Annotated in this window: 124 protein-coding genes, 1 other RNA gene and 1 riboswitch (2 of these 126 running past the window's edge); of the genes, 14 read left to right on the top strand and 111 right to left on the bottom strand. The window is 34.9% G+C overall.

Annotation, left to right across the window (positions count from 1 at the left end; all coding sequences use genetic code 11):
• Positions 1–91, top strand: the end of a protein-coding gene (locus GMD78_RS02695; RefSeq protein ID WP_425495041.1) for a b(o/a)3-type cytochrome-c oxidase subunit 1. It extends 1,520 nt beyond the left edge of the window; only the last 91 of its 1,611 coding nucleotides appear in the window; its start codon lies off the left edge, out of view; it ends in the stop codon at positions 89–91.
• A 400-nt stretch (positions 92–491) separates the two neighbouring features.
• Here GMD78_RS02695 and GMD78_RS02690 read toward each other — a convergent pair whose 3' ends face one another.
• The 7 genes from GMD78_RS02690 to GMD78_RS02660 all read right to left on the bottom strand — a co-directional run bounded on the left by GMD78_RS02690 (position 492) and on the right by GMD78_RS02660 (position 5,318).
• Positions 492–1,988: a carboxypeptidase M32 gene (locus GMD78_RS02690; RefSeq protein ID WP_155666861.1), complete on the bottom strand. Its 1,497-nt coding sequence runs from the start codon at positions 1,986–1,988 to the stop codon at positions 492–494.
• Positions 1,989–1,991: 3 nt separating this feature from the next.
• Positions 1,992–3,131 (bottom strand): THUMP domain-containing class I SAM-dependent RNA methyltransferase, encoded by a 1,140-nt coding sequence (locus GMD78_RS02685; RefSeq protein WP_155666859.1) that lies wholly within the window; start codon positions 3,129–3,131, stop codon positions 1,992–1,994.
• A 119-nt stretch (positions 3,132–3,250) separates the two neighbouring features.
• Positions 3,251–3,631, bottom strand: an RNA gene (gene rnpB / locus GMD78_RS02680) — RNase P RNA component class B.
• A 69-nt stretch (positions 3,632–3,700) separates the two neighbouring features.
• Positions 3,701–4,009: a cell division regulator GpsB gene (gene gpsB / locus GMD78_RS02675; RefSeq protein WP_155666857.1), complete on the bottom strand. Its 309-nt coding sequence runs from the start codon at positions 4,007–4,009 to the stop codon at positions 3,701–3,703.
• Positions 4,010–4,166: 157 nt separating this feature from the next.
• Positions 4,167–4,562: a cytidine deaminase gene (locus tag GMD78_RS02670; protein WP_155666855.1), complete on the bottom strand. Its 396-nt coding sequence runs from the start codon at positions 4,560–4,562 to the stop codon at positions 4,167–4,169.
• A gap of 87 nt (positions 4,563–4,649) precedes the next feature.
• On the bottom strand, positions 4,650–5,000 hold the full coding sequence (locus tag GMD78_RS02665; protein WP_155666853.1) for a DUF1798 family protein: 351 nt from the start codon (positions 4,998–5,000) through the stop codon (positions 4,650–4,652).
• 78 nt (positions 5,001–5,078) lie between these two features.
• Entirely contained in the window at positions 5,079–5,318 is a 240-nt protein-coding gene (locus GMD78_RS02660; protein ID WP_155666850.1) for a hypothetical protein, read from the bottom strand.
• Between the two features lie 160 nt (positions 5,319–5,478).
• Here GMD78_RS02660 and GMD78_RS21275 point away from each other — a divergent pair, with 160 nt between their 5' ends.
• Positions 5,479–5,580 carry a spore protein gene (locus tag GMD78_RS21275; protein WP_196493693.1) on the top strand — a complete coding sequence of 34 codons (102 nt, stop codon included), beginning with the start codon at positions 5,479–5,481 and terminating at the stop codon, positions 5,578–5,580.
• A 172-nt stretch (positions 5,581–5,752) separates the two neighbouring features.
• On the opposite strand, the gene GMD78_RS02655 is transcribed toward GMD78_RS21275, so the two are convergent.
• Positions 5,753–6,703, bottom strand: a complete 951-nt coding sequence (locus tag GMD78_RS02655; RefSeq protein ID WP_155666848.1) for a DUF2515 family protein — start codon at positions 6,701–6,703, stop codon at positions 5,753–5,755.
• Between the two features lie 94 nt (positions 6,704–6,797).
• Between GMD78_RS02655 and recU the strand changes: the two genes are divergently transcribed.
• The gene (gene recU, locus GMD78_RS02650) at positions 6,798–7,382 is read left to right on the top strand and encodes a Holliday junction resolvase RecU (RefSeq protein ID WP_343042072.1); all 585 of its coding nucleotides are present in this window, start codon (positions 6,798–6,800) and stop codon (positions 7,380–7,382) included.
• 17 nt (positions 7,383–7,399) lie between these two features.
• Positions 7,400–10,114, top strand: coding sequence for a PBP1A family penicillin-binding protein (locus tag GMD78_RS02645; protein WP_155666846.1), 2,715 nt, complete (start codon positions 7,400–7,402; stop codon positions 10,112–10,114).
• A 48-nt stretch (positions 10,115–10,162) separates the two neighbouring features.
• Here the strand turns inward: GMD78_RS02645 and nth are convergent, their stop codons facing one another.
• The 12 genes from nth to GMD78_RS02585 all read right to left on the bottom strand — a co-directional run bounded on the left by nth (position 10,163) and on the right by GMD78_RS02585 (position 22,854).
• Positions 10,163–10,819, bottom strand: coding sequence for an endonuclease III (nth, locus tag GMD78_RS02640; RefSeq protein ID WP_155666844.1), 657 nt, complete (start codon positions 10,817–10,819; stop codon positions 10,163–10,165).
• A 3-nt stretch (positions 10,820–10,822) separates the two neighbouring features.
• Positions 10,823–11,506: a DnaD domain-containing protein gene (locus GMD78_RS02635; RefSeq protein ID WP_155666842.1), complete on the bottom strand. Its 684-nt coding sequence runs from the start codon at positions 11,504–11,506 to the stop codon at positions 10,823–10,825.
• A 165-nt stretch (positions 11,507–11,671) separates the two neighbouring features.
• Positions 11,672–12,964, bottom strand: a complete 1,293-nt coding sequence (gene asnS, locus GMD78_RS02630; protein ID WP_155666839.1) for an asparagine--tRNA ligase — start codon at positions 12,962–12,964, stop codon at positions 11,672–11,674.
• A 36-nt stretch (positions 12,965–13,000) separates the two neighbouring features.
• Complete coding sequence (locus GMD78_RS02625; RefSeq protein ID WP_155666837.1) at positions 13,001–14,185, bottom strand: pyridoxal phosphate-dependent aminotransferase; 1,185 nt, start codon at positions 14,183–14,185, stop codon at positions 13,001–13,003.
• Between the two features lie 16 nt (positions 14,186–14,201).
• On the bottom strand, positions 14,202–14,738 hold the full coding sequence (locus tag GMD78_RS02620; protein ID WP_155666835.1) for a cell wall elongation regulator TseB-like domain-containing protein: 537 nt from the start codon (positions 14,736–14,738) through the stop codon (positions 14,202–14,204).
• Between the two features lie 320 nt (positions 14,739–15,058).
• Positions 15,059–17,815 carry an ATP-dependent DNA helicase DinG gene (dinG, locus tag GMD78_RS02615; RefSeq protein WP_155666833.1) on the bottom strand — a complete coding sequence of 919 codons (2,757 nt, stop codon included), beginning with the start codon at positions 17,813–17,815 and terminating at the stop codon, positions 15,059–15,061.
• A 118-nt stretch (positions 17,816–17,933) separates the two neighbouring features.
• Entirely contained in the window at positions 17,934–18,920 is a 987-nt protein-coding gene (locus tag GMD78_RS02610) for a biotin--[acetyl-CoA-carboxylase] ligase (RefSeq protein ID WP_343042071.1), read from the bottom strand.
• Positions 18,896–20,065: a CCA tRNA nucleotidyltransferase gene (locus tag GMD78_RS02605; RefSeq protein ID WP_343042070.1), complete on the bottom strand. Its 1,170-nt coding sequence runs from the start codon at positions 20,063–20,065 to the stop codon at positions 18,896–18,898. The genes GMD78_RS02610 and GMD78_RS02605 overlap by 25 nt, the downstream gene beginning before the upstream one ends.
• 55 nt (positions 20,066–20,120) lie before the next feature.
• Positions 20,121–21,236: an N-acetyl-alpha-D-glucosaminyl L-malate synthase BshA gene (gene bshA / locus GMD78_RS02600; RefSeq protein WP_155666829.1), complete on the bottom strand. Its 1,116-nt coding sequence runs from the start codon at positions 21,234–21,236 to the stop codon at positions 20,121–20,123.
• Positions 21,233–21,649, bottom strand: a complete 417-nt coding sequence (locus tag GMD78_RS02595) for a methylglyoxal synthase (protein ID WP_155666827.1) — start codon at positions 21,647–21,649, stop codon at positions 21,233–21,235. Before GMD78_RS02595 ends, bshA begins: the two co-directional genes overlap by 4 nt.
• Positions 21,650–21,690: 41 nt before the next feature.
• On the bottom strand, positions 21,691–22,491 hold the full coding sequence (dapB, locus tag GMD78_RS02590) for a 4-hydroxy-tetrahydrodipicolinate reductase (protein ID WP_155666825.1): 801 nt from the start codon (positions 22,489–22,491) through the stop codon (positions 21,691–21,693).
• 24 nt (positions 22,492–22,515) lie between these two features.
• Positions 22,516–22,854: a nucleotide pyrophosphohydrolase gene (locus GMD78_RS02585; protein WP_155666823.1), complete on the bottom strand. Its 339-nt coding sequence runs from the start codon at positions 22,852–22,854 to the stop codon at positions 22,516–22,518.
• 195 nt (positions 22,855–23,049) lie between these two features.
• On the opposite strand from GMD78_RS02585, the gene GMD78_RS02580 reads away from it, so the two are divergent.
• Entirely contained in the window at positions 23,050–23,922 is an 873-nt protein-coding gene (locus tag GMD78_RS02580) for a YitT family protein (RefSeq protein ID WP_155666821.1), read from the top strand.
• 132 nt (positions 23,923–24,054) lie between these two features.
• Here the strand turns inward: GMD78_RS02580 and GMD78_RS02575 are convergent, their stop codons facing one another.
• The 34 genes from GMD78_RS02575 to prsW all read right to left on the bottom strand — a co-directional run bounded on the left by GMD78_RS02575 (position 24,055) and on the right by prsW (position 53,331).
• Positions 24,055–24,744 carry a zinc metallopeptidase gene (locus GMD78_RS02575; RefSeq protein ID WP_155666819.1) on the bottom strand — a complete coding sequence of 230 codons (690 nt, stop codon included), beginning with the start codon at positions 24,742–24,744 and terminating at the stop codon, positions 24,055–24,057.
• Between the two features lie 62 nt (positions 24,745–24,806).
• A complete protein-coding gene (locus GMD78_RS02570; protein ID WP_155666817.1) occupies positions 24,807–25,076 on the bottom strand; it encodes a sporulation protein YpjB in 270 nt (89 codons plus the stop codon).
• A gap of 65 nt (positions 25,077–25,141) precedes the next feature.
• Positions 25,142–25,729 carry a lipoprotein heptaprenylglyceryl N-acetyltransferase LhaT gene (lhaT, locus tag GMD78_RS02565; protein WP_155666815.1) on the bottom strand — a complete coding sequence of 196 codons (588 nt, stop codon included), beginning with the start codon at positions 25,727–25,729 and terminating at the stop codon, positions 25,142–25,144.
• Between the two features lie 74 nt (positions 25,730–25,803).
• A complete protein-coding gene (locus GMD78_RS02560) occupies positions 25,804–26,580 on the bottom strand; it encodes a menaquinol-cytochrome c reductase cytochrome b/c subunit (RefSeq protein WP_343042069.1) in 777 nt (258 codons plus the stop codon).
• Positions 26,581–26,595: 15 nt separating this feature from the next.
• Positions 26,596–27,270 (bottom strand): menaquinol-cytochrome c reductase cytochrome b subunit, encoded by a 675-nt coding sequence (gene qcrB / locus GMD78_RS02555; RefSeq protein WP_155666813.1) that lies wholly within the window; start codon positions 27,268–27,270, stop codon positions 26,596–26,598.
• A 6-nt stretch (positions 27,271–27,276) separates the two neighbouring features.
• A complete protein-coding gene (locus GMD78_RS02550) occupies positions 27,277–27,789 on the bottom strand; it encodes a QcrA and Rieske domain-containing protein (protein WP_155666811.1) in 513 nt (170 codons plus the stop codon).
• 163 nt (positions 27,790–27,952) lie between these two features.
• Positions 27,953–28,411: a YpiF family protein gene (locus GMD78_RS02545; RefSeq protein WP_155666809.1), complete on the bottom strand. Its 459-nt coding sequence runs from the start codon at positions 28,409–28,411 to the stop codon at positions 27,953–27,955.
• A gap of 105 nt (positions 28,412–28,516) precedes the next feature.
• The gene (locus tag GMD78_RS02540; protein ID WP_155666807.1) at positions 28,517–29,077 is read right to left on the bottom strand and encodes a ReoY family proteolytic degradation factor; all 561 of its coding nucleotides are present in this window, start codon (positions 29,075–29,077) and stop codon (positions 28,517–28,519) included.
• Between the two features lie 62 nt (positions 29,078–29,139).
• Positions 29,140–30,393, bottom strand: coding sequence for a tetratricopeptide repeat protein (locus tag GMD78_RS02535; RefSeq protein ID WP_155666805.1), 1,254 nt, complete (start codon positions 30,391–30,393; stop codon positions 29,140–29,142).
• A 98-nt stretch (positions 30,394–30,491) separates the two neighbouring features.
• Positions 30,492–31,784 (bottom strand): 3-phosphoshikimate 1-carboxyvinyltransferase, encoded by a 1,293-nt coding sequence (gene aroA / locus GMD78_RS02530; protein WP_155666803.1) that lies wholly within the window; start codon positions 31,782–31,784, stop codon positions 30,492–30,494.
• 26 nt (positions 31,785–31,810) lie between these two features.
• Positions 31,811–32,896, bottom strand: coding sequence for a 3-dehydroquinate synthase (gene aroB, locus GMD78_RS02525; protein ID WP_155666801.1), 1,086 nt, complete (start codon positions 32,894–32,896; stop codon positions 31,811–31,813).
• Positions 32,896–34,062 carry a chorismate synthase gene (gene aroC, locus GMD78_RS02520; RefSeq protein WP_155666799.1) on the bottom strand — a complete coding sequence of 389 codons (1,167 nt, stop codon included), beginning with the start codon at positions 34,060–34,062 and terminating at the stop codon, positions 32,896–32,898. Before aroC ends, aroB begins: the two co-directional genes overlap by 1 nt.
• Before the next feature lie 132 nt (positions 34,063–34,194).
• Positions 34,195–34,968 (bottom strand): CheR family methyltransferase, encoded by a 774-nt coding sequence (locus tag GMD78_RS02515; RefSeq protein WP_155666797.1) that lies wholly within the window; start codon positions 34,966–34,968, stop codon positions 34,195–34,197.
• Positions 34,969–35,039: 71 nt separating this feature from the next.
• Positions 35,040–35,486, bottom strand: a complete 447-nt coding sequence (ndk, locus tag GMD78_RS02510) for a nucleoside-diphosphate kinase (protein ID WP_425495038.1) — start codon at positions 35,484–35,486, stop codon at positions 35,040–35,042.
• 80 nt (positions 35,487–35,566) lie between these two features.
• Positions 35,567–36,541 (bottom strand): heptaprenyl diphosphate synthase component II, encoded by a 975-nt coding sequence (hepT, locus tag GMD78_RS02505; RefSeq protein WP_155666795.1) that lies wholly within the window; start codon positions 36,539–36,541, stop codon positions 35,567–35,569.
• A 38-nt stretch (positions 36,542–36,579) separates the two neighbouring features.
• A complete protein-coding gene (locus GMD78_RS02500) occupies positions 36,580–37,284 on the bottom strand; it encodes a demethylmenaquinone methyltransferase (RefSeq protein ID WP_155666793.1) in 705 nt (234 codons plus the stop codon).
• A gap of 1 nt (position 37,285) precedes the next feature.
• Entirely contained in the window at positions 37,286–38,044 is a 759-nt protein-coding gene (locus GMD78_RS02495; protein ID WP_196493692.1) for a heptaprenyl diphosphate synthase component 1, read from the bottom strand.
• 104 nt (positions 38,045–38,148) lie between these two features.
• Positions 38,149–38,364, bottom strand: a complete 216-nt coding sequence (gene mtrB / locus GMD78_RS02490) for a trp RNA-binding attenuation protein MtrB (protein ID WP_155666789.1) — start codon at positions 38,362–38,364, stop codon at positions 38,149–38,151.
• Between the two features lie 124 nt (positions 38,365–38,488).
• The gene (locus tag GMD78_RS02485) at positions 38,489–38,761 is read right to left on the bottom strand and encodes an HU family DNA-binding protein (RefSeq protein ID WP_036688170.1); all 273 of its coding nucleotides are present in this window, start codon (positions 38,759–38,761) and stop codon (positions 38,489–38,491) included.
• A 526-nt stretch (positions 38,762–39,287) separates the two neighbouring features.
• On the bottom strand, positions 39,288–40,766 hold the full coding sequence (gene spoIVA / locus GMD78_RS02480; RefSeq protein ID WP_155666788.1) for a stage IV sporulation protein A: 1,479 nt from the start codon (positions 40,764–40,766) through the stop codon (positions 39,288–39,290).
• 254 nt (positions 40,767–41,020) lie between these two features.
• Positions 41,021–41,743: a hypothetical protein gene (locus tag GMD78_RS02475; RefSeq protein WP_155666786.1), complete on the bottom strand. Its 723-nt coding sequence runs from the start codon at positions 41,741–41,743 to the stop codon at positions 41,021–41,023.
• Between the two features lie 19 nt (positions 41,744–41,762).
• A complete protein-coding gene (locus GMD78_RS02470) occupies positions 41,763–41,963 on the bottom strand; it encodes a DUF2768 family protein (RefSeq protein ID WP_155666784.1) in 201 nt (66 codons plus the stop codon).
• A 251-nt stretch (positions 41,964–42,214) separates the two neighbouring features.
• Entirely contained in the window at positions 42,215–42,475 is a 261-nt protein-coding gene (locus GMD78_RS02465) for a stage VI sporulation protein F (protein ID WP_343042068.1), read from the bottom strand.
• 58 nt (positions 42,476–42,533) lie between these two features.
• Complete coding sequence (locus GMD78_RS02460; RefSeq protein WP_155666782.1) at positions 42,534–43,571, bottom strand: NAD(P)H-dependent glycerol-3-phosphate dehydrogenase; 1,038 nt, start codon at positions 43,569–43,571, stop codon at positions 42,534–42,536.
• 11 nt (positions 43,572–43,582) lie between these two features.
• Positions 43,583–44,893 (bottom strand): ribosome biogenesis GTPase Der, encoded by a 1,311-nt coding sequence (der, locus tag GMD78_RS02455; RefSeq protein ID WP_155666780.1) that lies wholly within the window; start codon positions 44,891–44,893, stop codon positions 43,583–43,585.
• 99 nt (positions 44,894–44,992) lie between these two features.
• Entirely contained in the window at positions 44,993–45,178 is a 186-nt protein-coding gene (locus GMD78_RS02450; protein WP_155666778.1) for a capping complex subunit for YIEGIA, read from the bottom strand.
• A 3-nt stretch (positions 45,179–45,181) separates the two neighbouring features.
• Entirely contained in the window at positions 45,182–46,072 is an 891-nt protein-coding gene (locus GMD78_RS02445) for a YIEGIA family protein (protein WP_155666777.1), read from the bottom strand.
• Positions 46,069–46,686: a YphA family membrane protein gene (locus GMD78_RS02440; protein WP_155666775.1), complete on the bottom strand. Its 618-nt coding sequence runs from the start codon at positions 46,684–46,686 to the stop codon at positions 46,069–46,071. Before GMD78_RS02440 ends, GMD78_RS02445 begins: the two co-directional genes overlap by 4 nt.
• 245 nt (positions 46,687–46,931) lie before the next feature.
• Positions 46,932–48,056, bottom strand: coding sequence for a 30S ribosomal protein S1 (gene rpsA / locus GMD78_RS02435; protein WP_155666773.1), 1,125 nt, complete (start codon positions 48,054–48,056; stop codon positions 46,932–46,934).
• Positions 48,057–48,403: 347 nt separating this feature from the next.
• A complete protein-coding gene (cmk, locus tag GMD78_RS02430) occupies positions 48,404–49,078 on the bottom strand; it encodes a (d)CMP kinase (RefSeq protein ID WP_155666771.1) in 675 nt (224 codons plus the stop codon).
• Positions 49,079–49,236: 158 nt separating this feature from the next.
• The gene (locus GMD78_RS02425; RefSeq protein ID WP_155666769.1) at positions 49,237–49,881 is read right to left on the bottom strand and encodes a flagellar brake protein; all 645 of its coding nucleotides are present in this window, start codon (positions 49,879–49,881) and stop codon (positions 49,237–49,239) included.
• Positions 49,882–49,973: 92 nt separating this feature from the next.
• Complete coding sequence (ypeB, locus tag GMD78_RS02420; RefSeq protein ID WP_155666767.1) at positions 49,974–51,314, bottom strand: germination protein YpeB; 1,341 nt, start codon at positions 51,312–51,314, stop codon at positions 49,974–49,976.
• Positions 51,315–51,328: 14 nt separating this feature from the next.
• Positions 51,329–52,372 (bottom strand): spore cortex-lytic enzyme, encoded by a 1,044-nt coding sequence (sleB, locus tag GMD78_RS02415; protein ID WP_155666765.1) that lies wholly within the window; start codon positions 52,370–52,372, stop codon positions 51,329–51,331.
• A 284-nt stretch (positions 52,373–52,656) separates the two neighbouring features.
• Positions 52,657–53,331 carry a glutamic-type intramembrane protease PrsW gene (gene prsW, locus GMD78_RS02410; protein ID WP_155666763.1) on the bottom strand — a complete coding sequence of 225 codons (675 nt, stop codon included), beginning with the start codon at positions 53,329–53,331 and terminating at the stop codon, positions 52,657–52,659.
• A gap of 126 nt (positions 53,332–53,457) precedes the next feature.
• Between prsW and GMD78_RS02405 the strand changes: the two genes are divergently transcribed.
• Positions 53,458–54,426, top strand: a complete 969-nt coding sequence (locus GMD78_RS02405; protein ID WP_155666761.1) for an asparaginase — start codon at positions 53,458–53,460, stop codon at positions 54,424–54,426.
• Positions 54,427–54,532: 106 nt separating this feature from the next.
• On the opposite strand, the gene GMD78_RS02400 is transcribed toward GMD78_RS02405, so the two are convergent.
• The 8 genes from GMD78_RS02400 to GMD78_RS02365 form a co-directional block, all read right to left on the bottom strand.
• Entirely contained in the window at positions 54,533–55,510 is a 978-nt protein-coding gene (locus tag GMD78_RS02400) for a YpdA family putative bacillithiol disulfide reductase (RefSeq protein WP_155666759.1), read from the bottom strand.
• 165 nt (positions 55,511–55,675) lie between these two features.
• Entirely contained in the window at positions 55,676–56,956 is a 1,281-nt protein-coding gene (locus GMD78_RS02395) for a Glu/Leu/Phe/Val family dehydrogenase (protein WP_155666757.1), read from the bottom strand.
• A 241-nt stretch (positions 56,957–57,197) separates the two neighbouring features.
• On the bottom strand, positions 57,198–57,776 hold the full coding sequence (locus GMD78_RS02390; RefSeq protein ID WP_343042067.1) for a genetic competence negative regulator: 579 nt from the start codon (positions 57,774–57,776) through the stop codon (positions 57,198–57,200).
• Positions 57,777–57,968: 192 nt separating this feature from the next.
• Positions 57,969–58,730, bottom strand: a complete 762-nt coding sequence (locus GMD78_RS02385; RefSeq protein ID WP_155666755.1) for a metallophosphoesterase — start codon at positions 58,728–58,730, stop codon at positions 57,969–57,971.
• 167 nt (positions 58,731–58,897) lie between these two features.
• Positions 58,898–59,275 carry a hypothetical protein gene (locus tag GMD78_RS02380; RefSeq protein ID WP_155666753.1) on the bottom strand — a complete coding sequence of 126 codons (378 nt, stop codon included), beginning with the start codon at positions 59,273–59,275 and terminating at the stop codon, positions 58,898–58,900.
• Between the two features lies 1 nt (position 59,276).
• Positions 59,277–59,855, bottom strand: coding sequence for a CPBP family intramembrane glutamic endopeptidase (locus tag GMD78_RS02375; protein ID WP_155666945.1), 579 nt, complete (start codon positions 59,853–59,855; stop codon positions 59,277–59,279).
• The gene (locus GMD78_RS02370) at positions 59,842–61,392 is read right to left on the bottom strand and encodes a RecQ family ATP-dependent DNA helicase (RefSeq protein ID WP_155666751.1); all 1,551 of its coding nucleotides are present in this window, start codon (positions 61,390–61,392) and stop codon (positions 59,842–59,844) included. Before GMD78_RS02370 ends, GMD78_RS02375 begins: the two co-directional genes overlap by 14 nt.
• The gene (locus GMD78_RS02365; RefSeq protein WP_196493691.1) at positions 61,389–62,462 is read right to left on the bottom strand and encodes a YpbB family protein; all 1,074 of its coding nucleotides are present in this window, start codon (positions 62,460–62,462) and stop codon (positions 61,389–61,391) included. The genes GMD78_RS02370 and GMD78_RS02365 overlap by 4 nt, the downstream gene beginning before the upstream one ends.
• A 200-nt stretch (positions 62,463–62,662) precedes the next feature.
• On the opposite strand from GMD78_RS02365, the gene GMD78_RS02360 reads away from it, so the two are divergent.
• On the top strand, positions 62,663–62,914 hold the full coding sequence (locus GMD78_RS02360; protein ID WP_343042080.1) for a ferredoxin: 252 nt from the start codon (positions 62,663–62,665) through the stop codon (positions 62,912–62,914).
• A 163-nt stretch (positions 62,915–63,077) separates the two neighbouring features.
• On the opposite strand, the gene GMD78_RS02355 is transcribed toward GMD78_RS02360, so the two are convergent.
• From GMD78_RS02355 to GMD78_RS02295, 13 genes are all read right to left on the bottom strand, one after another.
• Positions 63,078–63,590 carry an ECF transporter S component gene (locus GMD78_RS02355; RefSeq protein ID WP_343042066.1) on the bottom strand — a complete coding sequence of 171 codons (513 nt, stop codon included), beginning with the start codon at positions 63,588–63,590 and terminating at the stop codon, positions 63,078–63,080.
• A gap of 5 nt (positions 63,591–63,595) precedes the next feature.
• Positions 63,596–64,015, bottom strand: a complete 420-nt coding sequence (locus tag GMD78_RS02350; RefSeq protein ID WP_155666745.1) for a DUF4430 domain-containing protein — start codon at positions 64,013–64,015, stop codon at positions 63,596–63,598.
• A 154-nt stretch (positions 64,016–64,169) separates the two neighbouring features.
• A riboswitch (cobalamin riboswitch) is annotated at positions 64,170–64,348 on the bottom strand.
• A gap of 41 nt (positions 64,349–64,389) precedes the next feature.
• Positions 64,390–66,156 carry an ATP-binding protein gene (locus GMD78_RS02345; RefSeq protein ID WP_155666743.1) on the bottom strand — a complete coding sequence of 589 codons (1,767 nt, stop codon included), beginning with the start codon at positions 66,154–66,156 and terminating at the stop codon, positions 64,390–64,392.
• Complete coding sequence (locus GMD78_RS02340) at positions 66,156–66,872, bottom strand: response regulator transcription factor (protein ID WP_155666741.1); 717 nt, start codon at positions 66,870–66,872, stop codon at positions 66,156–66,158. The genes GMD78_RS02345 and GMD78_RS02340 overlap by 1 nt, the downstream gene beginning before the upstream one ends.
• Positions 66,873–67,028: 156 nt before the next feature.
• On the bottom strand, positions 67,029–68,228 hold the full coding sequence (ccsB, locus tag GMD78_RS02335; RefSeq protein WP_155666738.1) for a c-type cytochrome biogenesis protein CcsB: 1,200 nt from the start codon (positions 68,226–68,228) through the stop codon (positions 67,029–67,031).
• A gap of 11 nt (positions 68,229–68,239) precedes the next feature.
• Positions 68,240–69,961 carry a cytochrome c biogenesis protein ResB gene (gene resB / locus GMD78_RS02330; protein ID WP_155666737.1) on the bottom strand — a complete coding sequence of 574 codons (1,722 nt, stop codon included), beginning with the start codon at positions 69,959–69,961 and terminating at the stop codon, positions 68,240–68,242.
• A gap of 80 nt (positions 69,962–70,041) precedes the next feature.
• Positions 70,042–70,614, bottom strand: a complete 573-nt coding sequence (gene resA, locus GMD78_RS02325) for a thiol-disulfide oxidoreductase ResA (RefSeq protein ID WP_155666735.1) — start codon at positions 70,612–70,614, stop codon at positions 70,042–70,044.
• A gap of 67 nt (positions 70,615–70,681) precedes the next feature.
• On the bottom strand, positions 70,682–71,413 hold the full coding sequence (locus GMD78_RS02320) for a pseudouridine synthase (RefSeq protein ID WP_155666733.1): 732 nt from the start codon (positions 71,411–71,413) through the stop codon (positions 70,682–70,684).
• A gap of 85 nt (positions 71,414–71,498) precedes the next feature.
• Entirely contained in the window at positions 71,499–72,029 is a 531-nt protein-coding gene (locus GMD78_RS02315) for a spore maturation protein (protein ID WP_155666731.1), read from the bottom strand.
• Position 72,030: 1 nt separating this feature from the next.
• Entirely contained in the window at positions 72,031–72,615 is a 585-nt protein-coding gene (locus tag GMD78_RS02310) for a nucleoside recognition domain-containing protein (protein ID WP_155666729.1), read from the bottom strand.
• Between the two features lie 2 nt (positions 72,616–72,617).
• The gene (locus GMD78_RS02305; protein ID WP_155666727.1) at positions 72,618–73,721 is read right to left on the bottom strand and encodes a D-alanyl-D-alanine carboxypeptidase family protein; all 1,104 of its coding nucleotides are present in this window, start codon (positions 73,719–73,721) and stop codon (positions 72,618–72,620) included.
• A 150-nt stretch (positions 73,722–73,871) separates the two neighbouring features.
• Positions 73,872–74,471, bottom strand: a complete 600-nt coding sequence (gene scpB / locus GMD78_RS02300; protein WP_343042065.1) for an SMC-Scp complex subunit ScpB — start codon at positions 74,469–74,471, stop codon at positions 73,872–73,874.
• A gap of 2 nt (positions 74,472–74,473) precedes the next feature.
• Positions 74,474–75,214, bottom strand: coding sequence for a segregation/condensation protein A (locus tag GMD78_RS02295; protein WP_155666725.1), 741 nt, complete (start codon positions 75,212–75,214; stop codon positions 74,474–74,476).
• A 243-nt stretch (positions 75,215–75,457) separates the two neighbouring features.
• Here GMD78_RS02295 and GMD78_RS02290 point away from each other — a divergent pair, with 243 nt between their 5' ends.
• Positions 75,458–75,547, top strand: coding sequence for a YjcZ family sporulation protein (locus GMD78_RS02290; RefSeq protein ID WP_090866981.1), 90 nt, complete (start codon positions 75,458–75,460; stop codon positions 75,545–75,547).
• An 87-nt stretch (positions 75,548–75,634) separates the two neighbouring features.
• Here the strand turns inward: GMD78_RS02290 and GMD78_RS02285 are convergent, their stop codons facing one another.
• From GMD78_RS02285 to GMD78_RS02190, 20 genes are all read right to left on the bottom strand, one after another.
• A complete protein-coding gene (locus GMD78_RS02285; RefSeq protein ID WP_155666723.1) occupies positions 75,635–76,009 on the bottom strand; it encodes a GNAT family N-acetyltransferase in 375 nt (124 codons plus the stop codon).
• 282 nt (positions 76,010–76,291) lie between these two features.
• Positions 76,292–76,747, bottom strand: a complete 456-nt coding sequence (locus GMD78_RS02280) for a site-2 protease family protein (RefSeq protein WP_155666721.1) — start codon at positions 76,745–76,747, stop codon at positions 76,292–76,294.
• 25 nt (positions 76,748–76,772) lie between these two features.
• The gene (locus tag GMD78_RS02275; protein ID WP_155666719.1) at positions 76,773–77,210 is read right to left on the bottom strand and encodes a peptidylprolyl isomerase; all 438 of its coding nucleotides are present in this window, start codon (positions 77,208–77,210) and stop codon (positions 76,773–76,775) included.
• 100 nt (positions 77,211–77,310) lie between these two features.
• Positions 77,311–78,618 (bottom strand): diaminopimelate decarboxylase, encoded by a 1,308-nt coding sequence (gene lysA / locus GMD78_RS02270; protein ID WP_155666717.1) that lies wholly within the window; start codon positions 78,616–78,618, stop codon positions 77,311–77,313.
• 232 nt (positions 78,619–78,850) lie between these two features.
• Positions 78,851–80,323 (bottom strand): spore germination protein, encoded by a 1,473-nt coding sequence (locus GMD78_RS02265; protein WP_155666715.1) that lies wholly within the window; start codon positions 80,321–80,323, stop codon positions 78,851–78,853.
• Positions 80,324–80,362: 39 nt separating this feature from the next.
• Positions 80,363–80,791 (bottom strand): stage V sporulation protein AB, encoded by a 429-nt coding sequence (locus GMD78_RS02260; RefSeq protein ID WP_155666713.1) that lies wholly within the window; start codon positions 80,789–80,791, stop codon positions 80,363–80,365.
• Positions 80,769–81,386, bottom strand: coding sequence for a stage V sporulation protein AA (locus tag GMD78_RS02255; protein ID WP_343042064.1), 618 nt, complete (start codon positions 81,384–81,386; stop codon positions 80,769–80,771). Before GMD78_RS02255 ends, GMD78_RS02260 begins: the two co-directional genes overlap by 23 nt.
• A 93-nt stretch (positions 81,387–81,479) precedes the next feature.
• The gene (gene sigF, locus GMD78_RS02250; protein ID WP_155666711.1) at positions 81,480–82,235 is read right to left on the bottom strand and encodes an RNA polymerase sporulation sigma factor SigF; all 756 of its coding nucleotides are present in this window, start codon (positions 82,233–82,235) and stop codon (positions 81,480–81,482) included.
• A gap of 12 nt (positions 82,236–82,247) precedes the next feature.
• Complete coding sequence (spoIIAB, locus tag GMD78_RS02245; RefSeq protein ID WP_155666709.1) at positions 82,248–82,688, bottom strand: anti-sigma F factor; 441 nt, start codon at positions 82,686–82,688, stop codon at positions 82,248–82,250.
• Positions 82,685–83,038 (bottom strand): anti-sigma F factor antagonist, encoded by a 354-nt coding sequence (spoIIAA, locus tag GMD78_RS02240; RefSeq protein WP_155666707.1) that lies wholly within the window; start codon positions 83,036–83,038, stop codon positions 82,685–82,687. The genes spoIIAB and spoIIAA overlap by 4 nt, the downstream gene beginning before the upstream one ends.
• A 104-nt stretch (positions 83,039–83,142) precedes the next feature.
• A complete protein-coding gene (locus GMD78_RS02235; protein ID WP_155666705.1) occupies positions 83,143–84,327 on the bottom strand; it encodes a D-alanyl-D-alanine carboxypeptidase family protein in 1,185 nt (394 codons plus the stop codon).
• A gap of 191 nt (positions 84,328–84,518) precedes the next feature.
• Entirely contained in the window at positions 84,519–85,823 is a 1,305-nt protein-coding gene (locus tag GMD78_RS02230; protein ID WP_155666703.1) for a pyrimidine-nucleoside phosphorylase, read from the bottom strand.
• 18 nt (positions 85,824–85,841) lie between these two features.
• Positions 85,842–86,663, bottom strand: coding sequence for a purine-nucleoside phosphorylase (locus GMD78_RS02225; protein WP_155666701.1), 822 nt, complete (start codon positions 86,661–86,663; stop codon positions 85,842–85,844).
• A gap of 18 nt (positions 86,664–86,681) precedes the next feature.
• Positions 86,682–87,860 carry a phosphopentomutase gene (gene deoB, locus GMD78_RS02220; protein WP_155666699.1) on the bottom strand — a complete coding sequence of 393 codons (1,179 nt, stop codon included), beginning with the start codon at positions 87,858–87,860 and terminating at the stop codon, positions 86,682–86,684.
• Positions 87,861–87,963: 103 nt separating this feature from the next.
• Positions 87,964–88,857 carry a site-specific tyrosine recombinase XerD gene (gene xerD / locus GMD78_RS02215; protein WP_155666697.1) on the bottom strand — a complete coding sequence of 298 codons (894 nt, stop codon included), beginning with the start codon at positions 88,855–88,857 and terminating at the stop codon, positions 87,964–87,966.
• Positions 88,858–88,861: 4 nt separating this feature from the next.
• Positions 88,862–89,068, bottom strand: coding sequence for a YqzK family protein (locus tag GMD78_RS02210; RefSeq protein WP_155666695.1), 207 nt, complete (start codon positions 89,066–89,068; stop codon positions 88,862–88,864).
• A 243-nt stretch (positions 89,069–89,311) separates the two neighbouring features.
• Entirely contained in the window at positions 89,312–89,770 is a 459-nt protein-coding gene (gene fur / locus GMD78_RS02205) for a ferric iron uptake transcriptional regulator (RefSeq protein WP_155666693.1), read from the bottom strand.
• A gap of 135 nt (positions 89,771–89,905) precedes the next feature.
• A complete protein-coding gene (gene spoIIM / locus GMD78_RS02200; RefSeq protein WP_155666690.1) occupies positions 89,906–90,550 on the bottom strand; it encodes a stage II sporulation protein M in 645 nt (214 codons plus the stop codon).
• Positions 90,551–90,637: 87 nt separating this feature from the next.
• Positions 90,638–91,810 (bottom strand): endonuclease Q family protein, encoded by a 1,173-nt coding sequence (locus GMD78_RS02195; RefSeq protein ID WP_155666688.1) that lies wholly within the window; start codon positions 91,808–91,810, stop codon positions 90,638–90,640.
• 4 nt (positions 91,811–91,814) lie between these two features.
• On the bottom strand, positions 91,815–92,360 hold the full coding sequence (locus GMD78_RS02190) for an NUDIX hydrolase (protein WP_196493698.1): 546 nt from the start codon (positions 92,358–92,360) through the stop codon (positions 91,815–91,817).
• Between the two features lie 126 nt (positions 92,361–92,486).
• Here GMD78_RS02190 and GMD78_RS02185 point away from each other — a divergent pair, with 126 nt between their 5' ends.
• Positions 92,487–93,407, top strand: a complete 921-nt coding sequence (locus GMD78_RS02185) for an aldo/keto reductase (RefSeq protein ID WP_155666684.1) — start codon at positions 92,487–92,489, stop codon at positions 93,405–93,407.
• Positions 93,408–93,570: 163 nt separating this feature from the next.
• Here GMD78_RS02185 and GMD78_RS02180 read toward each other — a convergent pair whose 3' ends face one another.
• From GMD78_RS02180 to GMD78_RS02170, 3 genes are read right to left on the bottom strand one after another with little or no spacing between them, the layout of a single operon-like run.
• Positions 93,571–93,888 (bottom strand): iron-sulfur cluster biosynthesis family protein, encoded by a 318-nt coding sequence (locus tag GMD78_RS02180; RefSeq protein ID WP_155666682.1) that lies wholly within the window; start codon positions 93,886–93,888, stop codon positions 93,571–93,573.
• A gap of 24 nt (positions 93,889–93,912) precedes the next feature.
• On the bottom strand, positions 93,913–94,713 hold the full coding sequence (locus GMD78_RS02175) for an SDR family NAD(P)-dependent oxidoreductase (protein ID WP_155666680.1): 801 nt from the start codon (positions 94,711–94,713) through the stop codon (positions 93,913–93,915).
• A complete protein-coding gene (locus GMD78_RS02170) occupies positions 94,706–95,665 on the bottom strand; it encodes an MBL fold metallo-hydrolase (RefSeq protein WP_155666678.1) in 960 nt (319 codons plus the stop codon). Before GMD78_RS02170 ends, GMD78_RS02175 begins: the two co-directional genes overlap by 8 nt.
• A gap of 130 nt (positions 95,666–95,795) precedes the next feature.
• Here GMD78_RS02170 and GMD78_RS02165 point away from each other — a divergent pair, with 130 nt between their 5' ends.
• From GMD78_RS02165 to GMD78_RS02150, 4 genes are all read left to right on the top strand, one after another.
• The gene (locus GMD78_RS02165; RefSeq protein WP_155666676.1) at positions 95,796–96,530 is read left to right on the top strand and encodes a glycerophosphodiester phosphodiesterase; all 735 of its coding nucleotides are present in this window, start codon (positions 95,796–95,798) and stop codon (positions 96,528–96,530) included.
• A gap of 12 nt (positions 96,531–96,542) precedes the next feature.
• The gene (gene namA, locus GMD78_RS02160) at positions 96,543–97,559 is read left to right on the top strand and encodes an NADPH dehydrogenase NamA (protein WP_155666675.1); all 1,017 of its coding nucleotides are present in this window, start codon (positions 96,543–96,545) and stop codon (positions 97,557–97,559) included.
• An 88-nt stretch (positions 97,560–97,647) separates the two neighbouring features.
• Positions 97,648–98,574: a ribonuclease Z gene (gene rnz / locus GMD78_RS02155; protein ID WP_155666673.1), complete on the top strand. Its 927-nt coding sequence runs from the start codon at positions 97,648–97,650 to the stop codon at positions 98,572–98,574.
• A gap of 6 nt (positions 98,575–98,580) precedes the next feature.
• The gene (locus GMD78_RS02150) at positions 98,581–99,951 is read left to right on the top strand and encodes an aldehyde dehydrogenase (RefSeq protein WP_155666671.1); all 1,371 of its coding nucleotides are present in this window, start codon (positions 98,581–98,583) and stop codon (positions 99,949–99,951) included.
• A 43-nt stretch (positions 99,952–99,994) separates the two neighbouring features.
• On the opposite strand, the gene GMD78_RS02145 is transcribed toward GMD78_RS02150, so the two are convergent.
• The 5 genes from GMD78_RS02145 to GMD78_RS02125 all read right to left on the bottom strand — a co-directional run bounded on the left by GMD78_RS02145 (position 99,995) and on the right by GMD78_RS02125 (position 106,905).
• Positions 99,995–101,242 (bottom strand): DNA polymerase IV, encoded by a 1,248-nt coding sequence (locus tag GMD78_RS02145; RefSeq protein WP_425495040.1) that lies wholly within the window; start codon positions 101,240–101,242, stop codon positions 99,995–99,997.
• 432 nt (positions 101,243–101,674) lie between these two features.
• Entirely contained in the window at positions 101,675–102,802 is a 1,128-nt protein-coding gene (locus GMD78_RS02140) for a tripeptidase T (protein ID WP_155666667.1), read from the bottom strand.
• 27 nt (positions 102,803–102,829) lie between these two features.
• Positions 102,830–104,377, bottom strand: a complete 1,548-nt coding sequence (locus GMD78_RS02135) for an acyl-CoA carboxylase subunit beta (RefSeq protein ID WP_155666665.1) — start codon at positions 104,375–104,377, stop codon at positions 102,830–102,832.
• Positions 104,378–105,202 carry a methylmalonyl-CoA epimerase gene (gene mce / locus GMD78_RS02130; RefSeq protein ID WP_155666663.1) on the bottom strand — a complete coding sequence of 275 codons (825 nt, stop codon included), beginning with the start codon at positions 105,200–105,202 and terminating at the stop codon, positions 104,378–104,380.
• Positions 105,203–105,258: 56 nt separating this feature from the next.
• Positions 105,259–106,905 (bottom strand): acyl-CoA mutase large subunit family protein, encoded by a 1,647-nt coding sequence (locus GMD78_RS02125; RefSeq protein WP_155666660.1) that lies wholly within the window; start codon positions 106,903–106,905, stop codon positions 105,259–105,261.
• A gap of 146 nt (positions 106,906–107,051) precedes the next feature.
• On the opposite strand from GMD78_RS02125, the gene GMD78_RS02120 reads away from it, so the two are divergent.
• Positions 107,052–107,189: a DUF4044 domain-containing protein gene (locus tag GMD78_RS02120; RefSeq protein WP_155666659.1), complete on the top strand. Its 138-nt coding sequence runs from the start codon at positions 107,052–107,054 to the stop codon at positions 107,187–107,189.
• 77 nt (positions 107,190–107,266) lie between these two features.
• Here GMD78_RS02120 and GMD78_RS02115 read toward each other — a convergent pair whose 3' ends face one another.
• From GMD78_RS02115 to bcd, 8 genes are all read right to left on the bottom strand, one after another.
• The gene (locus GMD78_RS02115) at positions 107,267–108,250 is read right to left on the bottom strand and encodes an aromatic acid exporter family protein (protein ID WP_343042063.1); all 984 of its coding nucleotides are present in this window, start codon (positions 108,248–108,250) and stop codon (positions 107,267–107,269) included.
• Between the two features lie 70 nt (positions 108,251–108,320).
• The gene (locus tag GMD78_RS02110) at positions 108,321–108,752 is read right to left on the bottom strand and encodes a BrxA/BrxB family bacilliredoxin (protein WP_155666657.1); all 432 of its coding nucleotides are present in this window, start codon (positions 108,750–108,752) and stop codon (positions 108,321–108,323) included.
• 85 nt (positions 108,753–108,837) lie between these two features.
• On the bottom strand, positions 108,838–110,118 hold the full coding sequence (locus GMD78_RS02105; protein WP_155666655.1) for a dihydrolipoamide acetyltransferase family protein: 1,281 nt from the start codon (positions 110,116–110,118) through the stop codon (positions 108,838–108,840).
• Between the two features lie 16 nt (positions 110,119–110,134).
• Positions 110,135–111,118: an alpha-ketoacid dehydrogenase subunit beta gene (locus GMD78_RS02100; RefSeq protein ID WP_155666653.1), complete on the bottom strand. Its 984-nt coding sequence runs from the start codon at positions 111,116–111,118 to the stop codon at positions 110,135–110,137.
• A gap of 13 nt (positions 111,119–111,131) precedes the next feature.
• On the bottom strand, positions 111,132–112,124 hold the full coding sequence (locus GMD78_RS02095) for a thiamine pyrophosphate-dependent dehydrogenase E1 component subunit alpha (protein WP_155666651.1): 993 nt from the start codon (positions 112,122–112,124) through the stop codon (positions 111,132–111,134).
• Between the two features lie 47 nt (positions 112,125–112,171).
• Positions 112,172–113,593: a dihydrolipoyl dehydrogenase gene (gene lpdA / locus GMD78_RS02090; RefSeq protein WP_155666649.1), complete on the bottom strand. Its 1,422-nt coding sequence runs from the start codon at positions 113,591–113,593 to the stop codon at positions 112,172–112,174.
• Complete coding sequence (gene buk / locus GMD78_RS02085) at positions 113,590–114,693, bottom strand: butyrate kinase (RefSeq protein ID WP_425495037.1); 1,104 nt, start codon at positions 114,691–114,693, stop codon at positions 113,590–113,592. Before buk ends, lpdA begins: the two co-directional genes overlap by 4 nt.
• Positions 114,694–114,717: 24 nt before the next feature.
• On the bottom strand, positions 114,718–115,343 hold the 3' portion of the coding sequence (bcd, locus tag GMD78_RS02080) for a branched-chain amino acid dehydrogenase (protein WP_155666647.1). Its footprint extends 469 nt past the window's final position; only the last 626 of its 1,095 coding nucleotides appear in the window; the start codon falls outside the window, past its right edge; its stop codon occupies positions 114,718–114,720.

Raw genomic sequence — 115,343 nt, 5'->3', positions numbered from 1 at the left:
TCTATTTGCTTATACCATTCCATTTGTAGATATTATTCAAAATTCACCTCCAGGATCTGTACCGTTTGATTGGCCAATTGGAAATAATTAAAGAATAGGGCTATCCCAAACGTGTTCGTTGTGAGGTGTATAAAGCAAAATTCTATAAAAATTACATGATAAATTTAGTAGAAGCTTGGCATTCGCCAATCTTTCTGGCGAATGACTTGGCTTACCATATGAAGGATAGGAAAGGAGCTTGATTTCAAGCTCCTTTATCTTTTGTTGAAGAAGAACAAACATTCCTAATATCCATTCCAACCTTTCCCTTATAACAGCTATTTGTAAATGATTTGTTATCGTTCCAATAATGTTCAGTAGAAACCTCTCCTTCTAAACAAAAAACTCACACAGTGAATTCATATCCGAATTAATGTGTGAGTTTCTATACGAATTATAATGTTGTACTAATCTAAACATTACCAGTTAACTTATTCCTATTCTACATGTCTTTACAAGCTGTATATACTCGAATACTTCTCGGTTAAATATGCTACTAAATAATCTGGATTTAACTGTTCATTTGTAACATCTTCAATGATCTGTAACGGTTTTTTCATTTTTCCGTATTGATGTACGTTTTTAGTTAACCATTGTCTAATAGGAGCAAAGTCACCAGAAGCAATGATATCCTTTATGTTTAATTCTTTCTCCATGACATTTTTAAATTGCGCAGCATACATATAACCTAATGCATAAGAAGGGAAATAACCAAAATCTCCACCAGCCCAGTGGATATCTTGAAGGACGCCTTCACGATCTGTAGGTGGTTCAATCCCTAAATAATCTACCATCTTTTCATTCCACAATTTGGGTAAATCTTTGACCTCTATTTCACTATTGATCAATGCTTTTTCTAGCTCATAACGAATCATGATATGCAATGGATACGTTAACTCATCTGCTTCGATTCGAATAAAAGATGGTTTTACTTCGTTAACTGCTTGATAGAATTTATCTAATGAAACTTGTTCAAATTGTGTTGGTGCATAATTTTTAAATAATTCATAATGAGACTGCCAGAAATCTTTATTTCGACCAAGGAAATTCTCCCAGAATAATGATTGTGATTCATGAATGCCCATTGAAGTCCCAGTAGCTAACGGTGTGTTTGCTAATTTAGCATCAATGTTTTGTTCATATAACGCGTGTCCACCTTCATGTATCGTACCAAAAACAGCCATACGGAAATCTTCTTCATCATACCTAGTAGTAATACGCACATCATTTTGATTTAACGAGATAGCGAATGGGTGTATAGTATCATCTAGTCTTCCTGCCTCAAAGTCATATCCCATTTTTTTCAGTATTTCAATACTAAATGCTTCCTGATCCTGCTTTGGAAAGTGGCCTTGTAAGACAGATGGATCTGGTTTTACAGAACTCTGGTTAATTCTTTCTACGAGATCTGTTAACGACTTTCTAAGCTTCGGAAAAACTTCGTCTAGTGTTTTCGTTGTTACTCCTGGTTCATAATTATGTAATAACGCATCATAAATATTGTCCTCATATCCCCAGTAAGTAGCAAATTTCTTATTATAATCAACAAGCTTTTCTAAATAAGGTTGAAACAATGAGAAATCGGCTTTTTCCCTTGCTTCTTGCCAAATAGATTCTGATTTTGATTGTAGCATGACATATTGTTTAAATTCTTCATTCGGTATTTTCCGATTTCTTTCGTACGTTTCTAGACTTTCCTCTACGGCCCTTTTCATCACATCATCTGTAGGGGTACCATTTAATTCATCTAGCAATTCCTTAAAACGATCAGATGTTTCTAATTGATGTAATTTTTCTGCTAAAAATCCTACTACTTCAGAACGTTGTTCCACGCCTTTTTTCGGAATTTTAGTCCGCATATCCCAGTGTGTTAATGATATTGCTTCCTTATATGCAGTTTGTTCTTTTAACAATTCACGAAATTGTGTTTCTACTGATTGGTTTGACATCTATTACTCCCCCTCTACCTTTCTCCCGAAGTATTGATAGTAATCTGTTTTAATAAATCCATTAAATAACTTTCGTTTCTTTGTAGCTTTACTTCCATAAAATTTTTCAAACTCTTCAAATGCAGTCAGGATATATACGCTCCATGAAGGGTGTTTCTTCATAACCGTACCTAAATCACTATACATCTTACTTACTTCTTCTTTGTCACCTATCCGTTGACCATATGGTGGATTCCCTACTATATAACCATTATCCGTTTTTAATGATAAATCCTTCACTTGCATTTGTTTCCAGGTAATTAGATCAGCTAAACCAGCTTCTTTACCATTCTCACTAGCGATCTGAATCATTTTATGATCAATATCGGAACCAATAATATCTAAAGGTTGGTCATACTTAGCCTGATCTTCCGCCTCTTGAAATGCATCGTCCCAATGTTTTTGTTTCATGAATCCCCAATCCTCAGAACTGAATTCCCGATTAAAACCTGGAGCGATATTTTGTCCGATCATTGCTGCTTCAATAGCAATCGTACCGGATCCACAAAACGGATCAACTAAAGTATATTCTGGCTTCCAATTTGTAAGTAATATTAGTGCTGCAGCTAATGTTTCTTTTAATGGGGCCTCTCCTTGTCCTACCCGGTAGCCACGCTTATGTAATCCAGCTCCAGATGTATCCAATGTAAGCTGAACAATATCTTTCAAAAGAGATACTTCCACTTTATACAATGCTCCAGTTTCAGGCATGTTAGAGACTACACCATGTTTTAACTTCAATCGTTCTACAATTGCTTTTTTAACGATGGCTTGGCAATCAGGTACACTATATAAGGTGGATTTGACTGATTTTCCTGATACAGGAAACTTACCATCTTCCTCAATAAATCTCTCCCATGGGAGTGCTTTTGTTCCCTCAAAAAGGTCATCAAAGCTTGTTGCTTTAAATTCTCCAACAAGTATCTTTACGCGATCTGCAGTTCGAAGCCATAAATTACAGCGTGGAATAGCAGATGCAGGAGCATCAAAAATAACTTTTCCGTTATCTACTTTGACGTCATACCCAAGATTTCTTACCTCGTCTGCTACAACAGACTCTAGTCCCATTGCAGCTGTTGCAATTAATGTAATTGTTTGTGCCATGAATATGATCCCTTCTTTTAATGATATGCTTCTATTAGTTTACCATATAGACACAAAAAAAACCTTTTCATTAGCCTAAAAGCTAATGAAAAGGTTTTTTTACGACAGACCATTGAATACTCGATAAGCCATGTTCTGTACCGTTGTACTCCATACGGTGGTCAGCCTCGTACGCAGGTTGTAATCATCTATCTACAAGTAAAACTTGTCCCTTGTTCGGTTGATTTCCCTACTAAAGGATGCCCCTACCATTATTTGGGTTGCTCACTCGTGGGGTTTACCTCGTTCCACCTAAAGTGTTTCCACTCTAGCTACGTCACTGTGGCACTTTCAAGGATCGCGTTCCATATCCAATAGGACTTAGGAATTTCCCCTGCCGTTAACCATTAAGGTTACCTTGACTTATGAATTCGTCAAGCACGAACACTACAAACATCTCAGTTTGTGTGAGCATGGACTTTCCTCTGCTTGTATTACACAAACAGCGATTACATGAGTATTCAATAATTAACTCTAAAAATAATCTTACCATATTACACGAAACATGTCATTGGTAATTTTAGTAAATTTTATGATTCTGCGTTAGCAAATTTATTTCCGAAAACTGCTTTTTCTAAATTAGATAGACGTTTTAAGATATCATAGTTCACTTGATGATTCGTATTAGCTGATCTTGTTCTAGGTTGTTCAACTGTATGTTTTTTAAGCTGTTCATTTTCTTGCTTTAGTCGTTCAATTTCTTGCTGGAATGCTTCATAATCTTGAATGACTACATCTAAAAACTCATCTACCTCTTCTTGATTATACCCTCTCATTGCTGTTTTAAAATCTTTTTCTAAAATATCTTTTCCAGTTAACTGAACTCTACTTGGACTCATGACAATCATCACCTCATAATTATTGAAAATATATATTTGTTCTTGTTGTATCTAATTTTTGCAATGTTATTATACTATATGTACAAGCTCTATTTAATATTATATCAAAAAAATAAGAAGCTGAAAAATAGCTTCTTATTTTTATCGATATATTTATTTATTGTAAATCCGTTGGTTGAAAAGAGAAAGGTAATAAATCTTTCATTTTAACTGATTTCACATCATCTTTTAGGTTAGTTAAATGAATGAACATTTCACTGTTAAAAAACTCTGCCATTACTTGTCTACATGAGCCGCATGGTGGTACAGGTCTTTCAGTATTTGCAACTACAGCCATTTCTGTAAATTCTTTTTCGCCATCTGCAATTGCTTTAAAGATCGCAACACGCTCTGCACAACACGTAACTGGATAAGCTGCATTTTCTATATTACAACCAGTATATACCTTTCCTGATTTAGTAAGTAGCGCAGCTCCTACTGGGAATTTTGAGTATGGAACATATGCCTGTTCACGAATTTTTTTAGCTTCTTCTATTAATGTATTATAAGACATTTCCACGCCCCCTTTCCTATCTGTGGAATGTCATTATATACAAATAACAGGTAAATGTAAAGGATTACAACGCACTTATACTCTTCGCTATGATATTTCTCGCAAAAGCTGATCAAAAATATAATGGATGGATCGATTAAGTTCCATATATCTTTTTCTACGAACATCAATATAATAGCTATGCATTAATACAAGCTCCATATTTTCTCTAGTAGAAGTAATTTGATGAGGATGTACGTTTATTTTCTCCTCTTTTACAATCTTTAAGGCTTCTTCCTCCCATACCGCTAACAACTCATAAATAGGAGTTGTTTTTTCCTTTACATAGGAAAAAAAATCTTTATCATTGTTACTTTCTGGTGGGTCATTTTTATCATATACAGCCTTTAGTCGATCTAAATGTTCTTTGAGCTGCTGTGTTATAGTAGTTAAATCCATTTAACAAACCTGCCTTTTTTATTATTTCATTTACTACTGTATCAGATAATAATAAATAAGGCACAAAATTAAATTGTACTAGGAAAGTTTTCGATTAGAAGTGCTATATACCGGTAATGCGATACGTCTATGATACAGCTTCTTGTATAGATTTTCCGTTTTCTTTACGCGTTGCTGATGCTGTTCAAATTGATTACTAATTTCATGATCTATTTTTAAGGAAAGCTTTTGGTCAATTAATCGTGCCTGATCCGTTAATAATTGTAATTGGGTTTCAAAATCCTTTTTTAATACACCGTTTTTATTATATAATTCCATCCACATCATCTCCCAATTTATAATTGTTTTATATTCTAATTCAAGAACGATTTAGAAACTCCTTCCCTTTCGACAAAAGTAGTATCCATTGAACAAAACTAGTGCTTTAACTCATTTTTTCACGGAAATAAGACAAACTATAAAAAAAGGAGGTATTATAATGAAGAACAAGCAACAAAATAAAAGCAAAGAAGAATTGAATGGTAAATCACTAAAAAAAGGTGACAAAAAATTAAATGGACCTAATCGTCCATCTACTTGAATTTAGAAAGCTTTGCTTTTGCTAAATATAGCAAAGGGTTTAGTATGTTTATACTTTTTCTCTTCCAATAAAAGGATTTGCTATTTGCAAATCCTTTTATTAGTTGCATGTTTCTATAAGATTGTTTCTCCTAAGTCGCAATCTATACCTAAATACGACAAAAATGAACCTGTCATTTAAATAGTAACTTTATGTGGTAGTACGCAGAAAGCAAGTGGCGTTTCTTATAAAATATCTCCCCTATTTTTTTAGGTTCAGCTGTAACAGGTAGCACCCAGGACCTAGAAACACCCCCAAATTTATACCAATCTTTTCGAATTTTATCCTGATGTGTTATAACTGGAAATACCATACGTAAAAATGGGGAATTACTTGGATTAATATTCAAAAACCTTTCATAATCTATTCTAGAACCTGTATGTTCAACAAATGTGATAAAATCCATTAGCTTCGAGTAAACATCCTTTGAAAAAATAATGGAAGCAAGATTTTTTCCCAATTCGATACGTTTTGATATTTTCGTAAAATCATGTACAAACTTTCCATAAATAGATGGAGACCTAGTAGGAATTAAAACTGCATTCATCATTAAGAAATCCTGAAGTAAATATGGTAATCGTAAGAAGACATGGTGTTTAAAATAGCTTTGATTAATTACCGGTTCCTGAATAACGTTTTGTTCATTAATAATAAGAGCAATCATTAGGCGTTCTCTATCGCCTGTTTCCCAAAAATAAAACCATTCGTTAATCATATAACTAGACACATGATATTTTTTTAATAGATGGAATAAAGGCTGATGAAACTTTCTTGATAGCTTATAGATAAGTAATTGAGGAAAAGCGTCAGAGAATATTAGCCAGTTCGCACGTTCATACGTCATAAATAGCTGCTCTCTTTCTTTGGCACTTAGCATTTCTTTATATGACGGTAGACACAAATCTGTCATATTCCATCCAGCATTTCTTGAAACAACACTAGCAAGCAAAGCCCATTGAATCTCAGGGAAATGCATATAAAATTGTTGATAGGCTTTCGTCCGCGAAATGTTATCTAAATTATGCTTCTTAGTTAGTTTTGTTATATAATATAAATAGTCTTGTTTACTCCGACCTGTATACAATTAGATACCTACTTTCTGCAGTACACCAATAATTCAAGAATTACAATGTAGGTTTTTTCTGATATGATACTGTAATACGCTAGGAGGACAAAGAGTGAACTATCCAAATGGAAAGAAAAAAAGCATTCATCAGAGTTCAATCAAACATAATCAAGAATACAGCAATCGTGGAATGTCTTTAGAAGCAGATATTAATGTTACAAATACGTATTATTTAGATACAGATAAAGCAGTAATTCATAAAAAGCCTACACCAGTTCAAATTGTTAATGTAAAATATCCTAAACGAAGTGCTGCTGTTATTACAGAGGCATATTTTAAACAAGCTTCTACTACTGATTACAATGGTATCTACAAAAATAGGTATATCGATTTTGAAGCAAAAGAGACAAGAAATAAAACATTATTCCCTTTAGCTAATGTTCATGAACACCAAATCAGCCATATGGAATCAATCATAAGGCATGGAGGAATTTGTTTTTTTCTTATTCGCTTTTCTATATTTGATGAAACTTACTTTTTTCCAGCAGAAAAGTTAATCCCATACTGGTATGAAAAGCAAAAAGATGGTAGAAAATCTATACCATATCAACAAATCAAACAATCTGGGGTATTAATCCCTTTTCATTATCAAATAAGGGTTGACTATTTATCAATTATAGATAAGCTTTATTTTTAGAATGGAGGTAGTGAGCAATGGCAGAAAATAGCCAGTCTCGTACTGCACGACGAAAACAACGAAAAGCCAAAAAGAAACCAATTTGGAAAAAAATATTATTATCTGTACTCATATTTGTTTTAGCAATAGGTATAGGTGTAGCAACACTATTTACGTATTATATTGTCACAGCACCAGAAATTGATGCATCAAAGTTATCAGATCCATTATCTTCCAGCGTACTTGATAAAGATGGTGAAGTAATCGCTAAATTAGACGGTGGGGAAAAGCGAACGAAAATTGAATATGATGATCTACCTCAAGTGTTAATTGATGCTGTAACTGCTACGGAGGATGCAAGATTCTTTGAACACGCTGGAATTGATCTAAGACGAATTGGTGGTGCAGTAATTGGAAACCTTCGAAATGGCTTCGGTTCAGAAGGTGCAAGTACTATTACACAGCAGGTAGTAGAAAAATCATTTTTAACCCCAGATAAGAAAATAAGCATTAAAGTTCAAGAACAATGGTTAGCATTAAAATTAGAACGCGAATATTCGAAAGAAGAAATTATGGAAATGTATTTAAATAAGATTTTCTATGGAAGCGGTGCTTATGGAGTCGCTCAGGCTGCAGAAACTTATTTTGGAAAAACGGATTTAAATGAGCTTACGTTACCTGAAGCGGCTATATTAGCTGGTCTACCACAACGACCTACTGCTTATAATCCATTTGAAAATCCTGATTTAACAAAAACAAGAATGGAAACTGTTCTAAAGTTAATGGTTCGTCATGACAAGATTAGCCAAGAGGAAGCAGATGAAGCGTTAGAAGTCGATGTGACTTCCCTTCTAAGAGAGGATCGTCCTGATTCAACACCTTATGAAGCATTTCTACAACAAGTAAGAAAAGAAGTTAGAGAAAAGCTTGATGGTGCAGATATTTATACAGACGGATTAGAAATCCACACAACAATAGATACAGACATTCAAGAGTATGTTGAATTTTTATTAACTGATAGTGAAGAAAATCCAATTAAATATCCAGATGATGCATTTCAAGCAGGTCTTGTTGTTTTAGATACGAAAACTGGTGCGATTCGTGCGATTGGTGGAAGCAGAAATGGTACTGGTAATGATGGATGGAACTATGCTATTGATGGTGATGGTCGCCAACCAGGTTCTACAATTAAGCCAGTCGTCGTTTATGGGCCTGCCATTGAAAATAATAAATTATCAACATATCATCAAATAAATGATGATAAACCATATGAAATTGGAGATCATTCTGTTTATAATTTTGATGGTACTTTCCATGGATGGGTTTCTATGCGCACAGCACTAGCTTATTCTTATAATATTCCAGCATTGAAAACCTTGGAGGAAACAGGATTCGACGCTGCTGCACCTTTTTCTGAAGGTCTAGGTATTCCTCTTGAAACCAGACAAATTGGTGAAGCAATTGGTGGAACTTCTACCCAAGTCACTCCCCTTCAATTAGCAGGGGCTTACCGAGCATTTGGGAATGAAGGAATCTATAGCGATCCTTATGCTATTACAAAAGTTGTATTTGCGGATGGAGAAACAAGGGAATTTAAATCAGAACCAGAAGTTGCAATGTCTGATTTTACTGCTTTTATGATTACAGATATGCTTAAATCAGTTGTATCCAATGGTAGTGGAACGACTGCAAATGTGCCAGGACTGCATGTTGCAGGTAAAACTGGTACAACTAACCGTGAAGATGGAAAAGCGAAGGATTCTTGGTTCAGTGGTTATACGACGAATTATACTATGACGATTTGGACTGGGTATCCAGATAATTCAGCTATAGAGGGTAGTAAAACATATGCCCAACAATTGTTTAAGCACACCATGACTGAAATATCCAAAGATATCGAGACTCCAGATTTTGAAAGACCTGATTCAGTGGTTGAAGTTGCTATAGAAAAAGGATCAAATCCAGCTAAACTCCCTAGTGATTATACTCCTAGCTCGCAAATAGTAAAAGAGCTATTTGTAAAAGGTACAGAACCGAAGTCTACCTCTGAAAAGTATGATCAACTAGATCCTGTAAAAGATCTTAAAGCGACTTATAGTACAGGAAATGATTCAATAATGGTTGAATGGAAGTATGATTCGGATGAAGATGTATCCTTTGAAATTAGTGCTAGTATCGATGGTGGACAAATGCAAACATTATCAACAACAGAAGAAAAAGCTATCGAAATTTCCGAGCTTGCTGAAGGTACAGAGTATGAAATTCAAGTTGTTGCAGTAAGTAATGATGATGATTCTAACAGAAGTGAAGCTAGAACCACAAAGGTTACGGTTGAACGAGAAGATGAACCTGATGAAGGTAATATTCCTTCTGTCGATGGTTTGGATGCCTATTATGATGCAGATAAGAATATTATAGATGTATCATGGGGCTATAATGGACCTCCTGTAAGCTTTGAAGTCTTCGTTGAACCAAATAATCAAACACAAACGGTTGAGAGAAATGGTATTGAAATTAGTGGAGTTCAAGCAGGAACCACCTATACAATTACCATCACCCCAATTGGCAAGAATGGAGCAAACGAAAATGTTCCTGGTGAATCGCGAAGAGTAACCGTTGAAGTACCAGCAGCTGGTGCACCTGATGATGAGGAAGATGAACCAGTTGACGGTGACAATGGAGGAAACGAAGATGACGGTGACAATGGAGGAAACGAAGATGACGATGAGCATAACGATGAAGAAGACTCTTAATATTTTACAATCAAAGGCGGATATTCTTTCAAGAATATCCGCCTTTTGTTAGCTTGCATTTTCTTTTTTCATTCTCTTCTGCCCTTCCCTACACACTTCTAATAATGGGCATTCCGAACAATTTGGATTTTTTGCTTTGCAGTGATAACGGCCAAAGAAGATCATCCGATGATGCGTAACGCTCCATTCGTTCTTTGGTACTTTTTTCATTAGTGTTTTTTCTACTTCTAGTACTGAGTCTTTCCACCTGCAGATCCCCAAACGTTTGGAAACACGTTCAACATGTGTATCTACTGCAATGGCTGGTTCACCAAACGCTACTGAAGCAACTACATTAGCAGTTTTTCTTCCTACTCCTGCTAGTTTTTCTAATTCAGCCTTAGAACTTGGTACTTCTCCACCGTATTCATCAAGTAATACGTTGCATAGCTTTTGAATGTTCTTTGCTTTGTTGCGGTATAATCCAATGGAACGAATATCATTTTGAAGTTCTTCAAGCGATACATTTAAATAATCTTCTGGTGTTTTATATTTCTTAAATAAATCTTTTGTCACCTTATTCACTAAAACATCCGTACATTGTGCAGATAATAATACAGCGATTACAAGCTCAAATGGATTGGAATGGGTTAATTCACAATCTGCATTTGGAAACATTTTCTCCATTTCATCTAAACAAAATCGAATTTGTTTTTTATTTAGCATTTGTTACTCTTCCCCTTCTAGCCAGTTATAATAAAAGGAAGTATCTCTCTCCTTTTTAGTTTCTTGATTGTAGGATGGGTTCTTCCCATGAAAATTCTTACTAGCTTCTCGTGCTTGTTCTACGGTGTGGATTCCTTTTCTTTTCCATTCACGAAGGATACGATCAATATATTTAAAGTTTAATTTACTCATTAAAACTGATTCTCTAAGTCCAGCTTTTATCAATGCAGGAGATATTTCATCTTCATCTAGCCAGGTATTTATTGTTTCAATTTCAAAAGGTGATAATGGCCTTCCAAACTCCTGCTCAAATAGAATAAATAAGGTGCCTTCTAGCTGCTCTTCCTTTTTTTCTTCTTGTATAGAATAAAGCCTTTCCCAAAGTGGTTCTAATGAATAAGCTTCAGACAATTGGTTTTGCTCGTTTTCAAGCTGCTCAATCGTTAATATACTTTTTTGCATCAATTTCCTTAAAATTTTAGCGCAGTCTTTCTCCTCAATTGTTAAATAGGATGATAATTCACTTGGTGTTGGAAAAAAATTGTTTTGATTAATAAAGCGATATATTTGAATAATTACCATAAGCTCTGTCTCATTTAGGCCTAATTTATGATAAGACGTAATAAGTTTTTCTGGAATTGATAGTTGATTTAGCAATATTTGTTGAATTGGTATGGTTTTTGTCATATGCTTACACCTCCTCATTAGTATAGCATGTTCTACCTATTTATCGAACAATAAAATCCCTCGCATATTTCATTGCAAGGGATTTTATATGAAGTAGAAATAATAGCTTTCTGGACTATTTTTAAACTAGATGGTAACCAGATAAGTAACGTTTCTTACTTTTTATTAAGGATATAGACGGTTAAGTAGACGAGGAAATGGAATTGTTTCACGAACATGGTCAACTCCTGATAACCAAGCAACTGTTCTTTCTAATCCTAAACCAAATCCTGAATGTGGCACACTTCCATACTGTCTTAATTCTAGGTACCATTTATATGCGTCTCCACTGAGTCCATGTTGTTCATATCTTTCTTTCATTAACTCTAAATCATTAATCCGTTCCGACCCACCAATTATTTCACCATAGCCTTCCGGTGCAATAAGGTCAGCACATAAAACAACTTCTGGTCTTTCAGGATGTGGCTGCATATAGAATGCTTTAATGTCCGCTGGATAATTTGTAATAAATACTGGTTTATCAAAGCTCTCAGCAATTGCGGTTTCATGAGGAGCACCAAAATCTTCTCCCCACTCTATATCTGTAAATCCTTTTTCCTTTAATAATTCAATTGCATCATCATAGGAAATTCTCGGGAAAGGTGCTTTTATATTTTCTAGCTTCGATGTATCGCGACCTAATGTTTCTAATTCTAATTTACAATTCTCCAATACGGATTGAACGATAAAGCTTACATACTGTTCTTGAATTTCAAGACTTTCTGCATGTTCAACAAAAGCCATTTCAGGTTCAATCATCCAAAATTCAATTAAATGTCTACGTGTTTTTGACTTTTCTGCACGGAAGGTTGGACCAAAAGAGAACACCTTTCCTAGTGCCATTGCAGCAGCTTCCATGTACAACTGACCACTCTGTGATAAGTATGCTTCCTCTTCGAAATATTTCGTGTGGAACAATTCTGTTGTTCCTTCCGCGGATGACCCCGTTAAAATTGGTGGATCTACCTTTACATATCCGTTTTCATTGAAGAACTGATATGTTGCACGTATAATCTCATTACGAACTTTCATGATAGCATGCTGTCGTTTCGAACGAAGCCATAAGTGACGATGATCCATTAAAAACTCCGTACCGTGCTCCTTCGGTGTAATTGGGTAATCAACTGCTTCATGGATAAGTTCGATCGTTTCTACTTGCATTTCATAACCTAATGGTGAACGGGAATCTTCTACAATTTTCCCTGTTATGTACATGGATGATTCCTGAGTTATGTTTTTAGCAAGATTAAATATTTCTTCTTCAACGTCGTTTTTAACTACAACTCCTTGCATAAATCCAGTTCCATCACGTAGTTGTAAAAATGCTATTTTACCACTTGATCGTTTATTAGCAAGCCATGCACCAATTGTTACTGTTTGTCCTTCATATTCTGATACTTTAGCGATTGTCGTTTTCAAAAATATTACCTCCAAAATCAGTTATTCATTTTTAAATTAAGCTTGATGTTTTTCAACAAAACGTTTGATTCTTGCTGCTGCTTCAATTAGCTGCTCTTTTGAAGTTGCATAGGATAATCGGATATTATTTGGTGCACCAAATCCAGAACCAGGAACGATTGCCACCTTTTCTTCTTCCAATAATGCAGCAACCCAGTCATCTACTGTTTTAAATCCATTATTTTTAACAGCTTCAGTTACATTTGGGAACAGATAGAAAGCGCCTTTAGGTTTTAAGCAAGTAATTCCAGGAATTTCTTCTAATAAATCATATAATGTATTTAACCGATCTGTAAACACTTTTCTCATTTCAATCGTTGGATCTTTCTCTTCTTGATAGGCTGCTAAAGCTGCATACTGTGCAATAGATGTCGGATTAGAAGTTGAATGTGATGCTAAATTGGTCATTGCATTAATAATCATTTCTGGTCCCGCTGCATATCCAATACGCCACCCAGTCATCGCATGTGATTTAGATAAACCATTAATAACAACGGTTTGAGCCTTCAGTTCATTAGAAAGCTGTGCAATTGATATATGTGCATCATCTGTGTAAATTAACTTTTCATAAATTTCATCTGAAATAATTAAGACATCATGTTTTAAACACACTTCCCCTAATTGTCTTAATTCATCTTCACTATACATCATACCTGTTGGATTACTAGGTGAATTTATGATTAATGCCTTTGTTTTTTCAGTAATGGATGTCTCTAACTGACTCGGTGTTAATTTAAAATTATTTTCTTCCGTAGCTTCAAGGATTACAGGTTGACCTCCAGCCAACTTTACTTGCTCTGGGTAACTTACCCAATAAGGTGAAGGGACAATTACCTCATCTCCATCATTAAGTATAACCTGAAATAACGTATATAAAGCATGTTTAGCACCAGTCGTTACAATAACTTCCGTTGGCTTATACTCCAGTTGATTATCATTTGAAAATTTTTGAATGATTGCTTGTTTAAGATCGGCTACTCCACCTGCTGGAGTATATTTGGTTAATCCTTGGTCCATCGCATTTTTCGCTGCATGAAGTATGTACTCTGGTGTATTGAAGTCAGGTTCACCAGCACCTAGTCCAATAACATCATATCCCTCGAGTTTTAATTGTTTTGCCTTGGCAGTAATAGCTAAAGTTGTTGAAGGTGTTAAGGTTTTAACCCGATTTGAAATATGCATTATGATCTACCTCTCTCTATTTGAATGTTTTTCTTAAGCGTAGCTGTTCATACCGTGAACCATCGTGCATTGACACATAATCAATGACGTAACGGTCTGAATGGTCTTTATAAGTTAGTTCCCATAACGGAGAATCTTCTAAAACAGCAGGGGTGATTTTTATAAGATCACAATCTTTACAATCATTTTCCCATTTTGTTTTTATGGATTGATACGACATAATTTCATCTTGATCAAGAATAATCAATTCTTCTTCCTCATCAGATAAAGGAACAAAAATAATTTGTTCCATGTTTTCTTCCGTTAAACCCGAGACAACATGATAGGATGTTTCACCATGGAAACGATTTATAACCTCAATTTCAACAATATCAGTTGTTTGCAGTACCTTATTTCTTGTGTGGTCAAATCCCTCTGTTTTATTGTTAAGAATAGCTTGATAAAAGAATACACTATAAACAATAACAATGATAAGTAACAGTATAAGTACTAAAAAACTCCATTTAACCCATGACGGGGTTATACGACGTTCATATTTAAAATACTTAATCATGATTTAACCAATAACAGATGAGTATTATTGATGAGATCTTGAAGCTTTAAGCACTTAACATTTATTAAATATTGAACCATTATTTTACCCTCCACTAAAAGCTGTTTCTTTTATCATATATTGTTAATCATATAATGCAATTGTTCGTCCATACTAAAGATACGTTGAACAAAGTAAGATGAAATACACTAATAATATAGCCAGCATTAGAAGTATTTGGTCTTGTTTTTTACTTCAACAAAATTTCTCCTAATCCATACCATTCCATTTTACAATACTGATGCAATTACTGCATCAGTATTTTTTTCTTCAGAGCTTAACTAAAACCATTTTTTTGCTTGTTCCATTAATTTTGCCGTAGATTTATGTGCAATTGGAACATCTGGTATGGAATCAGTAAAATATTTTCCGTAACTTGCTTTTACTATACGTGCATCACATACAAAGACGATTCCTCTGTCTGTAGCCGAACGAATCAGCCTACCAAATCCTTGTTTAAATCGTATTACTGCATTTGGTAAAGCTAATTCATAAAAAGGATTTTTTTTATGTGCTTGTAAATAATTTGCCTTTGCTTCATAAACCGGATGGTGTGGTGGCTGAAATGGTAAGCGGACAATCATCAAACAAGACAGATCATCACCTGGAATATCAACACCTTCCCAAAATGAACTAGTTCCAAATAAGATAGCTTGATCAAAAGTTTGAAAATTTTTCTTTAATCGAGATCTGCTACCACTTGTTATTCCTTGAGCAATCAGTACATATTCATCGACTACCATCATTTCTCTAATTAGTTCATATGCTCGTTTTAACATATCATAAGATGTAAATAAGATCATCATTCTTCCATTTGTAATTTCTGCTAAAGACAATATAGCTTCACATGTAGCAAAAACAAAATCATCGATATTACTTGTTTTAATATCAGGAAAGTCGTTTGGTACCATCAATCTTACTTGATCTTGATATGAAAACGGCGATTGTATTTTTTTTGTAACTAAACGGTCTAGAGGTACGCCTAATCGCTGTTTGATGAAACTAAAAGAATTTTTCATTGTTAATGTTGCGCTGGTTAAAATAATGCTTTCTTTTTCCCGAAAAAATAATTTCTCCATTGTTTTAGAAATATCTCTAGGTTCACTGTAAACATAAACTGCATTTTTAGCACCATTTGCTTCTATTTCGATCCAATTAACAAAGTCCTCTGTAGAATTGTATATAAATAAATGTTGGAGCTGTTCGACTAAAGTTTGTAACTTTTTAATACTGCTGATCAGATCGGTATCATCTTCTTGTGCTTTTTCACCTATCTGAGTTAGAAAGCGAATTTGCTCTTTACAATAAAAAATAATTCTATTTGTCATTTCCTTAATAACATTCCATTTTTTATTGCCAAAATCTTCTTCAGTAAATCGATATTGAATCCGTCCAATGTCGCTATGCGCATGTTTATTTGCTTGATTTACTAGCACATATTTAAATAATGTTCGAAACAAATCATCTACTTCATATTTTGTTTTTGATAATAGGTCATTCCAACTTTCTAATGATAGCTTGTCCGTTATAGAAATCTCATCGATCCATTTATCCGCATTTATTGCACCGATCCGATTAAGGGTATGCTGTACATTCACATAATCTAATTTCAATCCATAATGACGAGAAGCGGTTTCTTCTAAATGATGCGCTTCATCAATAATGATTTTTTCATACGTTGGTAATAATTGATACTCATTAAAAATATCACTACATAATAATGCATGATTTGTAATTAGAATGTCTGCTACCTGTGCCTTCTTTCGTGCAAGATGGTAAAAAGAATATTTTGTTGTAGGTACGCTACCATTTTCTTTTATATCTGAGCTTATTTTTTCATAAAATAAATACCCACTTGATGGTAAATGTAGTTCATCAATATCCCCTGTGATCGTTTCTGTTAACCAAACTAATATCATAGCTTTTGTGAGTGTTACATCGTAGTTATCTTGTTGATTATCTCTTAATGTTTTTGCGAATTTATCTACATCGATATAGTGTTGTCTACCTTTTAATAGCGCGACATTTATCGGAAAAGAGATCAGTTTTTCGATCATGGGAATCTCTTCTTCTAATAGTTGAGCTTGAAGCTGCGTTGTATAAGTACTAATCATAATACGTTGATTCTTTTTCTTTGCTTCATAGACTGCTGGCAATAAATAAGCGACTGATTTCCCCGTTCCTGTTTCCGCTTCTATAATAGCATGTTTTCTCATCTGAAATGCATCATAGATGTATTCGGACATCTCGCGTTGACCTACTCTTTTTTCATAGTGATGTAATACTTTTTCCATTGTTCCATTTGGTTCATATATTTGATCTAGATATTCACCAAATGGTTCTACTGGTAATTCCTCTGGATCTACATCATAATCTATAGAACGAATCGCTAATCCTTTATATGATTCGAAAAAAGAATTCCCAGTTGTTGTAAACATTAAATGATCCTGTTGCTTCTGAAATAGTTCGAATACATCAGATTTTAATGTTTTTTCCAACTTTATCAAGTGTTTTATCGTCTCTAACGGGAGTGATTGAACCTTTTGCTTCAGTTTTAAAAACAAGTTTGCGGTAACATAAGCATCTGAAAGCGCTCGATGCGGATCCTCATGAGTAATCTTAAAATACTCCGCTAGCTGATTTAATTTATAACTAGGAGCTTGCGGAAATAATATACGAGTTAATTCTACGGTATCTAGAACCGGATTCTTTAATCTATTCATACCAAATAATTCTAACTCTGAATTGAGAAACCCTAGATCAAAAGGAACATTATGTGCAATTAAATAGCTATCTCTAAATAATTCGACAATGTCCCCTGCTACTTCCTCAAAAACTGGAGCGAATTCCACATCACTATCTGAAATACCAGTTAACTTAGAAATAAATGGTGGGATTGGTTTATTTGGTCGAAGTAATGTTGAATATTCATCGATAATGTTATTGCCTTCAATCACAACAATGCCTACTTCGATGATTTGATCATTATTTGTTATATTCCCTGTTGTTTCAAGATCTATGACCACATATCTATCCATTTCACCCCCACCTTTCACATATATTCTCTTTTTATTTTTAACATAATCAAAACTCTTATCAAAATTTTTGATAAGAGTAACTTACTATATACAATGCTATAGGTAAGTTATGATTATGCTAGACTTCATGGAACCAGTCAATCTCAGCAGAATATAATTTTTCAGTTGTTCCATCATTGTTTCTCACAAGTAAGGCACCGTCTTCAGCTATACCTGAAAAAATTGCTGTCCATTGACTTTTTAACGTGCTAATACGTATTGGTTCACCTATTTTAAAACTATAGCTTTCCCATTTTTTCTTTACATGTGTAAACCCATGCTCGATATATTCGTTATATTCCTTTTCAAAGGTCACTAATATTTGTTGAATGAAGTGTTTGATATCCCAATTCCTATTAGTTTCCATTAAAATGGAAGATGCTTTTGCTTGAATATCAGATGGTAGGTCATTATGATTATGGTTTACATTTATACCTATTCCAATAACAACATATTGTATTTGGTCTTGTTCAGCTTGCATTTCGGTTAGAATCCCAGCGATTTTTTTTCCATCCACTAAGATATCATTTGGCCACTTAATCTTTGGTATTAATTCCGATTGTTGACTAATCACATCAGCCAATACACAAGCAGATAATAAAGTTAACTGCGGAGCAAGGTAAGGAAGAATAGATGGTCGCAATATGATACTTAACCAAATTCCTTTATCACGTGATGAATACCAATGACGATTCATTCTTCCTTTCCCATTTGTTTGCTCATCAGCAATGATAACTGTTCCATGCTCCGTATTTTCTTGTGCGATCTGATGAGCAATATGTTGTGTAGATGTCACTACTTCTTTATGAATGATTGTTTTCCCTAACCAGTCTGTTTTTAATCCCCACTGTAACGCATTCTCACTTAAGCGGTCTGGAAAACCAACGATGCGGTAACCCTTTTTCGGAATACCTTCTATTTCGTATCCATCTTTTTGGAGCTCTTTCATATGTTTCCAAATGGCACTACGAGAGATATTTAATTTATCGGATAAAAATTGACCAGATATATATGTATCCTTATTTTCTTCTAACAGATGAATTAATTTATTTCGGGTGGATTCCACTTTATCCACTCCTTTAATATTATTTGATCATTTTCGAGATGACCTAATACAACTTCCTTTTCTAATCTGCTTAATGCTTTCTGAATCCACGGTCCTTTTTTTACATTTGGGAATAACTCAATTAATATGTTCCCGTCAATTTCTAATTCTTTTCTAGAGTGGATTGGAAGTTTTGAATCTAGGTTCTCCATATCTATCTGTGAAACACTGGATGGTGTGAAAATAGTATGAACTAATCTGGTAAATCCACCATAGAAATGATTTGGTAATTGATATACCAACCAAGGATCTAATCCATTGTCCTGAAAATATGCTAATGCCGTAATTAGATGCTGGGCCTCTGTTCTCTCTTTATTCGAACATTTCCATTCTTTTGTCCAAGTTTGTATACTAATCGAAGGCATTTTAAAGTGCAACAGTGCAAAAAATTCTGCTAAAGAACCTAGTGGTTGCAAATTCCTTGGAATTATATCTATGATTTCTGGGTGCTTTGACCATACTGGTAAATAATTATATATTTTCGTCTCATTCAAATAATCAAGTCCTACCCGCACGTGATTTCCACTTAGAAATTTAGTCATTTCATTTGTAATTCGTTCCACAGCAAGATTATCAATTTGATCTTTTACTTGATGGATTGCTGCTAACGTTTCATCCTCAATAGAAAAACCTAATTGACTAGAAAAACGCAGTGCTCGTATAACTCGAAGCGGATCCTCCGTAAATCGTTCGACTCCACTCCCCACTGTTCGAATCACTTTTTTCTGTAAATCTTCAACACCATGAAATAAATCAGTTATTTTTCCATCCTTGTCCATTGCTAATGCATTAATCGTAAAATCTCGTCGTTCCAAATCTTTATCAAGCTGATCAATAAATTCAACTTGATCTGGATGCCTATGATCGGAATATTCACCTTCGACACGGAATGTTGTGACTTCATAAGATTCTTTATTATACCGAACAATAACAGTCCCATGCTCTATTCCAACTGGAATGACCTCTTTAAACAAATTCATTACAGTGTTTGGAGGTGCAGAAGTCGTAATATCAATATCACCTATTGGTCGATCAAGTAGTAGATCGCGAACACATCCACCAACAAAATAGGCTTGATGACCATTGCTTTCTATTATTTCTATCACATCTCGAGCATCCAAAAAGGGACCTTTTAACATGTAATCACCATTTTTCATTGCATTATAAAATTCTATTATATAAGTTTACATATTTATTAACAATAATAGAGGAATGAAAATTATTTTCTGCATATGCTGCAGCATTTTTTGAAAAACGTTCTAACAAACGTTCTTCTTTCAATAATTTCTCTGCGTAAAGAGCTGCCGATGTTGTATCTCCTAATTCCACGATAAAGCCCGTTTCATTATGTTTAATAACCTCTGGAATACCACCTACGTTTGTTCCAATACATGGTACTTCACAGTTCATTGCTTCTAATAAGACTAAACCAAAGCTTTCTTTTTCTGACATTAGTATCTTTAAATCAGAAATCGATAGTAGATCACTAATATTTTTTTGTTTACCTAAAAATAACACACGATCAGTTAATCCTAGTTCCTTCACTAAGTCACAAACATTAGAATACTCAGGACCATCACCGACAAGTAATAATTTTGCATCTACCTGTTGGTTTAGTTTGTAAAATGTGCGAACAACATCATCGACCCGTTTAACTTTACGAAAATTTGAAATATGAATAATTACCTTTTCTCCTGGTTGAATACCATATTGTTGTTTTAGATCGTTTAAATCTTTTTTGTAATATTCTTGCTCATTAACAAAGTTATGTATAACGTCAAGGTCCTTTTCTACACCAAGTCTTGCTTTTGTTTCTTCCACAAGACTATATGAAACAGCACTTACCGCGTCTGATTGTTCAATCCCATATTTAATCATCTTTTTAAATGTATCATCAATACCTAAAACGGTAATATCGGTACCATGTAATGTTGTAACAATCTTCACATCTCTTTTGGCGATGTCTTTTGCTAAAATAGCACAAATTGCATGTGGTATAGCATAATGGACATGAAGGATATCTAATTCTTCACGATCTATTACTTCTGCCATTTTACTTGCAAGTGCTAAATCATACGGAGGATATTGAAAAACCGGATAATGATTCACTTCCACTTCATGATAATAAATAGACGGATAAATACGATTCAGACGAAAAGGAAGACTAGATGTAATAAAATGTATTTCATGTCCTGCTTCAGCTAATAATTTCCCTAATTCTGTAGCAATGATGCCAGATCCACCCACTGTAGGATAGCATGTAATTCCTATTTTCATTTGTCACTTTCCTTTTGTTTATTTATCGTTTTCCGCCACTCAAAATCTCCTCGTTCTAATCCTCGAATGATAATTTCCGCAGCAGCGATATTTGTAGCAAGTGGTATTAAATGGACATCACAAAGTCTCATCAATGCACTGACATCTGGTTCATGTGGTTGTGCAGTCAGTGGATCGCGGAAAAATATAACGACATCCATTTCATTATTTGCAATCATGGCACCAATTTGTTGGTCTCCACCAAGTGGACCAGATTGAAATCGGTGAATAGGTAGATTTGTCTCTTCTGTTATTCTTTTACCAGTAGTACCTGTAGCATATAACTGATGATCCTTTAAAACATATTTATATGCGATAGCAAATTGAATGATTTCAGGCTTTTTCTTATCATGTGCAATTAACGCGATCCTCATATTACTCCCCCTTTTAAGCAATTATCAAGCTACGTTTAATATTAATTATCAAGGATATTTTCAAGTCCGTACACTAAGTCATCGATTTCCATGACCTTCTCCACGGCAAATTTAATTCCCGACATAAATGATTTCCGGTCAATGGAATCATGTTTAATGGAAAGCGTTTGTCCACTACCCCCAAAAATAACTTCTTGATGTGCCACTAGACCTGGAAGTCTTACACTATGTATATGTATACCCTCATCCGTTGCGCCTCTAGCACCTTGCATTGTTTCTTCTTCATTTGGATGGCCCTGTGTTTTAGGTTGTCTATTTTCTTTAATAAGCTCTAACGTTTTAACTGCAGTACCCGAAGGAGCGTCTAACTTTTGATCATGATGCTTTTCAATAATTTCTACATCTGGGAAATAGTTCGCTGCCATTTTAGCAAATAGCATCATTAATACTGCACCAATTGCAAAGTTAGGTGCAATAATACAACCAGTTTGATTATTTTTTGCTGTAATCGTTAGTTCTTCTATTTGATTATTCGTAAGGCCTGAAGTTCCTATAACCGTTCTAATTTTATTTTGTAGAGCCATTGTTGCATGGACAAAACATGCATCAGGGACAGTTAAATCTATGAACACGTCAGCTTCAACGGTATGAAAGCATTCCTCAGGATCTTCGAATACCGGTACCTTTAAATCAGATAAAGCTGGATAATTCCTTATCTTAGCATCCTCGATTTTCCGATCAATACATGCCACTAAATCAAAATTAGACTCATTAGCTACCATTTGTACTGCTTCCGTTCCCATTCTTCCTCTTGGCCCAGCTATTACTACCTTTACTGTCATTGATGTATTCCTCCTATTGTCGTATCATTCTTTTCTAGTCCATCTTTCTTTATCTCGCGTCTCAAATTTTGACATAGCAAGATGAAATGCTTCCGAGAGATCTATATTTAATGAATTTGCAAAACAGGTTAAGACAAAAATAATGTCACCTAGTTCTTCTTCCATTGTTTTTTCTTTTTCTGTAGATTTTTTGGGTTTTTCACCATAATAATGGTTCACTTCCCTAGCAAGTTCGCCGGTCTCTTCCGTTAATCTAGCCATTAAACTTAAAGGTGAAAAATATCCCTCTTTAAATTGAGAGATATAGTCATCTACTCGTTTTTGTATTTCTTCTGTAGTATATATTGGATGCGCGATGGTCATAAACTCCTTTATTAATATTTTATCTACCTTTATGTTAGCTAATAGGATTAATTTTGACAAATTATTTAAACTGAAAGAAACGATTACGAAGGTAAGACAATTCAATATTTAATTGTTCTTCCTAAATAAATTGATTATAATGGAAAAAGTGCAAGATGAGTTACGGGAAGACATGCAGAATTGGAGGGATTTAATATGTATTTTGGTTTGAAGATAAAAAATATCTTTTTCATTATAATAGGCGCTGCAATATTTTCATTTGGAATTGTTCACTTTAATATGCAAAATAATTTAGGTGAAGGTGGTTTTACTGGAATTACTTTACTACTTTATTTTGCTTTTCGTTGGGATCCTGCAATTACGAATATTATTTTAAATATACCAGTACTATTTATTGGATGGAAGTTTCTAGGAAGAAATACATTTATATATACGATTATCGGAACATTAGCTGTTTCGCTTTTCCTAAGTATATTTCAAATAAATCCCTTTCCTACTTATTTACAATCTGATATGACACTTGCTTCCCTATTTGCAGGGGTATTTATTGGTGTTGGTCTAGGTATTGTTTTCCGCTATGGTGGTACAACTGGTGGAGTTGATATCATCGCTAGAATTGTTCATAAGTACGTAGGCTGGAGTATGGGAAAAACAATGTTTTTATTTGATTTTGTCGTTATAGCTACATCGGTATTCACTATTTTAGAGTTAGTAGAAGGAATGTATACCTTAGTAGCAGTTTATATAGGGGCACGTGTAATTGATTTTATTCAGGAAGGTGCATATGCTGCAAGAGGAGCAACAATTATCTCTTCAGAGAGCGATCTAATCGCTGAAAGAATTTTAAAAGATATGGATCGAGGGGTCACGGTGTTAGATGGTAGAGGGAGCTTTACCGGTGAAAAAAGAGATGTATTATATTGTGTAATTGGAAGAAATGAGATTGTGCGTTTAAAAAGTATCATTAATTCTATTGATCCACATGCTTTTGTTGCCGTTAGTTCCGTACATGATGTAATTGGTGAAGGCTTTACATTAGATGAAAACAAAAATCCAATTGAAAAGTAAGGAGAAAACTTTGATTGAGGATATCGCACATAAGAAACAAAACGCTCCATTCCGGCTGGATCAAAATGAAAATCCGAACTAATTGTTCGGATTTCTTTTGATTGATACACACTTTTGTCTAGCTTCTTTATTTTAATCATTATTACTTGCAACAAACATTAAGATAAAGCGTAGTAGTTCAGCAACTGCTACTAATGCTGCCGCTACATATGTCATTGCAGCTGCATTTAATACTTTTTTCGTTTCACGTTCCTCATTATTCCTAATGATACCAGTAGACACCATTTGCGTCATTGCACGGTTCGATGCATCAAATTCCACTGGTAATGTTACTAATTGGAACAATACCGCTGCGCCCATGAAAATGATACCAAATAAAACCAAATTCATAGCACCCATAATAAATCCAGCTAGGATTAAGAAGAATGACAGATTTGATCCAAGACTAGCTACAGGAACTAACGCTGTACGAAAACGAAGGAAAGCATATGCTTGATCATCCTGTATAGCGTGTCCAACCTCATGTGCAGCAACTGCTGATGAAGCCATGGAATGGCCATGATAAATATCAGTTGACAATCTTACAACCTTTTTCCTTGGATCATAATGATCCGATAAAAGTCCTTTGGTTTCTTCGATTTGGACATCATATAATCCATTGTCATCCAAAATCTTACGAGCGACCTGCGCACCAGTCATCATAGACGATGTAGGAACTTTAGCGTATTTACGATACGTACTCTTTACTCTAGACTGCGCCCATAATGGAATAATTAATATCAATGCAATATAGATCAAATAACCACCTAAGCTACTAAACATCTGCAATTCCTCCATTTTATAAATGATCTATCTTAAGGTCAATTTTAGTCAAAAATGGTTAATTAGTCAATCATTTTATCTTTATTCTGCTTCTCTTCAGAGTCTTTTTTCTTCTCTGCTTTATATTTTCTCCAACTTACATAGGATAATGTAATCGCAATACACCCACCAACAATAAATAACATCCAATAAAAGGGAATCATATCTGCTGAACCTTTCGTACTTTCGCTTTCGGCTGATACAGAAGAAATATCAAATAGTAGAACCATACATATTATCCCTATGATTATAGATATAGAACGCATGTTAGACCATTTATGTATTTTTCTCATAGAGATCACCTCTCACCATGTGTTTATTACTAATGTATGTGAGAGTAAGGCTATATATAACAGTTCTATTTAATGGATTGAATGTCCCTATTGTTTCTAACAGTTAAGTAGTAAGCGATCCAAATGGATAAAATACTAAGCCAAAAGGTAAAATATCCAATTTGATTCATATATTCAGACAGGCTAGAATACCGGGGCATCATTCCGAAAACATAATCAATAACATCATTATGTAATGTCCAAACAGCCGCAACAGCAATATGTCTTAATTTAATCTTATAATACGGAGCATATAAAAGACCTTGAATTGCCATAGCTGCGTGAGATGCCATTAACATATACCCTGCAGGGCTAAGTGATCCATTCATTATAAGAGTCAAGAGATTCATTACTACAGCCCATATTCCATATTTAAATAATGTAATCATACCAAGCGCTTCTATGTAAGGTACATTTTTCTTAAAGATAAAAAACAATAAAAAGATTGTAAAGAAAAGACTAGCTGTCGGACTATCTGGAACAAATATTAGAAACTTAGGAGGTGTAACAGCTAATTGCGACTCATACCACATGTAGCCATAAATGGTTCCACATAAATTGATAATGAATAATAGAATGAGAAAACGTTTGTCTGTCAAAATGAACTTAAACATAATAAATCCTCTCTTTATAAAAACACCTTTACCATTGTTATATGGCAAAGGTGTTTTTTAACAAAGTTTATTAATTATTCTGCTTGCTCAATTACAGAAGTGATGAAGTCTACCAGTTGCTCTAATTCTTCATCAGAGCCTGTAAATTGATCAGCTGGCATCGAACCAATACCGTCTCTGGCAATCGTAGCGATTTCCTCAGCAGAGTGCTCTGTACCAATAAGCGGAGCACCTGCTGGAGAACCTTCTAACTCTCCACCATGACAAGTCATACAATTTTCTTCGTAAATAGCATAACCTTCATGTGATGTATCAATTTCCACATCACTTTCCGGAATTGGTTTATTCTGTTCGGCACGAGTTTCCCAATCAACATGTTCAGCAGATGTATATGTTAACCAAATAGTTGAAGCTAATGCTAAGATCATCATAATTACTGCAATCGGACGTTGATGTGGTCTACGTCCTGGCCCATTATCTAGAAACGGTGCTAATAGAAGCGCACCAAATGCAAGTCCAGGTATTACCAATATCCCAAATATTACATATGGTCCACTGGCAAATTCATATTTTAAAAGTTCATATAAGAACAAGAAGTACCAGTCTGGTAGAGGTATATAAGCTGCATTCGTTGGGTCAGCAACACCTTCAAGTGGTGATGGATGCGCTAACGTTAATGATAAGAATCCAACTAAGAATACAGAACCAGCCAACCACTCTTTTAATAAAAAGTTGGGCCAAAAAGCTTCTGTTCTACCAGGATACTCAGAATAGTCTTTTGGTATTTGAGATTTTCGCTCGGCAGACACACGAGAGTCGCCTACAAATTTCATTCCTTTACCCTTATGCACAGCTTTCCCTCCTTTTTATAGTGGTCCTGAAATACCTTGTCTACGTATTAGAATAAAGTGAGCAGCCATTAAACCAAACAATGCTGCTGGTAAGAAGAATACATGGATAGCAAAGAATCGAGTCAGTGTTTGAGCACCAACGATTTCAGCATCTCCAGCTAACAATGTTTTTAAATATTCTCCAATAAATGGAACTTGCTCTGCAATTTCAAGTCCAACTTGTGTTGCGAAATATGCTTTGTTATCCCATGGCAATAAATAACCAGTAAATCCTAGACCAAGCATTACAAAGAATATTAATACTCCGACCATCCAGTTTAATTCACGAGGTTTTTTATATGCGCCTTGGAAAAATACACGTAATGTATGTAGTAATAGCATAACAATTACAACACTGGCACCCCAGTGATGCATTCCTCTAACAATTTGACCATGAGCTACTTCAGTTTGTAAATAATAAACTGATTTCCATGCATTTTCTATGTCTGGAACGTAATACATGGTTAAAAACATTCCAGAAAGAATTTGAATCACAACAACGAAAAACGTTAAACCACCAAAACAATATACGAAAGCTGAGAAATGGTGTGCTGGGTTAACATGTTCTGGTACCTCATGATCTGCGATATCGCGCCAGATCGGCGTAATATCTATTCGTTCATCAATCCAGTCATAAATTTTTTGCAACATAAATAATTACGCCTCCCCTCTGACTTGTGCTTTACCAAGGTATAACATTCCATTTTCAACTTTATGGTCATATAAATCTAATGGTCTTGTAGGTGGTGTACCCGCAATGTTCGTACCATCTTTATAGTACCGTCCATCATGACACGGGCAGAAAAATTCATTTGGATGGTCCTCACTGCCTTCCCAAGAAACAACACAACCAAGGTGTGTACATGTAGGAGACAATGCCATAATTTCATCATTCTCATTTTTAAATACCCATGCAGATCTGTTAACTTTGGATTCATACCATCCATCTACCTGGTCAATCTTCCAATCGACACGCTGTGGCTCTGTTGTGATATCCTCAACAGCTAAGCCAACATTTGCATACTCACCAGCACTTGATGGTTTTAATACAGGATCAATAGCCATACGTATTGGTGAAATTAATAGTCCTGCTGCCATAAATCCACCTACACCTGTAAGAGTGTAATTTAGAAATTGTCGACGGGACACTTGTTGCTTTTCTTCACTCATGATTTTCCCCCCTCTTTACATTAATCACGGACAAATATTTTATTCAGATTACTAGGACATTACCATGATAGCGCAAACTATCTGCTTGGTCAATAAATAATATAAATTGTTACAAAAAGTTCTTATTTTGGCTGAAAAATGTGAATATGTATCTATTAGTTATTTACCAATAAGAACGAATTAATTCAACAATTTGTTGGACTTGTTGTCGAATAAGCTTTTGCATTTCTTCTGAATGCACATCACCGGACTGGATACCAGGTAACCATAATAAATTTCCATTTAAGTCTTTTTCATTTTTTTTCCAAGAAGAGTCAAATGAAACGTAAAAGATATGCTTAAATGGTTGTTTTTTCATATCTTCCACCCATGCATTTAGTCGTTTTACTTCTTGTTCTTTATCTGCTGATTTCAAATAATAATAACTTGGGGTTAATAGGATTCTTCCAGTTAATTCTTTTTCAATTTCATTCGAAAAGATTGTTAGTACTTCTGAAGCAAAAGCATCCTTTTTCGTATTAGCATCTTGAGAGAGTTGAAAAGGGAGTAATGGCAATATTATGGTATCAATGTACTCCTTAGCACCAACATAATTTTCAATATCCTGTTCATTCCATTTCATAAGAAGTCACCTTTCTATTATTGTTAACCAATATTGGTATAATATGAAACTCCTTTTAAATCTTATCTCATATAATCAAAAAAAATCAACCTATTGCTTTCACAATTAAGGTTGATTCGAACAATTCATGTCTATATTTTTAAGCTCTTTCACTAATTGATTAAATTTATCTTTGTTTCCTTCATCTAAAGCAAGATCTATTTCTTGTAATACATGCTGCTTTCGATAGCTTAGAAGAGAATGGTCCAAAAGCTTTTGAGCTAGGTCTTTATCTTTACGAGTAATAAAGTATTCATCAGGCACAAATGGATTATCCTCTAGAACCGCTGCATATAACGTACATTGATTTGAATTTTTAAAATTGAGTTGAATATATAATGGATCATCCTGATTCAGACGGATATCATGAAAGGATTTTTCCGGATCTGTTGTAACTAAATGATTTTTATAAAATCGAAATGGAACTTCTTTTGAACAGTGACTAGAAATAATAATACTCCGTGGACAAAATTTAGCATCACGTACAAAATGAACATTTGTTAAAATTTCATGATGGTTTATTAAATAATTTAATATCCAAACACTTTCTCTCTTTTTTAATTGATAATTATTCAAAAACCATTGGATAAAACTTTTCTTATCTTTGATGGAAATAGGAGTTTGCATTCTCGGACGATTACCTCCTTCATCATCCAGTATAGCTTGTGAAAATTAACGTTAAGTAATATTTATATTTGTCTTAACCGTTCAACATAATCACTAACATTTTCATCTAGAGGTTGTTGCACTAAGTACTTATCAAAAACTTCAACTGCTTCTTTTCTCCTCCCTTCCTCTGTAAGAAAATAACCATATTCTTTTAAGAAGTCACTATCATGTTGTAAGCTATTATATGCTTCCTGGTAGTGATTTAATGCATCATCAAACGATTCAATTTCTTTATAGGCACGAGCAATCTCCCATTCATAAATAGGGTCGTCTCCTCCAATATTTTTCGTTTCGATTAATAACTCCACGATTTCTTCATATTTATCTTTTTCTTTAAGCATTTGGATTAAAAATAAGATTGCCTCTTTATAATCAACATCTAGAGCTATTGATTCTCGAACATAGTTTTCACTTTCATGGTCATAACCTAATTTATGTGCCAACCTTCCAGTATATAAGTAAAGCTCTTTATTAAACTCATCGACTTGTATGCCCTTTTGTGCAGTTTCATATGCCTGTTTGATCATTTCTTCTTCCTCATATGCTTTTGCTAGCTGGAAATATGCTGTATGATAATAGGAATCCTCTTCAATTACCTTTTCCCATACATGTATCGCAATATCTTTTCGATTCGCCTGATATGCAGCTATACCATACTTAAACAGTGTGTCTACATTTTCATGTTCTTCTTTTTGATAAAAATTTACAGCCATCTCATATTCACCAATACCAGCATACGCTTCAGCTAAACGTTCATAAATAGAAATAGTTGCGATTTCATTGGTTTGTAGAGCAACCTTTTTATAATGGGTAATTGCTTTATTGCTCTCTCCAATAAAGAAATATAATTCACCGAGCGCAAAATCTATAATTATTTCATTAGGATTATGTTGTTTTGCTAATAATAGCTTTTGTTCAGCAACTTCATGCAAACCTTGCGCCTGGTAAAGATCTGCTAACTGAATTAATGCTTGGGTATAGGATTCATCATTTTCATCAATCTCACTTAGCAGATTAATAGCCTCAACATCATCCTCTTGTTCAATATATATATCAGCAAGCATGATTTTCAAATCATTTTCTTCTGGGTATTGTTGAAGTAAATCATTTAGTAGTTCTTTCGCCTCGTCTAGGAGTCCCCACTGGATGAAGAGCTCAGCAATTGCATATCGTTCTTCATCATTTGCTGTTGGTATATAGTTATTTAACATTTCTAAAGCAGCTTCATTTTGATTATTCTCCATTAAACTAATTGCTTTCATTAATATATCCATTTTTAAATTCCTTTCCTTACACGACTTTCAACTAAAGTTTAAATGTTCATGCTCCTGATGTAAAATAAGAGAACCTCCTCATGAGATTCTCTTACTCTTTAAGTAGTAATGATATGATTTAAATCAGAGAAAAAAGATGGATAGGATATGGAAACGGAACTTGTATCATCAATGAACACTTTTTCATTTGAAATTAAGGAAGCAATAACACTCATCATAGCAATACGATGATCACCGAATGATTTAACTTTTCCACCTGTTAGGTTCGTTCTTCCGTGAATGATCAATCCATCATCAGTTCCTTCAATCTTAGCTCCTAATGTTTGAAGTACATCTACAATCGCTTTTATTCGATCGGTTTCCTTAACCTTTAACTCTTCTGCATTACGTATAATTGTTGTACCCTCTGCTTGGGTAGCTAAAAGTGCAATAATTGGTATTTCATCAATTAATCTTGGAATGATCGTTCCTTCGATTATGGTACTACTTAGAGGAGCTTGACTTATTGAAACATCCCCTATTTTTTCTCCATGAACAACTCGTTCATTCTTTGTTTGAATCCTTGCTCCCATCCGTTCCAATATATCAATAATTCCAGTTCGGGTTTCATTTAACCCTACATTTCTAATTAAAAGACTACTTTTAGGTATAATGGCACAAGCAACCATAAAAAATGCAGCCGAAGAGATATCTCCCGGGACATATAGATTCAAAGGTTCTAAAGGCTGTTCTAATGGACTTAGAGTAATATTCCCGTCACGAGTTGTAATTGTTGCACCGAGTGCTTTCAGCATATTTTCGGTGTGATTTCTTGTTGGTGTATTCTCGATAATTGTAGTTGGCCCATTAGCAAATAATCCAGCTAATAACAATGCAGATTTAACCTGAGCACTTTTAACTGGTAACTCATAGGTAAAACCATGAAGTTGTTTTCCATCGATGGCTAATGGCAATAGTTTACCATTTGCTCGCCCATTAATTTCAGCCTTCATTAACTTTAATGGGTTGACCACTCGATCCATTGGACGAGTACTTAACGATTCATCGCCATAAACAGTTGTAAATATTGGTAAACTAGCTAGCAATCCAATCATTAATCTAGTAGTTGTGCCAGAATTCCCGAAATATAACGGGATGGAAGGCTCTTTAAGATTAGATGGACCTGTTCCTTCTACAATAAGTGTTGTCTTATTTTTAGAAATGGATACTCCCATTGCTTGAAAAGCATTAACTGTTCTCATACAGTCTTCACCATCTAAAAAATGGCTAATTTGTGATGTTCCTTCCGCTAATGAGGCAAATATTACAGCACGATGTGATATGGACTTATCACCTGGAACTTCTAATTCTCCATATAGAGGTTTATTCAGTGGCAGAGCGTATTCTTCCATTTATCTCACCCTTCTATTGTTCTATATTAACTTGTCATCCTGTCATTCAAATATGAAATAAATCCTGTTATGTACTGTTCCAATTTATAATTATCAAACTCCATTATTTGCGGTTCAGATATTTTTTTTAGTAGAATCATCTGGATCCTTTGCATAAGAGTCTTCTTATCCAATCTCATTCGGTCCAACAGTGCATTGACATCCATATTTTGAATATGTAATGGATATTGATTTCTATGAAACCAATGAAATACGTTCTCAAATGCTAAGTTATTAGAAAATTCTTTTTCACTAACATATAGTGCAAATAATAAACCAATTGCTACTGCTTCACCGTGGGTAATCGCTCCATATCCAAGTTCCGCTTCTAACCCATGGCCAAGTGTATGGCCAAGATTGAGATACTTTCGACTACCTGTTTCACGCTCATCCTGTTCTACAATTTTTGCTTTGATATGAATCCCTTTCTTTAAATGTTCAATTAGCTTACTATTTGATAGGGAGTCTAAATTTGTTTGTAGTATATCCTGAAACAATTCTTGGTCTGCCAATAATGCTTCTTTAATTAACTCTGCATAACCAGAACGTATTTCTTTTAAAGGTAACGTATGCAACGTAGTAACATCATATATTACAGACCTTGGTGAGTAGAAATTCCCAATTAAATTCTTACCTAATTCATGATTTATTGCAACCTTACCACCAACACTGCTATCATGTGCTAAAATAGTAGTAGGAACCTGGATGTAATCAATCCCTCGCATAAATGTAGCTGCAACAAATCCAGCCAAGTCCCCAATTACACCACCACCCAGCGCGATAATTAACGAATTACGATCTAATCCATATTCCATTGCTTTCGTATGAAGTGCATAGAATGATTGAATATTTTTTGATTGTTCGCCTGCAGGTATAACTACATGATGAATATTGTCTGATATACCTATCGATTGTTTCACATCATCTAAATACAAACCACCTACATTTTCATCCGTAATAATCAAAAAAGAAGAATAACTTTTCCGCACAAGATTTGACAAATTAAAACGAATATTTTCTCCGATATAAACAGGATAGGAATGTGAGCTTGATTTTATGGAAAGTTTTTTCATCAAAAACACCTTATTTCATTTCGATATGATTCTAATGCCTGCTTGAGCTTCGGAAATTGATCATGTGGGAATTGCTCTAATATAGCTTTCGCAAGCTCAAATGCTACTACATGCTCCATCACAACAGCAGCTGCTGGAACAGCACAGGAATCAGATCGCTCAATACTTGCATGAAATGGTTCTTTTGTTTCGATATCAACACTTTGTAATGGTTTATAAAGTGTTGGAATTGGTTTCATTATTCCTTTAATAATGAGAGGCATGCCAGTGGTCATGCCACCCTCAAATCCACCCAGACGATTAGTCTTTCGGTAATATCCATGGTCTTTGTCCCATAAAATTTCATCATGAACCTCACTTCCATTTTTTCGTGCAGCTTCAAAGCCAATTCCAAACTCAACACCCTTAAAGGCATTAATACTTACTACGGAACCAGCTATTCTACTATCTAATTTCCGATCATAGTGTACATATGATCCAATTCCAGCTGGCATGCCTTCCACACAGACTTCCGTCACTCCACCAATAGAGTCTCCGTCTTTTTTCGCTTGATCAATTGCATCCATCATCTGTTGTTCAACATTTTTATCTAATGTTCGTACAGGTGAAGCCTCTGAAACCCCTACCTTTTCTATCATTGTCATAGTAGGCTGATCAGTTGCTTTGATTCCTGCAATCTCTTTTACATAACCACAAATCTCTATGTCTAAGTGCCTTAAAAGCGTTTTTGCAACCGCACCTGCTGCAACACGTGCAGCAGTTTCTCGTGCCGAAGAACGCTCTAATACATTACGCATATCTCGGTGCCCATACTTTAATGCTCCATTTAAATCTGCATGACCAGGCCGAGGCTTCGTTACTATTCTTCGTAATTTGGTATCGTCTGAAATAGGGTCCTCTCCCATAATATCTGTCCAATGTTTAAAATCATCATTATGAATAACAAGTGAAACCGGTGAACCTAATGTATATCCATGTCTAACACCGCTCATAATCTCAACAAGGTCTTTTTCGATTTGCATTCTTTTGCCGCGCCCATATCCCTTTTGTCTTCGTAACAAAGATTCATTGATATCTTCTCGTAATAGAGGCATTTGTGCTGGTAGTCCTTCAATAATGGTAGTTAATTGCTTCCCGTGTGATTCGCCTGCAGTTAAATATCTCAATCGTTTTACCTCCTTGATATAATCTAGCTTTAACTATAGCACATTCTACTAATTATATTGAAATCATATTTTTACAAACTAAATTAGAAAAATAAAACACTCTTATCCGAAACAAGGATAAGAGTTAAGCAATTAATCTTTTTGATAAAAAAATGTGTCTAATAAATGCAATCCATATTTACTCGGTGAAAATATTTGTTCAGTACTCCCTACGAACAATACTCCATCGGATTGTAAAGCCTTTGAAAAATCAGTATATATTTTATCCTTCGCCTGATCAGTGAAGTAGATTAAAACATTTCTGCAAATAATTAAATCAACATTTTTAGGATAAGCGTCTTCTAGTAAATTATGTTTTTTGAATTGTACCATTTTTTTAATCGACTCATCGAGCTCGTAATACCCATTAACTAATTGAAAATACTTATCTCTCAATTCTAGCGGCAAATCCTTAAGTGCGGAGGATTGGTATTTACCCATTTTGGCTTTACTTATTACATTATCATCGATATCTGTTGCTATAAGCTTCAATGATAATTGTGGGAAATACTCACGCATAATAAGGGCTATGCTGTATGGTTCTTCCCCTGTCGAACAGGCAGCACTCCAAATTGTTAGACTTCGTTTTGTATTTGCTAACATCGGTATTACTTTTTGAATTAAAACATCCCAACGTTTAGGATTACGAAAAAATTCAGAAACATTAATCGTGATTCGATCAGCAAATTCTACTAATAAATCGTTATCTTGTTCCATTGCGTTATAATAATCATCAAAATTAGTGAAGCCTCGTTTATCTCTTAAGGAGGTGAGCCTGCGTTTCATTTGTGCTTCTTTGTACAACGTCAAATCAATACCTAATTTACATTTAATTCGTGCTATAAACTCTATATATTCATCTGTCATAATTCTTCCTCTTTACTTAGCATAAGTTATTGTAAATGAAAAGCCCCCGCTTCTAACGGAGGCGCTTTCTACTAATAAATCCAAGTACTTTCTTGTTTCGTATATGTTATAAGTTCGTTTGCGTCAAAGAAAAGGTTAATTTCTCTCTCAGCGCTTTCTGGTGAATCGGAACCGTGAATAATATTTTTACCTACTGTTACGCCAAAATCACCACGAACAGTTCCAGGTGCAGCTTCAGAAGGATTAGTTTTACCCATCATTTCACGTGCAGATTTAATCACATTCTCGCCTTCCCATACCATAGCAAATACTGGGCCTGAAGTTATAAAATCTACTAATTCGCCAAAGAAAGGTCTTTCTTTATGCTCTCCATAATGTTCCTTTGCTAACTCATCTGATATTTGCATTAGTTTTGCACCAACTAATGTAAAGCCCTTCTTTTCAAAACGATTAACTATTTCCCCTACTAGATTGCGCTGTACGCCATCAGGTTTAACCATTAAAAATGTTTTCTCCACAATTACACCTCATTTTTTATGTAGATTCTTTTTGTAACCGTTTTAAATTCTATCAAACTTTCCGAAAAATAACAATAAGCTTATGAAGTTCTTTTTCCTATAATTTTTGCTATATTTATTAACGTTTGTTTTGATTTACCCTCCGGTAATTTGTTTACATTATGAATAGCTTTGTTTAAATATATATCACTAATTTCATAAGACCTATCAATGGCATCGGTTTGTTTAAGAGCATTGATTATTACCACCATGTCATCATTAGAAACAGATGATTTCCCATCAAACGTTTTTAATAATAACTGATTAAAGGAAGCATCTTGCCGTGCGATCAATACTGGTAATGTAATATTCCCTTGTATTAAATCATTTCCAGCTGGTTTTCCTAATTTCTCAGGAGATGAAGTAAAGTCTAATATATCATCAATAATTTGATAGGACATGCCAATATTATAGCCATATTGGTAGAGATAATTTATTTCTTTGTCAGATAGCCCTGAAGTAATAGCTCCTAATTTACAACTAATCGCTATTAATAGTGCGGTTTTTCGCTTTATACGACGTAAATACGTACGGAAATTCTGATTCCAATTAAACTTATCCTTCATTTGCTCAATTTCGCCTAGACTAACTTCAACCAATGCTTTGGATAGCGTACGATGAATAGCGGAATCCTTTATGGAAGTTATATTTTCTAAAGCTCTTGCTAATATATAGTCTCCAGTATACATAGCTACTTGATTTCCATAGTTTTTCTTTACTGTTGGTTTTCCCCGTCGTAACTCTGCATCATCAATAACATCATCATGGACTAAAGTCGCCATATGAATTAGTTCTAACGAAATAGCAACCGTTTTAATCTTCTCTATATCAAACTTCTGACCAAATTGACCAGATAGCAAAACAAAAACAGGTCGAATTCGTTTTCCACCTGCCTTTAGCAATTGAGTAGAAGCTTCTCTTAATACAGGGTGCTCGGCTTGAATAACATCTGCCAATGCCTCTTCAATTATGTCTAAATCCTTTTTCAGATAACTGTATGTCTTAGCTAATTTCATGAATTTCACCTTTGAGTTTTAAAAATACTATTTTGTAATTATTTATGTCCCATATGCATGGCGGCTACTCCACCCGTATAACTTTTCACATCTACACGAGAAAAACCTGCTTCTAAAAACATGTTTTTCAATTCATTTTTATCCGGAAAATTCTTTGCTGACTCATGCAACCAAGCATATTCCTTATAACTTCTAGCAAATAACCTACCAAATAGAGGCATGATAAATCGAAAGTAAAGGTAATACAGTTGTCTGAAGCCAAAAAGTGTCGGCTGCGAAGTTTCTAGACATACAACCTTGCCATTTGGTTTAACTACCCGATACATTTCTTTTAAAACTGTCATATAATCTGGAACATTTCGTAATCCAAATCCAATTGTAACATAATCAAATGAATTATCTTCAAAAGGAAGATCCATTGCATTCCCATGAATAAATTCAAGGTGATCATATTGGAGATCCCTATTTTTGTCCTTGGCTACAGATAGCATGTTTTCGCTAAAATCTAAACCGATTACTTTGCCATCCTTCCATGTAACTTCTGCTAAAGCTATCGACCAGTCTCCTGTACCGCAGCAAACATCCAGTGCATCAGAACCTGGAGTAACATTCATTTGTTTCATAACATCTTTTCGCCAAGCCTTATGTCTTTGAAAAGATATAATCGAATTCATGGAATCGTATTTATGATATATTTTTTCAAATACATTGTGTACACGTTCTTCTTTTGATTGTCCAGACATCCTAATCATTCTCCCATGTCGTATTAGTGAATTCCTCCGTGATTTTTTCCATTACACAGTCCTTTATCACGTTATATTGATCAGGAATCTCTTCTATCATACGTTTAATGTTATCTACTTTCTCTGAAAGTAGTTGATCATCATCTATATGTTGAATGAACTTCCCTAGTATCTTGGTCGTACCATTCGTTAGCTTGTTTATTTCACAATAAAGCACATTCGTTATTATCCACTCTTCAGCAAACCTATTTAAGGACGTTTCATGAACATACTCTGCAACTTCTGTAATTAATAATGACTCAATTCGCTTCCTATTATTTAGATATTCCGTTAAAGAACCCGTGTCTAAATAATAGTTAATCATTTTAAGTTCATTAATTTTCTTTATAGCAGTAGCTAGAATCTGAATCATTTCAACATCGTCTAGTTCGGATAATAAAAAATAATATAGGCCACTATAATAATCCCCTGCTAATACATTTAATTGCCCCTGTATCATTTCAGTTGTACCTTCTTCAACATCAATTCTTTCAGGAACAAGCTCATGCGTATCAAGAGCAATTTGTACTAACATCGTAGTAATCAAATATCGTTCTTTTTTGTGAGAAGGGATGGAAGCATTAGATAAGATTGTATGTAAAAAAAGTATTTTTTGTTCATCAATAACGGGCTTTTGTATATACTTTTTAAGATATGAATGATTTATTTGCTTTTCAACCAAAATCTTAAGATGCTGTATTTCATTTCTAGTAGTATGCAACGTAATCACCTTAGCCCTTTCAAGCATTCCTTCTTGCATTTGTTATTATAGCATAATTTTATGTATGTAAGATAATTAATTCTAATAGATTTTTGGTGTACTAGTTATTCATTCCTTATTTCTCCATGGCTTGTTTTGATAATAGCCTTACCTCTAACCTTTACAGCAGAAGTATGCTCGGTGAATTGAGCGATCATAACCTCACCTTTGTCGAGTTTTTCTGAATGATGGAATCTTGTATCAGAACCCCTTGTAAGTCCAATAACATTTACGCCATTTTCAAGTGCCTTAATCACGAAGTAATCGTATTTATTTTCCATTATCCTTCCTCCTTATAGGTATCGTTTGTCAACACTAGGAATATCCTAAATATATTTACTAAAAGACTTTATGTAATGAAAAAAGGGTGCGAAAAAACGCACCCTTTTTTACCCTATGTACGTATTATTTTACGCTATCTTTAAGGGCTTTTCCTGGTTTAAAAGCAGGAACTTTACTTGCAGGAATTTCGATTTCTTCTCCAGTTTGTGGATTACGACCTTTACGTGCAGAACGCTCACGTACCTCGAAATTACCAAACCCGATTAACTGTACTTTTTCACCATTTTTAAGTGAATCCATGACAGCTTCGAATACTGCATCAACAGCTTTTGTTGCATCTTTTTTAGAAAGCTCGCTTTTTTCAGCAACTGCATTTACTAAATCTGTTTTGTTCATGACATTCACCTCCTCCCAAAAAGTTTCGGGTCGTATTGGAACAAATTATATCATCATTTGTTTACCAATTTACCATTATTTATACTATAAAGTCACTAATTTCAATAGTGACAACGCTAATATTAACCGAGATTGCTACAAAATTCAACAAAAAATCACTATTTTTTCGGATTTTGTTATAGTTTTCTACTTAAAAAATGTAACTTGTTTTTAAACTTAGTAGAATAATTATATGTTAATCCTATACCTATATTCGATGCTTAGTATAAGATTTCCTTCTAGTTTCACGTAATTTTTTACCGCTATTATGTGTAAAATGCACAATAACCCTAGCGTAGGTTTTAATTTTCTTCCGTCTTTCGAAACGATTGCTATAATACCGCTATGGCTGAATACTACGCTTTCCCTTCCAGCACAAGCCAACATTTCAAGTTACTCCGCATTCACATCTTTTACGCTCAGTATAATTTTTAAAAACAACAAAAAAGCAGCTGCGTTTAAACAGCCGCTACTCATTTTTGTTTTTCTATAAGATTATCGCTATCAACCCACCAGAACCTTCATTTATAATACGCTCTAGTGTGTCTTTTAGCTTGTATCTTGCATTTTCAGGCATCAAGGAAATTTTCGCTTGAATTCCTTCACGAACAATCGAACTTAATGATCTTCCGAAGATATCAGATTCCCATATAGATAAAGGATCTTCTTCAAAATCTTGCATTAAGTATCTAACAAGCTCTTCACTCTGTTTTTCAGTACCGATGATTGGGGCAAACTCGGATTCAACTTCAACCTTTATCATATGAATGGAAGGTGCAACTGCTTTCAAGCGAACTCCAAATCTTGAACCCTGACGAATGATTTCAGGTTCTTCTAATTCCATATCCTCTAACACAGGAGCAGCAATTCCATATCCAGTTTGCTTTACCATTTTCAACGCACTAGCTACTTGATCGTATTCACGCTTTGCATGTGCAAAATCCTGCATTAATTCAAGTAAGTGATCCTTTCCTCTTATCTCTTCACCAACAATTTCTTTGAGGATCTGGTCGTATAAATAATCTGGTGCATGTAGGTCAATCTCTGCAATACCTTCTCCCATTTCCATTCCAGCTAAATTAGCTTTGTCAATATAATCATAGTCTGCAAAATGTCCTACAATTTGATCAACATCACGTAAACGTTTAATGTCTTTTACAGTTGATTGGATAGCTTCTTGATAGTTTTCTCTTAACCAATGGTCCTCTCGAAGGACCATTACCCAGCTAGGAAGATTTACGTTAACTTCTAGTACTGGGAATTCATATAAAGCTTCTCTTAGTACATTATAGACATCATGCTCTGTCATGTGCTCTATACTCATGGAGAGTACTGGAATGTCATATTCTTCAGCTAGATCTTGTCTTAATAATTCTGTTTCTTGACTTGTAGGCTTGGCTGAATTAACTACCATAATGAATGGTTTACCTACTTCTTTTAATTCTTCCACGACACGAGCTTCTGCTTCTACATAATCATTTCGTGGTATTTCACCAATTGTTCCATCCGTTGTCACAACAACACCGATGGTTGAATGCTCTTGAATTACCTTCCTCGTACCGATTTCAGCAGCATCATGAAATGGAATAGGATCCTCATACCAAGGAGTATTAATCATTCGTGGGCCATTTTCATCCTCAAAACCTTTTGCCCCTTCCACTGCATATCCTACACAATCTACTAATCTAACATTGACATCTAATCCATCTTCAACATTAACACTTACAGCTTGATTTGGTATGAATTTAGGTTCCGTGGTCATAATTGTTTTTCCAGCAGCACTTTGAGGTAATTCATCGTGAGCGCGAACTCTTTCACTCTCATCTTCAATATTAGGCAGTACAACCAACTCCATGAATTTCTTAATAAAAGTTGATTTACCTGTACGGACAGCTCCTACAATCCCAAGATAAATATCTCCATCCGTCCGCTTTGAAATATCTTTAAAAATATCAACCTTTTCCAAACGATCCCCTCCCGATCTCACTAACAATATTAATAAACAAACTACGAATAATTGACATTACAAGTCTATGATGTTGTCCTATCAAAATATGACTTAATATGTGTAAAAGAAAATAATTAATGGTAAAAAATTATCATTCGTAGTTTATAATCTCTTCCAATTATTCCTGGGCACTAAAAAAACCCTTGCAACAATATATGTTTCAAGGGAGATTATATGATAAAAAAATATTATAGATTTTCTTGTACATTAGTTTACTCTTTCATAAATATCGGTTCACCATCTTGTAATGTATATGGAAGTGAGTATGCTGGAGCAAATGGGGTATTTTCAGCTAACAAATACCTGATATCATCGCCCTCTGAATAGTTATGTTCATACTCATCTAGCGCATTATTTAAATCTATCCGATAATCCACATAAAGTGTACCATTTGTATCCATTATTATGGGAAGGTTTTCCGCAGAATATGGACTTTTAATATATAATGGATCATCAAAACCTAATGCTTCATGGTCAATATGAAATAATCCATTAGCAATTTCCTCTCCAAAAGGAGGATATATATGTTTATTACGATACTGATCTAATTTTACATTAATCCTTCTAATTTCTTCTGTGATTCTTAAATCAATTAACTTTACTTCTGGGTTTTCCTCAGGATTAATCAGTGTATACTGATAGACTCCACCATTTTCATATGCATTTCCAGGAATTTCAGTAATCAGGTTCCTTTCTTTCAATGCAGTAAAGTCAATTAAGTATTTTTCAAAAATCGGTGTATCATTGTCCTTTGTTTTAATTGGGAGCAGCCCATTCGAACTTTCTTGATACTGTGTAACAGCATTCTGAACAGTTTCAAGCTGCGTTTCGTTTGGAACTTGATTCTTAGATAACTCACCATTTGGATATAGACAACCACTTAATAGTAAAAGCATGACAAACAACGTACAATACCTAATATATGTATATTTCATTTATTAGCCTCCTCTACGGTTAACCTGATGTTGGCCCACTAAAAACAATAATTAGTATAATAATTCCCCCTAGGAATAATGAAATATATGCAAGGAAAGCGACAATACCCGCTAATATCCCTTTCAATTTATACCTACTAAGTAATATAAGACCGATTGCAAGGATTAATAAACCCATACCTGCAAAGGAAATCCACATATTTAACATCGATTGAGACATGTTTTTTCACTCCTAACCAAACTGCTAAAACACTGCACATGGTATTATATCATATGTATTTGACAACAAGCATTAAAAAACGCGGAATTTAGACGTTATTTCTAGTTTTCACATAAAAATCCGAGATGAAGAGGGGCTATCTTCATCTCGGTTGACTAAATAATACCCACAGCAACCCTATCTATGAATGCTTGTGCGTTTCATTTTATGCGAGTAGACACGAGGATGCATCCTCACTTGCCCAGAAACGTCTATTTTTTAAATAACTGATTCAACGCGTTCATATCCATTGGTACTTTATTATTGGTAATAGATTGTACAATTTTGTCTTCCTTTTCCTTAGATACTGGTTTACCTGCCATTTTGGATAAATGACGAACCAATTTTCTAACGGTCTTCTCGTCGGAAAAATCCGCATTTTTCACGGAATCTGCTACCTTATAGATATCCTTAGGATCAATATTTGTGTCGTTCTGTATTTTGTCAAAGATATTCCTGTGTTTGTTACTCACACGCTCGCCTCCTTGCTATAGTAATTCAAAATAGTATATGCAAGAAAAGCGATTGTTGTTATCGAGTATAGCGATTACGTAATAATGTAGCAAGGTCGTCCATTTCTTCACGTTTATCACGATTCATTAATTGCTCAACAACCTCTTTTGGTTTTTGATTATTGAAAAGTATGCTATAAATCCCTGAAGTAATTGGCATCTCTACATTTTCTGCTGTTGCAAATTGATATGCTGCTTTAGCAGTACGTACTCCTTCAACTACCATACCCATTTGATCCAGTACTTCATCTAGATTCTTGCCTTTACCTAATAAGTTTCCAGCTCGCCAGTTTCTACTATGAACACTTGTACATGTAACGATCAAATCCCCTACACCAGGTAATCCAAGAAAACTTAATGGATTGGCTCCAAGTGAGGTGCCAAGTCTAGTAATTTCGGCTAGACCTCTAGTGATTAGGGCAGCCTTTGCATTATCACCATAGCCTAGGCCATCAGATATACCTGCTCCTAAGGCAATGATATTTTTTAAAGCTCCTCCTAGTTCAATGCCGATTACATCATTACTCGTGTAAACTCTAAATGATTCATTAAAAAATAACTCCTGTGCACTCTTTGCATAATCTTCATTAATGGATGCAACAGTTACTGTTGTTGGTTGGCGCATTGCGACCTCTTCCGCGTGACTAGGTCCTGATAAAACAACAACATCCTCGTAATTATAATTATCCATTTCTTCATCAATAAGTTGAGTTACTCTTTTTAAGGTTCCAGGTTCAATACCTTTAGAAGCATGGATAATGCGAATAGGCTTAGTGATTAAATTATTTAACTGTCCACAAACCTCTCTAATAGCCTTAGTTGGAACTACTAAAACAACGTCCGTAACATCATCCAATGCAGCTTCAAGATCATAATATGCTTTGATTTTTTCTGGAATCATGATCTCTAAATACTTTTCGTTTTTATGAGTAGAGTTAATTGTTTCAGCCTGTTCCTTTGAATGTGTCCATAATCGTACATCATGACCATTATCTGCTAAAACGATACTTAAAGCTGTCCCCCAGCTACCAGCACCTAATACAGCAACTTTAGACATAATATCTCCCCCTATTGACGTTTTCGAGCAAATATTTTTATAGGTGTTCCTACAAATCCAAATGCATCCCTAATTTTATTTTCTAAGAATCGTTGATATGAAAAGTGCATGAGTTCAGGCTCATTTACAAATACAACAAAACTAGGTGGCTTCACAGCAACCTGAGTTGCATAAAGCACTTTTAATCGTCTACCTTTAACCGTTGGTGTAGGATTCATAGCAATAGCATCCATAATGACGTCATTTAATACATTTGTCGGAATTCGTTTTGCATGATTTTCACTAGCTACTTTGATAGACGGTAGCAATGTGTGAAGCCTTTTTTTCGTTTTGGCTGATAAGAATACTATAGGTGCATAATCAAGGTATTGAAAATGAGCTCTTATCTTCTCTTCAAATTCCTTCATTGTTTTTTCATTGGTTTCTACGGTGTCCCACTTGTTGATTACGATTACAATTGCTCTTCCAGCATCATGTGCATATCCTGCAATCTTTTTATCCTGCTCACGAATACCAGTTTCTGCATCGATAAGTACTAACACAACATCGGAACGTTCAATTGCTCTTAAGGCACGTAGAACACTATATTTTTCCGTTGTTTCATATACCTTACCACGTTTACGCATTCCAGCAGTATCGATGATAATATAATCCTGGTCATCTTTATGTAATTTTGTATCGATGGCATCTCTAGTCGTACCTTCAATCTCACTTACGATGACACGTTCCTCATTTAAAAGTGCGTTAACTAATGAAGATTTTCCTACGTTCGGCCTACCAATCAAACTAAAGGAAATGGTTTCATCATCAATTTCTTCCTCTTCTGTTTGTGGGAAGTGTTTTACTACTTCATCTAATAAATCACCTAACCCTAAACCATGTGCACCGGAAACAGGGAAAGGTTGTCCAAAACCTAATGAATAATATTCATATACTTCATCGCGCATTTCAGGATTATCAATTTTATTAACCGCTAATACAACTGGTTTATTGGATTTAAATAAGAGTTTTGCGACTTCTTCATCCGCTGCAGTAATACCCTCTTTCCCATTCAATAGAAAAATAATAACGTCAGCTTCATCTATTGCAATTTCTGCTTGCTGACGCATTTGCACTAATAAAGGTTCATCGCCAATTTCTATTCCGCCAGTATCAATAATATTGAATGTCTTAGTTAACCATTCTGCTTGTGCATAAATTCGATCACGTGTTACACCTGGTATATCTTCTACGATTGATATTCTTTCTCCAACCAACCTATTAAAAATAGTTGATTTTCCTACATTCGGTCTCCCGACAATTGCAACTACAGATTTCCTCATGAAAGGAACATCCTTTCTCAATTACTTTTCTATGCTTATTTGATAGCATGCTTATAACTTTATTTATTCTAGCAAAAGTAAATGATATTAACAATTGTTTTAGTGTTTAACGATAATAAATAATTCATCACTCAGTGCATGTGCTATTCCGTCAGTAATCGCTTCCAAGTTTGCCGCCATTTTCTGTAACTCATCAGAACTGTCACAAATAAATATTGGGGCTCCACCTGAAATTCTTGATTGATTTGTTGTAATGACAGCCAGTATCGCTTTTTCAATTTCCATATACTATTTAGCCTCCTTATTATGAATCTTTGATTGGGAAGGCATCCTAATTGCATTTTCTAGTACTGGTACAGCACCTATAATTTTTTTAGCTTTTTCTATATCCTTTACTTGTGGAAGAATAAATATCCCGATTCGTCCATCATCTAAATCTCGCTTGATTAATGGAGTTAATGCTGGTGTTCCGGAATCCCGAATAACACCTAATGAAACTGAAATATCATGCAAAATTGCCTGTCTTTGCCCTAAATTCGCTATAGTTGTAATGGAATTCATATTTTTCGGAGTTAAGACAAATCCCATTCCATATTTTAAAATCTCTTCCTGTCTTTCTTTCAATCCGATATTCATAATATAGATGTTATCTACATATAAACCTGCACCTTCAAAATGTAGGGGATGATGATCGATCTCGACAATTTCTTTAATAGTAGAACCACTCTGAAATAACTTACTTATAATTAAGCTTAGGATAGCACCTATAATAGCAGCATATACATTCCAAAGAATATAGAATAACGTACTGACAAAACCAGTTAATATTACTAGATAATTTCTACTCTCAAAGGAAATAGCAATCCCTTCAATATAGGTTTTTCCTCTCGGTACTAATTCAAAATCATCAATTTCTGTAAGCGTATTTCTTTCCATATTCCTTACTTCTCTAAATTGTGTTGCAGCTACAGTTAAGAAAGTAACTGCTGTAAACTCCATTTCTAATATGGCTGGTACTGCTACTGCTCCCAATGCAGCCGCAATAAAGCCTAACGCTAAATGAATTACCTTCCCATGTAAATATGTGGGATATTGTCGATAATCTGTTCTCAACATTATCATTCTTGCTACAGTTCCTGCGATCACCCCAAATACAATAGGGTAAATATATTCGTTCATTTTGCCACCTCAATGTCTGTTTGTTTCTCATGTGTTCGTTTGTAATTTTGTACTATAGATACTAGGTTTTGTTTTAATGTTTGAATCGCTTCAATACAAATTAGCCCGAACAATATGATCAATAAAGTATCAAAGAATACCATCTCACCTATTACTTTAGAGATATAATAGTCAGATAGCATGTGACAATAGAGCAATTCTCCGCTACAAATACCAACCAATATAATTGCGATTCTTGGGTATAATCCTTTCGCTAATAAGCAGACCATTAGTATCGCAATCAATGGAATTAGGATATACCTTGGCATAAACAGCCATATTGGCGCTTGTCCTTCCCAAATTAAAATACTGGAATAACCTATCATCATTGTAAAAGCACAGAACAGATGATAAGTTGTTCTAGGTATATAAGAAAAAAGAAAAAAACCACCCATCAATATACTGACAAACGTCAATGACATATCATATTGATAGACTGTAACATATACATTTGAAGTAGTTATCGATAGTAAAATCCAACAAGAAATGAAGGTTCTTTTCTTTGTTTTATTCATGAAAAACGTAACTACTACCCAAATTATCCAACTGAACCAATAAAAATAAATTCCATCCATCAATGTCCCCACCTACCATTTTTAGTATTGCTAAACACCCTTGTTTTTAAACCTACTAGAGATGGGAAACTCTAACTTATTACTGAAACGAATCATGTGACTCTTTATTCAGTGGGGATTTTCTTTATCCACCACTAAACCTACTTTGCTGAAATGCATCAGTAGCGAGGACTATGGGATAAAAAAAGACTTATCACTATTCACAGACGAGTGAATGAATAGTGATAAGCCACTTTAGTTAATTATTACTGTTTAAACTTATTCAGTTTATCCCCAATTAAATCTCCAAATTGGAAGCTTGATTCTTCTTCTTTTTCATATTGCTTATATTCTTTAGCCTCTTGTTCTTGTTCAATCTCTTTTATACTTAACGACATACGCTCTTCTGCTTCATCCACATCAAGTACTTTCACTGTTACTGTTTGACCTACTTCAAGTACCTCCTGTGGAGTGCCAATATGACGATTTGCGATTTGAGAGATATGAACTAACCCCTCTACATTAGGTAATACCTCTACAAATGCACCAAAGTTAACCAAACGTTTAACCGTTCCCTCTATCACTTGACCTCTTTGAATTTTTTCCTGAATATTATACCATGGTCCTGGAAGTGCTTTTTTGCGAGATAATGATATACGCTCATTGTCACGATCAACTGAAAGTACTTGAACTTTAATTTTATCCCCTTCCGAAACAACGTCCGAAGCTTTTTCAACATGCTCATGAGCTAATTGTGAGATATGAACTAATCCATCAATTCCGCCAATATCAACAAATACACCGAAATTCGTTATACGTTGAACAGTTCCTTCAATAACCTGTCCTTCTTCAATCGATTGTAATACTTTTGATCGTTTTGCGGTTTCTTCCTCTTCTACCACTGCACGATGAGATAGAATCACTCGGTTCTTTTCTCTATCTAAATCTTCAATCTTTACCGTTAATTTCTTATTTACATAATTAGAAAAATCATCAACAAAGTAAGTTTCTACTAAGGAAGCGGGAATAAAGCCACGTACTCCAACATCAGCAACTAGTCCACCTTTTACAACTTCCTTTACTTCCGTTTCAAACACTTCATTGTTATTATACTTTTCCTGTAAGTTTTCCCATGCTTTGTCTGTATCTACAGCTTTTTTAGATAGAATAACTTCATCATCATTTATTTTCTTAATTACTAATGATAATTCGTCACCTTCTTTAACGACACTAGTGTCAATATGTAAGTTAGAAAGTTCGTTTCGAGGTACAATTCCTTCTGTCTTAAAACCAATATCGACAAGGACTTGGTCATCTTCTACCTTAACAACTTTCCCCTTTACAACATCACCAATTTTTAATTCAGGAAATTCATTTGTTGATTCACTCATACTGTTTCCTCCTTAGACTAAGACAAGTAAATTACTAATTAATATAATTGCTATACAATTCTATCAAATAAAACCCTCTTTTTATAACTTCTAATAATTACAATTATTTGTCAAGTAAATTTATTCTTTTTCATTAATTTCCCAATTTTCATCGTGATCAAATCTGCTGCTTCCTGAAGTGATTTTTTGTTTACTCGATATGAGAAATATGATTTGAACAAATGTTAACGGATCCTATTGTTGGGATATTATCCTGACCTACAACATTAATTCGGTATAAGGGATAAAAATAATATAGATGATCCATTTAGCGAATTTGTATAGAACTCATTTGCTCTTCCCTTTTATTATATTTTTTTAGATACCTCCGTTAAGATTTTTTGTGCAACTTCATCAATACTTAACGAAGTTGTATCAATCTCAATTGCATCTTCCGCTTTTAACAATGGAGCTACATCCCTTTTAGAATCAATCTGATCACGTTGCTTAATTTCCTTTTTTAGTTCCTCTAAATCTGAAGGAAATCCTTTTTGAATATTTTCTTCATAACGACGTTTTGCTCGTTCTTCAACAGAGGCGATCAGAAATATTTTGACTTCTGCATCTGGAAGAACATGTGTACCAATATCTCTTCCATCCATTACTACCCCTCTTTTACTTGCCAGTGATTGTTGTCTTGCAACCATTTCTTTACGGATAGCCGGATGCTTAGCAACATAGGAAACATTATTCGTTACATTTTGAGATCGGATATCTAAAGTAACATCCTCCCCATCTAATAATACACGCTGGCCATCATCACTTTGTTTTAGTTGGATGGAAGTTTCTCTTAATAATTCCGCTAAAGACGATTCATCATTTAATTCAACGTTGTTATTCGTTGCTTTTAATGTCAGTGCTCGATACATTGCTCCAGTATCTATATATATGTAAGATAATTTTCTAGCCACGATTTTTGCAACCGTACTTTTACCAGCCGCCGCAGGGCCATCAATAGCTATTGCAATATTTTTATTTTCCATAGCCTTTTTCAATCCTCTCAATGTCTATAGTCTCTCTTGAAAAAAACCTGGCAGCTTGGCCAAGTTAAAAAATACTCATCAATAATAACATATCCTAAAAATAATGGTCTAATCTACTTGAAAAAAATTCACATAGAGTTAGCTAAATGAATATTTTCTTATTGAAGCTCTTTTTGTCTTTGTTCCCTTTGTACTTCAAAGCAATACCTTATAATATGTTGTTGTGAAGGCTTTGTTATCGACGTATATTTTAATGAAGCTATATTTGCTGCGTTAGGGTTATTGATTACTCTTACAATTTCACCTTCTACACCAATATACTGATATTCGCCTGAATTCATATGTAATACGATCAATAGAGTAACTGTTTCTGTTTCTTCTAAGTTTACCCCTCTAGGAATGATAAATGAAAGGCCACCACCACTAATATCCGAAGATACAGTAGTAAATGGTGCAAATGTATTGTTTTTACTATGGACTGCCAAATCTACTGCCGTATCAATCCGTACATATTCCCTACGTTGGATCCGTTCAATCTCATCTTGTCCTGGAATTTGTAAGGAAAGTGCTGGTACATTTAATTTATGCTTACCCTTGACAACTGTCTTAAAGCGGTATACAGCATTATCCTCATCTACATACGAAGCAGTTAATATGGTGTCTTTTTTGAATACCCTCGTTTTTTTTGATTTTATATTAATCGGGTAATCAATGATTAAGTGTCTCTCATTTTTTTCTATGATCTTGCAGCGGAATTTTTCCTTATTATTTTCTTCTAACCTTAGTATTGTCCCAATCTTCATGATTTTCCCCCGTAGTCTAATCGTAGAATTCTATGTATATCTTTATTATTACAGAAAAATTAAAAAAGGGAAAGGTGTAGACCATTCCCTTTTTACATGCCTGCAAAATTTATTTCTTTTCCGTCCATTCGCTCGACTTTTTCTTCGGTACCATCCATCGCATTTATAAATATACGATACGTATCATTACCTAATGTACCTAGGAACTCATAAACTAAGACTTCCTCACCAATATCATTATCGATGACAGCCAAGAATTCTTCTTGAATCTCTACGTTTGGATTCACCATGTCCCTAGCTTCTTCTTCACTAATGCCAGGTTCAGGAATTTCACGATCTTTATGATTCATAAAGTAATTTCTAGCCGTCACCCCTAAAATATCACCATTGTCTAAGCCTACTTTTACTTCTATTGCATCTGAGTACACTCTCACACCATTTTGACTGTACAAGAATGAATATAAGCCAGTATTATTGTATTCGGTTGTTTCAAAAATTTCCATATTATCAAAATCATGATCCTTAACATATTGCTCAGCTATTTGTTGACCATCGTTAAGGCTTAATTGTTTTTCACTAATAGGTCGATCGACTAGTAATGAGAGGGGATGTCCACCTTGTTGCGACATATCCATATATGCATTTTTGTCGCCATCACGATAAGAGACACTGTATAGTGGAATGTCCGCCCCTTCTCCACTTTCGGTAATGGTAATGTTATTCTCATTTTTAACATTAAATAATTCTTTACTTATATTAACTGCTTCGTCTTGACTCACTTGATCGCCTGTTAAATTTTGAAATTTATGCTCGTTAGATGAAGTTCCGATTAAGGCGGTGTTCATATTACTTTCAGAGAATCCCTCGATCTTTTTCTCCACGGTTTCAAACCCATCGATAATCGTATTATCGGCTTGTTCATCTTGAGTTGCAAGAGCTAATTCTACATCCATCCATCTTAGGTTGTTCTCAATTACCTCATGTTGAACCTTACGCAGTTCATCTTTAATATCTGCAGATTGTTCATACAACTGTTGCAATGTTTCTGCTTCCTCGTCAGACAAAGGCTCATTTTCTAAGTCCCTTACAGCTGTCCTGTAAGTAAAATCACCAATGTTTGACAAAAATTCTTCGGTTTTATTAAAAGGCATTAATGTCAAAGGTAATTGCCCTACATCTGATAGTGCTTCAGATGTTAATCGCCAAATTTCTACAAATTGTGGTGATAGTCTTGTATCTGAGTTCATCGCTAACGCTGTTCCAATTTTATCATGCAGTAAATCTACATGATAGGAAAGATCATGGAATGAACGTTGATATGTGTTTTCTGCTTGAATTAGTATTGCGTTTTTCTCTTGGTGTTCTTGGTAACCCCAAACTGCCGTCCCTGCAACACCAATTGTTAATACAGCTATTAATATCCATCGAAACATGTCATCACACCTCTCTATTTACAGAAAATATGTTTACCAATACGTTTAATTTGAGGTCTACCCCAAATCCATCCAGATGTAGCTGTATCTGGGTTAAAATAATAGATAGCGTTACTAGAAGGATCCCATCCATTTATAGCGTCTAAAACAGCTTCTCTTGCTTTGTCATTTGGAGTTAACCATATTTGACCATCAGCAACTGCCGTAAATGCTCTAGGCTCAAATATCACACCGGATACTGTATTAGGAAATGTTGGACTTTCAACACGGTTTAATATAACTGCAGCAACCGCAACTTGTCCTTCATACGGTTCTCCTCTTGCTTCACCGTATACAGCATTTGCCATTAGATTGATATCATTTTGAGAAAAGCCTTGTGGAACATTAACAGCCGCTGTTGCTCGACCTTCATCCTCTTCTGCACCATCTGCTTCTTCTTGGGCATTTGTGTCAGGTTGTTCTTGCTGTTGCTGTTGTTCTTGCTGTTGCTGTTGTTCTTGCTGCTGTTGTTGTTCTTGCTGCTGTTGTTGTTCTTGTTGCTGTTGTTGTTCTTGTTGTTGTTGCTGTTGTTGTTCTTGTTGCTGCTGTTGTTCTTGTTGCTGTTGTTGTTGTTGCTGTTGTTGTTGCTGTTGTTGTTGCTGTTGTTGCTTTTTTCGTGGAGCACTCTGCTTTGCTTTATCCATCCCGCCATAATGGGTAAATCTATTTCCTTTTCTTATTTGTTCCTTCACAAACTGCTCATCATATTCCGTGGCCCTTTCTAACATTTGCTTCGTCTTAGCACCTGCTAGACCATCTACGTTTTTTAATCCAAATTCTTTCTGAAAGTTTCTTAGAGCCCAGTACGTTCCCCATCCAAATACACCGTCAATTTCCCCGTGATAAAAACCGATATACTGTAATCTAGCCTGTAATTCAATAACGTCATCTCCTACTGCTCCTCGTTGCATAACTTGTTCTGAGAATGCATCAACTTCTTTAGGTTCATAAATTGCTTGAAGTCCTATAGATAGAAAACATATAATTATTGATAAAAGGAACATCTTCTTAAAAGTCATAGTAATTCCTCCTGTTTAATCTTCATCTAGTAATATCTATTTTTAGATTAAATAGGCTTTTTATGCATTTTTTTATGTAACCAATTGAAATATATACGAGTAATAATAAGATGAACGTAAGAACTAGAGCCTCGTAACGCTTCTTAAAATAGATTAAAGTTAAAGTTCTTTTCGTATAGTATGTAATTGATTTCACAGGTGAAACTGCAGCAATCTTTTAGATAACTGCATGAATTACTATAATTTAGAGAATGAAAAAACACTTGAAACTTTTTCAAGTGTTTTCAGGCGTTTTTCTTTTCAAATTGTTGAAGTGGATCCAATTGCAATTGGTGTGCTGTACGTACCCTTCTTAATCCAATAAACCATAGTATAATCATAAACGGAACAATGAGAAACACCCAATTATTTGGAATGGCTTTTAAAATATAATTATAAGTTCCATGTAATAGTAAAGGAAATAAAAGGGCTAAAAATATATTCCATTTTACATATCGGTTGTTGGTTTTAGCTTTTCCAAAGTGATATCCCATAATAACACCAAATAGAGCATGAGAGGATACAGGAAACATAGCTCTAGAAAAAGCATATTGTATTCCATTGTTTAATAAATAGAGGATGTTTTCCACCGTTGCAAAACCTAGACTGATCGAAACAGCATATACAATACCATCGTAATGAGCATCAAATTGTGTATGATGATAAATTACATATAAAAATATAAACCATTTAAAAAATTCTTCAGATAATGCGATAATAATAAAGGATTGAATAAAATTATTATCAATTCCATTCGAAGTAAATGCATATTGAATAAACATAATTGGAAAAACAAGCAAACATCCAAAAACAAACGTTCGAACAATCAAGGAGAAAGGTTCAGTTATATGATCTTTTAAGTAAAAAAAAGACAGCAATGCTAGTCCCGGTGCAATACCTGCAGATAATATAGTTAACATATGCGGTTAGCCTCTTTCCAATTTGTTACATTCATCGTAACATTAATGTAACAAATTGAAAATACCAGGTATGGGTGTTTTCAGTTATGAAAAAATAAAATTTACAAAGCAAAGGTGAGTGCTTATATGAAAAATATTTTAATTATACATACAGGTGGAACTATTTCGATGCTAGAAAATAAGGATACTGGGGAAATACAGACTACCAATAAACACCCGTTAACGGATTTATCCTATCACTTTAAAAAATATGCTAGTATCGATGAAGAGATGGAATTCTCATTACCATCTCCCCAGATCACACCAAGACATATGTTAGAGTTAGCAAAGAAAATAAGTACAATTAGTGATAAATACGATGGGATAATTGTAACCCATGGAACAGATACATTAGAAGAAACTGCCTATTTCCTAGATTTAGTACTGAATCTAGAAAAGCCAGTTATCTTAACTGGAGCAATGCGCTCAAGTAATGAAATTGGATCTGATGCGTTATACAATCTTATTAGCTCTGTTCGAGTTGCTATCCATGAGCAATCGGCTTCTAAGGGAGTATTGGTCGTAATGAATGATGAGATTCATGCAGCAAGAAATGTTACAAAAACATCTACAAGTAATGTTGCGACATTTCAAAGTCCACCATTTGGGCCGATTGGGATTATTACGAAGGAATCAGTAATTTTTCATCATACGATCATTTCCCGTATCTCCTATCCTATTCAGGAAATAAGTAAAAATGTATTTTTATTAAAAGCATATGCAGGAATGGATGAACAAATTATAGATGCAATTCATATGGGTAAACCTGATGGTCTTGTAATTGAGGGGTTGGGACAAGGGAATTTGCCTAAAAATACACTACCTGCATTGAAAAGAATATTAAAGAATGATATTCCAATTATTCTGGTTTCAAGATGTTACCAGGGAGTTGTACAGCCAACATATGCCTACGAAGGTGGAGGAAAACAATTAAAAGAAATGGGGTTAATTTTTACTAATGGTTTAACTGGACCAAAAGCAAGAATTAAGCTACTTATAGCGCTAGAGTCAAATACAGTAGGGTCCCTTAGGGAAATATTTGAGGAAGAAGTATAAGATAGCAGAAATCCCTGCTATCTTAATTTTGATAAAAAGTATAAACTTTATATTCCCTATATAAGTTCAACAAGGTAACCATAAAGACTTGGCCTAGGCAAGTTATCTATTTAGGTTCTACTATAGCCTTTGCTATTTGCTGACCATGAAATCTACCATTTTCAATAAAGATCTTATTGTTATTAAATCCCGCAGCGATTACTCCGGCGATAAAGAGGTCTTTAATATTTGTTTCATACGTCTCTTCGTTAAACACTGCTTTCCCTGAAGTAGGGTCAACACGGATTCCAATTTCTTGTAAAAACTTAACATTAGGTCTATACCCTGTCATTGCAAATACAAAATCGTTTGTTATCTTCTTCTGTTCCCCATTCACTGTATAGTACACATGATGATCTGTAATTTTCTCCACATGCGCATTAAATTCCATTTGAATGATATCTTTTCTTACAAGCGAATCAAAATCTGGCAAGATCCATGGTTTTATACTTTTTGAATACTGATCACCACGATATAAAACCGTTATATTAGCTCCTGCCTTATTTAACTCTAGTGCAGCATCAATCGCTGAATTCTTACCACCAATAATGACAACTTCTTTATTATAATAAGGGTGCGCCTCTTTAAAATAATGCATAACTTTGGCTAATTCTTCACCTGGTACACCCATCCTATTTGGCTGATCATAGTAACCAGTAGCGATAATTACATGGTCTGCTTGATATTGCTTGCTTTGATTTGAGGATAATTCAGTTGTTAGGTAAAAAACACCTTTTTCTTTACGGATCTGTGTCACTTTTTCGAATGATCTAATCCTTAATTGCTTTCTATCTGCAACAGAACGATAATATGCCAGCGCTTGATTTCTAGTTGGCTTCTGCTTTTCTGTAATAAATGGAATTTCACCAATTTCTAATTTTTCACTTGAACTAAAAAAGGTTTGATGTGTAGGAAAATTATACAATGTGTTTACTATATTTTCTTTTTCTATAATAAGTGGATCAATCCCTTTTTTCTGCAATTCTATCGCACAGGACATTCCACACGGTCCTCCACCTACGATGATGACTTTCTCTCTCTCCATAAACAAGCACTTCCTTTGCTGAAAAATCATTAAGGCTATTTTTTAGAATATTTCTATACCAGAGCAATCAACTCTACGAAAAAGCCTAACATAAAAAAACTCTTATCTAAACTATACATGATAAGAGTTTTTTCGTCATATATTAAAAATCCTTTAATAAATTTATTAAACCCATCCACGGAAACGAGAAGCCTCAGCCATCTTTCTAACACCAACGATATATGCAGCTAAGCGCATATCGATTCTTCTTGTTTGAGCCGTATGATAGATTGTATCAAATGCTTTGGTCATTTTATCATGGAGTTTTTGATCAATTTCTTCTTCTGTCCAATAAAACCCTTGGTTATTCTGCACCCACTCAAAGTAAGAAACTGTTACTCCACCTGCAGAAGCTAATACATCTGGAACTAATAAAATTCCACGCTCACTAAGTATTTTGGTTGCTTCCATAGTTGTTGGACCATTTGCTGCTTCTACTACAATACTTGCTTTTATATTATGAGCATTCTCTTCTGTAATTTGATTTTCTACAGCTGCAGGAACAAGAATATCACAATCTAATTCAAGTAATTCCTTATTTGTAATGGTATTATTAAACAATTTTGTTACTGTACCAAAACTATCTCTTCGATCTAATAAATAATCGATGTCTAATCCTTCTGGATCATGCAATCCACCATAGGCATCTGAAATACCTACTACTTTTGCACCAGCATCATGTAAAAATTTAGATAGGAAACTTCCTGCATTTCCAAAACCTTGTACAACCACTCTTGCACCTTTTACATCAATGCCTTTTCTTTTTGCCGCTTCATTAATGGCAATTGTTACACCTTTTGCAGTTGCAGATTCTCTTCCATGTGAACCTCCAAGTACAATAGGTTTACCCGTAATAAATCCTGGACTATTAAATTCATCGATACGGCTATACTCATCCATCATCCAAGCCATAATTTGAGAATTTGTAAAAACATCTGGTGCTGGAATATCCTTCGTAGGGCCAACTATCTGACTAATAGCACGTACATACCCTCTACTTAATCCCTCAAGCTCGCGGAAAGACATTTCTCGTGGATCACAAACAATTCCACCCTTTCCTCCACCATATGGTAAGTCAACGATACCAGCTTTTAAACTCATCCAAATAGATAAAGCCTTTACTTCTTTTTCGGTTACATCCGGGTGAAATCTTACCCCACCCTTAGTAGGACCAACCGCATCATTATGCTGTGCACGATATCCAGTGAAGATTTTGATCGAACCATCATCCATTCTAACTGGAATTCTAACCGTCATCATTCGGACCGGTTCTTTTAATAAGTCAAAAACTTCATCAGGGTAACCCAACTTTTCTAACGCAGTTTTTACAACAGTTTGTGTGGATTTTAATACATCCATTTTTTCGTTTTTAATTTCGGTAGAATCTGCTGCTTTATCGGCTACCATGAATTTACCTCCTAAAATACCTTATAAATATTTTATTATTGCAGTACTCAGAGATTAGTATACACTTTCAATATAAATATGCAATAAAAATAGGACGAATTTTATATTATTTTTTAAAAAAATGTAAGCGGTTACTATAAATACACCTTTTTAAAAATTTTATACCCTGTCCATTACAGTTTCATACTAATAATAGTACAAGGATTGTACTATTTTTATTAGTATAACAACGTTTAAGTATTTAATTAAATGTACGCATAATTTGTTTTACTGCGTTTGTGTCCATAATTACCTTACCATATTCCATTAACCTGTACGACGTGACGATACTCGGTGAAGAAAACTCCGACATGATTGCAATTACATCTTCTTTATTGTTATTTTTTAATTCATTAGCCTGTAACAACATGTAATATCGATCGTTCATATAAAATAAGCGTCCACCGTCAATAGATAATGATGATAAATAAGCAGCGACTTGAATTACATTTTCAATGTCATCAAAAGAAAAGATTAATTCTTTACTTTCATTAAGCGTAACCTTCATTTCAATGAAATCCTCATCCCAATCTATATTATCAAATTTTTGTGTTACGGTAACGTGAAGACCTTGTGCCTGCATTAAATGGACGTTTACAAGCAGTCTCCCCTCTAATTCTAACCCTAATTCTGAACTAGCTTCATACATCATATCACTAAATAAATTACGGACACCTGTTGCATCATACCATAAATCCTCTTGTGTAAAACCACGTTCCACAAGATCATCAAACGTTAAAAAGATCGTAAATTGGTTATCGGACATTCTTTCAATACGCACAAAGCATCCTCCTTAGACTTGACCTTATGTTATATGAAACCTTGTTTCCTTATCCGCTTTTTATAACAAGATATAGCAATCACCTGAAATAGCTTCATACTTAGTTATAGTATATGCAATTCTACTAATTGTTGTTTAGTTATTTTTAAGAATATGATTCGTTTTTGCTATCCTTTATAAGTTATCTACTTTCTAATTACGATCTAAAGTTAAGACATGACATTCTGCTTTTGTTCCAAAGCGAAAAGGGAGTAATGTATATCCATAACCCTCACTTATTAAAATTTTAGTGGAACGATATTCCTTAAAGCTGCCTTTTTCATAAAACCCAATCGGACCAATACGAATTTGTCCCCCATGAGTATGGCCAGCAAGAACAAGATGAATATTATTTTGAGACATACTATCTAACAAATAGAAATCATCTGGTCGATGTGTTAGTAAAACAAGATAATCACCTTTTGACTCTATAGAGTTAATGTCGTAAGTTGTTTCCATATAAGGATTGTATTCAAGACCTATTAAACTAAGTATATGCCCTTCTTTTTGTATATGTACATAAGAGTTATTTAAAATTGTAACACCCTCGTCCTGGAGTAATTGCGACAATTTATCTGGTTGAACTTCAAAATCATTATTCCCCCAAACGAAATAAATAGGGGCACCCCATCTTTTTAGTTTTTTCACATTCTTCCTTGTTCTAGAAAAAGGAACTTTTTTCTCTGTAAGGTCTCCACCTATAATTACTACATTAATGTTTTGATTAATTTGATCAAGCGTTTCATTCTTAATTTTTCGTCGATGGATATCTGAAATAAAAAATATCTGAAACTGTTGAAACGGTTTAGGCAGTCGATCGTCTAAAATCGTTCGAAATTCAACTATATCATGATGAGCCTTATACATCATGTATAAAATCACCAATAATACTACAGTAAAAAGGAATATAATCATTTGGTTAATCTCCCTTTTGCGTTCAGCATATTCGAAAATTTGTCTTTTGCCTGGCCATTGTTGCAAATGGCTTAGTAGTACTTATACAGGATAGACGGCGTTCTTTTCTGAAAATAAAAAGCCACCTATGTGGCTTATGCATACATTAAACATATAAAAAATATATGCTAAACGTTAAAAAAATCTAAGATTTCTTTACTCCAGATGAACCATGAAACAAGACCAATTACGATTATGCATACAATTAACAACCGTATCAGAGGTCTGCCAATTTTAAAATGAAATTTACCCTTTTTGTCACCGTGAATTTCTTTTCGAGGTGGTAAATTTAAAATATCAATACTTTCTCTTTCCGTTGTCTCTGAACCATTATTAGTACTAAGTTCATCTATAGTTTCTTCAGCCTTATCTTCTTCCTTAACACCTGTAGTTTCATTAACTTCTTGGGCTTCTTTTGTAGTTTCATCAGTTTGTTGTTCAACTTCTGCAAAAAGGGTACGTAGCTGCTCAGCCTGGTCTTCCTTATCATTTATTGTTCTATTCATTTTATTCCTCCCCCCAGCCATTAAAACGAATAAATAATCCTAATAAAAAGTCAATGAAAAAATGACAGGTTATAGTAACGAGTAAATTACCTGTAATTTCAAATATATATCCGATATAAAAACTCAAAATCAATATAGAAATTAATAAAACAGGTCTCTTTAAATAACGAAAATGAACGAGAGCAAATATAGTACTTGCAATTAAATATCCAAACGTAGTCTGGATCACTCCCCTAAAGAGAAGCTCTTCCGCAACGGAAATAAGTAATGTAAAAAACAGGATTTCATTAAATGATGAGTTACTGAATAGTCGTTTATTAATTCCTCCATCATCATACATTCGACTCGGAAAAACACGAATGAGTATCAAATCAATGATGACCACAACTATACCAGATATGACACCATATAAAAGAATATCTCTACTATTCCATCTAAAATAGCTCGTCCAATCTGTAATATGTTCAAACAAAAATAAACTCAATCCTAAAGCAAGCAGAATAAACAATAGCTGAGATAAAATTAATGAGCGCTTTAGATCTTGATCAGATATTTGCTGAAGTAATTCACTTTGTTTCATTAGTTTCTCCAATTAAGAATAATTTTTTTAACTTTTCCTCCCAGTTCAGCCCCCTTTGCTCTACAGCAGTCGTTTGTTCCGGATTCCAATCATGAAAAGAAAAACCGCAATTACTACAGCACTGCTCTATAGGGGGGGAATAGCTAGTTTGGAAATTTCTATATAAATTTTCGCGTAAACAACCATTTGAATTCATCCAAGAAATCATTTCTCTTATTTTTCCTTCTTTAACCGTGATTCGCTCTCTCCGAAGCCAGTTTATTGTATGAAAAGCGTCTGTCCAACGCTCTTTTTCATAGAGAACAACATTATTTTTATCTATCATATCATGATTTTCCAATTGGTAGTAAAGAAATCTCCACTGTGTTTCGGTAAATTCTAGTTGTTCTGAAATATGTTCAAGATTTAACGGTTGATTGTTCTTTAATTTACTATTCTCAATTAGATTAAAAAATGAACGTAGCTGATCTTCAGAAGGAAGTTCTTGCTGGACCATATGCCAAGGTATATACTCATCACTTTTAGAATATAACAATAGGCTGATACTCGAACCCCCATCTCTTCCCGCTCTTCCAATCTCCTGAATATAAGATTCAATTTGGGAAGGAAAATGATAATGAATAACTAAACGAATATTATTTTTATTAATTCCCATGCCAAATGCACTCGTACAACAAATTACATCTAATTGATTATTCATAAATTGTTGCTGAATTGTAATTCGATCCATTTGTTCCATCCCACCATGATAGAATGCTACACGAAGATAGGGAAGCTTTTCCGAGAGGAACATTGAAAGTTGTTCAGTGGTCTGTCTACTAGAAAAGTAAATTAGTGTCGGAACTCTTCTATTTGATAAAATGTTTACTATTACTTCTTGCTTCTCTTGGTTATCCGACACTTCTTTAACCGCTAAAGTAATATTGTTCCGGTCCATTGGATGTATATGTTTGACTATATTTGGCCGATCCAACACATTAATAATGTCATCTTGAACCGTTTTAGTTGCAGTGGCACTAAGAGCTAGCAAGGTAGGATTCCCTAGTTCCCTTACAACATCCCTTAGCTTTAGGTAATCAGGACGGAACTCATGTCCCCACTGGGAAATACAATGTGCCTCATCAATTACAAATAGGCTGATATCACACTTCTTTAACTGTACGATTGTCTCATTTTGTTGCAAAAGTTCAGGTGAAACATAGATTAATTTATATTTATGCAGCTTCCGATAGATTTCTCTTCTTCTCTTAGGTTCCATGAAGCTATTTAGCGCTATTACTTCCTTAAAGCTAGTAGCCTTCAATTGCTTTACTTGATCTTCCATCAAAGATATTAACGGAGAAACGACGATCGTTATTCCTTCTAATAGCTTTGCAGTTAATTGATAACAAATAGACTTTCCTGAACCAGTAGGTAATACACCAAGAACATCCTTCTCGCTTAGTACATCCTGGATGATTTCTTTTTGTCCCGTTCGAAAAGAAGGGTAGTTAAAATATCGTTGCAATTCTACTTCAAGATCTATGTCTTTTATCATTTTATTTCACCCATTTTACTAAATATTTGAGATTGTGATAATACAAGACGGATTTGAAAATAGCTAATATCATCACTTACTGCGTCTTTAATATCCTTTAATTTCATCGAGTTTAAATTTGCAATTGCTGCTAAAATTTCCGATTCTGTTTGTTGGTCAACATACGTTCGAATTGGGAAGAAACGATCATATAAGGAGATTTCAACTAGATGATCATGAATGGTATTAATTTTTAACCCTCTTATCTCTGCAATCTGTTCGATACTATACTGCTTAAGTAATAATTGATGTGTTGCCTTTGCTGTATTCGTAATAAAATGTTGTGTAGATATGTCTTTTAAAAATACTGGTAGAATGCGAAATCTATTTTTATTCGTTTCTACTATTGTAAGGATACGATGAATGATTGCTTCAAATAATAGACGTACGTCTTCTACTGACATATCATACTTTTGTGTTAATTGCTCTATACTTAAACCATAATAATTATAGCTTGTTATTCGGTCTACAAAAAGTGATGCTTCGGTTGTTTTAAATTGATTTAATACATAGCTTAACTCATGATATAAATCTGATAAAATGATTTGTTCCGTAGCCTTTGTTTTTTTATAGATATATTTAACCCATTGAGTGATGGATTCTTTATCTACAATCGGAATAAAAGAAAAATTTTTCATTTTACTATTTGCAAATGTTTGGATAAAAAGTAGTAACCGTTCAAAGAAAACGTTACTTACACCATGATAGGTTAACCCCTTATAATACGTAAAAGGTATTTTTTCTTCTTGTTGTTCCAGCCATTTTCTTCCCATCTCGGTAACATAAAATAACTCTTTATGATTCGATTCAAGGACTATATAATTGCTTTTTATAAGTACTCTTATAGTTAGGTTAAATGAATCCTTACGTAAAGTAGGATGAATTCCATAAAAATTCTCGAGGTGAAATAATCTAGCATCATGAATCGTCTGGATTGATTTTTTACCTTTTAGCAAATGAAATATTCCTGACAATGTACGCTCACCTTGCATATGCAAGCCACTTTTTAAAATGAGACTATCAATATACAATTTACAAACTCCTCTACCATTATAACTAGCGTGCTTACGTTCTATTAATATCATACCATGATTTGGGCTATTGAAATGAATGAATAAGCGTTTTACAATAAATAAAGGGAAATGTTTTAAAAAATCATGGCATTCGCCAAGCCTTTATGGTGATCGCCTTAGTTGCATTTAAGCAAGATAGGAGGCTTTGTTCCTTGACGATTAAATATACAATTATTGATAAAGATACCTGTATCGCTTGTGGGGCATGTGGTGCAGCTGCTCCTGATATATATGATTATGATGATGAGGGTCTTGCCTTTGTCGCTTTAGATAATAACAAAGGCATAGCTAGTATACATGAGGATTTGGAGGACGATGTCTTAGATGCATTTGAAGGTTGCCCAAGTGACTCTGTCAAAGTATCCAATAAGCCATTTCATGGAGATCCACTAAGATTTGAAGATGATTAAATCTTATTAAAGAACCTAGTATAAAACTAAAGCACTCTACTCTACAGACGAATGTTCAGTGGAAGGTTTAGGGTGTTATATTTTACGGTTGAATCATGCTTACGCAATACTCAAAAATCCGAACTAATAGTTCGGATTTTTCATTGAATAATACACTATGATCTTAGCTTCTTTGTATGTTGAACCGATCTTTTGAGTATCTTTTTAAGAAATACGTAAATATTGGATAAAATAAAATAATAAATAATGCATTGCCAATAGCATGGTTCGTGTCAAATGCTAAACCAGCTAAATAGTAAGGGAGAAACTTCCCAGTAATTTGATATTGCGTTAATGAGATAATGAATCCATAAAAATATCCACTTATAATGGAAAAGATAACAATAATATATATCGGAATATTTCTAAAAAAATTCCCTAGTACACCACTTGCAATTCCAATTATAGACCATGAAACAATTTGCCATATAGTCCATATTCCCATACCAAGTAACATATTTGATAAAAAAGTAGTCAGTAAGGCTAATAATATGGCTGCTACTGGACCTAATAAGATTCCACAAATAATAATCATCGCTGTAACAGGTTGTATATTAGGTATAAATGATAAGGTGATCCTCCCAACAACTGCAATAGCTGCTAATAGAGCGATTAAGGTTAACTTATACGTATTCACCTAGATTACCACGCTTGAAAATCAAAGGTAATTTCTTCTCCTGGAGTTAATTCGTACTCATTCGCTCCAACAGATGACATCTCTCCATCTACAAAATACATCCAAGCCTTTTGCTCATTTTCTTCAGGAGCAATGCCTTCAATGGAGGTAATGAAGCCACCTTCTTCCTCAACATCAAAGTGTTCCTTCATGACATCAAGTAAAATGTCACCTTCATTAATTGATATTTCTTCTTCAGCGATAACTTCTTCCCCTTCATCCTTAGAAAGAACTATTACCACTGATTCTTCTACTTCAGATACATTATTTTCCTCATTCTTTGCTGAATCGGTAGTAGCATCGTCATCTGAACCATCTGCACCACAACCTGTTACAAGACCAATTATAATTAGTAATGCAAATAATTTTACATACCATTTACTCATGTAGCATCCTCCTATTTTTGTATATTTGAGGATTCTAGTACTAATAAAAAAACTAACTCAATGATAGAGTTAGTTTTTGGACAATCGACACAAATGCATAAAAATAAATTTTTATGTTGTTCGGTCGTCTCAATAGTCCTATCCTCGGGATCATTGACACATTTAGAAATTGGCAGGTCTACTGACTTGTGATCTTCACCTACTTTAAGCCCTTCCCGTATGAACACATACAGTGGCAATGCTTATTTCGTATATCACTTACAGTTGCGAGGACAGTTCCAGAATTTCACTGGATTCCCTATTATGAAAAACACCAATTCCTAATATTGTATTCAATCTTCTATTATATTATCATAAAATTACTAAATTACAACCTACTCTTGGTTGTTCGGAACGATAAAATTAAATGTGGTACCAATGTTAACTTTACTATTAACTGTTATCTTCCCTTTGTGAGCCTCAATAATATTTTTGACAATAGCAAGTCCTAGGCCAGTCCCCTTTTGCTTATCATTTCGAGTACGAGATTTATCAGCCTTATAAAATCTTTCAAACACAAATGGTAGATCTTCTTCTGGAATTCCACTACCACTATCTTCAATTGAAACGCTTAACTCAGCATTTTTATTCTCAACTATGACTTTAACATACCCACCCTTACTCGTATGACGGATGGCATTATCAATTAAATTCGTAAAGACTTGTTCGATACGATCTGGATCACAATTCACCGTAGGAAATATTAAATTTTTATCAATTTCTAGATTTACTTGATTTTCTTCTGCAACACCTTTGAATTTTCGAATAATGCGATTGATATATGGATCGACATCGATCGTTTCTTTATTTAATTGAATATGTCCTGCTTCCATCCGTGCAAGATCAAGTAATTCGTTCACTAACCGACTAAGTCTTAATGACTCCTCATATATTATTTGCGCTAATTCATTTTTCTCTTCTTTCGATTCTGCTATATCATCTACAATAGCTTCACTATAGCCCTGTAACATGGAAATTGGCGTTCTCAATTCATGAGAAACATTTGCAATAAAATCTTTTCGTAATTTATCTAAACGTCTTTCTTCTGTCATGTCCCGAATAACTGCTACTGCTCCGCGTACATACGATTGATCATATAGAGGAGTCATTATCATTACATAACTTCTTCCCTGTAAACTGATTTCCTCTAGTATTTCTTTTTCTCCTTGAATAACTTCCTGTAAAATACTATTTAGCTCACTAGGGAGTTTATGATCCTTGTCAGTTATTGGCGTATTGTTCTCAAAATACCAATCTTCCAAAAATCGTTCTGCTGGAGGATTTGTTACAATCATTTCTCCATTTCTACTCAAGGTTACAACACCATCAGCCATTGAACTAACAATACTAGATAATTGTTCTTTTTCCTGATGCAGTGCATTTATATGGAATTTCAATTGCCTACCCATTCGGTTAAAGGCCATTGCTAATTCACCAATTTCATCGTAGGTTAGAATCGGAACCTTTGTATTAAATTCTCCCCTTGTTAAATCTAAAGCTGCTTCTCTCATTTTGATTAATGGAGAAGTGATCCTAGTTGATAAAAAGAAAGCAAAGATTATTGTTAATACAGTAGCAATACCAGCTGCGAGTAGAATAATTTTAGTTGTTTCTGCCTTTGTTTGATCAACGACCTCTAAGGATTGATAAACAAATACAGCTGCTTGCTCATTTTCAATGGGTGTACCTACCACCATTGCCCCTTGCTCGTTCTCGGGAATATCAATTTGTTCACTAATACTATGGTTATTCGTTAATACCTGCTGCAAATATCCTTGTTCTTCGAGCCACTTCTCATTCATATAGCTTAATATAGGTTCGCTAGTATCAGAGAACCATATCAAATCATCCGGAAATGATATCACAACTTGACTAGCAGGATCCTTTACACGTTCCGTTGTTTCATATATTAATGATCGATCTTCATGATTTTCCACCATAACTGAAACTTTTGTAGCAGTTTGCATCATATCTTTTTCTGCTTCTTGAATATGAAAATTTTCAAAGAACTCTAGTAATAAAATCGTTAAAATAAATAATACAAAAGAAACTAGCAAAAATATGGTTATTGCTAGTTTCCCTACCACACTACGCCAGAACATTAGACATCATCTACCTCAAATTTATATCCAACTCCCCAGACCGTCACAATCATCTTGGCAGCTTCTTTAGAAACCGTATTTAGCTTTTCACGCAAACGTTTTACATGTGTATCTACTGTACGTAAATCACCAAAAAATTCATATTGCCACACTTCTTTTAATAGATGCTCCCGATTAAAGACCTTATCTGGAGCTTTTGCTAAAAAGCAAAGAAGCTCATATTCTTTTGGTGTTAAACTTACCTCTTTCCCATCAGCCGTAACACGATGCGCATCATGATCAATTGTTAAATGAGGAAATACAAGTAGGTTTTTGGTTTGTGCATCCGCTTCGTTAAAAGAGGCAGTAGTTGATCTTCTAAGAATTGCTTTAACTCGAAGAACAACTTCTCTTGGACTAAAAGGCTTTACAATGTAATCATCTGTTCCCACTTCAAATCCTTGAACACGATTAGCCTCTTCCCCCTTTGCTGTTAACATTACTACTGGAGTGTTTTTCTCTTTTCTAAGCTCTTGACAAACTTCGATTCCATCCATTTCGGGCATCATTATATCTAATAATATAACATCATAATCATTGTTTAACGCCATTTCTAAGGCATCAGTTCCATTATCTGCCTCTTCAATCGTAAAATCCTCTCGCTCTAAATACATTCGAATTAATCTACGGATTCTTTCTTCATCATCAACAACTAGTATTTTAGCATTTGCATCCATTTATATCCCCCTTTAACCATCATAACTATAGTATATACGATTCAATACGATAAGTATAAGAAAAACACGACATCTTAATTGTTAATGATGTCATGTTTTTACAGTATTTTATCCTGCACATTACTGGTGTATGCCCCACATTGATGGAAGATATCTTTATGCGTAGGAATGAAGTCCAGCTAAAATAAGATTTACCGCAATAAGGTTAAACATTATTATAGCAAAACCTCCAACTGCTAACCAAGCAGACTTCTCGCCATGCCATCCGCGAGAAAGTCGTAGGTGTAAAAATGCGGCATAGAAGAACCAAGTAATTAAAGCCCATACTTCTTTTGGATCCCAGCCCCAGAATCTACCCCAGGCTTCTTGTGCCCAGATAGCTGCAAATATTAATCCACCTAATGTAAATACCGGAAATCCGATAGCAACAGCACGATACGTTATTTCATCTAATAAGTCTAATTTGACGTTTTTAAGGAGTGGTTGAATAGCTGCACCAATACGTTTTCTTAGTATTAATAACACCAATCCATAGATAATTGTACCTGTTATAAAGGACCAAACTAGAGTATTAAATTTTTTCCCAGCATCTGCTCCGTGCATCCATGCTGGAGTTTCAAACCATGGTTCCATAACACCTTCTGTTAGTAAAATCCCTTCATTTGGACCTGCGAGTGCTGGTAAGTTGTATTCAGTTGTATATGTTTTAGAACCGTTCTTGTATTCAAATGACGCACTATAGTCCATTGTATTAAACGTTGTTGTAATAACAACAAACCCTATAAATAAAACTAATGAATATAGTACTGCTTCTAAACTAAAATTTCTCCAGTTTAATTGACTTTGATCAATATGTTTAATTAAATAGATGACACCTGTTACAAAACTGATAGCCAATATCCCTTGCCCCAGGGATACTGTTGTTACATGAATATATAGCCAGTGGCTTTGTAACGATGGTACTAATGGTGATACTTCTGTTGGAAACATACTTGCATAAGCAATAATAATTAAAGCTACCGGCAAAGCAAACAGTCCAAGTACAGTAAGTTTATAAATAAAATAGATAAAGATAAACGCCAGTACAATGGTCATGCCGAAAAACGTCATAAACTCGAATAGATTACTTACTGGTGCGTGTCCACTGGCAATCCATCTTGTAATAAAATACGTCAATTGAGCAATAAACCCAGCGATAGTTAAGCTAATTCCTATCTTGGCTGCTACGCCTTTGGAGCCTTTACTCGTTGATGTATGTTTATCCCTGATCGTAAAGCCAAAGAAGAAAGTAGCAATTAAATATAGTATAAACGCTGTGTAAAGCATTGTACTACTAAAGCTTATTAGATTACCCATATACATCCTCCTTATTCATCCAATTCCTGCTGGTCATCAACCATTTTAATATTCGTATTTTCAATGGAATTTTCGATTTCTTTTTTAATTCCAAACCAATTTTTATTTGTATGCGCAGCAAGCATTAGACCTTTTTCTGTAGGTCGAATCCAAACTCTACGATGTTGCCAATACATACCTTGAACGACACCGATCATAAAGATCAGTGCACCTACTCCAAAGAATGGAAGTGAGTGATCTTTACGTATGGATAGTCCACTTACACGATGAAAATCCATGTCTTGAATACTAATTTTATACTCATTTTCACCTGTAGCATCAAGATTCGTTGCAAACTGTCCTAATACTTCTCCCATAGGGTTAAGCTCTACCGCTTCGGTATTTATTCCCAAAGCTTCTGCAGCACTTATAACATCACCAACGAAACTTGTTTCTGATTCATCCGAGTTTGGAGGATATAACTTGAAAATAAACGTTGGATTTCTAGGAAATTGTGTTTCTGTTTTAGGACCTGTACTGTCTAAATAGAAGTCAGGGAAAAATTCATTAATCTCAACTTTAAAACCATTATCTAATTCATATTCCGCTTTTGGATCAGTGACATCAATGGTAAACTCTGCCAACGGTTCACCATCTTCATTTTCTATTTCCTGTATAGTAAATGTCATTTGATTTACTTCATTTAATTGGTAGCCAGATTGATAAATTTTATAACCTTCGAATTCAAGTGGGTGATTCATTCGAATTTCATCTTCGGTCACTTTTTCTAATTGAGCTTCTGCTCCAGTTACCACATCTTCTGATTGTTTATAGACAATCGCATTTGTCTGGAAATTACTCGGCACCATGGTTCCTTGTTTCTCAAGTGCAGCCTTAAAGCGATCGTCATTTTCATCATATAAATCTAAGATGAACCCTTTATTTTCAATAAAATATTCACTTTTTGTTCCAGGAATTACCTTTTGTTCGCCTTCACGAACCCATAAATATTCATTTGTATAAAATAACGGTGTTGAACGAAGTAATGCAGCTAATAAAATTATAATTAAGCCTATATGGTTTACATATGGACCCCAGCGTGAAAACCTTCCTTTTTCAGCTAGCACATGTCCATTTTCCTCATTTATTTTATACCGTTGAGCTTTCAAGCTATTAATCACTTTTTGTTTTTCTTCTTCTGTAACTTCTTCTGTTTCACTAAATAGACGTTGTCTGCTTAAAAAAGAATGATGTCGTTGTGGCTTTTGCTTTTTTAATGCTTTATATAGTGGGACGAACCTGTCCAAGCTACAAATTACTAAAGATACTCCAATTAGTGCTATTAATATCAAAAACCACCAGGAACTAAATAGATTATGAAATCCTAGTTGATAATAGATTTGCCCTAAAATCCCGTATGCGTCCTGATAATATACGGCAGGATCACGGGAAACGGCATCTATAGGTATGTACTGTTCTTGTGGAAAAATAGTACCAACAGCTGAAGCGACAAGCGCTATAACGATTAACCATACTCCAACTTTAACAGAGGAGAAAAAACTCCATATTTTATCTACAATGGACTTGTTATAGGTTTGTGAGCGTCTAGCTGTACCATCATAGCGCATATTTAATAATCTTTTATTATCATTGCCGTCAATATGTTGGTTTCCTTCTATTGGTTTCCCACATGATTCGCAAAGGACTGTCCCTTCCGGATTCACATGACCACAATCACACTTTATGTTCTTCATTAATATCCCTCACTGGTTTGTTTAATTGTTTCTAGGAGAACACTACTAACCGACCGCTTTTATGTTCAAAAGATCAATTCTTATTCTGGTAATATTTCTTGGAAATACCCCTCTAACTTTTCTAATGTTAAACCACCCTCAACCTTCTCTACAATTTCCCCGTCAGGGCTAATGAAGTAGGTTGTTGGCATTGGTCCAATCTTGTATAAATCGGATACGACTCCTTTGTTGTCAAAAGGAACTGGAAATGTAAGTTCGTACTTATCAATAAATTGCTTAACATTAAGTCTTGTATCATTTAAATCTACAGCAATAATTTCAATGCCTTTTTCTTTATATTTCGGGTAAAGTTCCTGCATATATGGCATTTCTGCTTCACAAGGTGGACACCAAGTTCCCCAAAAGTTAAGCATAACACCTTTTCCTTCATAATCACTTAGTCGAATCGTTTCTATTTCGTTATTATGATTAATTTGTTCCAATTGAAAATCTGGTGCTTGATCACCGACTCGATATATCGTATTATCCTTATCCATATTGGAAACTAGTGCATAGATAATAGCAACAAGCATAACAGCAAGGATGACCGTTCTAAAAATAAAACGATTTCGTTTTTTCTTTATCTTATTGGACTTTCTTTCATCCAGACTCATACACATCACTCCCTGCTCAAGTATACCACTTAGACACGATGTAAAATTTGTCTATTCTTCAACAATTTCATTTCGACGCCAAATTACGCATCTGATTAACTTCCTTAGGTGATAATGGTCGAATATCACCTGCAGTCATACCATCTAGTGTCAAAAGACCATAACGCTCCCGTTTAAGCTTTAAAACAGGATAACCTAATTGCTCCATCATTCTTCTCACATGTCGATTCTTTCCTTCTCTTAACGTTAACTCCAATATCATGGAATTTTTCTTTTTATCAGTAGAGAGTACTTTATAACGGATGACTTTTAATACATCATTTTTATCTTTAACACCTTTCAAGAGCTTTTTTAATTCCTCTTTACTTGGGATGCCTTTTATTTTTGCAACATATACTTTCTCTACCCCATGTTTAGGATGCATTAAAAGATTCGCAAATTCACCATCATTTGTTAATAGAAGGATTCCAGATGTATCATAGTCAAGTCTGCCTATTGGAAAAATCCTCTCAGGCACCTCTGGGAAAAAGTCTGTTACCACCTTTCTACCTTTATCATCACTAACACTTGAAATAACTCCACGAGGTTTATACAACATATAATATACAGGTAATTCCTTTTCTAATTGAACTCCCTCTACCTCTATCTTGTCATTGGGAGAAACCTTTGTCCCTAACTCTGTTACAACTTTATCGTTTACTTTTACTTTTCCATCTACAATTAACTGTTCCGCTTTTCTTCTTGAAGTTACTCCACTTTGAGCAATCACTTTTTGTAATCTTTCTAATGAATTAGTCATATTATCACCATACAATCTTTTATTTTTGCTATTATGTCTAAACACAATAATAGCGTTAACCTTATGTTAACGCTACTTTAACGTTTTATCCAAATACAATTGTAACAACTACGATTGATGCTATTATACCAACAATATCAGCTAATAGTCCAACCTTTAGCGCATAGCCCATTTTCCTAATTCCAACTGCGCCAAAATAAATGGTTAATATATACAATGTTGTATCCGTACTTCCTTGCATAGTTGATGCTAATCTTCCGATAAAAGAGTCTGGCCCATGTGTTTCAATTAATTCTGTAGTCATTCCAAGCGCAGCAGTACCTGAGATTGGCCTAACAAGTGCAAGTGGTATGATATCTGGCGGAATACCGAGCAGTGTAAGTATTGGGGATATTAAATTGATAAACGCCTCTAATGCACCAGAACTTCTTAAGATGGAAATGGACACGATCATACCTACTAAAAAAGGAAGTAAAGAGAATGCCATTTTCACACCCTCCTTTCCTCCTTCAACAAATAATTCGTAGGCTGGTATTTTCCTCCACGATGCAACAAGTAATACCAGCAAAATAAAACAAGGGATAAGCCATGTGCTAATCATTGTTATGATACCCATACTATTTCCTCCACTTACTCTTATAGTAAAAAAATCGATCTATTAATAAGGCACTAATTGAGGAAATGGTTGTAGCTATGATAGTAGTGCCGACAATCTCAGTAGGTGAAAGCGAATTGTATTGCATCCTAATTGCAATAACAGTAGTAGGAATAATTGTAAGACTAGAAGTGTTTAACGCTAAAAATGTAATCATTGATCTTGATGCCGTATCTGTTCCACTTAACTCCTTCATTTGTTCCATTGCTTTAATTCCCATAGGGGTAGCAGCATTTCCAAGTCCAAAGATATTTGCAGTAATGTTTGACAGGATATATCCAATTGCTGGATGATCTTTTGGTATTTCTGGAAAAATCTTTACAATAACTGGTCTAAATAATTTGGAAAGCACCCGTAAAATTCCTGCTTTTTCAGCGATTTTCATAATCCCAAGCCAAAATACCAATACACTGATTAGGCCAATGGATAAATTAACAGCATCATTCGCACTTTCGAAAATAGCTTCATTTACTTGATCCATTGTGCCGTTAATCATGGCATAAAAAATTCCAATGATTGCCATACAAGCCCAAATTATATTTACCATAGTTAACTCAACCTAATAAATCTTTTTAGTACAGATATAACATCATCAAAGATCGTTTCTTGTTCTTGACTTACCTCAACGTGAAAAATAGGTACTTCTGTTATTGGCTCGGAATCCAAGTAAACGATAGATTTTCCGATTATCTCTTCACCGGAATCTACTTTGTTTTCTACTAGAAAACGTTTTTTATCTAGCTTACCTTTTTCCTCTTCTGTTAATGGATACAACCTATCTGAATGAATATAACCTACAACAGGTTCATCTGATTCTTCTACCTTAAACTGTATTTCTCCTTCAGATGCAATCGATTCCATCTCATAATTGTCAAATCCCCAATCAAACATCTTCATATGATCACGCCAGTCATCAGGCGCATTAAATGTAACAGCAATTAATTCCATGCCATCCTTACTTGCACTAGAAACTAACGTTCTACCAGCTGCTTTCGTAAATCCTGTCTTTCCACCAGTACAATATTCATAGAACATCGTAAGTAACTTGTTTTTGTTTTGCCAGCTATATGATCTACTCTCGGATTTATAAGATGTAGTACTTGTGATCTTTTGAAAATGTTCATTGTTCATGGCCTGTCTCATGAGCAATGCCATATCATAGGCGGTAGAATAATGTTCTTCTCCATCTAAACCATGTGGATTTTCAAAGCTAGTATTCGTCATTCCTAGCCACTTTGCTTTTTCATTCATTAAATGAACAAAACCTTCTACACTACCTCCAATATGTTCACTTATTGCAACAGCAGCATCATTTCCTGATCTGAGCATTAAACCGTACACAAGGTCCTCTAATTTTATTTTTTCTCCCGGCTTTAAATAAATGGAAGAGCCCTCTGTATATACTGCACGCTCACTAACAGTAACTGTCTCATCAAGTTTTCCAGATTCTACAGCAAGAAGCGCTGTCATAATTTTAGTCGTACTAGCAATTAATTCTTTTTCATGTGCCTGCTTTTCGAAAAGTACTCTACCAGTATTCTTCTCTATTAATATCGCATTTTGAGCAGATACACTTGGACTTGCTTGTCCAATTACAGGGAACGAAAAAGTAAAGATTAACAGCGTAATCAAAATAGTTGCAAGGAACCGCATGTATTTTCCTCCTACAGTTTTTATGTATCTGAATATATTTTATGCTCGTCTACTGGTGATATGATTATTTTCCCCATTAAGCCAAATAAAAAAATCCGTTCCCACATATGTGATACGGATTTGTTAAAGGTAAATAGTGTTGCTTTTATCTTAATTTTGATTAGTTGAATCTGTTTCCATTTGATTAAAACGTTCGAAGAATAGGTCTGCTTCATGTTCTAATTCTTCTGTGTCTAAATTGTCTTGTAGTGGTGGTAGCTCATCTAAGGAGGTCAAGCCAAAGTACGTTAAGAAATCTTTAGTAGTTCCAAATAAAACTGGCCTACCCGCACCTTCTCTTCTCCCAACCTCTTCTATTAGGGATCTAGCAATTAAGGTTTGCACGGGGCGATCACTTTTCACACCTCTTATTTCTTCAATTTCAGTTCTGGTAATTGGTTGCTTATAAGCAATAATTGCCAGTGTCTCAAGTGCTGCCTGTGACATTCGGCTAGCCTGTGGCGTTTCTAATAACTTTTTAAAATACTCACTGTGTTCTGGCTTCGTCGTTAAATGATACACCTCATGTGATTTCATTATCATAATACCACGTGTAACATGCTCATAATCATACTTCAGTTCTTCAATTAAATGCTCTACTGCTTCTTCGGTAATATCCAAGATTTTAGATGTTTGCTTTACCGTAATGCCCTCATCACCGCTTGCAAATAATAGCCCTTCTAAAACTGCCTTCAGTTCCTTCATTTCCACGATTAATCCCCCACATAATATACAAATAATGAATCAAAATGATTCTTCTGTTTACAAGTAACTTCATTCTTTTTCATTAACTCTAATAAAGCTATAAATGTAACGACAATATGTGAACGGGTTTTATGAGTAAACATATCATCGAAATAAATCCCGTCGCGTGCTACTTTTACAAGATGTAAAATTTCAACCATTCTTTGTTCAATCGGAACCCCGCTACGTTGAACACTTGTTTCTAAAGGAGCCTTCCATTTTTTTCGTTCAAGCATTTTTCCTAAAGCACCTAACATATCATAAATAGAAATATCACCTTGTTCGATAACTGGAGCCTTCGAAAACTCCTCTGTATCAAAAGATAACGGTGCCCTCGTAAAAATTTGATTGGAATCAACTTCTTTTTCCTTCAACTGCTCTGCTGCCTGCTTATACTTTCGATATTCAATCAAACGTTGCATTAATTCCTCACGTGGATCTTCCTCATATTCATCAGATTCATCGGTTATTTCTTGCTTAGGTAGGAGCATTTGACTTTTAATAGCAAGAAGCGTTGCAGCCATTACTAAATACTCACTTGCTATATTTAACTCCAAGCGTTGCATGGTATGAATATATTCCATGTATTGTTCTGTAATCTGTGCAACAGGGATATCATAAATATCTATTTCATAACGATTGATCAGATGCAATAATAAATCAAGCGGCCCCTCAAACGTATCCAATTTAACTTTATATGCTTGATTCATTGTCATCTTCCTTTCCAAAAATCAACTTTAGAAAACTCTGCTTTTGCCAAACTTTTATAGAAAAAGCCTTAGTTGCATTTATGCAGCATAAGAAAGCTTAGACTTGCTTAGTAAAAAAATGATAAAAAAATTATCTTGTGTCATAAACGCCTATACACGATTTTAATTTTGACATAAGTTATTAACGAAAGATAAATGTTACCACAAAACATTTATCGGAAGAAAAAAAGGAGGAATTTAATCATGGGTGCAACTTATGGTTATGGTGGAGGCTTTGCGTTAATCGTAGTATTATTCATTCTTTTAATTATCGTTGGTGCTGCTTGGTTATAAGATAGTTAGATACAGTAGCTACGATTACAAAATGGCCATAAAAAGTAGAACAAAAATCAGCCCTATCCATATAGGGCTGGTTTTTGTTTACGGGTTTTCACTCTGATTTGTCTGTTCTCCACATTTATTGAAAAATTGTTCGGTCATATCGTCTCCGCAAACAGAATATTTACCTTCATAAATCTTTGTTGCTTCGTTTACCATTTTTTTACCGATACCTAAATTACGGTGTGATGGATTAACAGAAATATGCTGAATAACTGCAGTTATTTCATCTTCAATTCTAACTCCGATAGCACCTAGTACGTCATCTACTTCCTTCCAAAGGTAAAGATGCCAATCTGGATTAGTCTCGTATTCTTTTATCGTTTGTTGCAATTTCTTTACATCTTTTTCTTCCGGCATAAAAGACAGTAAACCCATTGCAATCTTTTCTAAATTCTTTTTATATCGTATCAACATAGATATCCCTCATTAAAAACTTATCTATCATAGAATATGTAACACAAACTCATTACGACACAACTGTAAGAGATTGTATATATATTTATGCCTTATTCTGTCCTATTTGTCAAACATGATTTTTTTACAGAACAATAAAAAACCAATAAACAAATCCCCATACCATACCAATGGTTAATAAGGTTAAAAATAAAATAAGATTTTTCTTTTTTTGTTTATTCAAGCATAATCATCCTTAATAAGTATAAACTAATTAACTTTAAAACATACGTTTTATTTACATTATTCATTTTTAAAAAGCTGTTTAAATATAATATACCCGTCTGATTCCTTGTTGTTTACTTTAAACGGAACCATATTAACAGTAGCTATCCAACCGTTTAAAAGCATTAATAGGAAAAAATACGAGTTTTCATGGACAAAGTTATGTAAGCCAGTAAATAGAATAAAGGATAGAATATTAAATAATGGACCACAAAACGTAATAAAAGCAACTTCCAATGAATTATAGGGTTTACTTCGTTCACTTTTTGTTAGTCCGGTTAGTAAAAAGCTGGGCTGAAATGAAATACGTATGTTGTCTTTACTGAAGGTATATGCATTTTTCCCTGTACCAATAGACAAGGTGATTTGGTCGGCCTTTACTATTGTGGCACCGACCAAATGACCTAATTCATGAATTATAGTACTAAACGGAGCAGCAATTAAAAATAAGTATAATAATAAGTAAATATCCATTTATTTACCTCAAATACTATTCATTTTACTCAGAAATTACTTTAACTTCCTTCATCATATCTCCATTTTTCATAGCCTTAACATGTTCCATGCCTGATGTAACCTGTCCAAACACGGTATGAACACCATCTAAATGTGGCTGTGGTTCATGAACAATAAAAAACTGACAGCTTCCTGTATCTTTTCCAGCATGAGCCATAGACAAACTACCTTCTACATGTCTATGAGGGTTGCCGTCTGTTTCACAGTTGATTGTGTATCCAGCTGAGCCTGTTCCATTTCCAACTGGACATCCACCCTGGCTAACAAACCCATCTATTACACGGTGGAAAGTTAACCCATCATAAAAGTCATCATTCGCAAGTTTTTCAAAATTTGCTACCGTATTCGGTGCTTCATTTGGATAAAGCTCAAATTCAATTTTATTTCCATTTTCCATTTCAAAATAACCTTTTTTTGTCATCTTTTTCAATCTCCTAACTAATTGTGTTCTAATAAGTTTACATTTATTTCATGTTATCATGGATGATTTAAATTTTAAAGACGGAAGTCAAATAGAATAATTACTCATAGGATAAATCGTTTCTTAAAATATCCTTATACGTCTCGCGTTTAACAATAAGCTTATCTACTTCATCTTCAACAAACACAACCGCTGCTTTGGAAAAACGATTATAATTATTTGCCATTGAATAACCATAAGCACCAGTTGAGAATACAGCAAGGATATCTCCATGATCAATTTCTGGAGTGGCCAAATCCCAAATAAGCATATCCCCAGATTCACAGCACTTTCCTGCAACAGATACTTCCTTTGTATTTGGTAGTCCCGCTTTATTAGCTATAACCCCATGATATTTCGCTTGATATAGTGCAGGTCGTAAATTATCAGTCATTCCACCATCCACCGCAATATAATTACGTACCCCGGGAATTTCCTTTGTCGAGCCAACTGTATACAATGTTATTCCAGCATTTCCAACAATAGATCTTCCAGGTTCAATCCAAATTTCAGGCATAGGCATGTTTAATTTTTGTATATGGAAAGTTATCGAGTTAACTAATTCTTCAACATATAGGTTTAATGGTATTGGAGAGTCTTCATTCGTATATTTAATTCCAAAGCCTCCACCAAAATTTAATACTTCTGGTGTATAGTTATATTGATTTTTCCATTCAGCTAATTCCTTAAATAAGATATCAACAGCCTTTATAAAACGGTCAGTTTCAAAGATTTGTGATCCGATATGGCAATGTAAGCCTTTAAAACGAATTCGATCATGATTTTGTAATTGTTGAAATGCTTTTTCTGCTTGACCATTGTGCATGTTAAAGCCAAATTTAGAGTCTTCATTTCCCGTCATAATATATTGATGTGTTTTGGAATTGATCCCTGGGGTAACACGTATCAATACATCGATTTCTTTGTTATGCTCAGCTAATAACTTCTCTAATAAATCAATTTCATAGAAGTTATCGACTACAATACACCCAATATCATTTTTGATTGCCAATGCTAGCTCATCAATACTTTTATTATTACCATGTAAATGGATCTTACCTGCAGGGATACCTGCTTGTAATGCGGTATACAGCTCACCTTCAGAAACAACGTCAACCGATAATCCTTCCTGTTTCATGACCTGTAAAATAGCAATAGAAGAAAATGCTTTACTAGCATAGGCTACCTGCGCACGCACTCCTAGTTCTTGAAACGTTTGGACAAATGCTCGGCAATTTTCACGAATCATAGAAACATCATAAACATATAGAGGTGTTCCATATTTTTCGGCTAACTCAATAGTATCCAATCCACCAATTTCTAAATGGCCTTTTTCATTAATTTGAAAAGGATGATCATCTATTTTCATTTCTTTAATCCTCCATCTTGTTAAAAACTTTCATTTATGAATTAACTATTACTAGTAAATACTCTATTCCCAATTATACAAGGGAAAAATGAAACTTTTTAAAGCATGCAAAATTTCTCGCATATTGTCTAAATCATACATACTTTATCATAACAAATAAGAAAACAAAAGAAAAAACCCCGTTTAATCACACTTGAACGAGGTTTTCGGTATAATATTTTCGGTGATTTCATTATTTATTAGCTGGTTGACGATAATTATTTTTCGGATGAACAATGCTTGGCCTGCTGTTTGTAAATGGTACTGGAACTCGAAATAGAATGTTAAATAATGCTGTGGCATTGAAGGGAATGAACGGCCATAAATATGGTGTCCTTATGGAACGTATACTTGCTAAGAACAAGATAAATACTGTAAAGCTAATGATGAAGCCTATTAGGCCAAATACTGCAGTGGCAATTACTAAAAATAGGTTGGCAATTTTATTAGCAACACTTAATTCATAACTTGGAGTAACATAAGAACCAATTGCACTTATTGAAATATATAAAATCACCTCGGGGCTGAACATTCCAACATCAATTGCTATTTGTCCAATCAAAACTGCAGCAATTAAACCCATAGCTGTTGATAATGCTGTAGGCGTATGAATTGCTGCCATCCTTAAGAACTCAATTCCAATCACGCCTAATATGATTTGAATTACTACTGGAACGTTTCCTTCTTCATTTGGCCCGATAAATGATAATGCCTTCGGTAATAAACTCGGATCCATAACAAACAAAAGCCATAATGGTAATAAAAACAAAGATGCAAAAATTGCCAAGAATCTAGTCCACCGAATAAACGTCCCTATCATTGGTACTTGTCGATGTTCCTCTGCATGTTGTACATGATGGAAATAAGTGGTTGGTAAAATAATGACACTCGGCGATGTATCAACCATTATTAATACATGACCTTCTAATAAATGGCTTGCAGCAACGTCAGGCCTTTCGGTATATCGCACTAATGGAAATGGATTCCAGTTGCGTTCCACGATATATTCTTCCAGTGTCTTTTCGGCCATTGAAATACCGTCGATTTCAATATCATTAATCTTATCTTTTATTAACTGAACAAGCCCTTCATCTGCAATATCCTTTACATAACTTATACAAACATCCGTCTTGGACCTTTCTCCAACTTTTAACATTTCATGTCGTAATCGTGTATCACGAATTCGACGTCTAGTTAAAGCGGTATTTTCCACAATGTTTTCTGTGAACCCGTCCCGAGAGCCACGTACTACCCTCTCTGTATCCGGTTCTTCGGGTGATCTACCTGGATAACTTCTTGTATCGATTACTTTCGCATAGCGTTCCCCATCAATAAATACAACGATAAGTCCTGATAAGATTTGATCTACTGCTTCATCCATAGTTTTAACTGTCTCTACTTGTTGATGGATGAGTCTATTTTCAATAATTTCTGGAACTTTTCGTTTATTAGTTTCGTGATCATTCATATTGACAAGTTCTTTAATCAATTCCTGAACAATCAAGCTATCAACTAACCCTGTAAGATAATATAATTGAATTCTCTTTTTTAATATAGTTACTTCTCGATAGCCAACGTCATAAGAGGTTTCGACGCCAACTCTTTCTTTCATATATGCCAATGTATCATCGATCTTCGCAGATATTGGACTTTTACTCAAATTCATTCACTCCAATTGTTCATACATTTTTGATACTGTATCCAGTTATTTTACTAGGACAAGCCATTGGAATAGTGATCCTGCTATTTTCCCAAAAACTACTGCCATTAATAACCATAATAAATACTGCTCAAGCCCAATCCGTTTTGTTATAATTGGGAAGACATTTAATACCTCAGTAAGAGCAGCAGCCAGCATACCGTTAAAAATCCCGTGAAATAATCCCCAAATAACAAGAAGGATGATCGGTTGATTCCATGATACCCCTGTAAACGACAAATAAGTCCCAAAGATGGAACCTCCTATTACACACCCAATTAATACCTTGATTAAATGATTCCCTTTCGCAATCTGAATTAATCTTGGAATAATCCCCAAGACGGTTAAAAAGGCAACAAACCCACTACCGACTGCAAGCCCTCCCGCAAACCCTATTAAAATTTGAATTATATTAACGAGTATGGTCTGGATCATTTAGCTTATTCTCATGATGACTAATATATTGATCGAGGGCTTGCTGGTAATTAAATATTTCCACTTCTAGAGGACTGGGTTCTTCATTAAAGCGTTTGTTAAACCAATGGTTAAAAAATAACAACATTCCTAATCCAAGTCCAATGGAGTATGGGATCTGTATCCATAATGGATACTCATTTTCTTCTCCAGTTAGTAAGAAATGTAGTTTTTGTTGGACTTCCTGCATGCTTACATCATAATGAAAGTTCATAATAGTCATCGCAGTGCCTATAAACAGTAGAATCCAAACGACACTAGCAATGAGTGTAGAAGGTAGTTTTTTTCTCCTATAGATTCTTACAATTGTATGAGTAGGTCCAATTAACTGAATTTCCAAGTTTGGATATAAGCGATTTAAGTGATCTATTACTAAAAAACTATCTATTACAACTAAGTCTTGGTCTTTTTCAGTTATACGATAAATTCGTGCATTTTCTAATTCTCTCTTTCGTTTAGATTGCGTTGTAATGAAGGCGATATGTTTTAACTGAAGCTCTTGCATACGGTCTAATTCAAGATTTTTTTTCATTCTTAAATAAACAATTTCAGCCACAGCGTATTCCACCTTTTCCCGTTCGATACTAATTAGTATCTGTAGAAAAGGAATAATTATAATAAAAAAATCACCACTCAATGTGGTGATTTTTTACATATCCATCTTATCCTTCATTTCATATAATATTTTCTTTTCTAATCGAGATACTTGGACTTGTGAAATACCTAACCTTTCAGCAACTTCCGATTGGGTTTTATCCTTGTAGTACCTCAAATACAATATTAATCTTTCTCTTTCATTTAAACCTCTAATTGCTTCCTGTAACGATAGCTTGTCAAACCAATTAGAGTCTTGATCGGCTATTTGATCCAGAAGCGTTATTGGATCCCCATCATTTTCAAATACTGTTTCATGAATAGAATGTGGAGCTTTTGCTGCCTCTTGAGCATGTACCACTTCCTCTGGTGTTATCTCTAGTGCTTCTGCTATTTCATTAACAGTTGGTGAGCGTCCATTTTGTTTGGTTAGTTCGTCTTTTTTCTTACGAATTTTATTTCCTATTTCCTTTAATGATCGACTTACTTTGACACTACCATCGTCACGTAAAAATCGTTGAATTTCACCAATGATCATTGGTACCGCATAGGTTGAAAATCGTACATCATAGGAAAGATCGAACTTATCAATAGATTTAATTAAGCCAATGCTTCCTATTTGGAAAAGGTCATCTGGGTCATACCCTCTATTCATAAATCGTTGAACAACAGACCAAACTAATCGAATATTTTTTTCAACTAGTATATCTCTCGCATGCTTATCACCTTGTTGACTTCTAGCAATATATTCTTTGACTTGCTCGTCTGTTAAGGATTCTTTCTGCTTATCATGCTTTACGTTTACATCCATAAGCAGCACATCCTAATTATAAACCGTTTTACTTTTAGTTAACTGCTTCTTCATATGAACGGTAGTACCCTGTTCTGGCTTTGATATAACTTCTACAGAATCCATAAAGTTTTCAATGATGGTAAAACCCATACCAGACCTTTCCAAATCAGGTTTAGACGTGTATAACGGTTGTCGAGCTTCATCAACATTTTCAATTCCTATTCCATAATCCCTAATTGTAATTTCAACTTCACCATCATAAAGTACACATGAAATAGATATTTTATGATTTGGCTCATTATTATAGCCATGAATAATGGCATTCGTTACCGCTTCAGATACTACTGTTTTAATTTCAGTTAATTCATCCATTGTTGGATCCAATTGTGTTACAAATGCTGCAACAGTTACTCTTGCGAATGATTCGTTTTGACTTACACTTGAAAACTCAATAGACATTTCATTTTTCATGAAGCCACCCCCAATGTTTCTAAAGCAAATTCCTCGCTCTCCTCTAAACGAACGATCTTAAACAGACCAGACATTTCAAACAAACGTTTGATTGAAGGAGGAACTTCGCATACAACCATTTCGCCTCCCAGTTGTAGAACTTCCTTATACCTTCCTAAAACGACACCTAAACCTGAACTGTCCATGAAGGAGACAGCTTCTAGATTTAAAATTACATGCTTAACTGAATTGGTATACATTGTTTCTTTCCATTTTTCTCGTAAGCTTTCAGATTCATGGTGATCTATTTCACCAGCTAATCGAACAATCAGCACATCTTCTCTTACGTCAAAAGTGTAACTTAAGCCCATTTATTTTCCTCCTTACAATTCCTTGTAAGTACTGATTCTTGATAATATGGGCAAATTCCTGCCTCTTGACAAAACTAGAAGAATTTCGTGGTATTCATTTCAAATCACCGATGTTTCGACAAGCTTTCTAAAGATCTCTTAAATAATGTCATAAATGATGCTCGATCAATATCTTTTTCAACAATTAACGGTGTCTCAGATAATATTTTATCCTCATTTTTGACAGTTAAGGTGCCAACCTGATCACCTTTTTTTAACGGTGCTTCTAAATCACTTTCTAAGTCCACAGTCGTAGTTATGTTTTCTACTGACTCACCTTTTTTGAAGATCGTACTTATCGATTGTGAAGCTACAATTTCAATATTTTTTTGTTCAGCCTTTAACAGTTGTAAGCTTGTGATTAATTCACCTTTATCAAATAATTTCTTGGTATCGTACGTATTAAAGGCATAATCTAACATCTTGGATACAGTTGCATTACGCTCTTTTGGTGAATCTACACCCATAACCACAGCGATAACACGCATATCATTTTTCTTTGCTGTTGCAGTTAAACAATATTTTGCATCATTTGTAAATCCTGTTTTTAATCCATCTACCCCAGGATAGAAACGAACTAATTTATTTGTGTTAACAAGCCAAAATTCATCCTTTTGACCTTTTCGTAAATAATCTTCATAGATCGATGTATACTCTGTAATCGATTCGTATTTCAAAAGTTCTTTTGCAATAACTGCCATATCATGGGAAGTACTATAGTGATCATCTGCTGGTAATCCCGTTACATTTTGAAATTTCGTATTCTTTAATTTTAGTTCTTTTACTTTTTGGTTCATTCTTTCGACAAATGCTTCTTCACTTCCTGCAATTCTTTCTGCTAATGCAACACTAGCATCATTTCCAGAAGCGATGGCAATGCCTTTTAGCAAGTCATTAACTGACATTTCTTCTCCAGCCTCTAAAAATATCTGCGAACCACCCATAGAAGCTGCGTTTTCACTAATTCTTATAACTTCATCTTTTTTCAAATTTCCTTTTTCAAACTCTTCCATAATTAATAAAAGAGTCATTACCTTCGTCATACTAGCGGGTGGCAATTTTTCGTTTGCATTTTTGTCATAAAGTATCTTGCCGGTATCCCGCTCCATTAATATAGCTGACTTAGCATCTGGTGCAAGATTTAAAGAGTCCTTACTCTCCGCTTCCTTATTTTCCTCAGCATAAACGGAAAGATTGATGAAAGACATCGCCAAAAATAAAACACTTATCATTAGAGCATATTTTTTCATACTTATACCTCCAGCAATCAATATAATTTTAGGATTGCCATGATACGTGTATTTTATAACAAAATATATGGAGAAAACTTGGCTTCAGCATACCTTTAAAGCAAAGCCATTAGTTCCACTTAGTACTGGGTAGAAATATTTCTTAGATACAATCAAAAAAAGCACATGAAGATTCATGTGCTTTATTACCATTACCCTGTGATTACATCATAAATTAGCGATGGAGCTTTTACCACTTCTTCTGTTATTTGTATACTTTCATATAACTTATTCATGACCGTATCCAAGTCATCGTTATTTGCATGAATAGTTAACAACGGCTCATCTTTTTCAACTTTATCGCCAATTTTCTTATGTAAAACTATTCCAACGGATAGGTCTATTTTCGATTCCTTCGTTGCCCTACCTGCTCCTAACATCATAGCAGCTGTACCAATTTGATCGGCTATAATAGAAGCTACTGTTCCAGATTGCTTAGCTGGTAAGCTTACTTGAACCGATGCTTTCGGTAGCAAGGAAGGGTCATCTGCAACACTAGTGTCTCCACCTTGAGAAGCAAGAAATAGTTTAAATTGCTCAAATGCTTTTCCATTGTGTAAATTTTCTTCCAATCTAGCTTTTGCTTCCTCTAGGCTATTCGCTTTATTTCCTACAACAGCCATCTGACTTCCTAGCGTTAGGCATAATTCGGTTAAATCTCTTGGACCTTTTCCTTGCAATGTATCAATCGCTTCTTTAACTTCTAGTGAGTTTCCAATTGCATTTCCTAATGGCTGGCTCATATCTGATATAACTGCCATTGTTTTTCGACCAACATGATTTCCAATAGAAACCATAGCTTTAGCAAGCTCTTTTGCATCGTCAAACTTTTTCATAAATGCGCCAGCACCTGTTTTAACGTCTAATACGATCGCATCAGCACCAGCAGCTATTTTTTTACTCATGATAGAGCTAGCTATAAGTGGGATCGAATTCACCGTTGCGGTTACATCCCTAAGACTATATAACTTTTTATCAGCAGGAGTTAAATTACCTGACTGTCCAATAACGGCCACTTTATTTTTGTTAACAAGATCAATAAATTCATCATTTGTTATTTCAACATGAAATCCAGGAACAGATTCTAATTTATCAATCGTTCCACCAGTATGACCAAGTCCTCTACCACTCATTTTTGCTACAGGGACTCCTAAAGATGCAACTAAAGGAGCTAGTATCAATGTTGTTGTGTCACCCACACCACCTGTAGAGTGTTTATCAACCTTAATTCCAGCAATAGCAGATAAATCAATTTGATCCCCTGACTCCACCATCGCTGTTGTTAATGTAGCTCTTTCTTTTTCGGTCATGTCTTGAAAGTAGATTGCCATCATTAGTGCACTTACTTGATAATCAGGAATTTCTCCTTTTGTATAACCATCTATAAAAAATGTAATCTCTTCCTCGGTTAATTCTTTTCCATCACGTTTTTTTTCAATGATGTCGTACATTCTCATGGGTATCACTCTCTTTTTTTAGTTTGGTAAGGTACTTATTATTTTCTTAACAAAGCGTAAAAAGTCTTCTCTTACTTTTTCAGTTGTTTCAATTACTTCATGATGCGTTAAAGGCTGGTCCAATATTCCTGCTGCCATATTAGAAATACATGAAATACCTAAAACGCGTATCCCCGCATGTCCAGCTACAACTACTTCAGGAACCGTAGACATACCAACCGCATCACCACCTAGCGTTCGTAACATTCTTACTTCAGCTGGTGTTTCATATACAGGACCTGTGTTCCCAACATATACCCCTTGTCGAATCGTCAGCCCTAGTTCTTTAGCACACTGGGAAGCATGTTGTACATATTCTGGATCATATACTTTAGACATGTCTGGGAATCGTGCACCAAGCTCTTCATTATTTGGTCCAATCAATGGATTGGTTCCCATATTATTAATATGATCGGTGATTACCATTAAATCTCCAGGTTCAAACCCTTCATTTATTCCTCCTGCAGCATTCGTTACGATAATCGACTCAATTCCTAAGTCCTTCATTACTCTTACTGGAAAGGTCACTTGTTGCATTGTGTAGCCTTCATAAAAATGAAATCTACCTTGCATTGCTATGACTTGCTTCCCTTCTAACGTTCCAATAACAAGCTGTCCTTTATGACCTGAAACAGTTGATTCAGGAAAATGCGGGATATCTGAATACGGAATTGTTGTTTGATTCTCTATTTCATCCCCTAAAACGCCCAACCCAGACCCAAGGATTAATCCTATTGTTGGTTTATGTGCTAATTTTTCTTGAATATAATTACTTGCTTCCTTAATTAAAGTTTGATCCATGTTTTGGTCACCTTCCTATTATTTAATTTCATTTAAAAAGCTTCTTCCGAACTCCGGTAGATCAACATTAAAGTTCTCAGCTACTGTCGCTCCAATGTCAGCAAATGTTTCTCTTAATGGTAGTTTCTTACCTTCCGTTATTCCTGTGTGATAAACAACTAAAGGAACGTATTCACGAGTGTGATCTGTACCATGATGAACTGGATCATTACCATGATCTGCAGTAATAATTAAGAGGTCATTCTCCTGAAGTTTATCTAAAACCTCTGGTAATCTTTTATCAAAGTTCTCTAACGCCTTGCCATAGCCTTGTGGGTCCCGGCGATGACCATATTTTGCATCAAAATCAACTAGGTTTAAAAAACTAATTCCATTAAAATTTTTATCCATTGATTCCACTAGCTTGGTCATGCCATCATCGTTATCTACTGTACGAATAGCCTTTGTCACACCCTCACCGTCATAAATATCTGATATTTTACCTATGGCAACAACATCATAATTTTGATCTTTTAAGGTATTCATCACTGTTCGACCAAAAGGCTTTAACGCATAATCATGTCGATTAGATGTTCGTTCAAACTCACCAGGCTTACCAATAAACGGTCTAGCGATTACACGTCCAACCATATATTTTTCATCTAATGTTATTTCCCTAGCAATTTCACAAATACGGTATTGCTCCTCGATCGGTATAATTTCCTCATGTGCAGCAATTTGTAATACGGAATCTGCAGATGTATATACAATAAGTGCACCAGTATCCATATGCTCTTTTCCTAATTCATCTAGAATAGCAGTACCGGAAGCAGGCTTATTTCCTATTATTTTTCTACCGGTTTTTTCCTCTAGTTCCTGAATAAGCTCTTTAGGAAATCCATCTGGAAACGTTCGGAATGGCTGTTCTATATGAAGACCCATAATTTCCCAATGTCCTGTCATTGTATCCTTCCCATTTGAAGCTTCCTGCATTTTCGTAAAGTGTGCCATTGGCTTTTCGGCTTTCTGAATCCCTTTAATTTCTCTTATATTACTAAGCCCTAATTTTCCCATGTTTGGCATTTCTAAGCCATTCATATGATCAGCAATATGCCCTAACGTATCAGCACCTTTATCGTTGAATTTTTCGGCATCAGGTGCTTCTCCAATCCCTACAGAATCCATTACAATTAGAAAAATTCGATCAAAGTTTTTCATTTTTAATACCTCCTGTTGATTATATTGTCTAATATGTACAAATATATGATTACTTTCTCATCATGTTGTATGATGTCAGACAACTATAATTAAAAAATAAATACTAAGCTCTTGGATGATATGTTTTATACATATCTTTTAATCTAGTTTTCGTTACATGTGTGTAAATTTGCGTCGTTGATATATCGGTGTGCCCCAGCATTTCTTGAACAGCACGTAAATCAGCCCCATTTTCTAATAAATGAGTAGCAAAAGAATGTCTTAGTGTATGAGGTGTTATTTCTTTTTGAATATCTGCTTCTTTTGCAATCGCTTTTAATATTTTCCAAAAACCTTGTCTTGTTAAAGGTTTTCCATGTTGGTTAACAAATAATATAGTTTCATCTTTATTTTTCTTTAACAGATTATTTCGTGCATGGTTAATATACTGGTCAACGGCATTATGTGCAACATCACCTAATGGAACAATTCTCTCTTTTGATCCCTTACCAAAACAACGTACAAATCCCATCGTTAAATGTAAATCATTCATTGTTAACGAGATTAATTCACTCACACGCAATCCTGTCGCATAAAGTAATTCTAGCATTGCCTTATTTCGCAGCTCTAAAGGGGTAGTAGCTTTCATATTTAGAAGGCTATCAACCTCTTGCATAGATAAAACATGAGGAAGTTTTCGTTCAATTTTAGGTGTTTCAATATGTAAACTAGCATCTTGATGAACTAATTCTTCGCGAATTAAAAACTGATGAAAAAGTCGAATGGATGATATTGTTCTCGCCATTGTTGCTGCAGATTTTCCGCTATCCTTTAATGTATGCAAAAATCCAATAATATCCGCTCTACTAACATGATCCCAATCATCTTTTTGGACTATTTTGTTAATATATTGTACGTACTTTTTCAAATCTCGTTTATAGGAGCTGATCGTATTATCAGATAATCCTCGCTCTATTTGTAAGTAGTGAAAAAAATCTTCGAATGCATACTTTAACATAAGGTTACTCTCCTAATCGAAAAAATAAATTCAAACGATCTAACAAACTTTGCTCTTCATTAAATACTTTAATTGACGGTCCTTCCGGTGGATCATAGCGATGATATTGTTCGTATTCAGCGTGCATGACTTGTAAACCAAAGTAGAATAAAAAAGTACATGCAACAAATATGACGAAAACTTTAATTGTATCCCATACCACTCGTTTCATCTGGCATTTCTCCTCTTTTAATAATAGTCATATTAAAAGATATGCCAAAAAAGATTAGGATTATACATATAACTATAATTCTAGTACATTTAAATTGACGAATAACATATACAATTCCTCTAGTTCAAAAATAACGCATTTACCTTTCTTTGTAAAATATTATTTTGATAAAACATCTCTAAAAAATTTAAAAATGCCTTTTCTCTATAAGAAAAAAGACATTCTACTCTAATTCGTACAATTTTATGATACTTCCACAGGAGCAGTTTTTTGGCACTTCTTGCAAAGACCATGAAATGTTAAACGATGGTCTTTTACTTTAAAGCCCCATTCTTTCTCAACGATTTTCTCTACATCTCCTAGTAAATCATCCATAATTTCTTCTACAGATCCACATTCAATACATACTAAGTGATGATGGAAATGCTCTGCACCTTCCTTACGCAAATCATATCTTGAAACCCCATCACCAAAATTTATTTTATCAACTATTTTTAATTCAGAAAGTAATTCTAATGTTCTATATACAGTAGCCAGACCAATTTCAGGTGCTTTCTCTTTAACAAGAAGATAAATGTCTTCAGCACTTAAATGGTCTTCTTCACGTTCTAATAAAACACGAACTGTCGCTTCTCTTTGTGGAGTTAGCTTGTAGCTTTGTGCATGGAGTTGTTTTTTTATACGATCAATGCGATGTTCCATAGCAGATCCCTCCCTCATATCCCACCTTTAATTATATGCACAGTTAAAAGTAGTGTAAAGTATAATGAGTATTATTTAAGTACATTTTCATTATTATTTTATAATTATTATTAATAATAACAGAAATTCTTCGTTTTAACTAGTTGAATAATAACTTTTTATTAGCGATTCTAGTGCACCATTTGCAACAAATGCTTCTAGTGATGCAGCTGCAAATGACAATAGGAGCAATATGCAAAACACACTAACATATCGGACAAAAGGCTGTGTTAATGAATGAGAGAACTTTCGTGAAAATAATTTATTTAATAAAGTTAACGAAAAAATCATCGATAAACTACCAGCAATAATATAGATTGGTATAATTACTATATTTTGTGGTGCGATTGAAAATGAAGCTAATAAAAAACCTTGCATACCAAGCTGGTTAACTAGAAAACCAACTGAAAATCCAACTACCAAACCTTTTATAAAAAGTAATATCCATACAATCGGCAAACCGATAACAGATAAACCTAATATAAATAATAAACCTAGATATTTCACATGATAAAAGAAGCTTTCTTTTAAAATATCTTTATTTTCAATCGTTTGTCCACTTGAAATTTGACCAAAAAAACGTTCTAAATAAAAGAATAAATCTTGCTTTTGGGGTATATTCATACTATTAACAATGATAGCACCGAATATTATTCCTGTTAGAAACAAGATTACCATAAATAAATATATCGTTGCGTATTCCCTCATATGATCTACTGCTTGCACACTTTTTTTGTACATAGGAATCCTCCATTCGAGATGCTCTTATAGTTAAAAACTATGAAGAATTCCTAATAAAAATACCAATTATTCTATCTTTTTATCAAATTAATTACTAGAACGGATGCTTCCATACTTTCCTCCCCCACCGGCTTTGATCTGTAATTTTCCTTCTCTCATATGAATAATAGACAAAGCTAATTTCTCAGGTACAATCTCTCGTAACTCTTCTAAGGAAGCATGGTGAATTACATTCATTTCTGTATGAAAATGTGATAATAACTTATCAAATGTTTTCGGACCTAATTTCGGTAAATATTCTAAAGGTACTTGGTATAAATAAGGTGGTCTTCCCTTATGTTTTTCTTTCGCATCTGCTAGTTCATTAATTCTATCAAAAACTCCCTTAATTATTTTCTTCGAACCACAACTCGGGCATTCACTAGTTCCCGGGCTTACTTGCTCCAAACAATGGTCGCAAACAGTAGTGTGATATTTACCTAATTTTGGATTCATACCAAAGTTTCGAGCTATTTTTCGGTCGCCTACGTCATGCAAGGACCATTCAAATTCTTTAAAAGAAGGTTCAGCCATTACAACCTCTTGATATTCACGGGCTATTTTAGCCAAGGAATGTGCATCCGAGTTCGTTACAAACGTATATCGGTGTAGCTCTTTTATCTGATCAGCCATTTCTGTATCTGAGCTAAGACCTAGCTCAATACCATCTATTAAATCAGGATCAAATACTTCTTCTAATGAACGTTTAACCCCTTTTCCATAAAGACTTTTAAAAGGTGTAAAAACATGTGCTGGAATAAAGATTCCACCTAATTCTTTAACTTTATATTGCAGTTCCTTTGCTGTTCCATAATATCGTTGTGAACTTAATGTGATATTTTTCATTTTCGTAACAAGCCATTTTGAAAAATGTTCTATCTTTTCTAATGTCGGAAAATAACATAATACATGAATAGGACCGTGACAATGTTCATCATATACTTCTATTTCAGACCCAAGAATTAATGTGACTTCCTCAAAACGAACTCCACCATCCTGTAATTCATGTGCTTGTCCTTGATTAATTAATGATTTGAGCTCTTGCTGAACTGCAGGAGCATGGCTATCGATGACACCGACCATATGTATTCCTTTATTTCTACTGGATTCTTTTAGTATATTTGTTAATGTTAAACTTTTTGAACCGGTGATTTTTACCGGCTTTCCATACATATCTCTTCCAATATGAATATGCATATCTGCAAAGTAAGAGTGAAGCAATTCGTTACATCCTTTCTAGCATTTCTAAATATAAAATAGCATAATTCGTCTTTGCATCATGAATTCGCTGTTGTTGAACATACTCTATTGCCTCATCCAACGTTAATTCGATGATCTCAACAAACTCATCTTCATCTGGTGATAATGGGTCTTTTACCTTTTCGATTTCCTTTGTTATGAATATGTACATAAGTTCATCTGCAAATCCAGGCGATGTATAAAAAGATGATACGAAATCAAGCTGATTGCTACGGTAACCTGTCTCCTCCTCTAATTCTCGAAGTGCTGTTTTTTCTGGTTTTTCTCCTGGTTCTAACTTACCTGCTGGTATTTCAATTAACGATTTTTCCAATGGTTTACGATATTGCTCTACAAACACAATTTTATTATCTTTGGTAATAGGAATAACTGCTACCGCTCCAGGATGTTTAATTAATTCACGCTTAGATGTTTTCCCATTCGGCAAACGTACCTCATCTACTTGGAGATTAACCACTTTTCCATTAAATATTTGCTCCGTATGAATTGTTTTCTCTTCAAATTTTTTCATCAACCGATCATTCCCTTATTTGTAATAGACAGTTCCATTTTAGCATATTTTCTTTTAGCTCAAATAGTTGTGTTTCACTCCATGTGTTTCTACAATGAAACTAGAACCAATAGGAGGTAATATTAGATGAATAAAAATCAACTAGGAAATTCAGATATCGAAATCTCAGAATTAACCTTTGGTTGTATGTCACTTGGTACAAATCAGAAACAAGCAACCTATATGATTGATTATGCACTTGATTCTGGTGTAAATCACCTAGACACTGCAGATTTATATGACTTTGGAAAAAATGAAGAAATTGTCGGTGAAGCTATTAAACATAAGAGACAGGAAGTAATTTTAACATCAAAAGTTGGAAATCATTTTTCAAAGGATACAAAAGATTGGTTTTGGGATCCGTCCAAAGAACATATCCTTAACGGCCTAAAAGATAGCTTGCGGCGATTACAAACTGATTATATCGATTTTTACATGCTTCATGGGGGCACAATCGAGGATCCAATTGATGAATCAATCGAAGCGTTTGAACAGTTAAAAAAAGAGGGATACATTCGTGCTTACGGGATTTCTTCCATTCGCCCAAATGTCATTCGAGAATACGTCAGCAATTCTACTATTGATGCTGTAATGATGCAGTACAGCCTACTTGACCGTCGTCCAGAGTCAGAGGTATTAGACCTTCTCCATAAACATAATATCAGTGTATTGGCGCGTGGACCTTTAGCTAAAGGGATGTTGAGCAATCGAGCAAAAGAACAAATTGATACAAAGGGACAGGAAGGTTATCTAGAATACACTTATAGTGAACTGAAAGAGATTTATAATAAGCTGTCAACTTTTACCGACCATGAGCAATCATTAAATGCAATTGCATTAAAATATGTTTTAAAACATCCTGCAGTTACGAGTGCTGTATTTGGAGCAAGTAACGTAGAACAACTCCGTGAAAATATTGATAAAGATCCATCTTCGGATATCAGTGATTCTTTTTATCAGGAATTGAAACAGATTACAAAAGCAATGAACTATAAGCAGCATCTATAAGCAGAGAAAATAAACGAAAACCCACTTTTTCTGAGTACGATGCAATGTTGTCGAAGCAATTCTTGGTCCTGAGATTACTCATTCTATATCAATACCTTCACACAAAAATGAACCTAAATACAAATTATGGCGGTGTATAGAATCATACACCGCCATATATAAATTAACTAACAACATTTGCTGGTGAAATAAACGGATTAAGAATCCCCTCGTTACTCACTAATCTAAAGGTTTCAGCAGAAAAATCTAACTTCATATATTTACCGAAGAACACTGCATGCTGCTCAGGGACAAAAACAGGTAGTAAATTACTAGAGATCCTTTTATACGTGCTCAATGAGTCGTTTATGATACGGAAAGTTGGTACCCCATTGACACCACACCCACAGCCTTCTGTATCATACCATAATAGAATACTCGGTTGCTCACTGCTTAAATCATTAATTTTTTCTATCGCTCGCGGTGTAATCATGAGTTCCATTAGGAAACCCTCCTGTTGTAGTGTCTATTTTTTATTAAACTGTCTTTTCAATACCATTTCCATCATACCAGGAAATAGATTATAAAGCTTACTCCCAACTTCCATCCAGCGTGGCATATTTATTTCCCGCCTACTAGTAAAAAGTACGGAGACTACCTTTTTAGCAACCTTATCAGGATCAAGCATATATCTTGCTACATTTTGTTGGTAGGTTCCATGTGGATCAGCCGTTTTAAAAAAGGCTGTACGAACTGGACCTAGATTAACTGCAGTAACAAAAATGTTTTCCTCTGAGAGTTCTAATCTTATTGCATTCGTAAAGCCTAATACCGCATGCTTTGTTGCTGCATATACGGAAGACTTAGGTGTAGCCATTTTTCCTGCCTGAGAAGCAATGTTAATAATATGACATGATCCCTTCTTATTTCTTAGAAAATGGGGCAATACCGTTTTTGTTCCTTTGATCAGCGCATAGACATTTAGTTGAAACATACGTTCAATATCCTGCCAGGATAAATCATTAGCAGACTCAAAAATACCTACTCCTGCATTATTAATAAGTCCGTGAACCTCAACATGTTCATCGATTATGGAATGAAAAGTAGCTGTCAACTGATTAGGATCTAACAAATCTATTTGGTACACAAAACTAGTTGTGTCAAGTTCATTTTTCATGGCTGTTTGGAGTTGTTTAAGCTTGTCGATTGACCGAGCTACCATAATTGGAATTCCACCACTCTTTGCAATATGCCAAGCAATTTTTTCTCCTATACCACTTGATGCTCCAGTGATAATAATTTTTTTCTGTTTTACTTTATCACGCATGATAATATATAACTCCATCTTCATTTGTTTTACTAATTAGATTTTCATTTTCAAGGTAATCGAGTTGTCCAATCGTTTCTGACATAGTTAAATCGAGCTGTTTTTCATATTGTTTAGGAAAAATTTGTTGGCAAATCTGAAATGCGGTTTGAGAATATTCCCTTAATAGCGTGAGAACTTTTCTAGCCCGTTGTTCCTGCTTTACTAATCTAGCTGGAACCAAATCATTTATATTACTAAACATTTCTCCATGGCCCGGGTAAACCTTGGTAATACCAAGTGATAAACATTTTTGCAAATTATTACGATATTGTAGCATTGGTTTCGGCCGTGCTTGGCCAAAATGAAGCGGTGGTTCAAGCAATGGATTTGAGGAAATATGTGATAGTAAGTGGTCTCCTCCAATAAAGGAACCATCCTCTTCACGTATAAACGATAGATGACTTTGCGCATGTCCTTTTGTTTCAATTACTTTCCATTCATCATGTCCAGGTAATGCATCCCCTTCTGTGATTATATCTGTAAGTTTCCCTGTTCCTGCAAAAAGTAGTGGACGGCGTAGCTTATCTAAAAATCCGTGATACTCTTTAGGAACACCGGACATCTGAAAAAGCTCACGAAAAAATTGCTCATAATGATTAAAAAAGGATTCATCCCGTGTTAACCAAAGATCAACATTTTTATGTGCTATCATACGTTTGGCACGTGGAAAATTTTCTACTAATCCAATGTGATCCGGATGATGATGAGTTAAAATTATTTGTTCTATATCATTCGGATAATATCCTAATTCCTTTAATTGGATGGTAAATGCTTCCCAAGCCTCCGTAGTTTTAACACCTGCATCAATTAACGATAAGGTATCACCTTTTAAAATATAGACATGGGTATCTCCTACAGCAAACGGAGTTGGAACAGTAATCTGACTGATTGTTTTATCTAATACATTCATGAATTATCCCCCAAAATGAATGGTCATTCATTATTTTTCTTTATTTTACACCTTATTCTAGAAAAAGTCACATAAGATTAATTGACTTTTCAAAAAAACTACAACAAAATCTAGAGAAGAGGTGAATAAATTGGTAACAAAAGTGATCGCCCATCGAGGGGCAAGTAAATATGCACCAGAAAATACCATGTCAGCATTCGAACTTGCAGTAGAAATGGGGGCTGATGGAATCGAAACAGACGTACAACTAACCAAGGATCATATTCCTGTTTTAATCCATGATGAAAATGTTAAGCGTACGACAAATGGAACAGGTTTAATCAGCCAACTAACATTTAAGCAAGTAAAACAATTAGATGCAGGCGCTTGGTTCCACCCTTCCTTTTCTGGTGCTACGATTCTTTCCTTAGATGAATTTTTACAATGGTTCGCAAATAAGTCGTTATATTTAAATATTGAACTAAAAAATAATAAAATAGAATATAAGAATATCGAAGCTATTGTTTACGAAATGCTTGGACACCATAAACTACTAAATCGTAGCACAATTTCGACATTTAATCCAAATAGTATTAAACGAATGAAAAGCTATAGAAAAAATTTGGAGGTAGCTTTTTTAACATCAAAGAGATACCGAAATCTCGTTCAATTAACTAAAGAACTTGGTGGTAATGCCCTTCATATTAAATATCGATTATTAAATCGACCACTTGTTGAGCATATACACCAAGAAAATATGGCTGTTCGTGTCTATACGATCAATAAGACAAGTCGAATGTTAAATTGTTATCAACATGAATGCGATGGAATTTTTACTGATATACCAGACAAGGCAAAGCATGTTCGTAAACTAGTTTTTAACTAGGAGGAATTATTCATGGCAAAACTTTTTTCATCTATAGAATTTCAAGGGGTAACACTAAAAAACAGAATTGTAATGTCGCCAATGTGCATGTATTCATCTGTAAAAGAAGACGGGATGTTAACACCATTTCATATGACCCATTATATATCTCGTGCTGTAGGCCAAGTTGGCTTAATTATGGTAGAGGCAACCGCTGTTCAACCAGAAGGACGAATATCCCCTCAGGATTTGGGTATATGGAATGACAAACATATAGTAGGGTTTAAAGAATTGAACGATCAGTTACATAGTTATGGTGCAAAATCTGCCATCCAGCTAGCTCATGCAGGTAGAAAAGCAGAATTAGAATCATCTATTTTCGCACCTTCTGCCCTTTCTTTTAATGAGTCGTATAAAGAACCTGTCGAAATGACAGCAGCGGATATTGAAAAAACCGTTGATGCCTTTAAAAATGGAGCAAGACGTGCGAAAGAGGCAGACTTTGATATTATAGAGCTTCACGGAGCACATGGTTATTTGATCAACCAATTTCTATCTCCACTTACAAATAAACGTACTGATCAATATGGAGGGAATCGAGAAAATCGCTACAGATTCTTACGTGAAATTATTCATGCTGTTCAAACAGAATGGAATGGTCCAATATTTGTTCGGATCTCAACTGATGAATATCACGAAAATGGAAATACATTAGATGATTATTTCTATTTTACAAAAGAGATGAAACAACAAGGAATTCAATTAATTGATTGTAGTTCAGGAGGGGTTGTTCCTGCATCGATCCATACGTATCCTGGTTACCAAGTAAAACGTGCCGAGGCAATAAAACACGAAATTGACATAAGAACAGGAGCTGTAGGTTTAATCACAACAGGAATTCAGGCTGAAGAGATATTACAAAATGATCGTGCAGATCTCATTTTTCTTGCTAGAGCTCTACTAAAAAATCCATACTGGGCCAAACAAGCAGCAGATGAGCTAAAGTATGAACTTAAAGCTCCAAAGCAATATATCAGAGGTTGGAAATAAAGTAAATCTTACATGAAGTGGGGGTTACTACCCCCACTCATTTAAATTATATTTGCAGTAAATTGAGGGAATGTAGGGAGTTGTCTATATGGAATTAATGTTCCTAGGAACTGGATCAGGTGTACCATCAAAAGAAAGAAATGTATCAGCTATTGCATTAAAAATGCTACATGAAATTAATAGCATATGGTTGTTTGATTGTGGAGAAGCTACTCAACATCAAATCTTACATACAACAATAAAACCTAGGAAAATAAATAAAATTTTTATTACTCATTTGCATGGTGACCACATTTTTGGACTTCCGGGTCTTTTAAGTAGTCGTTCTTTCCAAGGTGGTGATGATTTATTAACCGTTTATGGACCAGTAGGTATTAAAGAATATGTTCATACTAGTTTAGATTTAAGTGGAACACAATTAACCTACCCTCTCTCCATTATAGAAATAAGTGAAGGTAAATTATTTAGTGATGAACATTTTACCGTATACTGCAAAAAACTAGAACACGGGATTCCTAGCTATGGATTTCGTATCGAAGAAAAGGATAAACCTGGTGAGTTATTGGTAGAAAAACTAAAAGAAAAAGGTATTCAACCAGGACCAATATATCAAGAAATTAAAGAAAATGATGTCGTAATTACAAATGATGGTATGCAGATTAATCGAGCCGACTATATTGGTCCTAGTAAAAAAGGTAGAATTGTTTCGATTCTAGGTGATACACGATCAACTGAAAAAAATTCATCCTTTGTAGAAGGATCTGATATTCTTGTGCATGAGGCTACATTTAACCAAGAAAAAGAGAATCTAGCAAGAAAGTATTATCACTCGACAACCATTCAGGCTGCTTTACTAGCAAAAAATAGTTCAGTGAAAAACCTAGTTTTAACACATATATCATCTCGTTTTCAACAAGATGATTGGCATGATTTATTACAGGAGGCACAAGAAATCTTTCCCAACACGGAAATTGCTAGTGATTTTTATCAAAAAGAAATTAAACTTGAGGTGTGAATGTATATGCAAGATATAACGATGCTTGTCGAACAGCAACGATCTTTTTTTTATAGTGGAAGCACATTAGACTATCGTTTTCGAACGAAACAACTTAAAGCGTTAAAACAGATGCTTCAGCGTTATGAGCAAGAAATTTATATAGCACTAAAGGAAGATTTAAATAAATCGAGCTATGAAGCATTAACAACGGAAATTGGCTTTCTGCACATGGAAATCGATTATACCATAAAACATCTAAAAGAATGGATGGAACTAGAGCAAGCTGATACACCAATTACGCATAAAGGTACAAAAAATTATATCCAAAAAGAACCTTATGGCGTGACCCTAGTAATCGCACCTTGGAATTATCCCTTACATTTAGCGATAGCTCCTACGATTGGAGCCATTGCTGCAGGGAATACTGTGGTAATGAAGCCATCAGAGTATACCACATCGACGTCTTCCCTTCTATCAAAAATGATTTATGACACGTTTGACACTAATTTTATTGCTGTTGTAGAAGGCGATGCAGAAGTCAGTAAAAAATTATTAGAGCAAAAATTTGATTATATCTTCTTTACTGGTAGTACAGCTGTTGGAAAAATAATAATGGAGCAGGCTAGTAAGCATCTGACTCCAGTTACACTTGAATTAGGTGGGAAAAGCCCGGTAATTGTAGATAAAGATGCCAATATTGATTTAGCAGCTAAACGGATTGTGTGGGGGAAATATACAAACGCTGGACAAACATGTGTCGCTCCTGATTATATTTATGTCCATGAAAAAGTTAAAGGAAGACTTTTAAAGGCCATGAAAAAGCATATTAAGGCTTTTTACGGAAAACAGCCAATTCAGAACAATGACTACGTTCGTATTGTAAGTAGTAACCATTTCAAGCGATTAGAAGCATTCCTAACAAATGGAACAATTGTAGTTGGTGGAGATACAGATAAAGAAACATTAATAATGGAACCAACCATTTTAGATAATATTACTTGGGAAGATCCAATTATGCAGGAAGAAATATTCGGACCACTTCTGCCCGTACTCACCTTTTCAACGTTAGAAGAGATTGTTGATAGACTAAAACGTATGGATAAATCTTTAGCTCTATACTATTTTGGGGAAAAAGAAAAAAATCAACACTATGTATTTAAACATATTTCCTTTGGTGGAGGCTGTATTAATGACACGTTATATCATTTAGCAAATCCTCATCTACCATTTGGAGGTGTTGGAACAAGTGGTATGGGAGCCTATCATGGCAAATATAGCTTTGAAACCTTTTCCCATCGAAAAAGCATCTTAAAACAAACTACCAAATTTGATATTCCCATCCGCTATCCAGGAGGGAAAATAGCCGAATCAATTCTAAAGAGAGTTATGAAATAAGGACAATTAAAAATAGAAGCTCATTCCATTGATAGAAGGGCTTCTATTTTCTATAATCATCTAAAAAATCCTTCTGAAAACTTGTTCGAGGTTGATCTTGTACTACTGTATTTCTTATTTGTTTAAATGGGTTTTTACCATATTTAGTTGTTAACTGATCAATTGCTGAATAGAGTTTCTCCTTACTAGCTTCTTTCTCATACGTAAATAAATCTAACTGCTCCGCTATATCTTGTTTATCATGAATATCCTGTATCGTAATCCCTAATAAGCGAATTGGTTCTTGATTCCAATGTTCCTGCCATAAATCTTGGGCTATATAAACAATATCTTTTTTATCCTCAATAAATGATTGTAGTTTTTTACTTCTTGTAATTGTCTTACGATCATGATAACAAATCATTAACTGAACAGTCTTACCCGCTACTTGTTTTCGTTTCATTCTTCGTTCAATATTATCAGCTAATGACAGCATTAACCCACGAATTTCAGCCTCATTAGTAGTATCTTGCGGTAACGTTTGTGAACTACCGATACTTTTAAATTCATTGACTGCATCAGGGTCTACAGGACTTAAATCAATTCCATTTGCTCTATTTTTTAGTCTTTCACCATTAACGCCTAATATCTGCTTCAATTGATATTCATCTTTACTGGCAAGATCCTTAATCGTATTAATATCAATTGCATGTAATTTTTCTGCTGTTTTCTCTCCTACTCCATACATTTCTTCAACAGGCAATGGCCATAGCTTTGTTGCAATCTCTCGTTTGCGTAAAATGGTAATTCCTAACGGTTTTTTCATATCTGAAGCCATTTTTGCCAAAAACTTATTTGGTGCAATACCGATACTACATGGCAAATCAAGATTGTCTAAAATTTGTTTTTGTAGATTTTCAGCTATTTCTATTGGTGTCCCTAAATGTTTGACATCCGTAACGTCCATATACCCTTCATCGATTGACACTGGTTGAACATAGGGAGTAATTTCTGCCATCATTTTAAAAATTTCACGTGAGGCACTTCGATACCGTTCGAAGTTAGGACGCATTACAATCAGATTTGGACATAGCTTTCGTGCTTGCCAAAGAGGCATCGTTGTTTTTACACCTTTTGCTCTTGCTTCATAACTACTAGTTACAATAATCCCCCTACGTTCCTCAGGGTTTCCTGCAATAGCTAAAGGTTTTCCCTTTAACGCTGGATTATATGCCGCTTCAACAGAAGCATAGAAGCAGTTCATATCAATGTGAAATATTATTCTTCTTTTATTAGACTCTTGTACCATGATTTTACATCCTTAAGAACAATTGTTTGTATATCCATTATATCATAAAGTGAATCTTCAATCAGAGGGGGCGCTTTATCTCCCCTTTGATTGTTAGATGAACGAATCGGGCATTTACGGGCAGTTGCCCCAGTTAAGCTCCTTGACTAACCGCCATGTTTTGGGGGATTACTGCCCGTTATATGCGGGATAAAGTGAATCTTCAATCAGAGGGGGGCGCTTTATCTCCCCTTTGATTGTTAGATGAACGAATCGGACATTTACGGGCAGTTGCCCCCCACTTAAGCTCCTTGACTTAACCGCCATGTTTTGGGCGGCTTACTGCCCGTTATATGCGGGATAAAGTGAATCTTCAATCAGAGTGCGCCTTTGCACCAGTTATAAAAGGAACATAAGAAAAGAACCTTTAGAATAGTTTCCAAAGGTTCTTCCAACTTATTTAGCAACTTCTTTAATAATCGCCTCTACTAATTCTGTTATTTTAACTAACTCGCTCACAGGAATTCTTTCATTTGTCGTATGAATTTCTTCATAACCAACAGCTAGATTAACCGTTGGAATTCCAAATCCGGCAATAACGTTCGCATCACTACCACCGCCACTCTTTAATAGTTTACTTTCACGTCCAATGGATTTGGCAGCATTTCTTGCGACTTCTACTACTTGGTCTCCTGCTTCTTGCTTATACCCTGGATACATGATTTTAATATCGACTACAGCTTCTCCACCAAATTCCTGTGCGGTAGTTTCGAAAGCTTCTTTCATTTTAGCAACTTGAGCTTCCATTTTCTCTGGCACTAAGGAACGTGCTTCTGCGAGGATTTCAACATGATCGACAACTATATTCGTTTGTTTTCCACCTTCAAAACGACCAATATTTGCAGTCGTCTCTTCATCAATACGGCCAAGTGGCATTTTAGAAATAGCTTTTGCAGCTAGCGTAATAGCAGAGACACCTTTTTCAGGAGCTACACCAGCATGAGCTGTTTTACCTTTAATAATAGCAAATACTTTAGCTTGAGTGGGTGCAGCAACAATGATGTCCCCTACATCCCCATTACTATCAATCGCATACCCAAATTTTGCATTAATTAATGAGCTATCTAATGCTTTAGCGCCAACTAATCCAGATTCTTCTCCTACGGTAATGACGAACTGAACATCACCATGTTCCTCATTATTTTCTTTTAATGAACGTATAGATTCTAAAATAGCAGCAAGTCCTGCCTTATCATCTGCCCCTAAAATTGTCGTTCCATCAGAAACGATATAATCATCATCCTTAATTGAAGGTTTTACACCTTTACCAGGTACTACCGTATCCATATGGGATGTAAAATAAATTGGGTCAACCCCTTGTTTATTTCCCTTTAGAGTACAAATTAAATTCCCCGCTCCATGGCCAGTTTTTTCTTTACTGTCATCTTCAACCACTTCTAATCCAAGTGATGAGAATTTATCTTTTAAAACTGCTGCAATTTCTGTCTCAAATTTTGTTTCAGAATCAATTTGGACAAGTTCCATAAATTCATTAATTAGTCGTTCCTTATTAATCGTTGTCATTGATGTAATCCTCCTATGTAAATAACTTTACAATGGGATATTCCCATGTTTTTTTTGTGGCCGGTGTTCTTGTTTATGTTGGAGCATTTCGATTGCTTGTATCAACTTGCCCCTTGTCTCTCGTGGATCAATAACATCATCAACCATTCCTAATCCTGCCGCAATGTATGGATTAGCAAATTTTTCTCGGTACGTATCAATCTTTTCTTGTCTTGTTTTATCAGGATCATCGCTTTCTGCAATTTCCTTAGCGAAAATAATGTTTGCAGCACCTTCTGGACCCATTACCGCAATTTCTGCATTTGGCCAAGCATAAACCAAGTCTGCCCCAATAGATTTACTGTTAAGGGCAACATATGCTCCACCATAGGCTTTTCTAGTAATAATTGTTATTTTAGGTACGGTAGCCTCCGAATATGCATATAGGATTTTAGCTCCATGACGTATAATACCACCATGCTCTTGCTTAATACCAGGAAAAAAACCTGTAACATCTTCAAACGTTATTAACGGGATATTAAACGAATCACAAAAACGGATAAATCTAGCTGCTTTGTCACTTGAATCAATATCAAGTCCACCTGCCAAATACTTAGGTTGGTTACAGACTAATCCAACTGCTTGTCCATTTACTTTTGCAAATCCAACAACAATATTTTTTGCAAAGTCTGGATGTATTTCATAAAAACTGTCTGGATCAACAACTTGCGAAATAACATTTTTTACATCATATGGTCTAGTGGAATCAAAAGGAACAATATCCGTTAACGCAGGACGAAGCTGTTCCTCTTCTTGAAAGGCTTCTACTTCTGGCTTTTCATTATAATTACTCGGAAGGTAGCTTAATAGCTTTTTAACCGCATCTAGTGCTTCATATTCCGTCTTTGTTTTTAAATGTGCATTTCCACTTTTGGAGTTATGAATATATGCTCCCCCTAGATCCTCGGAGGATATTTTTTCACCAGTAACCGTTTCAATAACCTTAGGGCCAGTAATAAACATTTGTGATGTCTTTTCTACCATAATAACAAAATCGGTAATTGCTGGAGAATAAACAGCCCCACCAGCACTAGGTCCCATAATTACAGAAATTTGCGGGATAACACCAGAATAGATCGAATTCCGATAAAACACATGTCCATATCCATCTAAAGAAGATACCCCTTCTTGAATCCTAGCACCACCAGAATCATTTAATCCAATAAAAGGCACTCCATTTTTAGCTGCTAAATCCATTACTGCAGCAATTTTTTTGCCATGCATTTCCCCTAATGCTCCACCGTACACTGTAAAATCCTGTGCAAATAAATATACGGGCTTCCCATTTATTTTACCATATCCAGTAACAACACCTTCACCTTTTGCATCTGTATTATTCATGCCAAAGTCCGTTCCACGATGTTCAATAAAAGTATTTAACTCAACAAATGTACCATCATCTAATAGATAGTCAATTCTTTCTCTCGCAGTGAGCTTCCCTTTTGCATGCTGTTTTTCAATGCGCTCATCTCCACCACCAAGCTCGGTTAGTCTTCGCTTATCATATAATTCATTTATTTTATCAAAAATATCCATCTAATTTTCCCTTCCTTTCTCTGGCTGACAAAGTTCGTAAAGGACACCATGAGAAGATTTTGGATGAAGAAAGGCGATTTGACTTTTATGAGCTCCTTCCTTTGGCTGATCATTAATAAAGGAAAAACCATTTTTCTTTAATTTTTCCATACGAGCATGAATATCCTCTACCTCAAGCGCAATATGATGGATACCTTCGCCTTTTTTCGCAATAAATTGCTGGATTGGAGAAGATTGGTCAACTGGTTCTAGTAATTCAATACGACTTTCACCGATTTTAAGGAAAGCTACTTTAACACCTTCTGACTCAACATCTTCTATATTCTCAATCTCTAAATCGAGTGAATCTGTATACAAAGAAAGAACGCTATCTATTGATTTAACCGCTATACCAATATGGGCAATTTTTTTTGGTGCTGGAATTGGATCAACGTTTGGTTGTACAAGTTGTTTAATATACTCTGCTAAGCTCTCTGTTGATGAACCACTTGTAAAAATCTTTTTAACTCCTTTTTCTAACAGAAAGGGTATATCCTCACTTGGGATAACTCCCCCTGCAACAACTGGTATATCTCCGGCATGTCGTTGTTCTAGAGCTTCGATCACTTTTGGAAATAATGCTTTATGTGCACCTGATAAAGAAGAAAGACCTATTACATCAACATCTTCTTGGATTGCAGCTTGTGCAATTTGTACAGGTGATTGTCGTAGTCCTGTATATATAACTTCCATTCCATGGTCTCGTAATGCTTGTGCTATAACCAATGCCCCTCGGTCATGACCATCTAATCCGGGTTTAGCAATTAATACACGAATTTTCCTCATCTGTCTCTCCCCTTTTCATCTTGTTCCCCTTGTCTTTAATCCGAAAATAGCCTTAGTTAGCCGGTGTATTCTCCAAATTCATCGCGTAATACGTTGCAAATTTCTCCTATTGTTGCATAATCTTTTACAGCTTTTAAAATATGTGGAATCAAGTTTTCGTCATCAGATTTTGCAGCAGTTCGAATTTGTTCTAGAGCTACCTTCACCTCTTGGTCGTCACGTTCATTACGAACTTGTTGAACTTGCTTTACTTGCTCCTTTTCTAATTCTTCATCTACTTTTAGTAGATCTGGATTAACTTCCTCATCTAATGTGTATTTATTTAACCCAACAATAATTTCTTCTTGAGTCTCGATTCTTTTTTGTGTTTCGTATGCATTGTGATGTATTTCGCGTTGCATATAACCTTCTTCAACTGCTTTAACAGCTCCACCGATTTCTTTAATCCGCTCTAGATATTTATTAATCTCTTCTTCAATTTGATCTGTCAGAGCTTCAACATAATAAGAACCACCTAATGGATCTATTGTATCTGCCACTCCACTTTCATTAGCAATGATTTGTTGTGTCCTTAGCGCAATTCGTGCCGAATCTTCCGTTGGTAATGACAATGCTTCATCACGAGAATTAGTGTGCAAGCTTTGGGTTCCACCTAATACAGCAGCAAGCGCTTGCATTGTAACACGCACAATATTATTATCTGGTTGTTGTGCGGTTAAAGTGGATCCACCAGTTTGAGTATGGAAACGAAGCTTCCAACTTTTTGGATTTTTAGCTTGATAATGTTCCTTCATGATCTTTGCCCATACTCGACGTGCAGCACGGAATTTTGCAACTTCTTCAAAGAAGTTATTATGTGCATTAAAGAAAAAAGCAAGTCGTGGTGCAAAATCATCAATTGCAAGTCCTGATTCGAGTGCTGCATCAACATATGCCATACCATTTGCAATGGTAAAAGCAGCCTCTTGTACAGCAGTTGAACCAGCCTCTCGTATATGATAACCCGATATACTAATCGTATTAAACTTAGGAACATTTTGCTGACAGTATTCAAAGATATTTGTGATTAATCTCATGGACGGCTTTGGTGGGTAAATATATGTTCCTCTAGCAATGTATTCTTTTAAAATATCATTTTGAATCGTACCCGTTAGTTTTTCCAACGGTACACCCTGTTTTTCACCAACCGCCATATACATACATAACAGAACTGAAGCTGGTGCATTAATTGTCATAGATGTACTTACTTGATCTAGTGGTATTTGATCAAAAAGCTTTTCCATATCTTTCAATGAATCTATTGCAACGCCTACTTTTCCAACTTCACCTTCTGACATAGGATCGTCCGAGTCATAACCAATTTGAGTAGGTAAATCAAAGGCAACCGATAGACCAGTTTGTCCTTGTTCTAATAAATATCGAAAACGCTTATTCGTTTCTTCAGCTGAGCCAAAACCAGCATATTGACGCATCGTCCAAAAGCGACTACGATACATCGTGGGTTGAATTCCTCTCGTGTACGGGTATTCCCCTGGATATCCAAGCTTCTCTTCATAATATTGATCATTACTAGAATCATAGATTCGATCAATTTCTACATTTGAGGAGGTTGTAAATGTATCTTTTCGTTCAGGAAAGCGCTTTAATGTTGAGTCGACAGAATTCATCCACCTTTGCTTAGAGCTACCTTTTATTTCATCCATTTTCTCATCTCCATTTCTAAGACAAAATGTGTGTAAAATTTAGAATTTACTTTATCTCTATTTTTAATTATTTTTTTCTACTTGTCCAATATTAATTTTAACGTTAAAATACAATTAGCAAAGGGATTATTAAGGAGGACATTTAAATGGCTACAAAACAAACGAACAAACCAATGCCAAGAAAAAAATCAAAACGCGAACGTAACGTAAAAATTATTGTCTGGATTATGATTATAGCAATGCTTCTTTCATCACTAACTGCAGGATTAGTGTTGTTCATATAATTCAATTAAAGTAAATCTCTTATGTACAGTAGCACTTTTATTATCTCTATCTGCAAACAAAAGACTGGTTAACTATTTTACGTAGTGCCAGTCTTTTTTATTTGCTTTTTTAAAACGTCACTCTGTTTATATTTACTTTTAATTAAAAGATAACTTTCTATTTCCAATAATAACCGAAACATATTAGCTCTTGTTTCAAATTCTTCACGTGTTTTAGGTAATTCGAATTGATTAAAATCATGTTTTAATTGGTGTAATTCCTCTAGGTATATAATTGCGGTATTGCCTGGATGTACGACATCTGCTAATTTTTCAAAAAAATTAGCTATTCTCAATGAGATCTGATCCGTTTTAGGTAACCTTGTTACAAGAGGTAACATTTTGCGAAGCAATTCCAATTGTTTGGAACGCATAATAAAATAGTCGTAGTATGGATGTTTAGACCGAAGCATGTGATTTTCTCTGTCTAACTTTACTAAGTCACTTGCTTCATCTAATATCTCCTCTGATTGTGCAATTTCTTTTCCATCCCATTTTGAATCGTTTTCCCTTATGTATAATGCAATTTCAAGTAAAATGACACGAAAGCAATGCTCCAATTTTTTTTGCTTTTCCTTCAGTTTGTTATCATAGCTAGGCATATATAAATTAACTAATAATCCAACCCCAAGACCAACTATGATCAGTAAGTATTGTTCCATTAAAAAGGAAAATGTAATATTTCCAGTGCTATACAGATTTAATGTTATGACAGAACTTGTTGCAATTCCGGGAGTAATTTTAAAAAATACGGTAATAGGAATAAACAATACTAACATTAACCCCAAAACTAGTGTATTATAACCAATAAACTCAAAGAATAAATAAGAAAGCACACTGGCTATTATACAAGCAAAAAACCGATGCCAGGCACTTAATACGGATCTCTTCCTTGAAGGCTGTATACTTAATATGGTTAAAATACCTGCAGATATAAAATTCGTTACCCCAAGTAGTTGCGCAATTAATACTGCAATCGGAGTTCCAATTGCTGTCTTTATTGTACGATAGCCGATTTTCACTAATTACTTACTCCTTCTTATGAAAAATAAGGCTGACCCAAGTGATGAGACAGCCTTATTTAAAATCCTATTAAACCTCTTGACAATGCTCATCAAAGATTTGTTGAAGTTTAGTCATAACATCCATAGCACTATGTCCTTCAATGTCATGGCGTTCTAGCATTGTTACGATTTTACCATCTTTTAAGAAAGCAAATGATGGTGATGAAGGTGGATATCCTTCAAAGTATTCTCTTGCTTTTTCCGTTGCTTCTGGGTCTTGACCAGCAAAAACAGTTACTAAATGATCTGGTCGCTTATCATAATGGATTGCGTTAGCAGCAGCTGGACGAGCTACACCACCAGCACAACCACAAGTAGAGTTAACCATTACTAAAGTTGTTCCTTTACGATTTAGAGCATCATCCACATCTTCCGGACTTTTAAGCTCTTGATAACCTGCCTCTGTTATATCCTTACGAGCAGCATCTACAACATCATTCATGAACATATTAAAATCCATGAGATACTCATCTCCTTACTATTCTAATTAATAAACTACTTCCAAGCTTATCAATTTCAACTATAAATTTCAATTTATATTACTTCTAGTAAATAGATGTGGTATCCTTGTTCATATTTTCTAATATTTCTTTTACACGTGCTAGGAATTGTCCACAAACAAGACCATCTAAAATACGGTGATCAAGGGATAACGATAGATTAACCATATCTCTAGCAGCGAACATATCGTTAATAATTACCGGGCGTTTTACAATCGACTCTACCTGTAAAATAGCTGCCTGCGGATAATTAATTACTCCCATCGAATGAATCGAACCAAATGAACCAGTATTATTAACTGTAAATGTACCACCTTGCATATCTTCAGATGTCAACTTACCAGAGCGAGCTTTGTTGGCTAAATCAGAAATATCACGTGCTATACCTTTAATCGTTTTCTCATCAGCATGTTTAATCACCGGTACAAATAATTCCTGATCTTTTGCTACTGCTATGGAAAGATTGATATCTTTCTTTTGTATAATCTTATCTCCAGCCCACATGCTATTTAATTGTGGATATTCTTTTAGAGCCTGAGCAACTGCTTTAACAAAGAATGCAAAGAAAGTTAGACTGTACCCTTCCGTTTTCTTAAACTCATCTTTCATTTGGTTACGGTACGTTACTAAATCCGTTACATCCACTTCTACCGTCATCCATGCGTGAGGGATTTCAGTTTTCGAACGAACCATATTTTGAGCAATTGCTTTACGAACACCTGTAACAGGTATTTCGATATCTCCCGCCTGCGCTACAGCTGGTTGTGACTGTACTTCTTTTCTAGGTGTAGTAGGCTCTGTATTTGGTTCATCAGCAACTGACTTAGTCTCAACAGGGGCTTCGGACTTCTGTGGAGTTGGAATATTACCACTAGCAATGATCTTTTCCATATCTTTACGAGTAATTCTTCCACCACGACCAGTTCCGTTAACTAGTTCTAAGTCAATGTTATTTTCTTGAGCCATACGTAAGACAGCTGGAGAGTATCGCTTCTTCATTGATTGGTCTTTTGGACCTTCTTCCACAGCTGAATCTTCTTCTTTTTCATTCGGAGTAGGTGATACCTCTGCTTCCGTTGCTCCACCTTCCGTATCGATATAACACATTAATTCTCCGACCGCTATCGTATCGCCTTCTTGGGCAACTAATTCTTTAATTGTACCTGTAAAGGATGAAGGTACTTCAGCATTTACCTTATCTGTCATAACTTCAGCAATTGGATCATATTTGTTTACATGGTCTCCAACACTAACTAGCCATGAACTAATGGTACCTTCAGTAACGCTCTCACCAAGTTGTGGCATATTTATTTTTTCTGTTGCCATCATTGTCCCTCCTTGATTAAAATTCCGCTAAATCTCGTATTGCTTTTTCCACTTTATCAGGATTAATCATAAAGAATTTCTCCATTGTTGGAGCATATGGCATCGCTGGAACATCAGGTCCTGCCAAACGTTGAATTGGAGCATCAAGATCGAACAAACAATTTTCTGAGATAATTGCTGCTACTTCACCTATAATGCTTCCTTCCTTATTATCCTCTGTGATTAATAAGACTTTTCCAGTTTTCTTAGCCGCTTCGATAATTGCTTCCTTATCAAGCGGATAAACTGTTCTTAAATCTAAAATATGTGCATCAATGCCTTCTTCAGCTAGTTTTTCAGCGGCTTGTAACGCAAAATGTACACATAATCCGTATGTAATAATCGTTACATCAGAACCTTCACGCTTTACATCTGCTTTACCAATAGGAAGTACATAATCATCTTCTGGAACTTCTCCTTTTAACAAGCGGTAAGCGCGTTTATGTTCAAAGAATAATACCGGATCATTGTCACGAATTGCTGCCTTAAGCAATCCTTTTACATCATAAGGAGTTGAAGGCATAACGATTTTTAAACCAGGTTGGTTAGCAAAAACCGCCTCAACCGATTGGGAATGATATAAAGCACCGTGAACTCCACCACCATATGGAGCACGAATCGTAATTGGGCAATTCCAGTCATTATTAGAACGATATCTCATTTTAGCAGCTTCTGATATAATTTGGTTTACTGCTGGCATAATAAAATCCGCAAATTGCATTTCAGCAACAGGGCGCATACCATACATTGCAGCACCAATTCCAACACCGGCGATCGCAGATTCAGCAAGTGGTGTATCTAATACGCGGTACTCTCCGAACTCATCATATAGACCGTCGGTAGCTCGGAAAACACCACCTTTTTTCCCTACATCTTCACCTAAAACAAATACTTTTTCATCTCGTTGCATTTCTTCTTTTAATGCACTTGTTACAGCTTGAATATATGACATTACTGGCATAACATTTCCCTCCCTACTCTTCGTATACGTATTTTAGCGCAGACTCTGGTTCGGCATATGGTGCATTTTCAGCGTAATCTGTCGCCTCGTTAACAATACGATCTATTTCACTAGTTATTTCCTTCTCTATTTCTTCTGTTAAAATTCCTTGATCTTTAAGATACGTAGCAAATGTAAAAACAGAATCTTTTTTCTTTGCTTCGTCTACTTCTTCTTTATTACGGTACGTACGATCATCGTCATCACTTGAATGAGCTGTTAAACGATAAGATACTGCCTCAATTAATGTTGGACCCTCACCTTTAATAGCACGTTCCCTAGCTTCCTTAACCACTTCATAGACCGCCAGTGGATCATTTCCATCTATTGTAAATCCAGGCATTCCATATCCAATTGCACGATCCGATACTTTCTCTGCTGCAATTTGCTTTTCAATCGGTACTGAAATGGCATACTTATTATTTTCAACCATTGTAATAACAGGCAATTTATGTACACCTGCAAAGTTAAGTCCTTCATGAAAATCTCCCTGGTTGGAGGAACCTTCTCCTAGTGTTACAAAGGATACAAAATCCTTTTTCTCCATCTTCGCTGCTAACGCTACTCCAACAGCATGAGGAAGCTGTGTTGTAACCGGTGATGAACCAGATAATATCCGATTTTTCTTTTGACCAAAGTGACTTGGCATTTGACGACCACCTGAATTTGGATCTTCTGCTTTAGCAAAGGCAGAAAGCATTAATTCCTTAGCTGTCATTCCAAATGCAAGTACGACACCCATATCACGATAATATGGGGCAACATAATCTCCAGTTCGGTCTAGTGCAAATGCTGCACCTACTTGGGCTGCCTCTTGTCCTTGACAGGAAATAACAAATGGTATTTTTCCAGCACGGTTTAATAGCCACATCCGTTCATCAATCTTTCTAGCTAAAAGCATCGTTTTGTACATATCAATTACTTGTTCGTCCGTTAAACCTAACGCTTCATGACGATTTGTAGACATGAAATGTCCCTCCCTTAATAATTATAATACTATTTTTAATTACAAGTTTATCCATGGATTTGTAAGCCATCAACAGCTAAAGCAGCTTCACCCATAATTTCAGATAATGTTGGATGTGGGTGAATACTTTGCGAAATCTCCCATGGTGTAGCATCTAGCACTTTCGCAAGTCCAGCTTCAGATATCATATCTGTTACATGTGGTCCAATCATGTGTACACCCAATAAATCCTCTGTTTGTTTATCAGCTATAATTTTAACAAAGCCGTCTGATTCTCCGTAAACTAAAGCTTTTCCGATTGCTTTGAACGGGAATTTCCCTACTTTTATATCAAACCCTTGTTCTTTGGCTTGTTTTTCTGTTAAGCCAACACTAGCAACTTCAGGGTTAGAATAGATACAAGTTGGGATCTGATCATAGTTTATTGGATGAGGATTATGGTTAGCCATATGTTCTACTGCAACAATTCCCTCATGAGAAGCAACATGTGCTAATTGCATCCCTCCAATTACATCTCCAATAGCGTATATATGTGATTCTTTAGTTTGATAAAATTTGTTTGTCTGAATGTATCCTTTTTCAACTACGATATCCGTATTTTCAAGCCCTATATTACTTGTATTAGCTTCACGACCAACAGATACTAGCATTTTCTCAGCCTGGAATGATTCTTTCTGACCATTTAATTCAGCCTGAACAGAGATTCCATTGTTAATTTGTAATGTTTCAGGTAATACTTTGGCACCCTTTACAAAGGTGACGCCTTTCTTTTTCAATAATTTCTCTACTTCTTTAGCGATCATATCATCTTCAGTTGGTAGAATTTGATCTAAATACTCAATTACTGTTACTTCCACACCAAAATCAGCTAGCATAGAAGCCCACTCAATACCAATTACTCCACCGCCAACGATTACGATGGAAGATGGTAATTGTTCCATTTCTAATGCTTCATCCGAACTCATTACGTAAACCCCATCAATTTCTAACCCAGGTAGGGATTTAGGTTTGGAACCAGTTGCTACTAGCACATTCTTCGGAACAATCATTGTGTTTTCTTCACCATTTTCATATTCGATTGAAATCGTTCCTGGCATTGGTGAAAAAATACTCGGCCCTAATATTCTACCGAATCCCTCAAAAACATCAATTTTTCCTTTTTTCATTAAACCTTGGACACCTTGATGAAGTGTATTGACTACATCCTGTTTACGGTCTTGAACCTTATCAAAATTTAATTTGATATTACTTGTTTCGATCCCAAATCGTTCCGCTTCTTTCGTCTGTTTAAACACTTCAGCACTTCGGAGCAATGCCTTAGATGGAATACATCCCTTGTGTAAGCAAGTACCACCTAGTTTACCCTTTTCTACTACCGCAACATTCATCCCCAATTGTGATGCTCTGATCGCAGCAACATATCCACCGGTTCCTCCTCCGAGCACGACTAGATCATATTCTTTTGTCATATTGTCATCTCCTTCCCTTCCGCTTGCGGATATATCTTTGGAACTTCTTCGTGACGCAATACACGAAGAGCTCCTTCAGCTAGAGCTTGTAATTCATTCTCACCAGGATATACCAAGATATCCGCAATCCAACTTACGTAATTAGAAATCATATCAATAAATGTTTTTCCGTATGCTAACCCACCTGTTAGTACAATCCCATCAACCTTGCCTTTTAACACGGTACTCATAGAACCTATTTCTTTAGCAATTTGATAAGCCATCGCTTCATATACACGTTTTGCTTCCAAATCTCCATTTTCAATACGTTCTTCCACGTCTCTAGCATCATTGGTTTGTAAATAGGCAACCAAGCCGCCACCGCCAACTAGCTTTTTCATTACTTCATCTCGATAGTATTCCCCTGAGAAGCATAATGAAACTAAATCACCAGCAGGTACTGTCCCTGCACGTTCAGGGGAAAACGGACCATCACCGTGTAAACCATTATTCACATCAATAACTCGTCCATACTGATGGGCACCAACAGTTATCCCACCACCCATATGAGTAACGATTAGTTTGATGTCATCATATGGTTTATTTAGATCTTTGGCTGCTCTTCTAGCCACTGCCTTTTGATTCAAGGCATGAAAAATACTTTTTCTAGGAATTTCTGGAACTCCAGAAAATCTTGCAATATCTTCTAATTCGTCTACTACAACAGGATCAACGATATAGGAAGGAATATTCAATCCACTAGCTATTTCGTGGGCAATAATCCCCCCCAAGTTAGATGCATGTTCCCCGTTATAGCCGATTTGCAGATCGTGAAGCATTGCATCATTTACTTCGTATGTTCCACCTTCAATGGGCCTTAGCAATCCACCTCTTCCACAAACAGCACTTAATTTAGAGACATTGATCCCTTCATAATCCAGCTGTTCAAGAATAACTTTTTTACGGAATTCATATTGATCAATTATTTGATTGAATTCTGCAATTTCCTTCGTTTCATGGCGAATTGTTTTTTCAAAAATACATACCTCGTTATCAAACACACCAATTTTCGTTGATGTTGATCCTGGGTTTATTACTAAAATGCGATACTGTTGTTGCACAATAGTGACCTCCGTTAGTAAAAACTATCTTCTGCTTAGGGTGTGATGTCCGTTTAGCAAGAACTGACTTCTTGAATTTCTTACGGATTCGATTCTTTCCTCCGCCATTCTGTCAGCAGCAGCATATGTTGGAATATTATCACGTTTAGAAATCTCAAATACTTTAAGAATGCTATCATAAATAGTATCTACTTTTTTCATGGCTCTAGTTGGATTATAGCCATTTAATTCATCAGCTACATTTATAACGCCACCTGCATTAATTAAATAATCAGGTGCATAAACAATTCCCTTTTCATGGATAATATCCCCATGCTTCGTTGTTTTTAATTGATTATTTGCAGAACCTGCAATTACCTTTGCTTTCAATCGTGGAATTGTTTCATCATTTATAGTTGCACCAAGCGCACATGGAGCATATATATCACAATCAACATCATAAATATCGTCTGGATCGACAGCTTTTGCTCCAAATGCATCAACAGCACGATCAACAGCAGCTTTATTGATATCTGTAACAACTAACTTTGCCCCTTCTTTATGCAGATATTCACAAAGTGTATATGCCACATTTCCTACACCTTGAACAGTGACTGTTTTACCTTCTAAGGAATCATCACCAAACGCTTCGAGAGCAGCAGCTTTCATGC

Origin of the sequence: Ornithinibacillus caprae (genome assembly GCF_009728145.1) — a bacterium.
Classification (GTDB): Bacteria; Bacillota; Bacilli; order Bacillales; family Amphibacillaceae; genus Ornithinibacillus; species Ornithinibacillus caprae.
Note: the sequence above shows the minus strand (reverse complement) of the source record. Positions and strands in the feature narration are given on the sequence as shown.

Coding starts and splice junctions, on each gene's coding strand:
- GMD78_RS02125 (WP_155666660.1), bottom strand. CDS start 106,905: ATGGATGAAATAAAAGGTAGCTCTAAGCAAAGGTGGATGAATTCTGTC.
- GMD78_RS02670 (WP_155666855.1), bottom strand. CDS start 4,562: ATGTCTTATAATACATTAATAGAAGAAGCTAAAAAAATTCGTGAACAG.
- GMD78_RS02665 (WP_155666853.1), bottom strand. CDS start 5,000: ATGGATTTAACTACTATAACACAGCAGCTCAAAGAACATTTAGATCGA.
- lhaT (WP_155666815.1), bottom strand. CDS start 25,729: ATGTTTAAGTTCATTTTGACAGACAAACGTTTTCTCATTCTATTATTC.
- GMD78_RS02120 (WP_155666659.1), top strand. CDS start 107,052: ATGGCTACAAAACAAACGAACAAACCAATGCCAAGAAAAAAATCAAAA.
- GMD78_RS02315 (WP_155666731.1), bottom strand. CDS start 72,029: ATGGGTATCATAACAATGATTAGCACATGGCTTATCCCTTGTTTTATT.
- der (WP_155666780.1), bottom strand. CDS start 44,893: ATGAGGAAATCTGTAGTTGCAATTGTCGGGAGACCGAATGTAGGAAAA.
- GMD78_RS02175 (WP_155666680.1), bottom strand. CDS start 94,713: ATGCGTGATAAAGTAAAACAGAAAAAAATTATTATCACTGGAGCATCA.
- GMD78_RS02500 (WP_155666793.1), bottom strand. CDS start 37,284: ATGTCTGGACAATCAAAAGAAGAACGTGTACACAATGTATTTGAAAAA.
- GMD78_RS02310 (WP_155666729.1), bottom strand. CDS start 72,615: ATGGTAAATATAATTTGGGCTTGTATGGCAATCATTGGAATTTTTTAT.
- GMD78_RS02190 (WP_196493698.1), bottom strand. CDS start 92,360: ATGAAAAAATTTGAAGAGAAAACAATTCATACGGAGCAAATATTTAAT.
- GMD78_RS02280 (WP_155666721.1), bottom strand. CDS start 76,747: ATGGATATTTACTTATTATTATACTTATTTTTAATTGCTGCTCCGTTT.
- GMD78_RS02625 (WP_155666837.1), bottom strand. CDS start 14,185: ATGCATATTTCAAATCGGGTTAAAACCTTAACACCTTCAACAACTTTA.
- GMD78_RS02635 (WP_155666842.1), bottom strand. CDS start 11,506: ATGACAAAAACCATACCAATTCAACAAATATTGCTAAATCAACTATCA.
- GMD78_RS02260 (WP_155666713.1), bottom strand. CDS start 80,791: ATGATCCAGACCATACTCGTTAATATAATTCAAATTTTAATAGGGTTT.
- GMD78_RS02440 (WP_155666775.1), bottom strand. CDS start 46,686: ATGGATGGAATTTATTTTTATTGGTTCAGTTGGATAATTTGGGTAGTA.
- sigF (WP_155666711.1), bottom strand. CDS start 82,235: ATGGATGTAAACGTAAAGCATGATAAGCAGAAAGAATCCTTAACAGAC.
- GMD78_RS02595 (WP_155666827.1), bottom strand. CDS start 21,649: ATGAGGATCGCGTTAATTGCACATGATAAGAAAAAGCCTGAAATCATT.
- GMD78_RS02305 (WP_155666727.1), bottom strand. CDS start 73,721: ATGCGGTTCCTTGCAACTATTTTGATTACGCTGTTAATCTTTACTTTT.
- GMD78_RS02425 (WP_155666769.1), bottom strand. CDS start 49,881: ATGAAGATTGGGACAATACTAAGGTTAGAAGAAAATAATAAGGAAAAA.
- GMD78_RS02150 (WP_155666671.1), top strand. CDS start 98,581: ATGCAAGATATAACGATGCTTGTCGAACAGCAACGATCTTTTTTTTAT.
- aroA (WP_155666803.1), bottom strand. CDS start 31,784: ATGGAAGAATACGCTCTGCCACTGAATAAACCTCTATATGGAGAATTA.
- GMD78_RS02230 (WP_155666703.1), bottom strand. CDS start 85,823: ATGAGAATGTACGACATCATTGAAAAAAAACGTGATGGAAAAGAATTA.
- hepT (WP_155666795.1), bottom strand. CDS start 36,541: ATGAAATTAGCTAAGACATACAGTTATCTGAAAAAGGATTTAGACATA.
- GMD78_RS02285 (WP_155666723.1), bottom strand. CDS start 76,009: ATGTTGATACGATATAAAAAGAATTTAGAAAAGATTGCAATGGGTTTA.
- GMD78_RS02545 (WP_155666809.1), bottom strand. CDS start 28,411: ATGAAATGGAATGAACAGGATATTGAAAATTATGTTGGTGCTAAGGAG.
- GMD78_RS02585 (WP_155666823.1), bottom strand. CDS start 22,854: ATGACCATCGCGCATCCAATATATACTACAGAAGAAATACAAAAACGA.
- mce (WP_155666663.1), bottom strand. CDS start 105,202: ATGAGGAAAATTCGTGTATTAATTGCTAAACCCGGATTAGATGGTCAT.
- GMD78_RS02485 (WP_036688170.1), bottom strand. CDS start 38,761: ATGAACAAAACAGATTTAGTAAATGCAGTTGCTGAAAAAAGCGAGCTT.
- GMD78_RS02340 (WP_155666741.1), bottom strand. CDS start 66,872: ATGGATGCAAATGCTAAAATACTAGTTGTTGATGATGAAGAAAGAATC.
- GMD78_RS02570 (WP_155666817.1), bottom strand. CDS start 25,076: ATGAGAAAAATACATAAATGGTCTAACATGCGTTCTATATCTATAATC.
- GMD78_RS02170 (WP_155666678.1), bottom strand. CDS start 95,665: ATGAATGTATTAGATAAAACAATCAGTCAGATTACTGTTCCAACTCCG.
- dinG (WP_155666833.1), bottom strand. CDS start 17,815: ATGGATAGATATGTGGTCATAGATCTTGAAACAACAGGGAATATAACA.
- GMD78_RS02265 (WP_155666715.1), bottom strand. CDS start 80,323: ATGAATTTGAGTAAAAGTCCAATATCTGCGAAGATCGATGATACATTG.
- GMD78_RS02225 (WP_155666701.1), bottom strand. CDS start 86,663: ATGGATCAAACTTTAATTAAGGAAGCAAGTAATTATATTCAAGAAAAA.
- GMD78_RS02100 (WP_155666653.1), bottom strand. CDS start 111,118: ATGCCAGTAATGTCATATATTCAAGCTGTAACAAGTGCATTAAAAGAA.
- fur (WP_155666693.1), bottom strand. CDS start 89,770: ATGGAACATCGCATTGATCGTATAAAAAAACAACTCCATGCACAAAGC.
- rpsA (WP_155666773.1), bottom strand. CDS start 48,056: ATGAGTGAATCAACAAATGAATTTCCTGAATTAAAAATTGGTGATGTT.
- GMD78_RS02140 (WP_155666667.1), bottom strand. CDS start 102,802: ATGACAACGATTAATAAGGAACGACTAATTAATGAATTTATGGAACTT.
- GMD78_RS21275 (WP_196493693.1), top strand. CDS start 5,479: ATGAAGAACAAGCAACAAAATAAAAGCAAAGAAGAATTGAATGGTAAA.
- GMD78_RS02400 (WP_155666759.1), bottom strand. CDS start 55,510: ATGGAGAGAGAGAAAGTCATCATCGTAGGTGGAGGACCGTGTGGAATG.
- GMD78_RS02105 (WP_155666655.1), bottom strand. CDS start 110,118: ATGGCAACAGAAAAAATAAATATGCCACAACTTGGTGAGAGCGTTACT.
- prsW (WP_155666763.1), bottom strand. CDS start 53,331: ATGTTAACTATATTATCTGCAGGTATTGCACCGGGACTAGCATTGCTG.
- GMD78_RS02095 (WP_155666651.1), bottom strand. CDS start 112,124: ATGTCTACAAATCGTCATGAAGCGTTAGGTTTAACGGACGAACAAGTA.
- ypeB (WP_155666767.1), bottom strand. CDS start 51,314: ATGTTTCGATGGATATTAATAGCTGTATTAACAATTGGTGTTGCAGGG.
- GMD78_RS02535 (WP_155666805.1), bottom strand. CDS start 30,393: ATGGATATATTAATGAAAGCAATTAGTTTAATGGAGAATAATCAAAAT.
- qcrB (WP_155666813.1), bottom strand. CDS start 27,270: ATGTTGCAAAAAATTTATGACTGGATTGATGAACGAATAGATATTACG.
- GMD78_RS02450 (WP_155666778.1), bottom strand. CDS start 45,178: ATGGAAATTGAAAAAGCGATACTGGCTGTCATTACAACAAATCAATCA.
- mtrB (WP_155666789.1), bottom strand. CDS start 38,364: ATGGAAAATAAATACGATTACTTCGTGATTAAGGCACTTGAAAATGGC.
- GMD78_RS02515 (WP_155666797.1), bottom strand. CDS start 34,968: ATGACAGATGAATATATAGAGTTTATAGCACGAATTAAATGTAAATTA.
- spoIIM (WP_155666690.1), bottom strand. CDS start 90,550: ATGTACAAAAAAAGTGTGCAAGCAGTAGATCATATGAGGGAATACGCA.
- gpsB (WP_155666857.1), bottom strand. CDS start 4,009: ATGAGTCCAAGTAGAGTTCAGTTAACTGGAAAAGATATTTTAGAAAAA.
- ccsB (WP_155666738.1), bottom strand. CDS start 68,228: ATGGGTAATCTAATAAGCTTTAGTAGTACAATGCTTTACACAGCGTTT.
- GMD78_RS02370 (WP_155666751.1), bottom strand. CDS start 61,392: ATGATAAAAGACATAGATCTTGAAGTAGAATTGCAACGATATTTTAAC.
- GMD78_RS02445 (WP_155666777.1), bottom strand. CDS start 46,072: ATGAACGAATATATTTACCCTATTGTATTTGGGGTGATCGCAGGAACT.
- GMD78_RS02380 (WP_155666753.1), bottom strand. CDS start 59,275: ATGAATAGAACAATAAATGATAAGGAAGACCAGGCTGAGCAGCTACGT.
- GMD78_RS02135 (WP_155666665.1), bottom strand. CDS start 104,377: ATGGATATTTTTGATAAAATAAATGAATTATATGATAAGCGAAGACTA.
- lpdA (WP_155666649.1), bottom strand. CDS start 113,593: ATGACAAAAGAATATGATCTAGTCGTGCTCGGAGGAGGAACCGGTGGA.
- GMD78_RS02185 (WP_155666684.1), top strand. CDS start 92,487: ATGAATAAAAATCAACTAGGAAATTCAGATATCGAAATCTCAGAATTA.
- GMD78_RS02290 (WP_090866981.1), top strand. CDS start 75,458: ATGGGTGCAACTTATGGTTATGGTGGAGGCTTTGCGTTAATCGTAGTA.
- spoIIAA (WP_155666707.1), bottom strand. CDS start 83,038: ATGGGCTTAAGTTACACTTTTGACGTAAGAGAAGATGTGCTGATTGTT.
- GMD78_RS02645 (WP_155666846.1), top strand. CDS start 7,400: ATGGCAGAAAATAGCCAGTCTCGTACTGCACGACGAAAACAACGAAAA.
- GMD78_RS02110 (WP_155666657.1), bottom strand. CDS start 108,752: ATGGATTTTAATATGTTCATGAATGATGTTGTAGATGCTGCTCGTAAG.
- xerD (WP_155666697.1), bottom strand. CDS start 88,857: ATGTTAAAGTATGCATTCGAAGATTTTTTTCACTACTTACAAATAGAG.
- GMD78_RS02395 (WP_155666757.1), bottom strand. CDS start 56,956: ATGGTAGCCGATAAAGCAGCAGATTCTACCGAAATTAAAAACGAAAAA.
- GMD78_RS02275 (WP_155666719.1), bottom strand. CDS start 77,210: ATGACAAAAAAAGGTTATTTTGAAATGGAAAATGGAAATAAAATTGAA.
- GMD78_RS02475 (WP_155666786.1), bottom strand. CDS start 41,743: ATGAAATATACATATATTAGGTATTGTACGTTGTTTGTCATGCTTTTA.
- cmk (WP_155666771.1), bottom strand. CDS start 49,078: ATGGAAAATAAAAATATTGCAATAGCTATTGATGGCCCTGCGGCGGCT.
- deoB (WP_155666699.1), bottom strand. CDS start 87,860: ATGAAAAACTTTGATCGAATTTTTCTAATTGTAATGGATTCTGTAGGG.
- GMD78_RS02690 (WP_155666861.1), bottom strand. CDS start 1,988: ATGTCAAACCAATCAGTAGAAACACAATTTCGTGAATTGTTAAAAGAA.
- resB (WP_155666737.1), bottom strand. CDS start 69,961: ATGAAGAACATAAAGTGTGATTGTGGTCATGTGAATCCGGAAGGGACA.
- GMD78_RS02320 (WP_155666733.1), bottom strand. CDS start 71,413: ATGACTAATTCATTAGAAAGATTACAAAAAGTGATTGCTCAAAGTGGA.
- GMD78_RS02685 (WP_155666859.1), bottom strand. CDS start 3,131: ATGGCACAAACAATTACATTAATTGCAACAGCTGCAATGGGACTAGAG.
- resA (WP_155666735.1), bottom strand. CDS start 70,614: ATGAGTCTGGATGAAAGAAAGTCCAATAAGATAAAGAAAAAACGAAAT.
- sleB (WP_155666765.1), bottom strand. CDS start 52,372: ATGACTTTTAAGAAGATGTTCCTTTTATCAATAATTATATGTTTTCTA.
- GMD78_RS02375 (WP_155666945.1), bottom strand. CDS start 59,855: ATGAAACAAAGTGAATTACTTCAGCAAATATCTGATCAAGATCTAAAG.
- GMD78_RS02620 (WP_155666835.1), bottom strand. CDS start 14,738: ATGATTAAGTATTTTAAATATGAACGTCGTATAACCCCGTCATGGGTT.
- GMD78_RS02345 (WP_155666743.1), bottom strand. CDS start 66,156: ATGTTCTGGCGTAGTGTGGTAGGGAAACTAGCAATAACCATATTTTTG.
- GMD78_RS02550 (WP_155666811.1), bottom strand. CDS start 27,789: ATGAGTGAAGAAAAGCAACAAGTGTCCCGTCGACAATTTCTAAATTAC.
- GMD78_RS02580 (WP_155666821.1), top strand. CDS start 23,050: ATGTATTTTGGTTTGAAGATAAAAAATATCTTTTTCATTATAATAGGC.
- lysA (WP_155666717.1), bottom strand. CDS start 78,618: ATGAAAATAGATGATCATCCTTTTCAAATTAATGAAAAAGGCCATTTA.
- GMD78_RS02540 (WP_155666807.1), bottom strand. CDS start 29,077: ATGCAAACTCCTATTTCCATCAAAGATAAGAAAAGTTTTATCCAATGG.
- nth (WP_155666844.1), bottom strand. CDS start 10,819: ATGCTAAATAAAAAACAAATTCGATTTTGTTTAGATGAAATGGAGAAA.
- GMD78_RS02385 (WP_155666755.1), bottom strand. CDS start 58,730: ATGATTATATTCCTTTTTACTGTAGTATTATTGGTGATTTTATACATG.
- GMD78_RS02295 (WP_155666725.1), bottom strand. CDS start 75,214: ATGAATCAAGCATATAAAGTTAAATTGGATACGTTTGAGGGGCCGCTT.
- GMD78_RS02235 (WP_155666705.1), bottom strand. CDS start 84,327: ATGAAAAAATATGCTCTAATGATAAGTGTTTTATTTTTGGCGATGTCT.
- spoIIAB (WP_155666709.1), bottom strand. CDS start 82,688: ATGAAAAATGAAATGTCTATTGAGTTTTCAAGTGTAAGTCAAAACGAA.
- GMD78_RS02180 (WP_155666682.1), bottom strand. CDS start 93,888: ATGGAACTCATGATTACACCGCGAGCGATAGAAAAAATTAATGATTTA.
- GMD78_RS02470 (WP_155666784.1), bottom strand. CDS start 41,963: ATGTCTCAATCGATGTTAAATATGTGGATTTCCTTTGCAGGTATGGGT.
- GMD78_RS02660 (WP_155666850.1), bottom strand. CDS start 5,318: ATGGAATTATATAATAAAAACGGTGTATTAAAAAAGGATTTTGAAACC.
- GMD78_RS02210 (WP_155666695.1), bottom strand. CDS start 89,068: ATGAAACGAGTGGTATGGGATACAATTAAAGTTTTCGTCATATTTGTT.
- dapB (WP_155666825.1), bottom strand. CDS start 22,491: ATGACAGTAAAGGTAGTAATAGCTGGGCCAAGAGGAAGAATGGGAACG.
- GMD78_RS02350 (WP_155666745.1), bottom strand. CDS start 64,015: ATGAGTAAATGGTATGTAAAATTATTTGCATTACTAATTATAATTGGT.
- bshA (WP_155666829.1), bottom strand. CDS start 21,236: ATGAAAATAGGAATTACATGCTATCCTACAGTGGGTGGATCTGGCATC.
- namA (WP_155666675.1), top strand. CDS start 96,543: ATGGCAAAACTTTTTTCATCTATAGAATTTCAAGGGGTAACACTAAAA.
- GMD78_RS02460 (WP_155666782.1), bottom strand. CDS start 43,571: ATGTCTAAAGTTGCTGTATTAGGTGCTGGTAGCTGGGGGACAGCTTTA.
- aroB (WP_155666801.1), bottom strand. CDS start 32,896: ATGAAAAAACTTTCCATAAAATCAAGCTCACATTCCTATCCTGTTTAT.
- GMD78_RS02575 (WP_155666819.1), bottom strand. CDS start 24,744: ATGTTTAGTAGCTTAGGTGGTTATTTGATCTATATTGCATTGATATTA.
- rnz (WP_155666673.1), top strand. CDS start 97,648: ATGGAATTAATGTTCCTAGGAACTGGATCAGGTGTACCATCAAAAGAA.
- GMD78_RS02405 (WP_155666761.1), top strand. CDS start 53,458: ATGAAAAATATTTTAATTATACATACAGGTGGAACTATTTCGATGCTA.